Source organism: Niveispirillum fermenti (assembly GCF_048066175.1).
Lineage (GTDB): Bacteria > Pseudomonadota > Alphaproteobacteria > Azospirillales > Azospirillaceae > Niveispirillum > Niveispirillum fermenti.
Map to the genome: position 1 here is coordinate 1 of NZ_JBLTXA010000005.1, position 115,343 is coordinate 115,343.

Annotated in this window: 88 protein-coding genes (1 of these 88 running past the window's edge); 47 read left to right on the top strand and 41 right to left on the bottom strand. The window is 67.6% G+C overall.

The window, feature by feature from the left end; translation table 11 throughout:
* The coding region (locus ACM9LZ_RS06575; protein WP_416618555.1) for a hypothetical protein at positions 1–198 on the bottom strand (198 nt) is incomplete at its 3' end.
* On the opposite strand from ACM9LZ_RS06575, the gene ACM9LZ_RS06580 reads away from it, so the two are divergent.
* Positions 167–8,185, top strand: coding sequence for a beta strand repeat-containing protein (locus ACM9LZ_RS06580; RefSeq protein ID WP_416618556.1), 8,019 nt, complete (start codon positions 167–169; stop codon positions 8,183–8,185). The genes ACM9LZ_RS06575 and ACM9LZ_RS06580 overlap by 32 nt on opposite strands.
* A gap of 129 nt (positions 8,186–8,314) precedes the next feature.
* Here ACM9LZ_RS06580 and ccoP read toward each other — a convergent pair whose 3' ends face one another.
* The 4 genes from ccoP to ccoN are packed head-to-tail and all read right to left on the bottom strand — an operon-like array spanning position 8,315 to position 11,591.
* Complete coding sequence (gene ccoP / locus ACM9LZ_RS06585; RefSeq protein ID WP_416618557.1) at positions 8,315–9,184, bottom strand: cytochrome-c oxidase, cbb3-type subunit III; 870 nt, start codon at positions 9,182–9,184, stop codon at positions 8,315–8,317.
* A gap of 4 nt (positions 9,185–9,188) precedes the next feature.
* Positions 9,189–9,356, bottom strand: a complete 168-nt coding sequence (locus tag ACM9LZ_RS06590; RefSeq protein ID WP_416618558.1) for a cbb3-type cytochrome oxidase subunit 3 — start codon at positions 9,354–9,356, stop codon at positions 9,189–9,191.
* 10 nt (positions 9,357–9,366) lie between these two features.
* Positions 9,367–10,095 (bottom strand): cytochrome-c oxidase, cbb3-type subunit II, encoded by a 729-nt coding sequence (ccoO, locus tag ACM9LZ_RS06595; RefSeq protein WP_416618559.1) that lies wholly within the window; start codon positions 10,093–10,095, stop codon positions 9,367–9,369.
* A gap of 14 nt (positions 10,096–10,109) precedes the next feature.
* Positions 10,110–11,591 (bottom strand): cytochrome-c oxidase, cbb3-type subunit I, encoded by a 1,482-nt coding sequence (gene ccoN, locus ACM9LZ_RS06600; RefSeq protein WP_416618560.1) that lies wholly within the window; start codon positions 11,589–11,591, stop codon positions 10,110–10,112.
* Positions 11,592–11,843: 252 nt separating this feature from the next.
* Between ccoN and ACM9LZ_RS06605 the strand changes: the two genes are divergently transcribed.
* Complete coding sequence (locus ACM9LZ_RS06605; protein WP_416618561.1) at positions 11,844–12,341, top strand: arsenate reductase ArsC; 498 nt, start codon at positions 11,844–11,846, stop codon at positions 12,339–12,341.
* A gap of 131 nt (positions 12,342–12,472) precedes the next feature.
* Here ACM9LZ_RS06605 and ACM9LZ_RS06610 read toward each other — a convergent pair whose 3' ends face one another.
* The 4 genes from ACM9LZ_RS06610 to ACM9LZ_RS06625 all read right to left on the bottom strand — a co-directional run bounded on the left by ACM9LZ_RS06610 (position 12,473) and on the right by ACM9LZ_RS06625 (position 18,269).
* Entirely contained in the window at positions 12,473–14,632 is a 2,160-nt protein-coding gene (locus tag ACM9LZ_RS06610) for a site-2 protease family protein (RefSeq protein ID WP_416618562.1), read from the bottom strand.
* A 5-nt stretch (positions 14,633–14,637) separates the two neighbouring features.
* Positions 14,638–15,999, bottom strand: coding sequence for an efflux RND transporter periplasmic adaptor subunit (locus tag ACM9LZ_RS06615; RefSeq protein ID WP_416618563.1), 1,362 nt, complete (start codon positions 15,997–15,999; stop codon positions 14,638–14,640).
* Positions 15,996–16,799, bottom strand: coding sequence for an efflux RND transporter periplasmic adaptor subunit (locus tag ACM9LZ_RS06620; protein WP_416618564.1), 804 nt, complete (start codon positions 16,797–16,799; stop codon positions 15,996–15,998). The genes ACM9LZ_RS06615 and ACM9LZ_RS06620 overlap by 4 nt, the downstream gene beginning before the upstream one ends.
* 114 nt (positions 16,800–16,913) lie before the next feature.
* Positions 16,914–18,269, bottom strand: coding sequence for an META domain-containing protein (locus tag ACM9LZ_RS06625; protein ID WP_416618565.1), 1,356 nt, complete (start codon positions 18,267–18,269; stop codon positions 16,914–16,916).
* Between the two features lie 576 nt (positions 18,270–18,845).
* Here ACM9LZ_RS06625 and ACM9LZ_RS06630 point away from each other — a divergent pair.
* The 4 genes from ACM9LZ_RS06630 (at position 18,846) to ACM9LZ_RS06645 (ending at position 25,632) form a co-directional block, all read left to right on the top strand.
* Positions 18,846–21,701, top strand: coding sequence for a TonB-dependent receptor (locus ACM9LZ_RS06630; RefSeq protein ID WP_416618566.1), 2,856 nt, complete (start codon positions 18,846–18,848; stop codon positions 21,699–21,701).
* A gap of 156 nt (positions 21,702–21,857) precedes the next feature.
* Positions 21,858–22,901, top strand: coding sequence for an EAL domain-containing protein (locus ACM9LZ_RS06635; protein WP_416618567.1), 1,044 nt, complete (start codon positions 21,858–21,860; stop codon positions 22,899–22,901).
* Between the two features lie 49 nt (positions 22,902–22,950).
* Positions 22,951–24,450 carry a tryptophan halogenase family protein gene (locus ACM9LZ_RS06640; RefSeq protein ID WP_416618568.1) on the top strand — a complete coding sequence of 500 codons (1,500 nt, stop codon included), beginning with the start codon at positions 22,951–22,953 and terminating at the stop codon, positions 24,448–24,450.
* Positions 24,451–24,708: 258 nt separating this feature from the next.
* Entirely contained in the window at positions 24,709–25,632 is a 924-nt protein-coding gene (locus ACM9LZ_RS06645) for an alpha/beta hydrolase family protein (protein ID WP_416618569.1), read from the top strand.
* Positions 25,633–25,677: 45 nt separating this feature from the next.
* Here ACM9LZ_RS06645 and ACM9LZ_RS06650 read toward each other — a convergent pair whose 3' ends face one another.
* Positions 25,678–26,451 carry a 4'-phosphopantetheinyl transferase family protein gene (locus ACM9LZ_RS06650; RefSeq protein ID WP_416618570.1) on the bottom strand — a complete coding sequence of 258 codons (774 nt, stop codon included), beginning with the start codon at positions 26,449–26,451 and terminating at the stop codon, positions 25,678–25,680.
* Positions 26,452–26,827: 376 nt separating this feature from the next.
* Here ACM9LZ_RS06650 and ACM9LZ_RS06655 point away from each other — a divergent pair, with 376 nt between their 5' ends.
* The 3 genes from ACM9LZ_RS06655 (at position 26,828) to ACM9LZ_RS06665 (ending at position 31,007) form a co-directional block, all read left to right on the top strand.
* Positions 26,828–29,287 carry a M1 family metallopeptidase gene (locus ACM9LZ_RS06655; RefSeq protein WP_416618571.1) on the top strand — a complete coding sequence of 820 codons (2,460 nt, stop codon included), beginning with the start codon at positions 26,828–26,830 and terminating at the stop codon, positions 29,285–29,287.
* A complete protein-coding gene (locus ACM9LZ_RS06660) occupies positions 29,284–29,820 on the top strand; it encodes a DUF6702 family protein (RefSeq protein WP_416618572.1) in 537 nt (178 codons plus the stop codon). The genes ACM9LZ_RS06655 and ACM9LZ_RS06660 overlap by 4 nt, the downstream gene beginning before the upstream one ends.
* A 143-nt stretch (positions 29,821–29,963) precedes the next feature.
* Positions 29,964–31,007 (top strand): LacI family DNA-binding transcriptional regulator, encoded by a 1,044-nt coding sequence (locus ACM9LZ_RS06665; protein WP_416618573.1) that lies wholly within the window; start codon positions 29,964–29,966, stop codon positions 31,005–31,007.
* Between the two features lie 24 nt (positions 31,008–31,031).
* Here the strand turns inward: ACM9LZ_RS06665 and ACM9LZ_RS06670 are convergent, their stop codons facing one another.
* Together ACM9LZ_RS06670 and ACM9LZ_RS06675 are read right to left on the bottom strand one after the other, a co-directional pair.
* The gene (locus tag ACM9LZ_RS06670; protein ID WP_416618574.1) at positions 31,032–31,487 is read right to left on the bottom strand and encodes a Crp/Fnr family transcriptional regulator; all 456 of its coding nucleotides are present in this window, start codon (positions 31,485–31,487) and stop codon (positions 31,032–31,034) included.
* A 164-nt stretch (positions 31,488–31,651) separates the two neighbouring features.
* Complete coding sequence (locus ACM9LZ_RS06675; RefSeq protein WP_416618575.1) at positions 31,652–33,013, bottom strand: protoglobin domain-containing protein; 1,362 nt, start codon at positions 33,011–33,013, stop codon at positions 31,652–31,654.
* Between the two features lie 400 nt (positions 33,014–33,413).
* On the opposite strand from ACM9LZ_RS06675, the gene ACM9LZ_RS06680 reads away from it, so the two are divergent.
* Positions 33,414–34,364 (top strand): UDP-glucuronic acid decarboxylase family protein, encoded by a 951-nt coding sequence (locus ACM9LZ_RS06680; RefSeq protein WP_416618576.1) that lies wholly within the window; start codon positions 33,414–33,416, stop codon positions 34,362–34,364.
* Positions 34,365–35,234: 870 nt separating this feature from the next.
* The gene (locus ACM9LZ_RS06685) at positions 35,235–36,575 is read left to right on the top strand and encodes an MFS transporter (protein WP_416618577.1); all 1,341 of its coding nucleotides are present in this window, start codon (positions 35,235–35,237) and stop codon (positions 36,573–36,575) included.
* 54 nt (positions 36,576–36,629) lie between these two features.
* On the opposite strand, the gene ACM9LZ_RS06690 is transcribed toward ACM9LZ_RS06685, so the two are convergent.
* From ACM9LZ_RS06690 to ACM9LZ_RS06725, 8 genes are all read right to left on the bottom strand, one after another.
* On the bottom strand, positions 36,630–39,875 hold the full coding sequence (locus tag ACM9LZ_RS06690; protein WP_416618578.1) for an efflux RND transporter permease subunit: 3,246 nt from the start codon (positions 39,873–39,875) through the stop codon (positions 36,630–36,632).
* Positions 39,876–39,885: 10 nt separating this feature from the next.
* Entirely contained in the window at positions 39,886–41,136 is a 1,251-nt protein-coding gene (locus tag ACM9LZ_RS06695; RefSeq protein WP_416618579.1) for an efflux RND transporter periplasmic adaptor subunit, read from the bottom strand.
* 5 nt (positions 41,137–41,141) lie between these two features.
* Complete coding sequence (locus tag ACM9LZ_RS06700; protein ID WP_416618580.1) at positions 41,142–42,425, bottom strand: TolC family protein; 1,284 nt, start codon at positions 42,423–42,425, stop codon at positions 41,142–41,144.
* Between the two features lie 75 nt (positions 42,426–42,500).
* Positions 42,501–42,821, bottom strand: a complete 321-nt coding sequence (locus ACM9LZ_RS06705; RefSeq protein WP_416618581.1) for a hypothetical protein — start codon at positions 42,819–42,821, stop codon at positions 42,501–42,503.
* Between the two features lie 318 nt (positions 42,822–43,139).
* Positions 43,140–43,970: an anti-sigma factor family protein gene (locus ACM9LZ_RS06710; protein WP_416618582.1), complete on the bottom strand. Its 831-nt coding sequence runs from the start codon at positions 43,968–43,970 to the stop codon at positions 43,140–43,142.
* A 5-nt stretch (positions 43,971–43,975) separates the two neighbouring features.
* Positions 43,976–44,491: a sigma-70 family RNA polymerase sigma factor gene (locus ACM9LZ_RS06715; protein WP_416618583.1), complete on the bottom strand. Its 516-nt coding sequence runs from the start codon at positions 44,489–44,491 to the stop codon at positions 43,976–43,978.
* Between the two features lie 132 nt (positions 44,492–44,623).
* Entirely contained in the window at positions 44,624–45,781 is a 1,158-nt protein-coding gene (locus tag ACM9LZ_RS06720; RefSeq protein WP_416618584.1) for a thiolase family protein, read from the bottom strand.
* A complete protein-coding gene (locus tag ACM9LZ_RS06725) occupies positions 45,778–46,836 on the bottom strand; it encodes an NAD(P)H-dependent amine dehydrogenase family protein (protein ID WP_416618585.1) in 1,059 nt (352 codons plus the stop codon). The genes ACM9LZ_RS06720 and ACM9LZ_RS06725 overlap by 4 nt, the downstream gene beginning before the upstream one ends.
* A 116-nt stretch (positions 46,837–46,952) precedes the next feature.
* Here ACM9LZ_RS06725 and ACM9LZ_RS06730 point away from each other — a divergent pair, with 116 nt between their 5' ends.
* A complete protein-coding gene (locus ACM9LZ_RS06730; protein WP_416618586.1) occupies positions 46,953–48,671 on the top strand; it encodes a class I adenylate-forming enzyme family protein in 1,719 nt (572 codons plus the stop codon).
* 111 nt (positions 48,672–48,782) lie between these two features.
* On the opposite strand, the gene ACM9LZ_RS06735 is transcribed toward ACM9LZ_RS06730, so the two are convergent.
* The 5 genes from ACM9LZ_RS06735 to ACM9LZ_RS06755 all read right to left on the bottom strand — a co-directional run bounded on the left by ACM9LZ_RS06735 (position 48,783) and on the right by ACM9LZ_RS06755 (position 52,939).
* The gene (locus ACM9LZ_RS06735; RefSeq protein WP_416618587.1) at positions 48,783–49,907 is read right to left on the bottom strand and encodes an aldose epimerase family protein; all 1,125 of its coding nucleotides are present in this window, start codon (positions 49,905–49,907) and stop codon (positions 48,783–48,785) included.
* An 87-nt stretch (positions 49,908–49,994) separates the two neighbouring features.
* On the bottom strand, positions 49,995–50,474 hold the full coding sequence (moaC, locus tag ACM9LZ_RS06740) for a cyclic pyranopterin monophosphate synthase MoaC (protein WP_416618588.1): 480 nt from the start codon (positions 50,472–50,474) through the stop codon (positions 49,995–49,997).
* Positions 50,471–51,295 carry an indole-3-glycerol phosphate synthase TrpC gene (gene trpC, locus ACM9LZ_RS06745; RefSeq protein WP_416618589.1) on the bottom strand — a complete coding sequence of 275 codons (825 nt, stop codon included), beginning with the start codon at positions 51,293–51,295 and terminating at the stop codon, positions 50,471–50,473. Before trpC ends, moaC begins: the two co-directional genes overlap by 4 nt.
* Positions 51,292–52,329, bottom strand: coding sequence for an anthranilate phosphoribosyltransferase (gene trpD, locus ACM9LZ_RS06750; protein WP_416618590.1), 1,038 nt, complete (start codon positions 52,327–52,329; stop codon positions 51,292–51,294). The genes trpC and trpD overlap by 4 nt, the downstream gene beginning before the upstream one ends.
* Before the next feature lie 7 nt (positions 52,330–52,336).
* Positions 52,337–52,939 carry an anthranilate synthase component II gene (locus ACM9LZ_RS06755; RefSeq protein ID WP_416618591.1) on the bottom strand — a complete coding sequence of 201 codons (603 nt, stop codon included), beginning with the start codon at positions 52,937–52,939 and terminating at the stop codon, positions 52,337–52,339.
* A gap of 184 nt (positions 52,940–53,123) precedes the next feature.
* On the opposite strand from ACM9LZ_RS06755, the gene ACM9LZ_RS06760 reads away from it, so the two are divergent.
* The 4 genes from ACM9LZ_RS06760 (at position 53,124) to oxyR (ending at position 57,866) form a co-directional block, all read left to right on the top strand.
* Complete coding sequence (locus ACM9LZ_RS06760; RefSeq protein WP_416618592.1) at positions 53,124–54,344, top strand: divergent polysaccharide deacetylase family protein; 1,221 nt, start codon at positions 53,124–53,126, stop codon at positions 54,342–54,344.
* Positions 54,345–54,594: 250 nt separating this feature from the next.
* Positions 54,595–55,158 carry an alkyl hydroperoxide reductase subunit C gene (gene ahpC / locus ACM9LZ_RS06765; protein WP_416618593.1) on the top strand — a complete coding sequence of 188 codons (564 nt, stop codon included), beginning with the start codon at positions 54,595–54,597 and terminating at the stop codon, positions 55,156–55,158.
* Positions 55,159–55,297: 139 nt separating this feature from the next.
* Positions 55,298–56,881, top strand: a complete 1,584-nt coding sequence (ahpF, locus tag ACM9LZ_RS06770; RefSeq protein ID WP_416618594.1) for an alkyl hydroperoxide reductase subunit F — start codon at positions 55,298–55,300, stop codon at positions 56,879–56,881.
* Positions 56,882–56,954: 73 nt separating this feature from the next.
* Positions 56,955–57,866: a DNA-binding transcriptional regulator OxyR gene (oxyR, locus tag ACM9LZ_RS06775; RefSeq protein WP_416618595.1), complete on the top strand. Its 912-nt coding sequence runs from the start codon at positions 56,955–56,957 to the stop codon at positions 57,864–57,866.
* Positions 57,867–57,875: 9 nt separating this feature from the next.
* Here the strand turns inward: oxyR and ACM9LZ_RS06780 are convergent, their stop codons facing one another.
* The 6 genes from ACM9LZ_RS06780 to ACM9LZ_RS06805 form a co-directional block, all read right to left on the bottom strand.
* Positions 57,876–59,834 (bottom strand): alpha/beta hydrolase family protein, encoded by a 1,959-nt coding sequence (locus ACM9LZ_RS06780; protein ID WP_416618596.1) that lies wholly within the window; start codon positions 59,832–59,834, stop codon positions 57,876–57,878.
* A gap of 88 nt (positions 59,835–59,922) precedes the next feature.
* Positions 59,923–62,142: a primosomal protein N' gene (locus ACM9LZ_RS06785; RefSeq protein ID WP_416618597.1), complete on the bottom strand. Its 2,220-nt coding sequence runs from the start codon at positions 62,140–62,142 to the stop codon at positions 59,923–59,925.
* 224 nt (positions 62,143–62,366) lie between these two features.
* A complete protein-coding gene (locus ACM9LZ_RS06790; RefSeq protein ID WP_416618598.1) occupies positions 62,367–63,626 on the bottom strand; it encodes a Bcr/CflA family multidrug efflux MFS transporter in 1,260 nt (419 codons plus the stop codon).
* Between the two features lie 241 nt (positions 63,627–63,867).
* Positions 63,868–64,440, bottom strand: a complete 573-nt coding sequence (locus ACM9LZ_RS06795) for an SRPBCC family protein (RefSeq protein ID WP_416618599.1) — start codon at positions 64,438–64,440, stop codon at positions 63,868–63,870.
* Complete coding sequence (locus tag ACM9LZ_RS06800; protein WP_416618600.1) at positions 64,433–64,756, bottom strand: ArsR/SmtB family transcription factor; 324 nt, start codon at positions 64,754–64,756, stop codon at positions 64,433–64,435. Before ACM9LZ_RS06800 ends, ACM9LZ_RS06795 begins: the two co-directional genes overlap by 8 nt.
* A 160-nt stretch (positions 64,757–64,916) precedes the next feature.
* Positions 64,917–65,270: a DUF1428 domain-containing protein gene (locus ACM9LZ_RS06805; RefSeq protein ID WP_416618601.1), complete on the bottom strand. Its 354-nt coding sequence runs from the start codon at positions 65,268–65,270 to the stop codon at positions 64,917–64,919.
* 219 nt (positions 65,271–65,489) lie between these two features.
* Between ACM9LZ_RS06805 and ACM9LZ_RS06810 the strand changes: the two genes are divergently transcribed.
* The 3 genes from ACM9LZ_RS06810 (at position 65,490) to thiE (ending at position 67,833) form a co-directional block, all read left to right on the top strand.
* Positions 65,490–65,948: a hypothetical protein gene (locus ACM9LZ_RS06810; protein WP_416618602.1), complete on the top strand. Its 459-nt coding sequence runs from the start codon at positions 65,490–65,492 to the stop codon at positions 65,946–65,948.
* A gap of 122 nt (positions 65,949–66,070) precedes the next feature.
* Complete coding sequence (locus tag ACM9LZ_RS06815) at positions 66,071–67,000, top strand: class I fructose-bisphosphate aldolase (protein WP_416618603.1); 930 nt, start codon at positions 66,071–66,073, stop codon at positions 66,998–67,000.
* A gap of 206 nt (positions 67,001–67,206) precedes the next feature.
* Positions 67,207–67,833, top strand: a complete 627-nt coding sequence (thiE, locus tag ACM9LZ_RS06820) for a thiamine phosphate synthase (protein WP_416618604.1) — start codon at positions 67,207–67,209, stop codon at positions 67,831–67,833.
* A gap of 49 nt (positions 67,834–67,882) precedes the next feature.
* Here the strand turns inward: thiE and fghA are convergent, their stop codons facing one another.
* Positions 67,883–68,725, bottom strand: coding sequence for an S-formylglutathione hydrolase (gene fghA / locus ACM9LZ_RS06825; RefSeq protein ID WP_416618605.1), 843 nt, complete (start codon positions 68,723–68,725; stop codon positions 67,883–67,885).
* Positions 68,726–68,728: 3 nt separating this feature from the next.
* On the bottom strand, positions 68,729–69,838 hold the full coding sequence (locus ACM9LZ_RS06830; RefSeq protein ID WP_416618817.1) for an S-(hydroxymethyl)glutathione dehydrogenase/class III alcohol dehydrogenase: 1,110 nt from the start codon (positions 69,836–69,838) through the stop codon (positions 68,729–68,731).
* Between the two features lie 157 nt (positions 69,839–69,995).
* On the opposite strand from ACM9LZ_RS06830, the gene ACM9LZ_RS06835 reads away from it, so the two are divergent.
* From ACM9LZ_RS06835 to ACM9LZ_RS06855, 5 genes are all read left to right on the top strand, one after another.
* Complete coding sequence (locus tag ACM9LZ_RS06835; RefSeq protein WP_416618606.1) at positions 69,996–70,874, top strand: LysR family transcriptional regulator; 879 nt, start codon at positions 69,996–69,998, stop codon at positions 70,872–70,874.
* A 172-nt stretch (positions 70,875–71,046) separates the two neighbouring features.
* The gene (locus tag ACM9LZ_RS06840; protein ID WP_416618607.1) at positions 71,047–72,636 is read left to right on the top strand and encodes a PAS domain-containing sensor histidine kinase; all 1,590 of its coding nucleotides are present in this window, start codon (positions 71,047–71,049) and stop codon (positions 72,634–72,636) included.
* Positions 72,637–72,774: 138 nt separating this feature from the next.
* Positions 72,775–73,848, top strand: coding sequence for a saccharopine dehydrogenase family protein (locus ACM9LZ_RS06845; protein ID WP_416618608.1), 1,074 nt, complete (start codon positions 72,775–72,777; stop codon positions 73,846–73,848).
* 175 nt (positions 73,849–74,023) lie between these two features.
* Positions 74,024–75,526: an L-piperidine-6-carboxylate dehydrogenase gene (gene amaB, locus ACM9LZ_RS06850; RefSeq protein WP_416618609.1), complete on the top strand. Its 1,503-nt coding sequence runs from the start codon at positions 74,024–74,026 to the stop codon at positions 75,524–75,526.
* Between the two features lie 205 nt (positions 75,527–75,731).
* On the top strand, positions 75,732–76,175 hold the full coding sequence (locus tag ACM9LZ_RS06855; protein ID WP_416618610.1) for an Lrp/AsnC family transcriptional regulator: 444 nt from the start codon (positions 75,732–75,734) through the stop codon (positions 76,173–76,175).
* 20 nt (positions 76,176–76,195) lie between these two features.
* On the opposite strand, the gene ACM9LZ_RS06860 is transcribed toward ACM9LZ_RS06855, so the two are convergent.
* Complete coding sequence (locus tag ACM9LZ_RS06860; protein WP_416618818.1) at positions 76,196–76,615, bottom strand: organic hydroperoxide resistance protein; 420 nt, start codon at positions 76,613–76,615, stop codon at positions 76,196–76,198.
* Positions 76,616–76,957: 342 nt separating this feature from the next.
* The gene (locus ACM9LZ_RS06865) at positions 76,958–77,410 is read right to left on the bottom strand and encodes a DUF4112 domain-containing protein (protein ID WP_416618611.1); all 453 of its coding nucleotides are present in this window, start codon (positions 77,408–77,410) and stop codon (positions 76,958–76,960) included.
* Positions 77,411–77,633: 223 nt separating this feature from the next.
* On the opposite strand from ACM9LZ_RS06865, the gene arsC reads away from it, so the two are divergent.
* The 4 genes from arsC (at position 77,634) to ACM9LZ_RS06885 (ending at position 83,382) form a co-directional block, all read left to right on the top strand.
* Positions 77,634–77,999, top strand: a complete 366-nt coding sequence (gene arsC / locus ACM9LZ_RS06870) for an arsenate reductase (glutaredoxin) (RefSeq protein ID WP_416618612.1) — start codon at positions 77,634–77,636, stop codon at positions 77,997–77,999.
* A 102-nt stretch (positions 78,000–78,101) separates the two neighbouring features.
* The gene (locus ACM9LZ_RS06875) at positions 78,102–78,773 is read left to right on the top strand and encodes a DUF969 domain-containing protein (RefSeq protein ID WP_416618613.1); all 672 of its coding nucleotides are present in this window, start codon (positions 78,102–78,104) and stop codon (positions 78,771–78,773) included.
* Positions 78,770–79,726 carry a DUF979 domain-containing protein gene (locus ACM9LZ_RS06880; protein ID WP_416618614.1) on the top strand — a complete coding sequence of 319 codons (957 nt, stop codon included), beginning with the start codon at positions 78,770–78,772 and terminating at the stop codon, positions 79,724–79,726. The genes ACM9LZ_RS06875 and ACM9LZ_RS06880 overlap by 4 nt, the downstream gene beginning before the upstream one ends.
* A 161-nt stretch (positions 79,727–79,887) precedes the next feature.
* Positions 79,888–83,382, top strand: a complete 3,495-nt coding sequence (locus ACM9LZ_RS06885; protein ID WP_416618615.1) for a hybrid sensor histidine kinase/response regulator — start codon at positions 79,888–79,890, stop codon at positions 83,380–83,382.
* A 46-nt stretch (positions 83,383–83,428) separates the two neighbouring features.
* Here the strand turns inward: ACM9LZ_RS06885 and ACM9LZ_RS06890 are convergent, their stop codons facing one another.
* Together ACM9LZ_RS06890 and ACM9LZ_RS06895 are read right to left on the bottom strand one after the other, a co-directional pair.
* Positions 83,429–84,346 (bottom strand): LysR family transcriptional regulator, encoded by a 918-nt coding sequence (locus ACM9LZ_RS06890; RefSeq protein WP_416618616.1) that lies wholly within the window; start codon positions 84,344–84,346, stop codon positions 83,429–83,431.
* Positions 84,343–85,782, bottom strand: coding sequence for a coniferyl aldehyde dehydrogenase (locus ACM9LZ_RS06895; protein WP_416618617.1), 1,440 nt, complete (start codon positions 85,780–85,782; stop codon positions 84,343–84,345). The genes ACM9LZ_RS06890 and ACM9LZ_RS06895 overlap by 4 nt, the downstream gene beginning before the upstream one ends.
* A 216-nt stretch (positions 85,783–85,998) precedes the next feature.
* Here ACM9LZ_RS06895 and ACM9LZ_RS06900 point away from each other — a divergent pair, with 216 nt between their 5' ends.
* The 7 genes from ACM9LZ_RS06900 to ACM9LZ_RS06930 all read left to right on the top strand — a co-directional run bounded on the left by ACM9LZ_RS06900 (position 85,999) and on the right by ACM9LZ_RS06930 (position 92,920).
* Complete coding sequence (locus ACM9LZ_RS06900) at positions 85,999–86,412, top strand: hypothetical protein (RefSeq protein ID WP_416618618.1); 414 nt, start codon at positions 85,999–86,001, stop codon at positions 86,410–86,412.
* A 20-nt stretch (positions 86,413–86,432) separates the two neighbouring features.
* Positions 86,433–87,446: a sterol desaturase family protein gene (locus ACM9LZ_RS06905; RefSeq protein ID WP_416618619.1), complete on the top strand. Its 1,014-nt coding sequence runs from the start codon at positions 86,433–86,435 to the stop codon at positions 87,444–87,446.
* Entirely contained in the window at positions 87,427–88,020 is a 594-nt protein-coding gene (locus ACM9LZ_RS06910; RefSeq protein WP_416618620.1) for a hypothetical protein, read from the top strand. The genes ACM9LZ_RS06905 and ACM9LZ_RS06910 overlap by 20 nt, the downstream gene beginning before the upstream one ends.
* A 14-nt stretch (positions 88,021–88,034) precedes the next feature.
* Complete coding sequence (locus tag ACM9LZ_RS06915; RefSeq protein ID WP_416618621.1) at positions 88,035–88,421, top strand: hypothetical protein; 387 nt, start codon at positions 88,035–88,037, stop codon at positions 88,419–88,421.
* Between the two features lie 65 nt (positions 88,422–88,486).
* Complete coding sequence (locus ACM9LZ_RS06920) at positions 88,487–90,058, top strand: glycerol-3-phosphate dehydrogenase/oxidase (protein ID WP_416618622.1); 1,572 nt, start codon at positions 88,487–88,489, stop codon at positions 90,056–90,058.
* On the top strand, positions 90,055–91,455 hold the full coding sequence (locus tag ACM9LZ_RS06925; protein ID WP_416618623.1) for an FAD-binding oxidoreductase: 1,401 nt from the start codon (positions 90,055–90,057) through the stop codon (positions 91,453–91,455). The genes ACM9LZ_RS06920 and ACM9LZ_RS06925 overlap by 4 nt, the downstream gene beginning before the upstream one ends.
* Positions 91,448–92,920 carry an FGGY family carbohydrate kinase gene (locus ACM9LZ_RS06930; protein ID WP_416618624.1) on the top strand — a complete coding sequence of 491 codons (1,473 nt, stop codon included), beginning with the start codon at positions 91,448–91,450 and terminating at the stop codon, positions 92,918–92,920. Before ACM9LZ_RS06925 ends, ACM9LZ_RS06930 begins: the two co-directional genes overlap by 8 nt.
* A gap of 56 nt (positions 92,921–92,976) precedes the next feature.
* Here the strand turns inward: ACM9LZ_RS06930 and ACM9LZ_RS06935 are convergent, their stop codons facing one another.
* Positions 92,977–93,609, bottom strand: coding sequence for a TetR/AcrR family transcriptional regulator (locus ACM9LZ_RS06935; protein ID WP_416618625.1), 633 nt, complete (start codon positions 93,607–93,609; stop codon positions 92,977–92,979).
* A gap of 206 nt (positions 93,610–93,815) precedes the next feature.
* Between ACM9LZ_RS06935 and ACM9LZ_RS06940 the strand changes: the two genes are divergently transcribed.
* The 12 genes from ACM9LZ_RS06940 (at position 93,816) to ACM9LZ_RS06995 (ending at position 112,844) form a co-directional block, all read left to right on the top strand.
* The gene (locus ACM9LZ_RS06940; RefSeq protein ID WP_416618626.1) at positions 93,816–95,021 is read left to right on the top strand and encodes an aromatic ring-hydroxylating oxygenase subunit alpha; all 1,206 of its coding nucleotides are present in this window, start codon (positions 93,816–93,818) and stop codon (positions 95,019–95,021) included.
* A 90-nt stretch (positions 95,022–95,111) separates the two neighbouring features.
* Positions 95,112–96,728 (top strand): phytoene desaturase family protein, encoded by a 1,617-nt coding sequence (locus ACM9LZ_RS06945; RefSeq protein ID WP_416618627.1) that lies wholly within the window; start codon positions 95,112–95,114, stop codon positions 96,726–96,728.
* Positions 96,729–97,076: 348 nt separating this feature from the next.
* Complete coding sequence (locus ACM9LZ_RS06950) at positions 97,077–98,381, top strand: MFS transporter (RefSeq protein WP_416618628.1); 1,305 nt, start codon at positions 97,077–97,079, stop codon at positions 98,379–98,381.
* A complete protein-coding gene (locus tag ACM9LZ_RS06955; RefSeq protein ID WP_416618629.1) occupies positions 98,378–99,520 on the top strand; it encodes an aromatic ring-hydroxylating oxygenase subunit alpha in 1,143 nt (380 codons plus the stop codon). Before ACM9LZ_RS06950 ends, ACM9LZ_RS06955 begins: the two co-directional genes overlap by 4 nt.
* A 152-nt stretch (positions 99,521–99,672) precedes the next feature.
* Entirely contained in the window at positions 99,673–102,504 is a 2,832-nt protein-coding gene (locus tag ACM9LZ_RS06960) for a TonB-dependent receptor (RefSeq protein WP_416618630.1), read from the top strand.
* Positions 102,505–102,615: 111 nt separating this feature from the next.
* Positions 102,616–104,241 (top strand): ABC transporter substrate-binding protein, encoded by a 1,626-nt coding sequence (locus ACM9LZ_RS06965; RefSeq protein WP_416618631.1) that lies wholly within the window; start codon positions 102,616–102,618, stop codon positions 104,239–104,241.
* On the top strand, positions 104,238–106,268 hold the full coding sequence (locus ACM9LZ_RS06970) for a CocE/NonD family hydrolase (protein ID WP_416618632.1): 2,031 nt from the start codon (positions 104,238–104,240) through the stop codon (positions 106,266–106,268). The genes ACM9LZ_RS06965 and ACM9LZ_RS06970 overlap by 4 nt, the downstream gene beginning before the upstream one ends.
* 110 nt (positions 106,269–106,378) lie before the next feature.
* Entirely contained in the window at positions 106,379–108,475 is a 2,097-nt protein-coding gene (locus ACM9LZ_RS06975; RefSeq protein ID WP_416618633.1) for an oxidoreductase, read from the top strand.
* Between the two features lie 154 nt (positions 108,476–108,629).
* Positions 108,630–109,661, top strand: a complete 1,032-nt coding sequence (locus ACM9LZ_RS06980) for a 2-oxoadipate dioxygenase/decarboxylase family protein (RefSeq protein ID WP_416618634.1) — start codon at positions 108,630–108,632, stop codon at positions 109,659–109,661.
* Positions 109,648–111,105 carry an FAD-binding oxidoreductase gene (locus ACM9LZ_RS06985; RefSeq protein ID WP_416618635.1) on the top strand — a complete coding sequence of 486 codons (1,458 nt, stop codon included), beginning with the start codon at positions 109,648–109,650 and terminating at the stop codon, positions 111,103–111,105. The genes ACM9LZ_RS06980 and ACM9LZ_RS06985 overlap by 14 nt, the downstream gene beginning before the upstream one ends.
* Positions 111,106–111,152: 47 nt before the next feature.
* Positions 111,153–112,367: an aspartate aminotransferase family protein gene (locus ACM9LZ_RS06990; RefSeq protein ID WP_416618636.1), complete on the top strand. Its 1,215-nt coding sequence runs from the start codon at positions 111,153–111,155 to the stop codon at positions 112,365–112,367.
* 75 nt (positions 112,368–112,442) lie between these two features.
* Complete coding sequence (locus ACM9LZ_RS06995) at positions 112,443–112,844, top strand: group II truncated hemoglobin (RefSeq protein ID WP_416618637.1); 402 nt, start codon at positions 112,443–112,445, stop codon at positions 112,842–112,844.
* Between the two features lie 13 nt (positions 112,845–112,857).
* On the opposite strand, the gene ACM9LZ_RS07000 is transcribed toward ACM9LZ_RS06995, so the two are convergent.
* The 3 genes from ACM9LZ_RS07000 to ACM9LZ_RS07010 form a co-directional block, all read right to left on the bottom strand.
* On the bottom strand, positions 112,858–113,325 hold the full coding sequence (locus ACM9LZ_RS07000; protein WP_416618638.1) for a GNAT family N-acetyltransferase: 468 nt from the start codon (positions 113,323–113,325) through the stop codon (positions 112,858–112,860).
* Entirely contained in the window at positions 113,322–114,068 is a 747-nt protein-coding gene (locus ACM9LZ_RS07005; protein ID WP_416618639.1) for an NAD-dependent deacylase, read from the bottom strand. Before ACM9LZ_RS07005 ends, ACM9LZ_RS07000 begins: the two co-directional genes overlap by 4 nt.
* An 81-nt stretch (positions 114,069–114,149) precedes the next feature.
* Positions 114,150–115,343, bottom strand: the final stretch of a protein-coding gene (locus ACM9LZ_RS07010) for a glycosyl hydrolase 115 family protein (RefSeq protein WP_416618640.1). The gene runs 1,692 nt beyond the window's last position; 1,194 of the gene's 2,886 nt are visible here — the last part of the coding sequence; its start codon lies off the right edge, out of view; its stop codon occupies positions 114,150–114,152.

A 115,343-nucleotide genomic window follows, 5' to 3' on the forward strand; every position in this document is an offset into this window, starting at 1 on the left:
TTTCGAGACCGCCACCAGCCATTCCATCACGGTCCAGGCCAGTGACGGGGTCGACACCAGCACCCAGACCTTCACCATCAACGTCACAAACGCTGCCCCGGCTACCCCGACCGACAGCGACAGTACCGCCAACAGCGTCGTCGAGGGTGCCGCCAACGGCACCGCCGTGGGCATCACGGCCAGTGCTACGGACGTCAATGGCGGTACTGTCACCTATAGCCTGACCGACGATGCCGGCGGGCGCTTCGCCATCGATGCCACAACCGGCGTCGTCACCGTCGCCGACGGCAGCAAGCTCGACCACCGGGCGGCCGCCAGCCACACCATCACGGTCCAGGCCAGTGACGGCACCGATACCAGCACCCAAACCTTTACCATCAACGTCACAAACGCACCGCCAAGCACCCCCACCGACGGCGACAGCTCTATCAACAGCATTGTGGAAGGGGCAGCCAATGGCACGGCCGTGGGCATCACGGCCAGTGCTACGGACGTCAATGGCGGCAGCGTCACCTACAGCCTGATCGACGATGCCGGCGGGCGCTTCGCGATCGACGCCACGACAGGTATCGTCACCGTCGCCGACGGCAGCAAGCTGGACTATGAGACCGCGACCAGCCACACCATCACGGTGCAGGCCAGCGACGGGATCGATACCAGCAGCCAGACCTTCACCATCAACGTCACCAATGTCGGCCCGGGCACGCCGACCGACAGCAACAATGCTGCCAACAGCGTCGTGGAAGGGGCGGCCAACGGCACCGCCGTCGGCATCACGGCCAGCGCCACCGACATCAATGGCGGCAGCATCACCTACAGCCTGACCGACAATGCCGGCGGGCGCTTCGCCATCGATGCCACAACCGGCGTCGTCACCGTCGCCGACGGCACGCTGCTGGATTTCGAGACCGCCACCAGCCATTCCATCACGGTCCAGGCCAGTGACGGCACCGACACCAGCACCCAGACCTTCACCATCAACGTCACGAACGCCGCGCCCGCCACGCCGACCGACAGCAACAATGACGCCAACAGCGTCGTCGAGGGTGCCACCAACGGCACCGCCGTGGGCATCACGGCCAGCACCACCGACGTCAATGGCGGTACTGTCACCTACAGCCTGACCGACGATGCCGGCGGACGCTTCGCCATCGATGCCACGACGGGTGTCGTCACCGTCGCCGACGGCACGCTGCTGGATTTCGAGACTGCCACCAGCCATTCCATCACGGTCCAGGCCAGTGACGGCACCGCCACCAGCAGCCAGACCTTCACCATCAACGTCACAAACGCCGCGCCCGCCACGCCGACCGACAGCAACAATGCCGCCAACAGCGTCGTCGAGGGTGCCACCAACGGCACCGCCGTGGGCATCACGGCCAGTGCTACGGACGTCAATGGCGGCAGCATCACCTACAGCCTGACCGACAATGCCGGCGGGCGCTTCGCCATCGATGCCACAACCGGCGTCGTCACCGTCGCCGACGCCACCAAGCTGGATTACGAGACCGCCACCAGCCACACCATCACGGTCCAGGCCAGCGACGGCACCGCCACCAGCAGCCAGACCTTCACCATCAACGTCACAAACGCACCCCCCGCTACCCCGACCGACAGTGACAGCGCGGTGAACAGGATGGCGGAGGGTGCCAGTGGTGGCACGGCCGTGGGCATCACGGCCAGTGCCACCGACGTCAATGGCGGCACCGTCACCTACAGCCTGCTCGACGATGCCGGCGGCCTGGTCCAGATCGATGCCAATACCGGCGTCGTCACGGTCAGGGATGGCATCAACTGGTCGCAAGGCATTGCCGGCGACAAGACCATCACCGTCCAGGCCAGCGATGGCGGCGGCGGGGTCAGCCAGCAGAACTTCACCTTCACCATCGCCCCCCGGACCACCAGCCCCACCAGCCCGACCCTGGCCCCGGGCAGCAATGCCGGCGTGCCGGATGTCGCCCGGCCGGGCCTGCTGCGCCTGACGGGCACAACGGAGGCGGGCGCCACCGTGACCCTCCTCCTCAACGGCAATGCCAGCGGCCTGACCACGGTGGCCGGCGCCGATGGGGTATACAGCTTCAGCTTCGATGCCAGCGCGTTGACCGGCAACCTGACCTTCAGCGCCACCGCCACGGGCAGTTCCGGTGTCCCCAGCACGCCCAGCGAAACCCGCATCATCACCCTGGACGGGACGTCGCCGACCATCGGGGGCGTGACGCTGATCGATAATCCCACCGCCGAGGCCACCAGCCTGACCTGGCGGATCAGCTTCTCCGAAGCGGTCTATGGCGTCACCGCCGCGGCTTTCGGCCTGATCACGACAGGCACGGCCAGCGGCAGCATCGGCAGCGTCACCATCATCGACAGCCAGACCATCGAGGTCACGGCCACCGGCCTGACCGGCGGCGGGACCGTATCCCTGAATGTCGGTGCCGCCGGCATCACCGACGGGGCGGGCAATGCGGTCGCAGCGCCGACAGCGGGCGCGCCCTTCAGCATCGGCCGGACCGCGATCGTGGCCGGCGGCTTGTCGCGCGATCTTGCCTATGTGGAGGATTCCGGCGCGCTTTCCCTGGCTGGCACCTTCCTGACGGCGGCACCGGCCAATGCTGTGCTGACAGCGGTCCTGACCCTGGCCAACCCGGCATTGGGCCGCATCGAAGGCGGTGGCAGCTACGACCCGGCGACCGGCGTCTGGACGGCGACCGGCACCATGGCCCAGATCAACGCGGCACTCGCGGCGGCCAGTTTCGTGGCCGTGGCCGACAATGACCTGTCGACCAGCGTCAGCCTGCTGATCACCGACAATATTGCCGGCAACGCACCGGTCACCGGCACCATCAACCTGACGGTCACCCCGGTGAATGATGCGCCGGTGGTTGGTGCGCCGATCGGTGACCATGCCGTGGCGGAAGGCGCCACCTTCACCCTGACGGTGCCGGCCTCGGCCTTCACCGACGTCGATACTGGCGATGTGCTGACCCTGTCGGCGACGCTGGCGGACGGTTCCGCCCTGCCATCCTGGCTGCGGTTCGACGCCGCCACGGGCAGTTTCACCGGCACGCCCGGTTTCCTTGATGCGGGGATAGTGCAGGTCACCGTCACGGCGACGGACAGGGCCGGGGCCAGCGCGGGCCAGACCTTCGTCCTGACTGTGACCGACGTCAACCAGGCCCCGGTGGCCGTGGATGATACCGGCACGGTCAACGAGACCGGTATCCTGAACGGCGCCAGCGTGCTGGACAATGATACCGACATCGATCCGGGCGATACCCGGACCGTCGTCGGCGTGAACGGCACCGCCGTGGTCGGGCAGTTCATCACCCTGGCGTCGGGCGCGCGGGTGCAGGTCAATGCCGACGGCACCTATGTCTATGATCCCAATGGCGCCTTCATTGCCCTGCCGGCGGGGGCGACGGGCACCGACAGCTTTACCTACACCATGGTCGACAAGGGGGGGCTGTCCTCCACCGGCACCGTCACCATCACCATCCTGGGCGAGAACAACGACCCGATCCTGCAGGCACCCAAGCAGGTGATCATCGCCAAGAATTCCGGCGCCATCGGCCTGTCCATCGAAAGGCCGGTCGATCCGGACGGCAATGCCCTGTCGGTCACCATCAGCGAACTGCCCAGCAATGGCCGCCTGCTGCGGGCCGACGGCACGGTGGTCAGCCTGGGCGATGTGCTGTCCGCCGCCGAACTGGCCGGGCTGGCCTTCCGGGTGGACCAGGGCTTCACCGGTGTGGCCGGGCGCGTCGCCTACAGCGTGTCCGACGGACAGAGCGAAATCGTCAGCCAGGTGGACATCACCATCGCCGAAGAGCAGATGGTCAGCATCGCCACCAAGCCCGGCACGGCATCGGTCCAGGCCGAGCCGACGGGTGACGGGCTGATCGCCTACAGTTTCGTCATCACCCGCAGCGCCGGCCAGGCACCGGCAACCGATGGCACCGTCTCCATCAACTGGCGGATCGATGCGGGCGGCGGCATCGACCGGTTCGATTTCGCCGGCGACGTGCTGCCGTCGGGCAGCGTGACCTTCAACCCCGGCGAATTCTCCAAGGAGATCACCATCCTGGTGCGGGCCGACACGCTGGAGGAGGGTGACGAGACCTTCACGGTGTCGCTGCACGGGCTGACCGCATCCGGCCTGGTGCTGCCGCCGCGGATCAACAATCCGTCCACGGCATCGGGCACCATCCTGGACAGCACGCGCGACCGCGTGCCGCCGGAGGTGACCGGCATCACGGCACCGGCCGCCGGCACCTATTTCCCCGGCGATATCGTTGAGATCAGCCTGACCTTCAGCGAGGTGGTCACCGTCAATGGCAGCCCGGCGCTGGACCTGCTGGTCGGGGACGCGGCACGCCAGGCCGTCTATGCCGGCGGGTCGGGCAGCAATGTGCTGACCTTCCGCTATGTGGTGGGCGATGGCGACGCGGACCGCGACGGCATTTCCGTCATCGACCGGATCGCCAATGCCGGCACCATCACGGACGCGGCCGGCAACGCCGCCCTGCCCGGCTTCAACCTGAACGGCGTCGATTTCGGCGGCGTGCTGGTCAATTATGTCCGCGGCCGGTCGGTTGACGGTTATATCAGCGGCGCCCAGGTCTTCGCCGACGCCAACGGCAATGGCGTGCTGGACCCGGGCGAGGTGGCGTCCACCACCGATGCGACGGGCAATTACGAGATCGCCGGCGGCGACGGCCCCTATGTCATGGTCGGCGGCACCGACATTTCCACCGGCCAGACATTCAACGGGGTCTATCTGGCGCCGGAACGGGCGACCGTCATCAATCCGCTGACCAGCGCCATCGTCGGGCTTGCGGGCTATCAGGCCGGCAATGCCGCCAATCTGGCGGCGGCGGCCCAGCTCAAGGCGGCTCTCGGCATCGCGCCTGGCCTGGACCTGATGAATGTCGATCCGCTGGACGCGGCCACGGCCGAGGGTGCGTCCCCCGATGCGGTGGCCCAGGCGGTCAACGCCCAGTCCGCGGCGGCAAAGATCGCCAACCTGATCGCGCAGGGCACCGCCGTGATGGACGGTGCCGCGGCGACGGCCCTGCCCACCGGGCAGGCGGGGCTGGCCATCCTGGCCTCGCTGGCCGACCGGATACGCGAACTGCCGGAAGGGGCCACGCTGGACCTGACCAGCAGCGCCACGCTGGCGGCCATCCTGCGCGGGGCCGCCGCCCGGCTGGGCGGCATCGACGCCGACAGGGTCAACGCCCTGTCGGAGGTGGCCGGCAGTATCATCGCCGCCGGCAACGCCAAGGTGGAGGCGGCCTCGGCCACGCCAGACCCGCTGGCCGCCCTGACGGCGATGGCCCGCGTGCAGGTGATCGTCCAGACAGAGGGCATCGCCGCCCTGCGTGACGGCGTGGCCGCGGGCAACCTGGATGCCGCCCTGGCGGCACTGACCGGGGCCAATCTGGACAATGCGGTGGCCGGCGCCGTGGTGGGCGTCATCGTGCCCACGCGGGTGTCGATCACGGCACTGGATGCCGTAAAGCCTGAAGGTGACAGCGGCACCACCGCCTTCACCTTCCAGGTCACCCGCAGCGGTGCCAATCTGGCCGCCGCCACGGTGGATTACCGCGTCAGCGGCAATGCCGGCCTGGACGCGGCCGATTTCGGCGGCGTCCTGCCCTTCGGCACGGTCCATTTCGCAGCCGGCGAGACCGTCAAGATCATCACGATCGAGGTCACCGGCGACAATACGGTGGAAGCAGACGAGCATTTCACCGTGGAGTTGCTGAACCCGTCGCCCGGCATGGACATTCAGGGCGTGCGGGCCGGCGGCACCATCCTGAACGATGATCCGGCGACACCGCGCATGCTGGTGCCGCAGGATGCCGCGATCCTGTCGAGCGGCAGCAGCCGTGTCACGGGCATCACCGTGCAGGCCGCCCGCGGCGGGAATGTCACCGTCACCCTGGCCGCCATCGGCGGGGCCATCCTGCTGATCGGGCCGGCAAGCCAGAGCTTCGGCGACGGCACCGTCACGCTGACGGGCAGCCTGGCCGATGTGAATGCCACCCTGGCCGGGCTGTATTTCACGCCCGCCGCCGGCAGCACCGCCGGTTCGTTGAGCATCACTGCGGGCAATGCCGGCAGCGGACCCAGCGACACTCGCACCGTCGCGCTGCGCGTCGCGGCCCCACCGGAAAATGTGCTGCCCGTCAGCCCGACCGTGGTCGCCGGCATCACCGACGAGATCATCGGTATCGGCGTGATCGACACCGACAGCCCGACCCTGACCGTCACCTTGACCCCGACCGATGGTGTAGTCAGCCTGACCGCCTTTGGCGACGTGACCGTGACACATGGTGCCAACGGTGTGCTGGTGGTATCCGGGTCCACCGCCGCCGTTCAGCAATCGCTGGCCAGCGTGGAGTTCACCGGCCTCGCCGGCCGGCCGACCGCCACGCTGCGGATGGATACCGACGACCATGACCCCATCACGCCGAACGACAGCGACCTGATCACCATCCAGGTGCTGCAGCCGCCGGTCACCAATCTGCCGGATGCCGCCACCGTGCTGCGCGGCACCGCGACCCGGATCGACGGTATCGGGGTTGCCGACGCGGACAGCGACCAACTGTCCGTCACGCTGACACCGACCGGGGGTTCGGTGGCGGTGACGCTGGCCGGCGGGACGGTGCTGACCCAGGTCAGCGACGCGGTGATCCGCCTGACCGGCAGCGTGGCCGACCTGAACGCCACGCTGGCGACGCTGATGTTCACCGCCGGCGGGGACGCGGCCACGGCACAGCTTCGGGTGCAGACATCCGACATGGATCCCCGCACGGCCGACAGCGACCGGACACTCACCATCCAGACCATCGAGGATGTGCTGCGCCTGCCGGCGGGGGGGGCCACGCTCAGCGTCGATCGCTATGCGACGATCATCGGCAATGCCGGGACCGACGTGATCACCTTCGCCCGGCCGGGCGGCACGACCATGGCCGTGATGGATCTGGAAACGCTGATCGGCAGCAGCGCACATGATGTCGTCACCGGCATCGGTGCGCAGGGCATGACCATGACGGTGGCGATGCTGGAAAGCCTGACCGGCACGCCCGGCACCGACGTGATCCATCTGGGCGGCGTCGGCAACACCATCTGGCTGCAGGGTATCGAAACCCTGGTCGGCAGCCGCACCAGGGACCATGTCACGCTGGGCGATGGCGGCAACGACATCACCGTGTCCGCCCTGGAAACCCTGATCGGCGGGGCCGGACTGGACCGCGTCACCCTGGCGGGCGGTGCCACCATCTCCGTGGAGGGGATCGAAAGCCTGATCGGCGGGGCGGGCACCAACTTCGTCTTCACCGGGACGGCCGGCGGCACCCTGACGGCCCAGGGTATCGACGTGCTGGTCGGCGGCAGCGGGCATGACGCGCTGCGGCTGGGTGACGGCGGCAACAGCCTGCTGGTGCGCGGTGTGGAGGATATCCAGGGCGGCGCCGGCCTGGATATCGTCACCATCGGCAATTCCGGTGCGACCATGACGGTCGCCGGGGTCGAGACGCTGGTCGGCGGGGCCTCCAAGGATGTGATCGGCCTGGGCAACCAGGGCAATACCATCCAGGTCAGCAATATCGAGACCCTGACCGGCGGGGCGGGCGCGGATGTCGTCACCGTCACGGGCACCAAGGCCATCCGTTTCGAAGGCGGGGCCGGGGCCGACCATATCACCCTGGGCACCAGCAACGCCGCCGACCAGATCGTCTATCGCGACCTGGGCGATGGCGGGGCGGCAGGGGCGAATACCGGCTTCGATCACATCGCCAACTTCCAGACGGCGAGCGACACGCTGGCATTGATCGGCAACCTGCGTTCCATGCTGGACCGCAACGGCGACGGTCTGGTCCAGGGGGCGGAACGGGGGACCGGCCAGATCGACCTGGCCACCGATGAGGTGGTGCGGCTGACGACGGTGACGGACAATCTTGCCGACGCCAGCCTGGCCTCCATCCGTGCCGCCATCGGCACCCTGCAGAACCAGCAGGTGGGCGGCAGCGTGCTGGTGCTGGCCGGCGACAATGCCAACAATACCGGCATCTACATGGTGACCAAGACCAGCGAGAGCCAGGATGTCGCCGCCAGCGAGATCCGGCTGCTGGGCGTGGTTTCCAACGCCCGGCTGAGTACGGGCAACGTCACCTTCGCATAGTGGCATCGGTCGGACATTTTGACCGGTGCCACGGCGGCGACTGCCGGCACCTGGGGCCTTGCACAACAAAACACCCGCCCGGATGGCTCCGGGCGGGTGAGTCGGGTGGGGGCAAAGGGGTTCGGGGGGTTATTGCCCGCCACCGAGGGCGTGAACATAGGTCGCCAGCACCTTGACCGTGGCCGGGTCAAGCCGTTCGATCCAGGCCGGCATGCTGCCGCGTCTGGCATTTGTGATGCTTTCGATGACCGTGGGCCGGTCGCCGCCATAGAGCCAGATGCCGTCCGACAGGCGCGGTGCGCCCACCTCGTGCATGCCCTCACCCCGCTCGCCATGGCAGGCGGCGCAATTGTCGGCATAGATCGCGGCCCCGCGGCCGATGGCGGCAGCGTCGCCCCCGTTGCCCGACAGCGACAGGACGAAATCGGCCGTATCGGCGATCTGCTCCTTGGTGAGAATGCCGTCAGCGCCGAAACGCGGCATGTCGGCGAAGCGGCTGTTGTCGTTGGCGTTGCGGATGCCATAGGTGATGGTCTGCAGGATCTGGTCCGGCGTGCCGCCCCAGATCCAGTCATCGTCGGCCAGGGTGGGGAAGCCCACGGCCCCCGCCCCGCCGGCCCCATGGCAACCGGCGCAATTGTCCGCGAAGGCGACCCGCCCCGCCGCCTGGACATAGCCCATCAGCGCCGGGTCCCGGCGGATGCTCTCGATATCCAGTGCCAGTATCTGCTCGCGCGTGCCGGCCTGCGCCTCCTTCTGGGCGGCCAGGGTGTCCGCCACCTCCGCCCGCCGGGTCCAGCCCGAGGTGCCTTCGAAATGGCCGGTCAGGCTGGGCCAGGACGGGAAGACAAGCGTATAGGCGAGGCCCCAGACGATGGTGGCATAGAAGGTGTAGAGCCACCATTTGGGCAGCGGCGTGTTCAGTTCCTTGATGCCGTCCCACTCATGGCCCGTCGTTTCCGTGCCCGTGGTGGCGTCCTTCTCGATCTTGCTGGGCATGGTGTCACCTTTCATCGCCGGCCGGGCCGGCACCGTCATTCAGCGGGATCATGGCATCGGCCTCGAACCGGCGCTTCGCCCCGGGGCGGAAGGCCCAGATGACGATGCCCATGAACAGGACCAGGAACCAGACGACCCAGAGCTGTTTCAGCAGGGGAAGAAATTGTTCCATGACCGCCCCCTCACTGCTTCAGGTCGTCGGGATTGATCTGCGTGAAATCGACCAGCGTGCCCAGCATCTGGAGATAGGCGACCAGGGCGTCCATCTCCGTCACCTCGTTCGGCTTGCCGTCGAAATCGCCCAGATGCGCCTTGGGATAGCGGGCCAGGAAGGCGTCTGTATCCTCGTCCGGCAGGGCGCCGGCCTGGATGCGCAGGTCCTTCACGGCATTGGCGACCATTTCGTCCGTATAGGGCACGCCCACCGTGCGGTTGGCCTGCAGGTGACGGTCCATGTCATCGAACGTCAGCGGCCGGTTCAGGAACGGATAGGCCGGCATGATCGATTCCGGCACCAGCGCCCGCGGATCGTTCAGGTGGGCCACATGCCAGTCGTTGGAATATTTGCCGCCGACACGGGCCAGATCGGGGCCCGTGCGCTTGGAACCCCACTGGAACGGATGATCGTACATGCTTTCCGCGGCCAGGGAGTAATGACCGTAGCGCTCAACCTCGTCCTTGAAGGTGCGTATCTGCTGGCTGTGGCAGGTATAGCAGCCTTCGCGGATATAGATGTTGCGGCCGGCCAGTTCCAGCGGGCTGTAGGGGCGCACCCCGTCGACACGCTCGATGGTGGTTTCCACCGTGAACAGCGGCACGATCTGCACCAGACCACCGATCGACACGGTGATCAGGGTCAGCACCGCCATCAGGATGACGTTCTTTTCGATGATCGCGTGGGAGAATTTCATGGTGGCGCCCCTCCTTACTCGGCCGCCACGGCCGCGGGCCGGGCCACCGGCTCCAGGGCCGGGGCGCTGCGCACGGTGCGGATCAGGTTGTAGGCCATGATGATGGCGCCCGTCAGGAACAGCAGGCCGCCGATGCCGCGGATGATGTAGTAGGGGTGCATGGCCGCGACCGTTTCCACGAACGAATACTGGAGGAACCCGTATTCGTCATAGGCGCGCCACATCAGGCCCTGCATGATGCCGCTGACCCACATGGCCGTGATGTAGAAGACGATGCCGACCGTGGCCGTCCAGAAATGCCACTCCACCAGCCGCTGCGAATAGAGGCGCTGACGCTTCCACAGGACCGGCACCAGATAGTAGATCATGCCGAAGCAGATGAAGGCGACCCAGCCCAGGGCGCCGGAATGCACATGCCCGATGGTCCAGTCGGTATAGTGCGACAGGCCGTTGACCGCCTTCACCGACATGACGGGCCCCTCGAAGGTGCTCATCCCGTAGAAGCCGACGGCCGTGACGGAGAAGCGCAGCGACGGGTCGGTGCGCAGCTTGTCCCAGGCACCCGACAGGGTCATGATGCCGTTGATCATGCCGCCCCAGCTCGGCATCCACAGGATGACCGAGAAGACCATGCCCAGCGTCTGCGTCCAGTCGGGCAGTGCCGTATAGTGCAGGTGGTGCGGGCCGGCCCAGATATAGAGGAAGATCAGCGCCCAGAAATGGATGATCGACAGCCGGTAGCTGTAGATCGGGCGGTTGGCGGCCTTGGGGATGAAATAATACATCATGCCCAGGAAGCCGGCCGTCAGGAAGAAGCCCACGGCATTGTGCCCGTACCACCATTGGATCATGGCGTCCTGCACGCCCGACCAGGCGATATAGCTCTTCGTGCCCGTGAAGCTGACCGGAACGGTCAGGTTGTTCACGACATGCAGCATCGCAATGGTGATGATGAAGGCCAGATAGAACCAGTTGGCCACATAGATGTGCGGCTCGCGGCGGCGGATGACGGTGCCGACAAACACGATCAGGTAGATGACCCAGACCAGCGTCAGCCACAGGTCCACATACCATTCCGGCTCGGCATATTCCTTGCCCTGGGTGATGCCCATGAGATAGCCGGTGGCCGCCATCACGATGAAAAGCTGGTAGCCGAAAAAGATGAACCAGCTCCATTCGCGCCCGCCGAACAGGGGCACGCGGCAGGTGCGCTGCACGACATAGAGCGACGAGCCGATCAGCGCGTTGCCGCCGAACGCGAAGATGGCCGCCGACGTGTGCAGCGGCCGCAGCCGCCCGAACGTCGTCCATTCCAGCCCCAGGTTCAGGGACGGAAAGGCCAGCTGGAACGCGATATAGACACCCGCGGCGAACGCCGCGATGCCCCAGAACATGGCGGCAACGACGAAGGCGCGGATGACATCCTCGTCATACGCCTCGACGGGCGTGGCCGCGGCCGAACCCCCATGTGCCCCGTGGGCGATTGCTACACCCATGACAAACCCCCGGTGTCAGCGGAATATTCCTGGATGGGGCGGGCCTTTGCCCTGTCCCCGACGCTGCCTTCATGGGCCTGCCGGCGGGAGGATGCATTGATATGCGTCAAACCGGGGGCCAGCGGGCGCCGCCGCCCCGCCCCGGTAGCGAACCGTCACATGAACGACACGCAGCGGACGCAGGGATGTAACCGGCGGCGCGGATACTCCCCCGCACCCTCCCTTCTTCCCCGCCGCAAGGGTTATCCCACGATGACGCCTGATCATCCGTTCAAGGTGCTGTTCGTCTGCCGCCGCAATGCCTCACGCAGCCTCATGGCCGAAGGGCTGCTGCGCAAATGGGGGATGGGCCGGTTCGAAACCTTCTCCGCCGGGCCCGACCCGCGTGAGATGGCGGACCCGATCACCCTGGACCTGCTGGAAAAGGTCGGGATCGAGACCGACACCCTGCGCCCCAAGCACTGGGACCTGTTCACCGGTCCCGAGGCGCCGGCACTGGACTTCGTCTTCTTCGTCTGCGAGGAGGCGGCGGCCAGGCCGGCCCCGCTTTGGAACGGCAACCCGATGCAGGCCACCTGGCGCTTTCCCGACCCGCTGGCCCTGGAAGGGTCGGAAACGGAGCGCCGTGCCCTGCTGAACCTGGTGTTCGGCATGGTGGAACGCCGGGTGAAGATTTTCTGCGCGCTGCCCGACCATCGCCTGGCCCGCCTGACGGCGCTGGAAGCATCCGACATCGCCCTGGCGGGGTGAACCCCATCGGGCGGACGGGAAGCAGGTGCCGATCGCACCCGTGCCCGTCACGCCGCGGTATCATACCATCGTCAGAATGTTCGACCGATGGGCATGACGGCGTCCGCCGCCGTACCGAATTGCCAACGGTATCAGAAGCCGCTTTCCCGGCGCAGGACGGCAATGGCGCCGGTCAGCAACCGGCCGGCGATGCTTTGGCGCTGCGCGTCGATATGGACCTGACCGCGCAACACCATGGCGGGGACGCCGTTGCCGGTCACGGTCAGCAGCACACGATAGACGGCCTGTTCAGGAACGGGGCCGCGCTGGGGATCGGGCAGGGCCGCGATGCCGCCGCCCTGGAGGGATGCCAGTTCGGCCACGGGCGCCAGCCGGGTCGTCGCCGCCGTGGCAATGGTGTCCAGCCGGAGCGAAAGCCGCGCCCTGTCCCCGGCCTCGGCAATGAAATGCGCTTCGGCGCCCACCTCCAGCCGCTTCAGATCGCGCTCCCCGACATAGGCTTCCACGACGGCACCGCCCGGCATCACCAGCGTGCCCAGCCATTCGCCGGCCGCCACCCATTCCCCCGATGCCAGCGGATGCGACATGTCGGCCAGCACACCGTCGAACGGGGCGGTGATGGTCAGCCGTTCCTTTTCCAGCAGCAGGGCGGCGCGCTTTTCCAGCGCTGCGGCGTAATCCTCCCGCACCACCCGCAGGCTGGCGGCGGATGCCCGGTCCAGCACCAGGAAACTATTCTGCCAGCGCAGGCGCAGCAATTCCCGGTCGACATTGGCCAGCCGGTGGTCCAGCAGGGGATCGACCAGCCGGAACAGCGGCTCACCCGCCTGCACCGCCCCGCCCGCCGCCGGCAATTGCGCAAGCTGGGCGCCCGCGGGGGCATAGAACTGATTCTGCTGTGCGGCGCGCAACAGGGCCGGCGCCCGCACCGTGCCGCCCCAGGGCAACAGCAGCAGGCCCAGCCCAAGCGCCACGAGAAGCCCGGTGCGCAAGGTCGCGGCGTTCCAGCGCAACGTGGTGCGACGCTTGGACCATTCCTTCATTTCCTTCCAGACCGGCATCCCGATGAACCATGCAAGCTCGATGATGAAGAGAAAAATGCCCAGCAGCTTGAAGAAGAAGTGATAGACCAGCAGGGCGATGCCCAGGAACAGGAAGAAGCGGTAAATCCAGGTGCCATAGGCATAAAGCGTCAGCAACCGTTCCAGCCGCGGGGGCAGCACCTCCGGCTTCTCCTCCCCCAGCCCGAACAAGGCCTCCCGCAGGCGCCAGCGGCCCAGGGCAAAGGAACGATCCTGCAGGTTGGCCACGTCCAGCAGGTCGGACAGCAGGAAATAGCCGTCGAACCGCATGAACGGGTTGGTGTTGACAGCCAGCGTCAGCAGCCAGGTGGTGGTCGCCACCATGAACGCGGCGCTGCGCAGCATGCCGTCGGGCAAAAAGCTCCAGGCCAGCGTGGCATAGCAGGCCAGGGCCAGTTCGCTGGCCATGCCGGCGGCACCGATGGCCAGACGCTGTTGCCGGCCGCGCAGTTTCCAGGCCGCCGAGGTGTCCGTGTACAGCACGGGAAACATCACCAGCAGCGCTACCCCCATGCTGGACACGCGGCAACCATAGCGCTTGGCCGTGAAGGCATGACCCAGTTCGTGCAGCACCTTGGTGAAGGACAGGGTCAGCGCGGCGATGGCCGCCCCCTCCAGGGTGAAGAAATGCATGAAGGTGGATGTGAAACTGTCCCATTGCCGCCCGGCCAGGATCAGGCCGACCAGCCCGGCCAGCAGGGTCAGCCAGAAAAAGCCCCGTGTATAGACGAAGGCGACATGCGGCAGCGCCTTTTCCAGCCAGGGATCGGGCCGTACCAGCGGGATGCGCACGAACAGATAATTCTTCAGCAGCCACTTGGACCAGCCCATACGCTGGGCGCCGCGCTGTTCCACCAGCCGGCCGATCGCATCGGGCCCGCGCACCTGCAACAGGTTGGCGCCGGCCAGAAACTTGGCAAACTGTTCCACATCCTCGACATCCACATCCAGGGTGGTCGCCTCGGCCACGGCGGCCGCCACGGCATTGGCCTCGCCCAGGTCCCAGCGGGCCAGCATCTCCATCTCGGGCCAGCCGATCTGGAAGAAGCGGTTGCGGGCCGGGTCCTCCAGCGTCCAGCGCGGCGCGCCATACCGGTCCGGCGGGGCCTGATGCAGGTGCAGTTCCTCCCGCAGGGCAGGCAGCGGAACGGGACGGGGGCCCGCATCGGCGTCCTGCTGCTGGCCGGGCATGGCGAGCGCGATGGCCATGTCAGTCACCAGCCCAGCCAGAGCCGCAGGGCCGCCAGCGGCCGGCGCAGCAGATAAAGCGCCAGCACCGTGCGCCGCCCCTCCAGCTTGGCCGTGCCGCGCAACCCGACGCGCAGCCTTTGCTTGTCGTCTGCGCTATCGGCAATGAAACGGCCCGTCAGGCGATAGGCCATGGTCCCTTCCGGGGTGGGGGCCGCGCGGTATCCGGCACGCAGCAGCGTGGCCGACAGCGGCGCCGCAGGGTCGATATTGAGAAAGAAGGAGATGCGGGCCCCTGGCTCCAGGGTGATGGCGTCCCCGACGCCCAGATGGATCTCCAGTTCGACCGCCGCCGGATCGGCCACGGTCAGGATGCGCTCGCCCAGCGAAACGGGCCGCCCGGCCCAGTCGTCGGGATTGTCATAGATGGCGATGCCGGCCTTGGGCGCCGTCAGCCGGCCGCGACCGAGCGTCTCTTCCAGGAATGCGGCCTCCGCCACCGCCTGTTCCCGGCGTGATGCCAGGATGGCCAGGCTGGCCTTGGCCCTTTCGTCGAACACGGCCTGCTGCTGCGCCTGGCGCTGTTCGGCGTCGGCCACGGCCAGCGCCTGACGCGCCACCTCCAGCCGGCTTTCCAGTTCGCGCGCATCCATCTGCACGAGCGGCTGGCCCTCCGTCACGGGCTCGTTCGGCTGCACCAGGATGCCCTCGACCACCCCGGCGATGGGCGCACGCAGCACGGCCGGATGCAGGGGCACGATCTCTGCCGGGGCCAGCACGGACTGGCGCACGGGGAACAGCAGCAGCAGCAGGGCCGCACCCGCGATCATGGCCAGACGCTTCCTGTCCTTGATCCAGCGCCACCGCCGCGCCGTGCGGCGCGTCAGCGCGTGCCAGGCATGGCCATAGGCATCGCCCAGCAGGTCCAGCAACTGCCGGTCCGGCTCCATGAACGGCTCGTCGCGGGCCAGCAGCAACAGGCCGACAGGCTTCGCCTGCTCCCCACCAGCCGGCGGAAACAGGGGCAGCAGCAGCGCATGGGCCGGCAGGTGTTCAGCCCAGGCCGCCCCCTCCTCCGCGGGCAGGTCGTCGGCGTCCAGCAGCCGCGGACCGCGCTTGGCGTCAACCACCCATTGCGCCATAAGGCGCCCCAGCCAGCGGTTGAAGGGCGCATCCTCGTCCGGAATGGCCAGCCCCGACATGGCCTGGATACCGCCGGTATCGGCCCGCCACAGCACGGCCTGGCGATAGGGCACCAGGGCATGCGTCTCGTTCACCATCAGGAAGGCCAGCTCGGCCGCCGTCGCCGCAGCACGCACCCGGCGTTCCATCTGCACCAGCCCGGCCAGCGCCGTAAGCTGGCGGTCCCGGGGGTCCGTGGCTGTCATGGCGTTCCACCCGCACCGGGCGGGCGCAGGGCAACCGATCCGCTCATGCCGGGCCGCAGGGCCATCACATCGCCCTTGATGCGGCCATAGACGCGCACGGACTGGCTGACGGGATCGACCTGGCCCGACAGCCGCGTCACCTCCGCCTCATGGACGCCCCCCGTCTCGTCCACCTTCAAACGGAAGGCATGGCCGGGCTTCAGCCAGGCGATCCAGGCCGACGGCACGATCATTTCCACATCGAAGGCGCCGGCATCATAGATGGCGACCAGCGGCGCTCCTTCCGCCGCGAAGGCGTAGCGCTGGGCTTCCACCCCGGCCATGCGGCCATCATAGGGGGCCGCGATGACACAGCGGCGAACCATCACGTCGGCCAGGGCCAGTTCGGCCTTGGCTTCCGCCTCGGCACTTTCGGCGGTCGCGAGTTCCAGCATGCTGATGGAGTTGAGCTGGTCCAGCTTGCCCGACACCTCCCGCCGGCGGGCGGCAGCCTGGGCGGCGGCGGCGGCCTGGTCGCGCCGGGCGCGCTGGGCGGCGCAATCGAACACGATCAGCCGGTCGCCGCGGCGGAAGGCCTCGCCATCGCGGAACGGCAGTTCCAGGATCTTGCCGCCCATCTCCGCCGACAGGACAGCATGATGGCGCGGCCTGACCTGGGCCCTGATTTCCGCCGGTGTGGACAGCGATTCCAGGCCCGGCGCCGGTGGCGATGTCTGCGCCAAGACCGGGCCGGCGGCCATCGCAAGGGCACCGGTGAAAACGCGGATAAGGATGGAAAGGCCGGATGGACGGCGCTGCACTATGGCGTTCCCCTGTTCCTGCAACGATATGACGGCGCCTTTATAGCACCACAACGTTGAATGGCATCCATCTCCGATGCCGCATGGACACCGATTTATGAGGGTCCGCTGGCATCAGGGGGCGATGGCGCGCAGCACGATCTCGACATCGTCCGGGCCGGTCAGGGTCAGGGTCCCGTCCTCGTCCATACCATGGCGCTCGACAGCACCCAGCGCCGACAGGAAGGCCTGTTCGCGGTGCATGATGTCCGGCAGACAGGCCATCATGGTGCCGGCCATGGACCGGCCATTGATGGACAGTCCGTCTGCATCGGCGCGGTATCGCGACAGGAAGCGGTTGCAGCCGGACCGGCCCGCCACCGTGCCATCCGGCATGAAAGTGATGGTCAGGCTTTCCGGCTGTGCCAGGGCCTCGCCATTCAGGCTGGTCACCCGCCATTCCCCGCGCTGCAGCACGGCCACCGTGTCACCGCCGCAACCGTCATAGCGCTGTTCGCCTTTGACCACGGCCACCTTGTCGGGGAACGGCACGCCGCTGCGCCGGTCCAGGCACAGGCCGGGTGTCACTGTCACCTTCAGATCGACATCGCCCAGCCGCGCGGCATAACGGTAGCCGTCGGCCAGCAATTGCCGCTCGGGCAGGTGAATGCGGGCGATCTCCGTCGTTTCGGCACCGATGCGCACAAGCTGCAGACGATCCCCCGCGATGCGCAGGGTCCAGGCCGGGCCATAGCCGTGCGCCTCATAGCTGGAACCGTCCCCCTCATCCTCGCCGATCATCTGCAGGCAGCGCGGATAGACGGTGTCGCCCAGGGTCAGCCGCGCCTCCCGCCCCTTGTTCCAGAATTCCAGCGGCTGGCCCGCGGCATCGCCGGTATAGCGGGCGCCGGAAGCCGAGAGGGACTGGGTCAGGCGATGGGTGGCGCCGTCCAAATGCAGTTCCATGGCATCGCCCGCGAACCGCGCCGTCACCTCATGCTCCCCGCACTGGAAGCCGATGGCCGGGGCCGCTGCGGTATCCGCCTCCTCCATGGACACACGGGTCAGCATCAGCACGCCCAGATTGGCCAGCGTCTCGCCCGGATCGATGACATGCGCGCTCTGGATGGACCAGAGCGGACGGCCGCGCTCATCATGGATCACGGCGCGCACCGCATAGCGCCGTCCCGCCTTCAGACTGACGGCCGCCGCCGTCAGGCGGAAGCGCAGCGGCACCTGCTGCCCGGCCAGATCGATGCGCTGCCGGGCCAGGGTGGGGGCATCGGGATCGGCCTGGTCCGGTTCGGTCAGCGTCACCAGAAGGGTGGCACCCGGCGGCAGGGCGATCCGCTCGCGATAAGTCAATTCGCCGATGATGGTGATCAACGGGCGCGCGACCGAGGAAGTCGGGGTCTGGGCGACGGCCGGGTCGAAACAGGATGGAAGCAGGATCAGCCCCGCCATCAGCCACCAGCGAACCCGCCGAACCATACGCGCCCCATCTTCCGCCCGAGACGATCCGCACCTGCGCGGGTGCCGATCATGCATTTATCCGGGGCCGCCTGCCAATCACGAAATGCGGGACGGGGCCGGTGGCGGAGGGCTGGCGGGGCGTCTGACCGGCTGGCGGTTGCCGGGATTTGCGGCTTTGTATCTGAATACGTATGCGTCGCAACGCAGCAATATTCTGCATACGTATTTTCGCGCTCTCCGTTTTTCTGCAATGAAACTAAATTCGGTTGTGCAGCGGGGCCATGAGGAACAAGGGCTGGCCCTGGCGCTGCCGGCGATGGCGCCGGCGATCGGCCAAAGGGTGTGGATGGTGCCACGGGTACACCGCCCCGGTCGGGTCGCCTGCGTCCGCCCGTCTTGGTTGTTGTGTTTTCCGCGGGTTTGGATCAGGTCCGGTGCCGGAAGGGGCAGCGGGCCAATGGCGGGGCATGGGCTTCCAAGGGCCGGCGCGGAACCGGCCGGCAATGAAGCGATGCCCCGAACGGGGTCAACAAGAACAATGGCGTCGGTGACGCGCGTTGATGGGGAGTGAGAGGAATGTCCAAGGTTAATCCAATGCGTTTCGCGTTGCTGGCGACCGTTGCCGGCGCCGCCATGTTGCAGGCCGGCACCGCCGGTGCGGCCGATGCCGGGGACAGCATCGTCGCCCAGCGCACCGACGCCCGGCAGGTGGCCCAGGCCGCCCCCGCCGCAACCGGTTCGGCCGGTGGCGAGATGCTGGAGGAGATCATCGTCAGCGGCTTCCGCCAGTCCCTGCAGGCATCGCTGGAACAGAAGCGCAATGCCACGCAGGTCGTGGAAGTGATCACGGCGGAGGATATCGGCAAGCTGCCCGACAATTCCATCGCGGAAAGCATCGCCCGCCTGCCCGGCATCGCCGCCCAGCGCATCGATGGCCGCGCACAATCCATCAGCCTGCGCGGCCTGGGGCCGGACTTCACCACCACGCTGCTGAACGGGCGCGAGCAGGTGACCACGGGCAACAACCGTTCGGTGGAATTCGACCAGTACCCGGCCGAAATCTCCAGCGGCGTGGCCGTCTACAAGACCTCGCAATCCAATGTGATCGGCCAGGGCCTGGCCGGCACCGTCGACCTGAAGACCATCCGGCCGCTGGATTACAAGGAGCGCGTCGTCGCCCTGTCGGCCCGCACCGAATATGTCACCAACGGCAAGCTGAACGGTGACAGCGACGAGTATGGCTACCGTTTCTCCGGTACCTATGTCGACCGGTTCGCCAATGACACGCTGGGCGTGTCGCTGGGCGTGTCGCACCTGATGCAGCCGACCCAGATCAAGTCGACGCGCTTCTGGGGTGACGGCAACTATCCCATCCCCAATGGAGACCTGCCGGTCAGCGACACCAACCCCTACATCATCGGCGGGGCAGAGGTGCGCGCCAATTCCCAGACGCTGAAGCGCACGGGTCTGGTCGCGACGGTGCAGTACGAGCCGACGGACAATTTCGTCACCACGCTGGACTTCTATTATTCCAAGTTCGATGACATCCAGTATCAGCGCGGGATCGAGATGCCGCTGTTCTGGTCGGCGGCGCAAGTGGGGCCCAACCCGACCGTGCAGGATGGCCTGGTCACGGGCGGCACCTTCTCCGACGTCAAGGGCGTCGGCCGCAGCGACATCCGCGAAACCAAGGCCGACCTCTATTCCGCGGGCTGGAACGGGCAGTATAGCAAGGACGGGTGGACCGTGACCGGCGATGTGGGCTACAGCGCCGCCGATCGTAAATCCTCCCGCTTCGAGGCCTATTTCGGCACGGGCCGCGCCGGCACCGGCGCCACCGACACGCTGGGCTTCACCTCCACCCCCAATGATTTCGGCTGGCAGTTCACCCACGGCCTGAACTATGCCGACCCGAACCTGATGCTGCTGACCGATCCGGGCGGCTGGTCGGGCGGGGCGCTGAAGAAGCAGGGCGCGGACGGGGTCCTTTACGATCTGGACCAGAACGGCTACCTGAACACCCCGACCATCAAGGACGAGCTGTGGTCGGCCCGGCTGGACGTGACGCGCGAGATCGAATCCGAGGCGTTCAGCGCCGTTACGCTCGGCGTGAACTATACCGACCGCACGAAGGATTACACGCAGCCGGAATGGTACGTCGTCACGACGGCCAATTTCCAGAACCCGGCCAACCAGGGTTCCATCACCATCCCGTCCACCGCGCTGCTGCGGCCGACCAAGCTGGGCTTCAGCGGGCTTGGCGACACCATTGCCTTCGACCCGCGCAAGCTGCTGGCCGACGGCACCTATACGCTGATGAAGTGCGAGCGGGCCAACTGCATCAACGACCTCGCCTATTCGATCGACGAGAAGGTGTGGACCGGTTTCGCCAAGATCGATCTGGATGCACAGCTCGGCAACGTCACCCTGACCGGCAATATCGGGGCGCAGTATATCCGCACCGAACAATCCTCCACCGGTCCCAGCATCACCACGGAAAACAACGTCACAAGCTTCAAGATCTATACCGCCGGGGCGAAGTACAACAACTTCCTGCCCAGCGCGAACCTGATCTTCACCATGCCCGACCCGGACCACAAGGTACGACTGGCCGCGTCCCGTCAGATGGCACGCGCCCGGCCCGACCAACTGTCGGCCCTGTCGACCTACAGCTACAACCCGGCGCAGGCGCAGAACCCCGATATCGACTATTCGCCCTGGAGTGCCGGCGGCGACAATAACGGCAACCCGACACTGAAGCCCTGGGTCGCCGATGCCGTGGATGCCACCTATGAATATTACTTCGCCGACGCGGGTTATCTGGCCATCAACACCTATTACAAGTGGCTGAAGACTTATATCTACAAGGAGAAGACGGTGATGGACTTCACCGGCTTCCCCGTGGACGGACCGGAGCCGGTGCTTCGCCAGGGCTATTCGGAACGCCCCTCCAACGGCAATGGCGGCGACATCTATGGCGTTGAATTCGCCCTGGCATTGCCGTTCGATCTGGTCAGCGAGGCGCTGGACGGGTTCGGCATGACGGGTAATGTCGGCTACACCAAGACCACCATCACCCCCGACCCCAGCCAACCGTCCCAGCCCATTCCCGGCTTCTCCAAATATACCGCCCAGGGCACGCTCTATTACGACAAGGACGGTTTCCAGGCCCGCGTGTCGGCCAATTACCGGTCCAAGTTCCTGGCCGAGGTCACGGGCTTCGGACAAAGCCGGTCGCTGCGCATGGGCAAGGGCGAAACCATCATGGACGCCCAGGTCTCATACGAGTTCCAGGAAGGGTCGAGCCTGAAGGGCCTGACCATCATGCTCCAGGGCTACAACCTGACCAACGAACCGTTCATCGCCTATGGCCGGGGTGATACCCGTCTGGTGGAACGGTACGAGGATTACGGTTCGCGCTATCTGCTGGGCGCCTCCTACAAGTTCTGATCCCGCCTCCCTCTGCCCCCTGCCGGCCCGCCGGCGGGGGCTTTCTTTCACATGGCTGGGGGCCACTCCCCTGCCATGGCCGCTGTCAGGCCTATCCGGCGGGGCTTGATATTCACCTGATCAGAACGAGTTTCCTTCGGCCAACGGAGGAACCCCATGCATTGCCCCGAATGTGAGAAGATCAAGGCGCTCGTTCATCCCCTCAACCGTCTGTTGCTGGCCCCGCCCATGGCCCACACGCGGATGAAAATACTGGATGTCGCACGGCGCCGATGCCTGACAATCATGGAGATGGATGATCCTGCTTGTCTGGATATCCGCCTGGCGCGCAGCGATATGGCTGCTTTCCTGACGGATGCCAATGGCGTCCTGTCCCAGGAAGAGACGGAGCATTGCCGCGCCCTGCTGCTGGAGGACGATAAAGAACCCACCATCTCTGATTACATGTCGACACGGACATTACGCTGGTTGATCGCTGCGGTGAAGGGGCAGTGGCTGGTCACCATGCTGGAGCAGGACAGGCTGTTCTCCATGCTGCAACCCATCTGCCGGCCCGACGGCAGCCTCTTCGGTTACGAAGCCTTGCTGCGGGGACGGGAGGAGAATGGCGACATCGTCTCGGCGGGTTCCCTGTTCACCGTGGCGGCCGACACGCAACTCATGTTCACGCTGGATTTAGCGGCGCGACGGCAGGCCATCACGGCCTTTGCCAGACGGCGTGCGCGGGGGATGAAGCTGTTTGTGAATTTCAACCCCTCCAGCATCTATGATCCCGCCTATTGTCTGCGAACAACCCATACATTCGTGCGGGATATGGGCCTGAACCCTGCCGACATTGTGTTCGAGGTGACCGAAACAACGGAAGTGAAGGATCAGGCGCATCTGCGCGGCATCCTGGCCTTCTACCGGCAAGCGGGCTTCCGTGTCGCGCTGGACGATATCGGCGCCGGCTTCTCCGGACTGAACATGTTGCAGGAGTTGCGGCCCGACTACGTGAAGATCGACATGGCCCTGATCCGCGACATCGATCAGGATCATTACAAGCAGAGCATTGTTCGTCATCTGGTCGGCATTGCCAACGACACCGGCGCCCGCATCGTTGCCGAAGGGATCGAAACGGATACCGAGCGGGCCTGGGTGGCGGATGCCGGTGTGGACCTGATGCAGGGATACTTGCTGGGAAGGCCGGCGGCAGCCTGACGGGCTGGTCGTTGCGCATAGGAAGCCAAACCATCCGGGGCCAGACATCATGCGCAAACCCATTCGCACCATCGTGATCGTCGGCGGCGGCACGGCCGGCTGGATGTCGGCGGCGGCCCTGGCCCGGGTGGCCGGCAAGACCCACCGGCTGCATCTGGTGGAGTCCGAGGAGATCGGCACCGTCGGGGTGGGCGAAGCCACGATCCCGCCGCTGGTCACCTTCAACCGTGTGCTGGGCATCAATGAGGATGATTTCCTGCGCGAGACGCAGGGCACGATCAAGCTGGGGATCGAGTTCAAGGACTGGTGGCGCCGGGGGCATCGCTATATGCACGCCTTCGGCGCCATCGGCCGGCCCCTGGGACTGACCCCCTTCCACCAGTTCTGGCTGCGCGCCCGGGCACTGGGTCTGGACGGGGATTGGGAGCAGTATGTGCCCAATACGGTCGCGGCCCGCGCCCTGCGCTATGGCCGGCAGCAGCGGCCGCGCACCCCGCTGGAGCCGCTGACCCACGCCTTTCATTTCGATGCCGGGCTCTATGCCGCCCTTCTGCGCCGCCATGCCACGGCGCAGGGCGTGAAACGCACGGAGGGCCGGATTCGCCGAACCGTGCTGAACGCCTTCGACGGGCATGTGGAAGCGGTGGAGATGGAGGATGGCAGCCGCGTGGCGGGCGACCTGTTCATCGACTGTTCCGGCTTTCGTGGATTGCTGATCGAACAGGCGCTGGGCACGGGGTTCGAGGACTGGTCCCACTGGCTGCCCTGCGACCGGGCCTGGGCCGTGCCCTGTGCCAATGGCGGCGACTTCACGCCCTATACAAGGTCCACGGCGCAGGGTGCGGGCTGGCAATGGCGCATCCCCCTGCAGCATCGCACGGGCAACGGCCATGTCTATGCCAGCCGCTATATGGGCGATGACGAGGCGGCATCCATCCTGATGGGGAACCTGGATGGAGAGGGGCTGGCCGAGCCACGGCTGCTGCGCTTCACCGCCGGGCGGCGCCGGCAGATGTGGAACCGCAATGTCGTGGCCATCGGGCTTGCCGGCGGCTTCCTGGAACCGCTGGAAAGCACCTCCATCCATCTGGTGCAATCGGCCATCTCCCGGTTGCTGACCATGTTGCCGAACGAAGGGATCGATGCGGAGGAGGTGGCGGATTTCAATGAGAAATCCCGGCTGGAATATGAGCGCATCCGCGACTTCATCATCCTGCATTACAAGGCCACGGAACGCGACGACACCCCCTTCTGGCGCGATTGCCGCCATATGGCCGTACCGGACGAGCTTGCCCGCCGGATGCGGCATTTCCAGGCCCATGGCCGGGTCAGCCGGCTTTACGACGAGCTTTTCCTGGAGGTGAGCTGGGTACAGGTTTTCCTGGGCCAGGGGGTCCTGCCTCGAGGCTACAACCCCCTGGCCGACCAGTTGACCGAGAAGGAACTGGTCGCGTTCCTGGCGGAGGTAAGGGCCATGATCGGGCATGAGCTTTCGGCCCTGCCCACCCATGCGGATTTCATTGCCGGCATCGCGGGCGCGGTTTTCTAGACAGGCCCGTGTACGCTCCTGGTGGGCGCACGTCAAAGCCGCCGATTGGCGGCGCCCGGCGCGTGACACCACCGGAAACCCGGCGGGCTCCCATCCGCCGGGCCGGCCCGGCCGCTGCCCTTTGCGGCCGGGTCCTTGCTCCCTCAAGGGAAACTGCCCCGGCCGGCGGGCCCGCCGGCCGGGTCTTTGTACCGACCTGTTGTAATTAGCACGATCGTTCGTTATCTTCCGGGAAGCGAACAAGCGATCGGACATGCCATGACGGCCGGCAGCACCATTGCCAGTCTCCACACCCAGCCCGGCGGGCACGCCGCTTCCCCCGAACAGGCGGCCCCGGAACAGCCGGTCACCATTCCCTGTCCGGACGGGCGGGAACTGGCCGGCCGGCTTTTCACGCCGCCGCACGGGCCGCCGGCCATGGCATTGGTACTTCATGGCGCCACGGGCGTGCCGCGCGACTATTATGCCCGCTTCGCCGCCTGGCTGGCTGGCCGGCGGCAGGCGGCGATACTGATCTATGACTACCGTGATTGCGGCCATTCGGCCCGCGGGCCCGTGCGGCTGGCACAGGCCAGCATGGCGGACTGGGCCGTCATCGACCAGGGGGCGGCCCTGGACTTCCTGTTCGACCGCCATCCCGGTCTGCCGGTGGAGGTGATGGGCCATTCGCTGGGCGGCATGGGCCTGCCGTTCCACGCCAAGGCCGACCGGGTGCGCCGCCTGACGAGCGTGGCCACGGGGCCCGCGCACTGGCGGCGTCACCCGAGCCATTTCATCGGCAAGGCCATGGCCTTCTGGTTCGTGCTGGGGCCGCTGGCCACAGCACTTCTGGGCTACATGCCGGGACGCATCCTGGGACAGGGCGCCGACCTGCCGGCCAACGCCTTCTGGCAATGGCGGCGCTGGTGTACCTCACGCGGGTTCTATCGCCGGGACTGGGGACGCCACCTGCCACAGCCCGACCTGGGCCGGATGACGGGCACCGTCCGGCTGATCGCGATCGAGGATGATCCCATGATCCCGCCCGCGGTCGTGCGCGACCATGCTGCCTTCTTCCCGGCCGCGACCGTGGAACATGCCGTCATCCCCGTGGCCGCCGCGGGTGTTTCGGCCATCGGGCATCTGCGCATCTTTTCGGAACGCTGCAGCAGCGCCTGGCCATTGCTGGCCGGTTCCGACTGAACCCGGCCGCCCCCCATGAGGGGGGGGGGCCGGCCGGGGCCCCCGTCAAACCAGGATCGGCGCCCCATCGGCCAATGCCGCCAGGCCATCGGCTGTGACGCGCAGATGGCGCAGATTGCCCGGCGGGCCATTCAGGCTGGCTGCGGCCAGGACGTACCCATCGACATCCCACTGCGCCAGCCGCCAGTCGCCGGCCCGCTCCAGCCATTCCTCGTGTATCGCCATGACGGGGGACGTATCCGGTCCTGCCGCCGGGGTGACGGTGAAGCCCGTCAACTCCTGGGACAGGCCACGGCCCGTGGCCTTGATCACGGATTCCTTGAGGTTCCAGATGCGCATGAAGCGCGCGCGCTTGGCATCCTCCGCCTCCTCGCTGCCGATCTGTGCCACCTCGGCGGCGGAGAACCAGCGGTCGGCGATATCCAGTTCGATCGTGCGCCGCGGGTTGATCGGCTCGATATCCACGCCGACCTCTCCCTGCGCCGCCACGGCGACGGCCACCATGCCGCGCGTGTGCGACAGGTTGAACGACGCCCCGCCGCGCACCAGCGCCGGCTTGCCATAGGGCCCGGCATTGAAGGCCAGCGACCCCGCCGCGCGCCCCGTCCATGCCGACAGGAACAGCCGCGTCAGCCCGTGGGCCGCGATGTAGGCATTGCGGTCGGCATCGAAATGCAGGCGTGCGGCCTGCTCACGCTCCGCCTCATCCAGCGTATTGACCAGCGGCGCCAGTTCCCGGGGGCCCAACTCCTCCACGGCCAGAGTGACCACGATGACGTCATGTCGCCAGTCGCCACGCATGGCAAAACCGTCTCGCATCCGATCCCCCAAACTGTCAGAAGGGGCGGATCATAGGGCGGAAATAACGCTTTGGTAAGGAAAGAAGCCCCGACGAACGAAGGGGGCCGCCCCGCGAATCCTTCAGGTCGGGCAGGGCAGGCGCCAGACAAGGGCCCGGCTGCGATCAGCACCAGCATCCGACCGGCATCGGCACAAACCGATACAAAATGCGAAATCCCTACAATCATACGGCCCGATTCTTGCCGGGATCAGGATTCTGGCGCGCCGCATGACTAAAGGCTTTCGCCGCTTCCCGGCCCCAAGCATTATCGAGCCCTTGCGGCAACGGGCCCGGTCGGGCGGGGACCCCGGGTTGCATTGGTGGGGGCAAGGCATGGGTTTGTGGCGGGGAAAGATGGCACGCCTGGTGGCGGCCATTGCGTTGGTGCTGTTGCCGGTTCTGGCGCCGGCGACGGCTTTGGCCGATGCGGTCGATCAGACCAAGGGTGACTGGAAGGACAAGTTCCGGCAGCTCGACGTGGACCTGCCCACCGCCAACACCTATCGCACGGCGTCCGGCGCACCCGGCCATGAATATTGGCAGCAGCGGGCCGACTACAGCATCGATGTCCGGCTGGAGGTGGGGGCCAAGCGGCTGACGGCGCGCCAGACGGTGCGCTACCACAACAACTCGCCCGATACGCTGCGCTATCTGTGGCTCCAGCTCGACCAGAACATCTACAAGGAAGGCTCCATCGCCGAGCTGACGCGCACCAGCAGCCCCGGCCGGGACGGCGGCGACCAGATCAGCTACGATCAGCTTGCCCGCGCCCAGGCACTGAAGGACATCCGGTACGGGGTGGAGATCGCCGCCGTCACGGACGAGGGCGGACGGCCCCTGCCCTACAGGGTGGTCGACACGATGATGCGCATCGACCTGCCCCGCCCGCTGGCGCCGGGCGCCAGCTACGGCTTCAAGGTGGAATGGGCGCACAATATCATCAACGAGTCGGTGGTCGGCGGCCGCAGCGGCTATGAGCGGTTCGAGAACGGAACGGAGCTGTTCTTCATCGCCCAATGGTTCCCGCGCATGGCGGCCTACACCGACTATGCCGGCTGGCAGCACAAGGCCTTTCTGGGGCGCGGGGAATTTACGCTGGAGTTCGGCGACTACGACGTGTCGGTAACGGTGCCGGCCGACCATATCGTCAGTGCCTCGGGTGAATTGCAGAATGCTGGCGATGTGCTGACATCGGCCCAGCGCGACCGGCTGGCCCGCGCCGCCCGGTCCGATCAGCCGATCTTCATCGTGACGCCGGATGAGGCGCTGGCCAACGAGAAGGAAACCGACCGGGCGATGAAGACCTGGCGGTTCAAGGCCCGCAACGTGCGCGATTTCGCCTTTGCCAGTTCCAACAAGTTCATCTGGGACGCGATGGGGGTGAAGCAGGACAATCCCGACCAGCCGACGGTGCTGGCCATGTCCTTCTACCCGAACGAGGCGGAGCCGCTCTGGTCGAAATACTCGACCTGGGCCGTGGCGCATACGATCCAGGTCTACAACAAATATTCCTTCCCCTATCCCTATCCCACGGCCCAGTCCGTGAACACCTGGGAAAGCGGGGGCATGGAATATCCCATGATCACCTTCAACGGCTACCGCCCAAGTATCGACGCGAAGACGGGCCGGCGCACCTATTCGGCCAATGCCAAATATGGCCTGATCGGGGTGGTCATCCATGAGGTGGGCCACATCTATTTCCCCATGGTCGTCAATTCCGACGAGCGGCAATGGACCTGGATGGACGAGGGGTTGAACACCTTCCTCCAGAATGTGGCGCATCTGGAATGGGAGGAGAATTTCGGCGCCCACCGCCGCAACCCCAACCTGCCGGCCGGCATCACCAGCTACATGGTCAGCCAGGGACAGGTGCCGATCATGACGCAGTCGGACAGCGCCTTGCAATTCGGCCCCAACGCCTATGCCAAGCCGGCCACGGCCCTGACCATCCTGCGCGAGACGGTGATGGGCCGCGACCTGTTCGACCATGCCTTCCGCGAATATGCCCGGCGCTGGAAGTTCAAGCGCCCCACCCCGGCCGATTTCTTCCGCACCATGGAGGATGCATCCGGCGTGGATCTCGACTGGTTCTGGCGCGGCTGGTTCTACACGACCGACCATGTCGATATCGACCTGGCCTCGGTGCGCGAATACCGCATTTCCACGGGCAATCCCGATATCGAAAAGCCGCTGGACCGCGAGCGGGCCGGGCGGGAGGTGCGAGAGCCGCTGGGCCAGACCCGCAATCGCGAGCAGGGGCTGCGGACCCTGCTGGAGCGCCGGCCCGAACTGGCGGATTTCTACAACGAGAACGATCCGTTCACGCCCAGCAACAAGGACCGCAACCGTTTCAGCGACCTGCTGGAAGGGTTGGAGCCCTGGGAACGCGAAGCCCTTGCCCGCGCGGAGAAGGATGGCGACTGGGTCTATTTCATCGATTTCGTGAACAAGGGCGGTCTGGTCATGCCGCTGCCGCTCCAGATCACCTATGCCGACGGAACGGGGGAATTCCTGATGATCCCGGCTGAAATCTGGCGCTATGACAGCAAGGCGGTGACCCGGATGCTGATCCGGCCCAAGCAGGTGGTGGGCATCGAACTGGACCCGCGGCAGGAAATCGCCGATGCCGACCCGTCGAACAATGCCTATCCGCGCCGGATCGCGGCCTCACGCCTGGAACTGTACAAGGCCAAGCGTGACGAGCAGGACATGATGGCCGACATGCTGGTGGAACTGAAGGCCGGCAAGGACGCGCAGGGAACGGAGGGGGAGGAGCGGCAGGTGCCGCTGGCCCCCGCGGGCCAGCAGCCGTGACCGCCCACCTCCTGCCCCGCCGCCGCCTGCTTGCCATCGCCATGGCCGCCGCCGGTAGCACCATCGGGACCGCATCGCCCGGTCTGGCCCATCGCGCCAAATCGGTGCTAACCCTTGTGCGCTGGAATGCGGGCGCCGGCCTGCTGGAGGTGGACCACGCCCTGCACGCCCATGATGGCGAAATGGCGCTGAACCGGATCGTGAAGGTGGCCACACCCGACCTGTCACAGGTGAGGGACCAGGCGCGGCTGGCGCTCTATACGGAGGCGCGCTTCACGCTGACACCGCCGGACGCCGCGTCGCTGACCCTGCGCCTTATCGGGGCGGAACTGGCCGGTGACGATCTGCATGTCTATCAGGATGTGTCGCTGCCGGCGCCGCCGGCCCGCCTGCGGGTCCGCAACACCATCCTGCGCGATGTCTTCCGCACCCAGGTCAACCAGGTGAATTTCGATATGGGCGGCGGTGATCCGTCCCGGATCCGCACCCTTACCTTCATCGGCGCGGACACGGACAAGGACGTCATATTCTGACATTCCGGACCGTTTCCGGCGCGCACCCACCCTTCCCATGCCCGGCTTTTGCGATATCTCCCTGGTGGCGGTGATTGCCAGGGCCGGCACCGGGCCTGTAATGTGCAATCCTGGGCGGAAAAGAAAAGAAGCCAAGAAGAACAATGCGGAACAAGCGGCCGACATCCTTCGATATCGCCGAACTGGCAGGGGTTTCACAATCGACCGTCTCGCGCGCGCTGCGCCGCGATTCCATGGTCAGCGAGGACACGCGGCTGAAGGTGGAACAGGCCGCGCGCCAGTTGAACTACAAGGTCGACGTCAACGCCCGCAATCTGCGGTCCCAGCGCAGCAACACGCTGGCCCTGCTGCTCTATGAGGACCCCGGCACCTCGGAATCGCTGATCAACCCGTTCTTCCTGTCGATCCTGGGCTCCGTCACCCGCGCATCGGCACGGCGCGGCTATGACCTGCTGATCTCTTTCCAGCAATCCAGCACCGACTGGACGGCCGACTATGCCAGTTCCAAACGTGCCGACGGCATCATCTTCCTGGGCTATGGTGACTACACCTCCTATCTGGAGAAGATCGCCAGCCTGGACGAGGCGGGGATCGAATATATCACCTGGGGACCGGTACTGCCGGGCCAGCCCGGCCATTTCATCGGGTCGGACAATGTGCAGGGCATGTCCGACGCCGTTTCTCACCTGATCGCCACGGGCCATCGCCGCATCGCCTTCCTGGGCGACATATCGGAGAATTGTCCCGAATATCGGGACCGCTACCAGGGCTATGTGCAGGCGCTGGCGGCAGCGGGCCTGCCGGCGGACCCCGCGCTACGCCTGGACAGCCAGACGTCGGAGGAGGCGGGCCATGCGGCCGCCCTGCGTCTGCTGGATGCGGGCACGCCATTCGACGCCATCGTTGCCGCCTGCGATCTGGTCGCCATCGGCGCCATGCATGCGCTGCGCGACCGCGGTCTGGCCGTACCGGGCGATGTATCCGTCGTGGGGTTCGACGATATCCAGGCCGCCAGCTACACCAATCCGCCCCTGACCACGGTGCGGCAGGATACGGCGGCGGCGGGCGAATTGCTGGTGGAGAATCTGCTGCGCCTGATGGCCGGCCGGGCCCTCGACCAGACCATCATCCCCGCCCGTCTGGTGGTGCGGCAATCATCGCGGCCGCGCGGTCCCCTGGGGGCGTGACCGGGCTGGCCGGCCGGAGACGGGTCAGCCCTTCGACAATTCACTGTTCAGGGTGGCCACATCCTCGTTGGGTGCGATCTCGCGCGCCTTGATGGCGCTGACGGCCAGCATCTGGCCCATCAGATCTTCCAGGTGGCCGTTGGAGGCGCGCAGGTTGCGCGCCAGGATGCGGACGATGGAAGCGACGAACGGATCGGCCTCCGACAGGCGCTGTCGCACTTTCTCGCCGGAAATGACGATCAGGGTCGTGTCTTCCACCGCGTGGGCACAGGCCGACCGCGTGCCCTCGTCGATCAGGGCCATTTCCCCGAACAGGCAGTTGGGACCGACCTCGGCCAGCACGACGGGATGGTCGGGCTCGCCACGCCACAGGCGGATGCGGCCCGACTGCACCAGATACATGTGTTCACCCCGGTCTCCCGTGGCGAAAAGCTGGGTTCCGGCCTTGATGAACTTGCGGTTCAGGATACCTTCGGCCATCTCACGGGTCCTCATATGGGCATGGGCCTGTTATCGGTCCCGCACCGGGGGCAACGCAAGATTTTGTTGCACCGCTCCCTCATGACGGCGCCGCACCGGGCATGGGCACGGCCGGCCCGTGCCGGACAGCCGGTGAATGGTCAAAGCCCGAGGGGGGCAGAGCCCTACCGGGCCGCGCGGGTCAGGGCTGTGATGAAGCTGTCAAAGCCGGTGCGCAGGCCATCGGCCTTGCGGCTCAGCTCCTCCGACGCAGTGCCCAACTCACCGGCCACGCCCGCCACGGCCTCTGCCGCACCGGCCACACCGGCCACATTGTCCCCCACCTCCGCAGTGGCAACGGCGGCCAGTTGCACATTGCGCGCGATCTCCCGCGTCGCGGCCCCCTGCTGTTCCACGGCGGCGGCGATGGTGCTGGAAATCTGGTCCATCTCGCGGATGGTGCGGTCGATCGTGGCGATGGCGTCCACGGCCTTGGCCATGCGGGCCTGCATCTCCGACACCTGGCGCGCAATATCCTCCGTGGCGCGCGCGGTCTGGCTGGCAAGCTGCTTGACCTCGCCGGCCACGACGGCGAAGCCCTTGCCGGCCTCCCCTGCCCTTGCCGCCTCGATGGTGGCGTTCAGGGCCAGCAGGTTGGTCTGGCCCGCGATCTCGTTGATCAGGTCCACGACTTGGGTAATGCGGCCCGCCGCCTCGGCCAGGGCCACGATGGTCGTATCGGCATTGCCGGCCTCGGTCACGGCATCGCGCGCCACGGCGGTGGAGCGCGCCACCTGGCTGGCGATCTCGGCGATGGACGCCGACAGTTCCTCGGACGCCGACGCCACGATGCTGACATTGCCCGTTGCCTGTTCAGCCGCATGGCTGGCTGAATGGGCTCGCGTGGTCGTGTCATGTGCCGCCTGGCTGATACGCTGGGCATTGCCATCAAGCTGGCTGGCTGCGGATGCCACGCCATGCACCATGCCGCGCACATGCGCGTCGAGCTGGTTGGAGATATCGTCCAGATGCCGGGCATGTCGGGCGGCGTTCTCGTCCAGATAGACGGAGATCACCAGATCCATGTCCAGCATCACGGCCAGGTTGACAGCACGCATCGCCTCAGCCAGACGGGCCTCCGCTTCCTGCGGCCGCAGGCGGCTGGTAGAGCCGCGTATCAGCACGCCATAAAGCCGCGACATGGTCAGCGCATAGCCGCCCAGATACCAGCGCGGCTCCAGCCCCAGAACCGAATGCACACGGCCGATGGCACGCACGCTGTCGAAATAACTGTCGTCGAACCGGCCGGAGAACAGGTTCAGCCAATGTTCAAGCTGGCGCTGGCGCGCATGGCGCATGACGCTCTCATCCTTGAACAGGCGCATCATCTCCGGCCATTGCCGCAGATCGGCATAAAAGGCGTCGATGATCGCGGGAAGTGCCGTCTCGATCCGCGGCCTCAAAGCCGCCAGCACGGCCTGCGTGCCGGCATCGATCCCCAGAAATGCCAGCCGTCCCTTGCGATCAACCACCGTCTGCCCACCCATTCCCGTTCCTGTCCAACTGCCATGCCAAACTGATAGATGCCTGTTTCCCGCCCCAGCTGGGAACGCGCGTGACTATCGGACAACTTCCCGATACACGCAACAGATTGCAACCCGCACAATTGGACGGCACAAATTTGTCGTATACTTACGAAATGTTATCGATAACGATTTGTTATAACGCAACAAGGGCCGGCAACGCCGCCCATCCCCCCTCAGACCTGCGTCCAAGAAAAGGCCCTCCTTCCACCCAAACAGGTGATGGGCATCTGGCCGGTCGATCTCCGGGGCCCGAGGCGGGGCAGGGCTGCAAATGGAAGTCCCCATTTCATATCGCTGACGATATGATGGGCTTGCATCGTGCCCGCCTTCACCCCTTCCGCTGTCTGATATGAGGATCATCGTGAAACATTCACGCAAACGGGTTCTGGTTACGGGTGGGGGGGGCTTCCTGGGCTCGCATCTGTGCGAGCGGCTTCTGCAGGAGGGCAACAGCGTCATCTGCGTCGATAATTTCTACACAGGCACACGCGACAATATCTTCCCGCTGCAGGACAATCCCAATTTCGAAGTGATCCGCCACGACGTGACCTTCCCCCTCTATCTGGAGGTGGACGAGATTTATAATCTCGCCTGTCCCGCCTCCCCCATCCATTATCAGCGCGATCCGGTCGCCACGACCAAGGTCAGCGTCCATGGCGCCATCAACATGCTGGGTCTGGCCAAGCGGACGCGGGCCAGAATCCTGCAGGCCTCGACCAGCGAGGTCTATGGCAATCCCGATATCCACCCCCAGCCGGAAAGCTATTGGGGCAATGTCAATCCGATCGGGCCGCGCAGTTGTTATGACGAGGGGAAGCGCTGTGCCGAAACCCTGTTCTTCGATTATCACCGTCAGCATGGCCTGCGGATCAAGGTGGCCCGCATCTTCAATACCTATGGCCCGCGCATGCATCCCGACGATGGCCGCGTCGTGTCGAACTTCATCGTTCAGGCCCTGCGCCATGAGCCGATCACGCTTTTTGGCGACGGGCAGCAGACACGCTCCTTCTGCTATGTCGCCGACATGATCGACGGGCTGGTGCGGCTGATGAACAGCCCGGACGCGGTCACCGGCCCCATCAATATCGGCAATCCAGAGGAATTCACGATTCGCGAGCTGGCCGAACGGGTGATCGCGATGACCGGCTCCCGCTCATCCATCACCCACCACCCGCTGCCGACGGACGACCCGCGCCAGCGCCGCCCGGACATCACACAGGCCCGGACAGTGCTGAACTGGTCCCCGACCATTCCCCTTCAGACCGGCCTGGAACGGACCATCGCCTATTTCAGGCAACTCCTGGGATGCTGAGACGCCCGGCTCACCATCACCCATGCTGCCGGCGAACGACCCGCGCCAGCGCCGCAGGTGCGGCGTAGCCAGGCCAACGGATGTTGGCGCCGACACCTGATACGTAACTGCATTGATCAGAACCTATAGTGCTGATCAATGCATCCCTCATGCGCCGGGCGCCGCCATCCGGCGGCTTTGGCGCATGGGCGCGCGGGCGCTCAACGCGCCAACCAAAGGTGCGCCAACCAAGGTGCGCCAACCAAGGTGCGATGAGTTCAACTCACCGCACCTTGGTATGAGGCCCGGTGATCGGTTGCGATCACCGGGAACTGGTATCAAGCCCCAATACGCAACGGGAGACCCGTTGCGCACTGCCCCGTCTGTTTGCGGACAGCCTGGGGCTGACGGTCCCGCGCCCGTGTCCTAGATCATGGACGGGGCGGGCGGCAGGCGTTACGATCGGGGCTGGCGGTCGCCTGTCGTGGCCGCCAGTTCGCCGTCCGCACAGGCAACGTAAAGGCAAGAACGGACCCGCCGACCAGGCACTGACAGACCGACCCCGCCGCCCATGGTCCCCCCGGGCGTGGCGCATGGACAGTATCGGACTGCCCTTTTCCTGCGCCGCCCGCCGGGCTCCCGGCTTGGCCCCCCCTTTCTTGGGGCCCGCCATTTCTCGCGCGTCATCCGGCCCCTTCTTCCATTCGGGGGTCCTGCGCATCGCGGACCATGCCCTTGATCCCGTGACCGGCCCCTTCCGGCGGCCGGGACGCTCCATGCAGAAGAACCCGCAGGAGACACCATGCCCATGATGTTCCCCATGACCCGCACGCCCCGTGCGCCGGTCCTTTCCGCATTTTCCCGTCCGGCCACCTGGGTGGGGGAGTGACGATGCAGGGCACAGCGACGACGCCCCCCGATACGCCCCCTCATCCTGCCGACCAGCGCACGCTGAACCGTGCCATCGGCGCGTCGGCCATCGGCAACGCCACCGAATGGTTCGACTACGGCATCTATGCCTATGGCGTCACCTACATCTCCGCGGCACTGTTTCCCGGCGATGTGGACGAGGCCGTGCTGTTCGCACTGGCCACCTTTGCCATCTCCTTTCTGGTAAGGCCGCTGGGCGGCATGTTCTGGGGCCCGCTGGGTGACCGGCTGGGCCGCAAGTCGATCCTGGCGCTGACCATCCTGCTGATGTCGGGCGCCACGCTATGCGTCGGCCTGATCCCCACCTATGACAGTATCGGATTCTGGGCACCGACCCTGCTGATCCTGCTGCGCATGGTGCAGGGATTTTCCACGGGCGGCGAGTATGGCGGGGCGGCGACCTTCATGGCCGAATATTCCCCCGATGACCGCCGCGGCTTCTATGGCAGCTTCCTGGAGTTCGGCACCCTGGCCGGCTTTTCGCTGGGGGCGGGGCTGATGCTGGGCTTTTCGCTGATGCTGGGCGACCAGGCCATGCATGACTGGGGCTGGCGCATTCCCTTCCTGCTGGCGGGGCCGATGGGGCTGATCGGCCTTTACCTGCGGTCCCGCATCAAGGAAACGCCCGTATTCCAGGAGGCGGAGGCCAAGGCGGACGCGGAGGGCCGCGAGGCGCCGGGGCTGGGCGTGCTTTTGCGCCGATACTGGCGGCCCGTGCTGGTCGTGAGCGGGCTGGTGGTGGCGCTGAATGTCGTGAACTACACGCTGCTGAGCTATATGCCGACCTATCTCCAGCGCCGCATGGGGCTTTCCAGCGACGAGGCGCTGATCGTGCCCCTGATCGGCATGCTGTTCATGATGGTGCTGGTGCCCTTTGCGGGCTGGCTGTCCGACCGGGTCGGGCGGCGGCCGATGTGGAAATTCTCCCTGCTGGGGCTGTTCTTCCTGGTCATCCCCCTTTACATGCTGATGGGCACGGGCCTGACGGGAGCCATCGTGGCCTTCATCCTGCTGGGCCTGCTCTATGTCCCGCAATTGGCGACCATATCGGCCACCTTCCCCGCCATGTTCCCGACCCATGTGCGCTTCGCCGGCTTCGCCATCGCCTACAATGTCTCCACCTCCATCTTCGGCGGCACGGCACCGGCCATTGGCAGCGGCCTGATCACCATGACAGGCAACCCGCTGATGCCCGCCTTCTACATGATGGGGGCCTGCCTTGTCGGGTTGCTGGCACTGCGCCACATGCCCGAGACGGCCGGCCGGTCCCTGCGGGAGGATTGCTTCGCCCCCCGGTCATGATCCCAGTCACAGCGGGTGGGGTGGAGAGCCCGGCCCCACCCCACCCGGCCCGCGTCATCCAGCCTGGTCGACGGATCGTCCGGAAACCGTCGTGCCTTCCGATTGGGCGGCAACCGGCACAGGTGCCGCGAAGCGGCGGTATAGCGCCGGCAGCACCAGCAGGGTCAGCAGCGTGGCCGTGAACAGGCCGCCGATGACCACCGTGGCGATGGGCCGCTGCACCTCCGCCCCGACGCTGGTGGACAGGGCCATGGGCACGAAGCCCAGGCTGGCCACCAGCGCCGTCATCAAAACGGGCCGCAGGCGGGTGCGCGCGCCTTGCCGCACGGCCCGGTCCAGGTCCATGCCGCCCTGGCGCAACTGCCGGATATGGGACAGCATGACCAGGCCGTTCAGCACGGCGATGCCCGACAGCGCAATCATGCCCACCGCGGCGGAGATGGAAAACGGCATCCCCCGCAGGAACAGCGCCAGGATGCCGCCCGTCAGCGCCAGCGGCACGCCGCTGAACACCAGGGCGGCATCCCGCGCAGTGCCCAGCGCGCTGTAGAGCAGCAGGAAGATCAGCGCGAAGCAGGCCGGCACCACGACCATCAGCCGCTCGCGCGCCGCGATCAGGTTCTCGAACTGCCCGCCCCAGTCGATCCAGTAGCCGGCCGGCACCGCCACATTGGCGGCGATGGCCTGCTGCGCCTCCGCCACGAAGGACCCGATATCGCGGCCCCGGACATTGGCCTGCACCACGATGCGGCGCTTGCCGTTCTCGCGGCTGATCTGGTTGGGCCCTTCGGCGACGTCGAAACGCGCCACCTGCCCCAGCGGCACGGTCCGGGCATTGCCGGCGGCATCGGGCGGCAGGGGGATGGGCAGGGCCTTCAGCGCGTCGGGATCGTTGCGCAGGCCGCCGGGCAGCAGGGCCACGATGTCGAACCGGCGGTCGCCCTGATAGATCAGGCCGGCTTCCCGACCGCCGACCGCCATGGCGAGCACCTCCTGCACCTCGGCCACCGACAGGCCGAAACGGGCGGCACGGTCCCGGTCCACGGTGACGTTCAGGAAGGACGCACCCGACACCTGCTCCACCCGCACGTCGGCGGCACCGTCGATGCCGCGAACCTGGGACGCAATGGTGTTCGCCGTGTCCAGCAGCGTGTCGAAATCGTCGCCGAACACCTTGATGGCGACGTCGCCGCGCACCCCGGCCAGCAACTCGTTGAAGCGGAGCTGGATGGGCTGGCTGACCTCGTAGACCTGTCCCGGCAGTTCGGCCACGGCGGCTTCCAGCCGGCGGATCAGGTCCGCCTTGGAAAGGCTGCGATCGGGCCACTGGTCACGCGGCTTCAGCATCACGAACATGTGGGAGATGCCGGGGGGCATCACATCCGTCCCGATCTCCGCCGTGCCGGTCTTGGAGAAGGCGAAGGCCACCTCCGGAAAGGCGGTCACGGCCTTCTCGATCTCCATCTGCTGTGCCGTGGCCAGCGGCAGGCCCGTCGACGGGATGCGGAAGGAATTCAGCGCCACATCGCCTTCATCCAGTTGCGGGATGAATTCCTGGCCCAACTGGCCGAACAGCAGCAGGCTGCCGGCAAACAGGCCGGTGGCCAGCGCCGACATGCGCAGCGGCCGCCGCAGGGCCTTTTCCAGAAGCGGCTGGTAGATGCGGCCGGCCCGCGCGATGACGGCGTTCTCCTTCTCCTCCACCCGGCCCTTGACGAAGATGGCGATCATGGCCGGCACCAGCGTCAGCGACAGGACGAAGGCCGCCGCCAGCGCGATGATGACGGTCAGCGCCATCGGCTCGAACATCTTGCCTTCCACCCCCGTGAAGGTCAGCAGCGGCAGATAGACGGTGATGATGATGGCCTGGCCATAGACGGTGGGCTGGATCATCTCCCTGGCGGCCAGTGTCACCTCTCCCAGCCGTTCCTCCAGCGTCAGGACCCGCCCCAGCGCATGCTGGCGTTCCCCCAGGCGGCGCAGGCAGTTTTCCGCGATGATGACGGCACCGTCGACGATCAGGCCGAAATCCAGGGCCCCCAGGCTCATCAGGTTGGCGCTGACGCCGGCCTCCAGCATGCCGGTGGCCGTCAGCAGCATGGTCACGGGAATGACGGCCGCCGTGATCAGGGCGGCGCGGAAATTACCCAGCAGCCCGAACAGCACGGCGATGACCAGAAGCGCACCCTCGGTCAGGTTCTTCGCCACCGTCCTGATGGTGGCGTTCACCAGGTCGGTGCGGTCCAGCACCGTCTTGGCCAGGATGTCGGCCGGCAGGGAAGCGCGGATGATCTCCAGCCGGGCATCGACGGCGGCGGCCACCGTGCGGCTGTTCTGGCCGATCAGCATCAGGGCCGTGCCGACCACCACTTCCCGGCCGTTCTCGCTGGCGCTGCCGGTGCGTACCGCCTGGCCTGGCCGCACCTGTGCCACGTCGCCCAGGCGCACGGGCACGCCGCCGCGGGTGGCCACGACGACACCGGCGATCTGCTCCGGCCCCGACAGGCGACCGTCGGCCCGCACGATGAACAGTTCGCCGTTGCGCTCAAGCTGGCCGGCGCCCAGGCTCTGGTTGGCATTCTCCAGCGCCCGTGTCAGGTCGGCGAAGGAGATGCCGAAGGCGATCAGCTTTCCCGGGTCCGGCAGCACATGGTACTGACGCTCATGGCCGCCGATCGTGTCGATGCCGGCCACCCCGGCCACGCCCTTCATCTGCGGCGTGACGATCCAGTCCTGGACCGTGCGCAGATATGTGGCCCGCTCCACCTCGTCGGCCAGCCTTTCGCCCTCGGGGGTCAGATAGCTGCCGTCGGGCTGCCAGCCGGGCTGTCCCGCCCGCGCCGCGCCGGCGTCGAACGGGGCATATTCCACGGTCCACATATAGACCTCGCCCAGACCCGTGGAGATCGGACCCATGGTCGGGGTCAGGCCCGGGGGCAGTTGCTCCCTGGCCTCGGTCAGCCGTTCGCCCACCTGCTGGCGGGCGAAATAGATATCCACCGTCTCCTGGAAGATGGCGGTCACCTGCGACAGGCCGTTGACCGAGATGGACCGGGTGCTTTCCAGGCCGGCGATGCCGGCCAGCGCCGTTTCCACGGGGAAGGTCACCTGCTGCTCCACCTCGAACGGCGACAGGGCGGGGGCCAGCGTGGTGATCTGGATCTGGTTGTTCGTGATGTCGGGCACGGCGTCGATGGGCAGGCGCAGCAGCGATTGCAGCCCGAAGGCCGCCGCCACCGCCACCAGCAGCACCACCAGATACCGTCGCTGCACGGAAAGGGAGAGGATGCGTTCGATCATGCCGGCCCCCTCAATGCGCGTGCGAATGTTCGGCTTCGCTGCGCGATGCCTCGGCCTTAAGGACGAAGCTGTTGCCGCTGGCCACCACGTCGCCGGGGAACAGCCCGAAGGTGATTTCCGCCACCGCGCTGTTGCGGCGGCCGACCTCCACGGCGCGCATTTCGAACCCTTCGGCATTGCGCACGAAGACCACGTCCTCACCCTTGATGGCCTGGATGGCGTCGGCCGGCACCGTGACGTCGGCCGGCAGGCCGCCGGCCCGGATCACCCCGGCCGCGAAGTCGCCCGGCCGCCAGCCGCCATCGGCATTGTCCAGGCTGGCCACCACACGGGCGGCCCCCGTCTGCGGGTCCAGCGTGGGGCCGGCGAAGATCACCCGTCCCGTTCCCTTCTGGCCATCGGGACCCGTCAGGGCGACCGTCTGGCCGGCCCGCACCTGCGCCACGTCCCTGGCATAGACGGGCAGTTCGACCCAGACTTCCGACAGGTCGGCGATGGTGAATATCTCCTTCTCCGCCGCCAGCAGCTCGCCACGCACGCCCTCGCGCCAGGTGACGCTGCCGGCGATGGGGGACCGGATTTCCAGCCGGGCCAGGGTGCCGGGGTCCTGCCGCGGCAGGCCATCGATATCCGCCCGCGACAGGCCCAGGGCCGCCAGCCGCTGGCGCGCGGCGTCCAGGGTGATGCGGGCCGTGGCCGCATTGGTACGGGCATCCAGGTAATCCTGCTCGGCGGAGATTTTCTTCCGCCACAGTTCCTCCTCCCGCTTCAGGTTGGTCGCGGCCAGCGCGTCATGGCGCAGGGCCGACAGGAAGGCGGCCTTGGCGTCGGCCAGGTCGCGGCTTTCCAGCACGGCCAGCAGGTCGCCGGCCGCCACAGGCTCACCCAACTGCTTGTGCAGTTCGGCGACCACGCCCGGCGCGCGGGTCGTGACATGGGCCATGCGCTCGTCATCGGCCGCAACAGTGCCTGACACGCGCAGTTCGGCCGCCACCTCGCCGGGGGCTGCCGCAACCAGCCGGATGCCGGCCCGGGCGATCTGGGCTTCGGTCAGGTGGATCACCCCTTCCTCGCCCTCATGATCGTGCCCGTCGCCACCCGCATGATCGTGCCCGTCGCCGGCGGCATGGCCGGCCGCAACGCCATGGTCATGGTCATGGTCATGGTCATGGTCATGGTCGTGGCCGCTTTCGAAAACGGCATAGCCGATGCCGGCCACCACCAGGGCGGCCACCGAAATACCGATCAGTCTCGTCTTCATCGGGATCATTCCTCCCCGTCGGGGGCAGCGGCACCCAGCCGTTCAAGCTCGGCCCGCGCATCATGGAAGCCGCGCAGCGCCTCGATCAGGTCGCGCTCGACATCGAACAGGGTCCGCTGCGCGTCCAGCACGTCCAGATAGCCGAACTTGCCCTGGCGATACCCTTCATTGACATTGTCCAGCGCCTGACGCGCCGTCGGCACGATCTGGTCGCGCAGGGCATCGGCCTGTTCGCGCGCACTGTCGAACCGGGCGCGGGCCAGCGCCCGGTTGCGCTCCTGTTCCATCCGCGCGGTCGCCAGGTCGGCCTCGGCAGCCACCATTTCGGCCCGGGCCCGGGCAATGGCGCCGCGATTCTGGTCGAACAGCGGAATGGGCACGCTGACGCCGACCAGGAAGGCGTTGTCCCCGCTGTCGCGGAACCGGCGGAAGCCGGCCGATACGGTCAGGTCGGGCACGACGCGCCCCTTCTCCTGCGCCAGCTCGGCATGGCCCTGCCGCACCTGCGCCTCCAGCCGGCCGATCTCCGGGCTGCGGCCGGGATCGCCAGCCGGCACCGGCGGCGGGGCCGGGTGGCCGGTGCGCATGAACCAGCCATCCTCCAGCGCGGCATCGATGGCAGGCAGGTTCAGCAGGGTGGCCAGCGACTGCCGCGCAGCCGCCTCGTCACGGCCGGCGCGGGCCAGCGCGATTTCAGCCTGACGGCGGTCGATGCCGGCACGGCCGGCCTGGGGCGGGGCCTCTCGCCCGGCATCGACGCGGGCCTGGATGGACCGTTCCGTCTCCTGCGCCAGCCGGACACGCTCGGCGGCCAGCCGCCGCTCGGCCGTGGCGGCCACAGCGGCCGTGAAGGCCTGGCGCACGTCGCGGGCCAGGTCCTGCCGGGCCAGTGCCAGGTCCTGCCGGCTGGCATCGCGCGCGGCGGCCGCGGCATCTTTCCGTGCCCCGCGCTTGCCCCCAAGCTCGATGGTCTGCGACAGGCTGTAGGTGGTCTCCACACTGTCGAAGCCACGATAGGGGCCGGAGCCGCGGAAATTCTCCATCTCCACGGACAGTTCGGGATTGGGCAGCGCCGCGGCCTGCTGCGCGGCACCGGCCGCGGCATCCAGCCGGGCGGCAGCGGCTGCGGTACGGGGGGACCGGGCCAAGGCCAGGGCCACGGCTTCAGCCGGGTCCAGGCGGGCCGGCAGCCCGGAAAAGGGGGGATCGGTGGCGCGCGCACCCTGCGCGGCGGCCACCGGCACCCAGCCCATGCAAAGGGCCAGGGCGGTTGCGGTCAGCAAACGCATGTTCTCTCCGCGTGAAAGCACCAGGACGGGACGCGGCAGGGGCCGGTCGGCCCCGAACCACATCCGGTTCAGGCGTCAGGCACGCGGGGGTTTATAGGGCGGGCTTAGATCGGCGGTGGCCGGTGGTGGCGTTTCGACCAGCAGATAGCGGGCCGGCATCCAGACCACAGGCATGACCATGCGCTGCGCGGGCACGGGGCTGGCGGCATGCACATGGCCGCAGCCATGATGGCAGTCGAAGCAGAGCTTGCCCGCCACGCCGTCATGCGCGGCGGGGTCCCCCTCACCCGGCCCTTCCCCTTGCGCATGCACATGCCCCGCATCCACCACATGGCCATGGCCAGGGGGCGTGATGAACAGGGCCAGCAGGATGGCAAGAAGGGCGATCAGGCGCATGGGACGCGACCATAGGGGCAGCAGGCGGCGAAGACAAGCCCGCACGGAAAAGACCGGCGGCGGGCGGCACGAGGAGGAGCCTGCAACCTCCAGCCGCTATAGGGTCAAGGGAAAAACGACGCAGGCCGCCTTACCCCCATCGCGATAAAAGTCACGGTCACGGTCGCGGTAAAGGGGGGCATCCGCTTCCCCGTCTCCCGCCTTTCCGGTCTCCCCCGTCTCCCGCAAAGTGCCATCAGCCCAGCAGCAGCCAGATCAGCAGCAGGTTGAGCGCCACACCGATGGCCATCTCCCCGCGACCGATCCGGAAGCGGGGCTTCACGGGTCCACCAGAGCGGCCCCGACAGCCTGGGGGTCGGGGCTGGCGACAAGCTGGGCAACCCGTTCCAGGACCCGCGTGTCGGCGTTGCCCAACAGGGCATAGACATAGGGGCCGGATCGCCAATAGACCACCTCCCCCTCATCCGTGTGGCCCAGGGTCGGGGGCAGGGTCTGCGGCATGGCGGTGGCCGTATCCTCGGCCACGAACAGGACGACGGTGCCCTTCCTGTCATGCTGCCAGAAGACCTGGATGGCGTCGCCATTGTCCCAGGCCGTAAGCTGGGCGCCCAGCAGGCGCCATTTGGGCGTCGGCGGCCCCGGCACGGGCAGCGGCGGCCGCCCCGCATGCAGGGCCGCCAGCCGGGCCGGCACCGCCGTGTCGGCATAGGTCAGGCCGCGCGTGGCGATATCCTCCCGCATGGCGGTGCGATAGGCCTCCGCCGCCTCGTCGGCGAACAGTGGGACCCGATGCGCCGCCTCCGCCAGCGACAGATAGCCCGGCACAAGCCAGTTGATGCCATATCCGGCACCCAGCAGCACGACCACGGCCGCCACCCGCCGCAGCACATGGCCGGCCTGATCGACCAGCAGGCGGCGGCGCAGGCGGCCGGCAAGCTGTCGCGTGGCGGCGTCCGGCGGCGCGTCGAACCGGTCTTCCCCCAGGCCGACGCGCAGCAGGTCGGCGGTGCCCAGATCGGCCATGACCCGGGCCGCCTCCTCCGGATGGCGGGCCAGCCAGCGCTCGACATCGGCACGGCGGCCCACATCCAGGCCACCGTCGATGAAGGCATTCAGGTCATCCTCGGTGATGGGGTCGAAGGGCGGCATGCGGCCTACTCCACCAGCTTCAGCGCGGGGCGGCGGGTGGGAACGGCGGCCCCCTCCACCTGCTCGCGCAGGGCGGCACGGGCGCGGGCCAGCCGGGACATGACGGTGCCCATGGGGATGCCCAGCATCTCCGCGATCTCGCGATAACTCATCTCCTCCACCACGGCCAGCAGCAGGATTTCACGCATGCCGTCGGGCAGCGCCAGCAGCCGGTCGATCACCTGCTGCACCTCCACCTGCATGTCTGGCCGGGCCGGGCCGGCGCCCGGCGGCAGGGCCGCGGCGGCCCCGTCCAGTGCCGACAATTCCACCCGCTCCCGCCGCCAGCCGGAAACGAAGCTGTTATGGACGATGGACAGAAGCCAGGTGCGCATGTTGGACCCCGGCTTCCAGGTGCGGTGCGCGGCCAGCGCCCGCGCCAGGCTTTCCTGAACCAGGTCTTCCACCCGGTGGCGGTCGCGCGTCAGGACCAGCGCATAACGCCGCATGGCGGGGATATGAAGGGTGATGTCGGGCAGCACGGGGGACAGGGCTCTGGCGCTCGGTCTGTTGCGGGAAAGGCTACCAGCGATATACGCACCAGTCCCGCCTTTATTCCCTGCACCCCCGCATTATTTGCCGGAACGCACCGTCCCGGCGAAAAGGGCCGGCCGTCAGGCCAGGCGCTCCACCACCAGGGCCACGCCCACACCCTGCGCACCCGTCGCCACGACCAGTCCCAGCGTGCCGTCGGCCTCGTCCAGCGCGTCCAGCAGTGCAGACAGCAGGATGGCCCCCGTGGCACCCATCGGATGGCCCTTGGCCAGATGCCCGCCGCCGACATTCACGCGCGCCGGATCGATGGCCCGGTCCCGCAGGAAGGCGGCGATGGTGACCGCAAAGGCCTCCATGAATTCCACCCGGTCCATGTCGGCCAGCCCCAGCCCGGCCCGGGCCAGGGCCTGATCCATGGCCGTGAAGCCGGCCATCAGGCTGTCGCGCGGATCGCCGCCGGCTTCGGCATAGGCCAGGATGCGGGCCCGCGGCGGGCGTTCGCCGCCGGGGCCGCCCACCAGGGCCAGCCCCGCCCCATCCGCCATGGGCGGGGCATGGGCCACGGTGTGGCGATGGTCCAGGGCCGCACCGTCCAGGGCCGGGCGATAGGCATCGGCCAGCTTGGCGAAGGCCGGGCGCAGGGCCGCCAGCCCGTCGGCCCGCGTCTCGCGGGGCAGTTCCTCGCCCGTCAGCCGGCCGGCGGGAATGCGCGAGGCGTTCAGCGCCGGCCGGGCCTCCGCCGCCGCCGCGCGCTGCTGCGACATCAGGGCCATGGCGTCCAGTTCGGCCCGCGACACGCCCAGCCTGCCGGCCAGCAGATCGGCCGCCAGCGCCACGGGGATATAGCGGCGAACAGGCGGCAGGTCGGCAGCCGTATAATAATCCGCATTGTCGCCCATGAAGGGCACGCGGGACATCATCTCCACCCCGCCCGCCAGCACATGCCGGGCCTGGCCCGCCGTCACCAGCGCCGCGGCCTGGCCGATGGCCGACAGGCCCGAGGCGCAGAAATTGTTGATGGAATGGACCGGCACGCCATCGGCGCACAGGCCGGCCAGCTTGGCCACCATGGCCACATGCCCGCCCTGGGCACCCACCTGACCGACGCAGCCGATGATGACCTGATCGGCCAGCATGCCCGCGGGCCGGCCCCGGTCGGCCAGGGCCGTGCCCAGCCCGGCCAGCAGCCCGGCCGGCGTCAGGGCGGCCAGGCCGCCTTCGGCATGGGCACGGCCTCGCGGCGTGCGCACGGCATCATGGATATAGGCGCCCTTCATGCCCCGCCCCCGTTCAGCCGGGGCCGCCAGGGACCGGGGGGGCGATAGGCGAACAGGCCCGGCGGGGCGGCCAGCACGTCGGGGATGGCGTTGAAGGCGACGGCCACCGTGGCGTCGGCCAGGGCGCGGGTGGGGGGGGCCGCGGGATCGGCCTCGCCGATATCCAGGGTCATGCGGATCGTGGGCCGCCCGTCGATCGTGATGGTCCAGTGTCCGCTGCCCCGATCGGGATGCAGCGCCGGGTCAGCCGTCCACAGGATGGAAAGCAGCAGTTCGGCCCCGTTCTCCATCAGGGCCAGCCAGCGCCACTCGGTCGCCGCCACCGTGCCCGCCGGGATGGTGCCGGCCGGGATCACCACGTCGCGCGGGGCCAGCGTCAACTGATGGTCGGGCGTGACGGTGACCAGCCTGGTGCCAAGCGCGTGGGCCGCGAATTGCAGCACCTCCCCGAACAGCTTGGCATAGAGCGTGGCCAGCGGACCCTTGCGGATATCGTTCACCGCCGGGTCGCTGCCCAGCCCCATCAGGTCGAACACGAAGGGTGCCGCGGTCATGGCCGAGGCGTCGACCATCTCGCTGATGCCGATCCGGTCCACCCGCGCGCACAGGCCCGTGGCGGTCAGGGCCAGCCGTTCCACCACCATGCCGGGATTGACCCCCAGCCCGGCCAGCGTCACCCCGCCTTCCAGCGCCGCCTCATGCAGGCGCGCGGCGTAATCGCCGGACTGCGCCGCCGGCCAGTGGAAGCCGGCCAGCGAAATGACGTTCTTGCCCGACCGCAGCAGCCGGATCACATCGTCGGCCAACGCCTCATATGGCAGGGTGATGCGCGGCGTGTGCAACACCAGATCGGCCGGCGTGGCCAGAATCTCCTCGATGTCGGCGGTGGCCAGGATGCCGGTTTCCGGCCGCTTGGCCAGCGCCCCGGCATCCGTGCCGGCCTTCTTGGCGCCATATACATAGACACCGGCAAGTTCCAGGTCGGGATGGTCGATGATCCGGCGAAGCGACGTGCGCCCCATCGATCCCGTTGCCCATTGGATGACACGCACCATGCGGAAGCCCCATATTTGCGCCCGGAACGGCGCAGACAGTTGATCAGGACAGTAAGTATTGTTATGAAAGCCACATAATTCGGTGAATGACAAGATGCATCCAGCAGGGAGGACCCATGTTCACGACCGACGCGGCGCGCATCGCCGATTACGAGGCCCGCGGCTGGTGGGCGGGGACCACCGTCGACGCCATGTTCCAGCAGACGGCCGCGGCCGCCCCCGACGCCCTGGCCCTGATCGATCCGCCCAACCGGCCCCTGCTGGACGGACAGCCGCAGGAACGGCTGACCTGGGCGCAGGTGCGCGACCGCGTGGAACGAATGGCCGCGGCCCTGCTGGCGGCGGGGCTGGTCAAGGACGACGTGATTTGCGTCCAGCTTCCCAACACGACCGACGCCGTGATCCTGTTCCTGGCAGCCGCGCGGCTGGGCCTGATCATCAGCCCCGTGGTTATGCAATATCGTGAGCACGAGCTGTCGCACATCTTCGACCTGACCACGCCCAAGGCTTTCATTACAGTACCCACATTCCATAAGCACGACCATGCCGCCATGGCGGCAGGCCTTCTGGCCAGCCGGCCGGGCCTGCGCCTGCTGCTGCTGGCGACCAGTGCCGAGGGAACGGACCGGGAAGCGGACCTGCGCGCGGCCATGGCGGCCGCCGATCCGGCTCCGGTCGCGGCCCATGTCGCCGCCAACCCCACGGCCGGCGGCGAGGTGCTGACCATCTGCTGGACCTCGGGCACGGAAAGCCGGTCCAAGGGCGTGCCACGCGACCATAATCATTGGGTACTGAACGCCCGCATCGTGGCGGAAGCGGCCGGCATGCGGGACGGCGACGTGCTGCTGAACCCGTTCCCTCTGGTCAATATCGGGTCGATTGGCGGACAGGTGATGCCCTGGCTGCTGCTGCGCGGCCGTCTGGTCCTGCACCATCCGTTCGACCTGCCCTTGTTCCTGGCCCAGGCGGCGGCGGAACGGGTGACCTATACCATAGCGCCCCCGGCGGTGCTGACGGCCCTGCTGAAGCAGCCCGACCTGATGCGCGGCACGGACCTGTCGGCCCTGCGGGCCATCGGCTCCGGCTCGGCACCACTGTCGCCCTGGCTGATCGAGGGATGGAAGGAACAGCACGGGATCGAGATCTGCAACATCTTCGGGTCAAACGAGGGGGCGTCGCTGTTCTCCAGCCCCGGCGACGTGCCGGACCCCACGGAGCGCGCACGGTATTTCCCCCGGTTCGGGGCGGCGGGGCAGGATTTCGACAGCATTGTCCACCGCGTGATCCGCACGCGCCTGGCAGACCCGGACACGGGAGAGGAGATCACCGTTCCGGGCCGGCCGGGCGAACTGCGCATCACGGGGGCTGCGACCTTCAGCGGCTATTGGCGATCCCCGCACCTGACGGCGGCGGCGTTCGACGATCAGGGCTGGTACCGCACGGGCGACCTGTTCGAAATTGCGGGCACGGGGGCGCTGTCACGTTTCTACCGGTTCGTGGGCCGCTGCAAGGAGATCATCGTGCGCGGTGGGGTCAACATCTCCCCCGCCGAACTGGACGAGTTGCTGACCGGCCTGCCGCAGGCGCGTGAGGCGGCAACCGTCGGCATCCCCGACCCCGATCTGGGCGAGCGGGTGGCCGTGGCGCTGGTGCCGCGCGACGGGGCGGAACCGACCCTGGCCGATGTGCTGGACTGGCTGAAGCGCGCCGACGTCGCCGTTTTCAAACGGCCCGAGCGGCTGGTGCTGCTGCCCGTCCTGCCGCGCAACGCCATGAACAAGGTGCAGCGCGACCAGTTGCGCGCCCAGGTCCTGGCCGCCCTGGACGCGGCTTAATGCCAGCGGCCGAAAATCTTGACCGATGGTCAAGGTTTTCGGCACCTCAAACGCCGCACAAGCGGCACGGCGGCAGCCGCCGCCGTGCCAGATTGCGGGCTTGGAGGCGGATCATCCCCCGGCACCCGCCAGGGTGGAGAAGCGGTAGACCGACACATGGCGGTAGGTCTGGCCGGGGTCCAGCCGGGGGCTGGGAAAATCCGGCTGGTTGATGGCATCGGGGAAGCGCTGGGGTTCCAGGCACAGCCCGGCGGATTGGCGGTAGAGCCGTCCGCCCTTGCCGGCCAGATCGCCCGCCAGGGCATTGCCGGAATAGAATTGCAGCCCCGGTTCGGTGGTCGCCAGTTCCATCACGCGGCCCGTGGCCGGGTGTTCCAGGCGGGCGGCCGGTTCCGGGTTCGGCCCGCCACCAGCCCGCAGGGCGAAATTATGGTCATAGCCGCGGCCCAGCCGCAACTGCGCGTCGCCCGCGTCACGGATGCGGTCGCCGATCCTGTGCGGCGTGCGGAAATCGAACACAGTGCCCGCTACGGATGACAGCGCGCCAGTGGGGATCAGGGTAGCGTCCACGGGCGTGAACCGGTCGGCTGCCAGGGTCAGCACATGGTCCAGCACGTCACCGCCGGCCACCGCCCCGCCCAGATTGAAATAGGCATGGCTGGACAGATTGACGATGGTGGGCGCGTCGGTCTGCGCCGTCAGGGTCAGGGACAGCGCCCCCTGCCCGTCCAGCGCATAGACGGCGCGGATGGACAGGGCGCCCGGATATCCTTCCTCCCCGTCGGGGCTGTCATAGCGGAAAGTGGCGCTGCCGGGCGTCACCGCCTCCAGCGTCCATAGCCGCATGTCCAGCCCCTGGTTCCCGCCATGCAGGCTGTTCGGCCCGTCATTGCAGGGCACCTGGAAGGCACGGCCATCCAGCCGGAAGCGCCCGCCCGCGATACGGTTGGCACAGCGCCCGACAATGCCGCCCAGAAAGCTGCGCCGTTCCACATAGCCCGCCAGATCGTCATGCCCCAGCACGACATCACCCATCCGCCCCGCCCGGTCGGGCACCCACAGCCCCTGCAGGCCCGCCCCCAGGGTGATCAGCCGGGCCGTCATCCCGCGTGCATCGGCGATGGTCACCGCCTCCACCACCCGGCCGTCCGGCAGGGTGCCGAACAGGCTGCGGCCCGGCACCGGCGGGAAAGCGGAACCGCCGGCGGCGGAGGCGGCTGGAACCTGCATGTTCATCGGGGCCTCGTCGGAAGAACGGGAGGAATGGGGATGGTCAAAGGGCGGCGGGGTGACGGGCATGACGGGCACGAGCCCCTGATCCCGTCAGCCTCCGTGATAGGTGCCGCTCTTGCCGCCTTCCTTATAGGCCAGATGCACGCCGCCGATGATCATGCCCTTATCGACCGCCTTGCACATGTCATAGATGGTCAGCGCCGCGACCGACACGGCGGTCAGCGCCTCCATCTCCACGCCCGTGCGGCCCTTCAGCTTCACGGTGGCCTCGATCTCCACGCGCGATGCCGCCTCGTCGATGGTGAAATCGACGCCGACCCTGGACAGCATCAGCGGGTGGCACAGCGGGATCAGGTCGGGCGTCTTCTTGGCCGCCATGATGCCGGCCAGCCGCGCCACGCCCAGCACGTCGCCCTTTTCCATCCCGCCATCGCGGATCAGGGCCAGCGTCTCCGGCTTCATGGCGATATGGCCGCGCGCTGTGGCGATGCGCACCGTTTCGTCCTTGGCCGAGACATCGACCATGGCTGCATGGCCGGCCTCGTCGAAATGGGTCAGCGGGTTGGTCATGCCGCCTCGATCATGGGCGTGGACAGGAGTGCGCGGGTCGCGGCCGTCACGTCCGGCTTGGACATCAGGCTTTCACCGATCAGGAACCGCCGCGCCCCGGCACGGGCCAGGCGGGTCAGGTCGGCGGGGCTGTGGATGCCGCTTTCGGCCACCAGGTGCCGGCCGGCGGGCACCATGGCGGCCAGCCGCTCGGTGGTGGCCAGATCGATGGCCAGCGTCTTCAGGTTGCGGTTGTTCACGCCCAGCAGCCCGCCGGGCAGGTCCAGCGCGCGTTCCATCTCCGCCTCGTCATGCACTTCCACCAGCACATCCATGCCGAGTTCCACGGTCGCATCGTAAAGCTCGCGGGCCAAGGCATCATCCAGGCAGGCCATGATCAACAGGATACAATCGGCACCCAGCGCCCGGCTTTCCACGATCTGATAGGGATCGATCATGAAATCCTTGCGCAGGGCCGGCAGGTCCACGGCCGAGCGCGCGGCGCGCAGAAAGGCGTCGTCCCCCTGGAAATACGGCCTGTCGGTCAGCACCGACAGGCAGGTGGCGCCGGCATCGCGATAGGCAGTGGCCAGCGTCGGCGGGTCGAAATCGGCCCGGATCAGGCCCTTCGACGGGCTGGCCTTCTTGATCTCGGCGATCAGGGCCCATCGCCCCTGCGCCACCGTGGCATCCAGCGCGCGCGCGAAGCCGCGCGGGGCCGGTTGCGCCCGGGCCAGCCCGGTCACCATGGAAAGCGGACGCAAGGCCTTGGCGCGGGCCACGTGGTCGGCCTTGTCCGCGCAGATGCGGGCCAGCACGTCGGGTGTCGGATTGCTGTTCATAGGGTCATCGGCACGTTGGTGATGGAAGCCAGCCGGTCCAGCGCCAGGGAGGCCTGTCCGGATGCGATGCAGTCGGCGGCCCTGGCCACGCCGGCCTTCAGGTCGGGCACGGCATCGGCCACCACCAGGGCCGCGGCGGCGTTCAGCAGCACGATGTCCCGATAGGGGCCTTCCTGACCGGCCAGCACGGCGCGCAGGGCCGCCGCGTTATGCTCCGGATCGCCGCCGCGCAGGTCGCCCAGCGTCGCGCGCGGCAGGCCTGCATCCTCCGGCGTGATCTCGAACCGCCGCACCCGGCCATCCCGCAATTCGGCCACATGCGTGGCCCCGGTCGTGGTGATCTCGTCCAGCCCGTCGGCCCCGGACACCACCCAGGCACGGATGGAACCCAGATTGCACAGCACCTGGGCCAGCGGTTCCACCCATTTCGCGTCATAGACGCCCATCAATTGCCGCTTGGCACCCGCCGGATTGGACAAGGGCCCCATCAAGTTGAAGATGGTGCGCGTCCCCAGTTCCACCCGCGTCGGCCCGACATTGCGCATGGCCGTGTGATGGCGCGTGGCCAGCAGGAAGCCGATATGCGCATCGAACAGCGCACGGCGCACCAGCGCGAAATCGGCATCCAGGTTGACCCCCAGCGCCGACAGCACGTCGCCGGCCCCGGACCGGGAGGAGATGGCGCGGTTGCCATGCTTGGCCACGGGCACGCCGCAGCCCGCGATGACAAAGGCCACGGCCGTGGAGATGTTGTAGGTGTGCGCCCCGTCGCCGCCTGTGCCGCAGGTGTCGATGATGCCTTCCGGCGCCTCGATCGCCAGCGCCTTGGACCGCATGGCGCGCACGGCCCCCGTGATCTCGGGCACCGTTTCGCCGCGCACGCGCAGCGCCATCAGGAACCCGCCCATCTGGGCCGGCGTGGCATTGCCCGACATGATGATGGAGAAGGCATGTTCCGCCTCCGCCTCCGTCAGGGTGGCGCCGGTGGCGACCGTCGCCAGCAGCGCCTTGAAATCACCCATGTCCCCCGACATCACCGCCTCACGCCACTCGCAATTGCGGCCCGCGCTTCACGCCGGCCAGGTTGAGGAAATTGTCGAAGATCCTGTGCCCATGCTCCGACGCGATGCTTTCCGGATGGAACTGCACGCCATGGATGGGCAGGGTCTTGTGCGACAGGGCCATGATCATGCCGTCGGGTAGCCAGGCCGTGGCCTCCAGGCAGCCGGGCAGGCTTTCCCGCTCCACGATCAGCGAATGGTAGCGCGTGGCCTTGAACGGGCTGGGCAACCCCGCCATCAGGCCCTGCCCCTGGTGGAACATGTCAGACAGCTTGCCATGCATGGGCTCCGCGGCGCGCACCACCTTGCCGCCAAAGGCCTGGCCGATGGCCTGATGACCCAGGCACACACCCATCAGGGGAATATTGTGGGCCGCGGCGGCCCCGATCAGCGGCAGGCAGATGCCGGCCTTGTCCGGGTCGCACGGGCCGGGGGACAGGATGATGGCCTCCGGCTTCAGCGCCAGCGCCTCCTTCACCGACAGCGCGTCATTGCGCCAGACAGCCATCTCAGCGCCCAATTCGCCCAGATAATGCACCAGATTCCAGGTGAAACTGTCGTAATTGTCGATGAACAGCAGCATGGCTTCATTCCGTGACCGGCCCCCGGGGGCTTGGACCGCAAAGCCTACAGACAGCGGCCCGCGATTTCCAGCCTGTGCAGCCCTGCCAAGGCCGGCCATCGGCAATGCGGATGGGGCATTGCACCCAGCCCCGGATTTGTAGCACTAAACATTCCGTCCCGTTCCCAGACGAGTTGATGCCGCAATGCCCCCCAAGCCCCGGCCCCCCGGCAGCAACCGCCAGCGCCCGCGCGTGCAGGTGCGCCGGCGGCCATCGACCCGTGGCCGTGACGGCCTGCTCCGGGGACGACGTTCCCTGATGCTGTTCCTGTCACGTCTGGGCAGCGGCGGGCGCGTCGGTCTGGCCGTCCTGGCCTTCGTGCTGGTGGCCGGCGCCATGACGGCGCTTCTGGGTGGAGAACGCTACAATCCGGTGCCGGCCGGACCGCCCCTGACCCCGGTGGAGGAGGCGGCGGACGCCTCCGGCCTGGACGAACCGGAAGAGGCCGATGACGAGGACGCGGCGGAGCGGGCCGACCTTCCCGCCCGCCCCGGCCCCGCCCCGGCCGTGCCGGAAACACCGCCGCCCGCCCCGGCCGAACCGCCGCCGGCGGCACCGGCCCCGCCCCGGGAACAGGCACCGCCACAGGCCGCCGCCCCACCGGCGGCGACCCCGCCCCGTCCCCTGCCGCCGCTGGTGGAACCGCCGGCCGGCACACCCGCCTGGCAGCATCACGCCCTGCCGGCACCCGCACCCGATGGCCGGCCGCGCATCGTCGTGGTCATCGACGATATGGGGATCGACCGGCCGCGCACGGCCAAGGTTGTCACCCTGCCCGGCCCGCTGACGCTCGCCTGGCTGCCCTATGCCCGCGACCTGCCGTCCCAGACCGCCAAGGCTCGGGAGGCGGGGCACGAGTTGATCGTGCATATGCCGATGGAACCGTCCGGCAAGGAGGATCCAGGCCCCGGCGCGCTGCTGACCCGGCTGGACGAGCCGGCGTTGCGGCAGCGTCTGGACAACGGCCTGTCGGCCTTCCCCGGCTTCGTCGGGATCAACAACCATATGGGCAGCCGCTTCACGGCCGACCAGCAGGGCATGGCCGTGGTCATGGCCGAACTGGCGGCGCGCGGCCTGATGTTCCTGGACAGCCGCACCACTGCCGACAGCAAGGCCGCCCCCCTGTCGGCGCATTATCATGTGCCCATGGTGGCCCGCGACGTGTTCCTGGACCATGTCATGACGCCGCAGGGCGTGGCCGCATCCCTTGCCAAGGTGGAGGAGATCGCGCGGCGCCGCGGCCTGGCCATCGCCATCGGCCATCCCCACGACGTGACGACGCAGGCCTTGTCCCAATGGCTGCCCACCCTGGCCGACAAGGGTTTCCAACTCGTGCCGCTGACCGCCGCCGTGAAGGCGCCCTGACAGGCCGCATACCCTGCCTTGCGCTGCCGGAACGGCTTTCCGGTCAGGGAAAGCCGTTCCAAGGCGAACCCGGATGGATCGTTCGCCGGCCAACAGGGTGGGCCGGGCATCCGTGCGCCAGTTTGATAGTCTTCATCTATCAAATTTTGAGAATTTATCTATTTCATATATCAACAGCGGGACTATATGGTGTCACCGTAGATGCGGGCCACGGCCCGCGAGCCTTTCAATTTCACACCGGGAATCAGACATGTCTCTCGTGAACACCAAGGTCAAGCCCTTCAAGGCCCAGGCATTCAAGGACGGCAAGTTCATCGAGGTCACCGATGCCGACATCGTCGGCAAGTGGTCCATCTTCTTCTTCTATCCGGCGGACTTCACCTTTGTCTGCCCGACGGAGCTGGGCGACGTCGCCGACCATTACGAGGAGCTGCAGAAGCTGGGCGTGGAAGTGTACTCGGTGTCCACCGACACGCACTTCACCCACAAGGCCTGGCACGACGCCTCCGAGACGATCGCCAAGATCAAGTACACCATGATCGGCGATCCGACCCACGAGATCTCGACGAACTTCGAGGTTCTGCGTCCGGGCCAGGGCCTGGCCGACCGCGGCACCTTCATCGTTGATCCCGATGGCGTGATCCAGGCCGTTGAAGTCACCGCCGAGGGCATCGGCCGCGACGCCGCCGACCTGCTGCGCAAGGTCAAGGCCGCCCAGTATGTCGCCAGCCATCCGGGCGAGGTCTGCCCGGCCAAGTGGCAGGAAGGCGAGAAGACCCTCGCCCCCTCGCTGGACCTGGTCGGCAAGATCTAAGGTCAGGTACCCGGAGCCGCCCCGCCGGGGCGGCTCCCCCCCTTGCTTCCCCTTTTCCCTTTTAAAAATTCCATCAGGCCGCAACTGCCGACACCCGGCGGAACGCTATAGCTTTGCCTGATGTGACCGGAGAACCCGCATGCTTGATAATGCCATGAAGACCCAGCTCAAGGCCTATCTGGAGCGGGTCGTGCGTCCCATCGAGATCAAGGCCTTTGTCGATGACAGCCCGCGGTCCCGGCAGATGCTGGATCTGCTGGCGGATATCGCGTCCGCTTCCGACAAGGTCACCGTCGTGGAAATCCGCGGCGACAAGGATGCCCGCGTCCCCTCCTTCGCGCTGAATTCGCCCGGCCAGGATATCACCCTGGTGTTCGCAGGCCTGCCCATGGGGCATGAATTCACCTCGCTGGTGCTGGCGCTTCTGCAGGTCGGCGGCTATCCGCCCAAGGTGGAACAGGCGCTGATCGACCAGATCAAGGATCTGGATGGCGACTTCACCTTCGAGACCTATTTCTCCCAATCCTGCCAGAACTGCCCCGATGTGGTGCAGGCGCTGAACCTGATGGCCGTGCTGAACCCCCGCATCCGCCATGTCGCCATCGACGGCGCCGGCTTCCAGGCGGAGGTGGAGCAGCGTCAGGTCATGTCCGTCCCCACCATCTACATGAACGGCGCCGTCTTCGGCTCCGGCCGCATGGGGGTGGAGGAGATCGTCGCCAAGCTGGACGCCGGCGCCGCCGTGCGGGAGGCCAAGCGCCTGAACAATCTGGAGCCGTTCGACGTGCTGGTCGTGGGCGGTGGCCCGGCCGGTGCCGCGGCCGCCATCTATGCCGCCCGCAAGGGCGTGCGCACGGGCGTGGCGGCGGAACGGTTCGGCGGCCAGGTGCTGGACACGATGGAGATCGCCAATTTCATCTCCGTCCCCCATACGGAGGGGCCGAAGCTGGCCACGGCGCTGGAAACGCATGTCCGCGACTATGAAGTGGACATCATGAACCTGCAGACCGCCACGAAGCTGGTGCCCGGTGGCGACCTGATCGGCGTGGAACTGGCCAACGGCGCCACCTTGCGGTCACGGTCGGTGATCTTGTCCACCGGTGCGCGCTGGCGCCGCATGGGCGTGCCGGGCGAGGACCAGTACATGGCCAAGGGCGTGGCCTTCTGCCCCCATTGCGACGGCCCGCTGTTCAAGGGCAAGCGCGTGGCGGTGATCGGCGGCGGCAATTCCGGGGTGGAGGCGGCCATCGACCTGGCCGGCATCGTTTCCCACGTCACGCTGCTGGAATTCGACAGCAAGCTGCGCGCCGATGATGTGTTGCAGCGCAAGCTGCGGTCCCTGCCCAATGTCCGCATCATCCTGTCGGCCCGCACGACGGAGGTGACGGGCGACGGCACAAGGGTGAACGGCCTGAAATACGAGGACCGCACCAGCAGCGAAATCCACCATGTCGCGCTGGAAGGCATCTTCGTGCAGATCGGCCTGCTGCCCAACACCGAATGGCTGAAGGGCACGGTGGAGCTGTCGCCGCGGGGCGAGGTCCTGGTCAATGACCGGGGCGAGACCTCCATCCCCGGCGTGTTCGCGGCCGGCGACTGCACGACCGTGCCCTACAAGCAGATCGTGATCGCCATGGGCGAGGGGGCCAAATCCTCCCTCGCCGCCTTCGACCACCTGATCCGCACGTCCGCTCCCGCGGTTGCGCAGGACGCCGCGGCGTGATCAGGTAGGAAGCGGCGCCCCTTCCCTCCCCCCTCCGGGGCGCCGCTTCCCTTATCCCTTGACCGGGCAGCCCATGACCCTGCGTGAACTGCAATATCTGGTCGCCCTGGCCACCCACCGGAATTTCCGGCGGGCGGCAGAGGCGTGCCTGGTCAGCCAGCCGACCCTGTCCACCCAGATCAGCAAGCTGGAGGACGAGCTGGGCGTGCTGCTGCTGGAGCGGGACCGGCGCAAGGTGATGCTGACCGCCGCCGGCCACGACGCCGTGGAACGCGCCCAGCGCATCCTGCGTGAGGTGGACGAGATGAAGGAGGCCGCCCGGCATGCCGGCACGGTGGAGGCCGGCACGCTGCGGCTTGGCATCTTCCCCACCCTTGGGCCCTATCTCCTGCCCTATCTGGTGCCCCAGATCCGCGACCGTTATCCGCAGTTGAAGCTGTTGCTGTTCGAGGAGAAGAGCGACACGCTGCTGGCCCGGCTGGACAAGGGCGCGCTGGACGCGGCCTTCCTGGCCCTGCCCGTGCAGGATGACCGGCTGGTGAGCGCGTTCCTGTTCCGCGAGCCCTTTCTGATGGCCGTTCCCGCCGACCACCCGCTGGCGGCCCAGGGCAGCGTGACGCTGGAGGACCTGCGCGCCCACACCCTGATGCTGCTGGAGGAAGGCCATTGCCTGCGCAATCAGGCGCTGGAGGTCTGCCAATTGTCCGGGGCGCAGGAAACGACGGAGTTCCGCGCCACCAGCCTGGAGACATTGCGCCAGATGGTGATCGCCGGCATGGGGGCAACGCTGCTGCCGGCCCTGGCCGTCAACAGCACGGGCGCACAGGCGGAGAATATCCGCCTGCTGCGGTTCAAGGAGGATGAGCCCAGCCGGGAGATCGGGCTGGTCTGGCGCCGCACCTCCCCCATGGGCTTCTTCTTCCGCCAGATCGCCGATATCTGCCGGCAGGCCATGCAGGACGAGGAAAAGCTCCTGCCGGCCTGACGGCCGGCCTCACCGGCCGATATGTCTGGCCAGGAACCGTTCCCATTCCTTCAGCACCGTGACCATCTGATCGGTGAGCAGCGGGGAATGATCCATGCCCGCGATTTCGACATACTCCACAGGCTTGCCGGCACGGCTCAGCGCCCGCGCCATCTCCTTGCTGTGATCGACAGTGGCCTGGATGTCCAGGTCCCCGTGGATCAGCAGCACCGGCGCACCCACCTTCTCCACATTGTGGAAAGGGGAAATGGGGCGAAGCTCGTCGGGATCATCCCCGAAGAAGATCCCGCGATACAGGTTCCTGGCGCTGCTGGCTCCCACCTCCCGGTAAAGCCGGATCAGATTGGTGACGGGTGCGGTTGCAATGGCGCACTTGAACAGCGCCGGCGTCTTGATCGTGGCCATCAGGGCGGCATAGCCGCCATAGCTCCAGCCCACGATGCACATGCGGGCCGGATCGGCATAGCCCTGGGCCACGGCCCATTGTGCCGCGTCCGTGACATCATCCTGCATCAGGCCGCCCCATTGCCGCTCGCCGGCCTGCTGGAACGCAGCGCCATAGCCGGTCGAGCCCCTGAAATTAGGCTGTAGAACGGCATAGCCCCGGCTGGCCAGAAACTGCGACAGGATGTCGAAGCCGCCATCATCGCGCGCCATCGGCCCGCCATGCGGCATGACGATGAGGGGCAGGTTCCGCTCCGGCATGCCCACGGGCAATGTCAGATATCCCGGAATCTCCAGCCCGTCGCGCGCCTTGAAGGAAACGGGCCGCCGGGCGCTGACAAGATTCTGCGGGATGCCGGGATAGGTGTCGCCGAAGAAGGAATACTCGCCCGTCCGCCGGTCGAACAGACGATAGGTCGTGGGGGCGGCCAGGGAATGGCTTGCGGTCAGCAGGAGGCTGCCATCGGCCGCGGTGTCGATGATGATCTCCCGGCTGTCGGGAACGGCCTTGTCCAGCGCTTCCTGCATCTTCTGGACCGCCGGGTCCAGCCAGCGCCGCTGCGGCAGGTCATCAGTCCAGGTAACCGCCGTCACAGCACCACCCCGCACCATCGCCGCCCCCACGTCGTAACGGGGATCGTCGGCTATTTTCCCGCCGATGGTATCGGTGTCGATATCGTAGGTATAGACGGCCAGCCGGTCGCCCTCGTGCCGGGAGGCCACGAAAAGATCCTTGCCGCTGCGGCCGAACCCCAGCACCGTGAATGCGTCCTCGTCGGAGAGCAGCTTCTGCATGCGCATTTCCCGGAACGGCCCGCCCGGCGCCCGGCTGAGATACCGTAGTTCCAACCGTCGGTCGTCATAGGTCGCCGCGACGCGAATTCCGCCCGTCGGATCGGGAATATAGGAAACGACGTTGGGCAGCGGCCACTGCACCTGGCTGTGCCGCCCCGTCACGATATTCACCTTCACCACACCGGGCCACGGACCGGTGTCGGCTGGATACGCCATCAGCACATGTTCGGCATCGACGAAGTTGAGGATGGGCGTGTCCGACAGATAGAAGCTGTAACCCTTCGGCCGCCGGTCCAGCAGGACCTTCATGTCCTTCATGTCGCGGGAAACCGAGATGACGCGCGAAAATCGCAGCGGCAGGCTCCGTGACGTGCCGACCATGGCGGCGCGCACCTTTTCCGTTCCCAAGACCTCCAGCAACAGCCGTTCGTTGGAGGGCCAGTGGATGCCGGTGATCTCGGCATCATTGGGGGCAAGGATGGACGGGGATTGGTCATCACGCAGCGGCACCGGTCGCACCACCAGATGCTGCCGCCCCCCGATGGGGGTCAGATAGGCAACATGGCTGCCGTCCGGCGACAGGCTGACGTTCGACATCACGGGCCGGTGGGCGAAAACCTCCACCGGCAGGTCCGACGGCCGCATCTCCCGCGCCACCGCCGAACCGGCCAGCATCAACCCCGCCACGGCCCCGGCCAGCCAGCGCACTTGCCACCCGCCCCGCATCATCCGCCCCCCCGTGATCGTTTCCCAATCCGTTACAGCCGGCAGGGTAGAGGATATGGTAAATAAGTGTAAACCTGCGATATCACCACTCTTAAAGGAAACTGTAGGGATCGATATCAACCTGCACACGCACGGAGGCGGGCACATCCACCACCGACAGCCAGTCATGCAGGATGGGCTGCAGGGCGACACCCTTCGGTCCCTTCAGCAGCAGGCGGCGGCGGAAACGTCCGCGCAGCACGGCCAGCGGCGCCGGGGCCGGCCCCAGGATGGTCAGGTCCTCCCGCTCCCGCGGGGCGCGGCGGCCCAGGGCGGCGGCGGCGGCGTCCACGGCCTGCTCATCCTCTCCCGACACGATGATGGCGGCCAGCCGGCCGAAGGGGGGCATCTCCAGCTGCCGCCGCTGCTCGCTCTCGATCGCCAGGAAACTGTCGCGGTCATGGGCGGCCAGCGACTGCATGACGGGGTGCTCGGGCATATGGGTCTGCAGCAGCACCCGGCCCGGCCGCTCCTCCCGGCCCGCCCGGCCCGCCACCTGGTGCAGAAGCTGGAAGGTGCGCTCCGCCGCGCGCAGGTCGCCGCCCGACAGCCCCAGATCGGCATCCACCACGCCCACCAGGGTCAGCAGCGGAAAATGGTGGCCCTTGGCCATCACCTGCGTGCCGATCAGAAGATCGATGGCGCCGGCCTTCACCTGCTCGATCACCTCTCGCATGGCGCGGGGGCCGGCCAGCGTGTCGGATGTCATCAGGGCGACGCGCGCGTCGGGGAACAGGGTCGCCACCTCCTCCGCCACACGCTCCACCCCCGGACCGCAGGCCACGAAGCTGCCTTCCGCCTCGCATTGCGGGCAGGCGTCGGGGCTGCGGGCCTGATAGCCGCAATGATGGCATTGCAGGCGCCGCGACAGCCTGTGTTCCACCAGCCAGGCGGTGCAGTTGGGGCATTGCAGCCGGTGGCCGCAGCCGCGGCACAAGGTCAGCGGCGCATAGCCACGGCGGTTCAGGAACAGCATCCCCTGCTCGCCGGCCAGCATGGTCTGCGATAGCGCCTCGCGCAGGACGGGCGACAGCCATTGGCGCGCCGGGGGGGCCTGCTCCTTGCGGCGCAGGTCGATCAGGGTCACGTCGGGCATGCTGGCCCCGCCATGGCGCGACGGCAGGTCGATGCGGGCATAGCGCCCCGTCTCGGCATTGACCAGCGTCTCCAGCGACGGAGTGGCGCTGGCCAGGACGATGGGGATGCGCCCCAGATGCGCCCGCGCCACGGCCATGTCGCGGGCATGGTAGATGACGCCGTCCTCCTGCTTGAAGGCGGCCTCGTGCTCCTCGTCCACCACGATCAGGCCCAGATCGGGATAGGGCAGGAACAGGGCGGACCGGGCACCGACGATAACCCGTGCCTCGCCCCTGGCCACGGCGCGCCAGGTGTGGCGGCGCAGGGGCGGGGCCATGTCGGAATGCCATTCGGCCGGCCGCACGCCGAACCGGTCCGCGAACCGGTCCAGCCACTGCGCCGACAGGGCGATTTCCGGCAGCAGGACCAGGGCCTGCCGGCCGGCGCGCAGTGCTGCCGCCACCGCCTCGAAATAGACCTCCGTCTTGCCCGATCCCGTCACGCCGTCCAGCAGGGTCGCACTGTAGCCGCCGGCCGCCGCCTTGCCGGCCAGGTCATCGGCGGCCAGTCGCTGCGCGCCCGACAAGGGCTTGGGATTGGCATCGGGGTCGGGGCGGGGAAAGCGCGGCAGGGCCAGCATGGGCACGGTGGCCAGCACCCCGGCCTCTGCCAGTCCGCGCACCACGGCGGGACCGCACCCGGCCTCTGCTGCCAGATCGGCCGCCAGGCGCGGCGGTCCGTCGGACAGCAGGTCCAGGATGCGCCTGCGCGCCGGTGTCAGGCGCAGCCCGTCGGGCAGGTCGTCCCCGGCGCGCATATAGGCCGTCAGGGCGCGCGGATCCTCCAGCGCGGCCGACACCGACACGGCCATGCGCAGCACGGCACCGACGGGCGCCATCGTATAGGCCGCCACCCATTCGATGAAGCGCCGGCCGACATCGGGCATGGGCGGCAGGTCGATATGGCGCAGCACGGGCCGCAGGCGGCGTTCCTCCACGCCGCCCTGCGCATCCCCGTCTCCCCAGACGACACCGAACAGGCGGCGCGGGCCCAGCGGCACCTCCACATAGGACCCGGGCACCAGGGCCATGTCGCCCGGCACCTTGTAATCATAGGGTTCCGGCAGCGGCAGCGGCAATTGCACGCGCACGCGGGCCGGCGGCGCCGTGACCGCGCCCAGCAGGTCGCCCGTCATGTACCGTCATCCACGCGCCGGCACCTGCCCCCGATGCGCCAGGGGGCCCGGCGGGACGCCGCCGGCCGCAAACCGCGATCCATCACGCTTCATCTCTCGGCATGGGCGGGAACGACCGTGGAAATGGGCATGGAAAGGCGACACCGGAACCTTGGCACGGGCGGCCATCCTGGCATAATCGGCAGACCCTGCCAACGCCCTGCCTACCCGGCCATCGCCGCCATTCAAGGACGGGGAGGCAGCAGCCGCCGGTGCGCCACCAGACCGGCCAGCGCACTGCTGCACAGGATGGCTGACATGGGCAGGGGCGACCCGCCTTGTGTCAGCACGCCGACCAGCCCGCCGGCAAGGGCGCCCGCGCAAAGCTGCAGGGCGCCGGCAAGGGAGGACGCCGTGCCGGCCATATGGGGGAAGGCAGCCAGCGCCCCCGCCATGCCATTGGACCCGACCAGGCCCAGCGCGCCCAGATAGAAGAACAGCGGCACGGCGACGCCCCACAGGCCGCCGATCCCCAGACCGGCCGTGACGATCAGCACCGCCCCCGTGGCGGCCGTGGCCAGGATGCCCCAGCCGAGCATACGATCCACACCATGGCGCAGCACCAGCCGGCTGTTGATGATATTGGACACCATCAGCGCCACGACATTGACCCCGAACAGCAGGCCGAACTGTTCCGGGGAAACGCCGAAATGCTCGATATAGATGAAGGGCGTGCCGGAGATATAGGCGAACATGCCCGCCGACACGAAGCTGCCGGGCACCGCATAGCCCATGAAGCGGCGATCCAGCATCAGCAGCATGTAATTGGCCAGCACACCGCCACCCACCCGCGCGCCCGTCACGGGACGACGGGTTTCCCGCACGGTCAACAGGCTCAACCCGGCGATCATCCCGAAGACCGTCAGACACCAGAAGATGCCGCGCCAGCCGATATGGTCCAGCACCATGCCACCAGCCAGGGGCGCCAGCATGGGCGCCACCCCCATGACCAGCATCATCAGCGACATGACAGAGGCGCCGCGGTCGCGGTCAAAGGCATCGCGCACCATGGCGCGCGCGATGACAGGGGCCGCGCAGGCCCCGACCCCGTGCGCCACGCGCCAGGCCGTCAGGGCCCAGATATCACTGGCCAGCGCACATCCGACCCCCGCCAGCACGAACAGGGCCACACCCGCCGCAGCCGGCAGCTTGCGACCGAACCGGTCGCCCAGCGGCCCCCACAGCAACTGTCCCGCGCCATAGCCGATCAGAAAGGATGAGAGCGTCATCTGCACCTGCGCCTGTTCCACGCCCAGGTCAGCACCGATGGCCGGCAGGGCCGGCAGGTACATGTCGATGGCCATGGGTCCGAACATGGTCAGGCATCCCATGACCATGACGAACCAGACGAAGCTGGTGCCGGGCGGCAGGCCACCGGAACCCGGCGCGACATTGCCACCCGCCGTCTGTTCCAGCCGAACTTCCCCCATGTCACCCGTGCGCATCTTCACTGATCCCGGACCCGGCCGGCGGGCCGGTGCGGGCAGGATGCCCGGGCCGGCCGTCACGCGGCAGAAATGGCGGGCGCCCGTTTCATCCCCCGTTTTGTCATTGGCAACGGAACAGGGGCAACAGAACAGGCGCCGGACCCGGTCAGTACCGGGCAGTGCATTAATTAAAGCACCACCCGTGCTGCGACGCACCCGGACCTTGCCCATGGCAGCCGCCCGCCCGCCGCATGGCCGGTCAACCGGCCAGCCGCGTTTCATACTCCTGTTCCAGGGCGGTATGCAGTGTCCAGAAGCCGGGGGCCGCCGCCCCTTCCAGTTCCGCCGACAGGATGCCCAGATGCGTATGCCAGCCGGCCGACACGCTGATCATCACGGCACGGCTGTTCACCCGCCGGTGCGTCAGGATCAGCCGCACCTTCCCGTCACCTTCCGGCCCGTCACCTTCCGGCCCGTCACCTTCGGGTGCCAGTTCGATGGTCACCAGCGACGGATCGCCCCCCGCCTCGTCCCAGGTGAAGGAAAGAAGCCGTCCCGGCTCCCATGCCTGAATGCTGCCCGTGGTGGCGCAGCCATCGGCCGCCACATCCTTGTATTTGTCGGGCACGGCCATATCGCCCGGCCCCAGCCGGGTATTGTGGAATTCCAGCCGGAACGGAGCGCCCATACGCGCTTCCATGGCCCCGAAGGCCAGCCAGCGGCCCCGCAGGTCGCTGTCGGTCAGATAGCGCCAGACCCTGTCCAGGGGGCCGGGCAGCACCCGTTCGAACCGGACCGACCCGGCTTCCGTCACGATACCGAAATCACTCATCACCATCCTCCTCCCGCAGGGCCTGTTCCAGAGCATCCAGGCGACCGGCCCAGAAGCCGCGCACCCGTGCGATCCAGGCGTCCATTGCATCCAGCCCGGCAGGATCCAGGCTGTAGATGCGTCGCTGTCCATCCACCCGCACCCGCACCAACCCCGCCTCCCGCAGCGCCTTCAGGTGCTGGGAAACGGCAGGGGCGCTGATGCGCGCATCCTGCTGCAGGAAGGTTACGATCTCCCCGGCGCCGCGGGGACCATGCCCCAGCATCTCCAGGATCGAACGCCGCATAGGATCGGCAAGGGCGGTGAAGCTGTCCATGGGTCTATGTTTTCATATTCACTTAATTAAGTCAAACAAAAAATATAAACAAGCCGCCCCTGCAAGGCGACCATACAGGTCAGAACGAACGGCAGGGGGGCGGAACGGGTTCACGTTCCGCCCCCCTGCCCTCTGGGCCCCGACCACAACAGCGGAAAGATCAGTTCTGCAGCAGCAGATTGAACCCGCCCCAGATTAGGCGCTTGCCATCGAAGGGCATGTCGGCCATCTCAGCCTGCATGCGCGGATCGGCCATGACCTTGGCATTGACCGCATCGCGCACCTCGCGCGAGGGATAGGTGATCCAGGAGAAGACGACGACCTCGTCCTCCTTGGCCAGCACCGATCGGGGGAAGGATGTCACCTCGCCATAGGGGGTGTCGTCGCCGACGCATTCCACATAGGAAAGGGCGCCATGGTCCATCCATATCTGGCAGGCCCGCGCCGCCACTTCCTTGTAGGCGTCCATCTTGTCCTTGGGTACGGGCAGCACGAAACCGTCGACATAGGTCATCTTCATCTCCCTTGGTGATAGTGTGTCGGCACGCCCCAAGGACGATCCTGCCCCCTTCATCCCGACAGGAGCAGCGCGTTTTTCTTCAGGAAAATCGCCGGCCCATGACAATCGCCCGGAAAGCAGGATCGTGACCGCCGGAAAGGCTTGCCAGCATCCCGCCGGATTTCCATCATGCCCGCCATCCCATCACGCCCCCCTGTCCACGGGATTCCCTCCATGGCACCCGCCTCCGCCCCTGTCGACTGGTCCGTCACCCCCGCCGTGCGGGTGGACGGGCACGTGGCGGGGCGGCTGGTACTGGAACTGGCGGCGGGGCGGCCCGTGCGGCTGGTTTCCGCCCCCGGCATCGCCGGACTGGCGGGGGCCGGGTGGTGGGCCGGGCTGCTGCGGCTGTGGCGGACGGAGGCGACGGGGCCGTTCCTGGCGCTGCTGGACTGCACCGACCTGGAAGGCCAGGTGCTGTCAGCACTGCGCGCCGGGGTGACGGACATCGTGTGGCAGCCGCGGCCGGATGCGGCGGACGGGGTTGCCGCGCGGCTGCTCTCGCTGGCCACGGCCCACGGGGCCCGGCTGCATCCCCCGCCGGTGGGGGTGACAGAGCCGTGCTGGCGGCGCAACCGTGCTGCCCCCTTAAGGCAATACCTGTCTCAATGCCTTGATTTTGCTCAAATGTAACGCGACTACAAACACTACCGGACGGGGGTGCTGCGTTGCATTGCACCCCCTTCTGGGCTATCAAACCGGCATCCGACACGGCCCTTTCCACGGGGGCCCACAAACCTGGCAGGAAAACGAAAATGAAGCTTACCCGCCGCGTGAAGGAAATCCTTTCCTGGTATGAGAGCGACAATCCCGGCACCAAGGCCAATCTCGCCCGTATCCTGATGGAAGGCCGCCTGGGCGGCACTGGCAAGCTGGTGATCCTGCCCGTCGACCAGGGGTTCGAGCATGGGCCCGCCCGCAGCTTCGCCATGAACCCGGCGGCCTATGATCCGCACTACCATTACCAGCTTGCCATCGATGCCGGGCTGTCGGCCTATGCCGCCCCGCTGGGCCCGCTGGAAGCCGGTGCTTCGACTTTCGCCGGCTCCATCCCGCTGATCTTGAAGATGAACAGCGCCAACAGCCTGTCCACCTTCAAGGAAGGTGCCGATCAGGCCGTGACGGCCAGCGTCGATGACGCCCTGCGCATCGGCGCATCGGCCATTGGCTTCACCATCTATCCGGGCTCCGATGCGCAGTTCGGCCAGATGGAAGAAATCCGCGAACTGTCGCGTGAGGCCAAGTCCAAGGGCATCGCCACGGTGATCTGGTCCTATCCGCGCGGCGGTGCCATCTCCAAGAAGGGTGAACTGGCGCTGGATGTGGACGCCTACGCGGCCCACATGGCCGCCCTGCTGGGCGCCCACATCATCAAGGTCAAGCTGCCCACCGCCGACCTGGAGCAGGATGAAGCCCGCAAGATCTACGAGAAGCACGACATTCCGCGCGCCACCCAGGCGGAGCGCGTGAAGCACATCACCCAGGCCTGCTTCAACGGCCGCCGCCTGGTGGTCTTCTCCGGCGGTGCAGCCAAGGGCGAGGATGCCGTGTACGATGACGCCCGTGCCATCCGCGACGGCGGCGGCAACGGCTCCATCATCGGCCGCAATGCCTTCCAGCGCTCGCGCGAGGATGCGCTGGCCCTGCTGGACAGGCTGGTCCGCATCTACCAGAACAAGGAATAAGCGCTTTACGCTTGTTGCTTGAGACGCCGGCGCCCACATCCGTGGGCTGGCTTCACGCCTTCACGTGCGGGCGCGGCGCCGGTCGGCGCGGATAGCAGGGGTCAATGCCATTAACCCCTGCTATATACTGGGCTGCTATGGGGCCCGGCGCGGTTCAACACCGCGCCGGGCTTTTTTCATGACCGCCTCTTCCTCCGGAACCATCCATGTCCGACTGCCGCCTCTATCTGATCACCCCGCCGCGCATCGATCTGGCCACCTTCCCCGCCCAACTGGCATCGGCCCTTGATGCGGGGGACGTGGCCTGCGTGCAGTTGCGGCTGAAGATGGTGGGGGACGACGATATCCGTCGAGCCATCGATGCGCTGCGCCCCATCGCCCAGGACCGGGACGTGGCTTTCATCCTGAACGACCGCCCCGACCTAGCAGCGACCGGCGGCTGCGATGGCGTGCATGTCGGGCAGGAGGACACGCCCTATACCCAGGCGCGCAAGATCATGGGCCGCGACGCCATCGTCGGCGTCACGTGCCATGACAGCCGGCACCTGGCCATGGTGGCAGGGGAGGACGGGGCCGATTACGTGGCCTTCGGCGCCTTCTTCGACACGGCGACCAAGGAGCCCAAGGCCCGGGCCGAGCCGGAGATCCTGTCCTGGTGGCAGGAGATGATGGAGATCCCCTGCGTGGCCATCGGCGGCATCACCGTCGATAATTGCGCCGCGCTGGTGAAGGCGGGGGCCGACTTCCTGGCCGTCAGCGGCGGCGTCTGGAACCATGCGGATGGTCCGGTCGCCGCGGTAAAGGCCTTCAACCAGCGGATCGCCGGCAGGTAAGCGCCGGCCACCGGCCCTGACCGGCCGGCCGGCCGGCGCCCCGACAGGGTCACCCGGCCAGCCGCGCCGCGTGCCAGCGCAGATGGTCTTCCATGAAGCTGGAAATGAAATAATAGGAATGGTCGTACCCTTCCTGCAGGCGCAGGGTCAGGGGGATGCCCGCCCGCGCGCAGGCATCGGCCAGCAATTGCGGACGAAGCTGGCCATCCAGGAACCCGTCGGCCGTACCCTGGTCCACCAGCAGGTCGGGCAGGCGCGCGCCATCCTCGATCAGTGCGACGGCGTCGTGCCGGCGCCACAGGTCCTTGTCGTCGCCCAGATAGGCCGGCAGCGCCTTGTGGCCCCAGGGGACCTGCGTCGGGGCCACGATGGGTGCAAAGGCCGACACCGACCTGAACCGGCCGGCATGGCGCAGCGCCACCGTCAGCGCCCCATGCCCGCCCATCGAATGGCCCGTGATACCCTGACGCTCCATGTCGACGGGGAAATGCGCGGCCACCAGGGCCGGCAGTTCCACCGTCACATAGGTCCACATCCGGAAATGCGGTGCCCAGGGCGCCTCGGTCGCGTCCACATAGAAACCGGCCCCCTGCCCCAGGTCCCAGCCCGCATCGTCGGCCACCCCTTCACCGCGCGGGCTGGTGTCGGGGCAGATGATGACCAGGCCCAGTTCGGCGGCCCAGCGGCGGAACTCCCCCTTCTCCGTCACGTTGGCATGGGTGCAGGTCAGGCCCGACAGATACCAGACGACGGGGCATTTCGCGCCGTCGGCGGCCTGCGGCGGCGTGAAGACGCTGAATACCATGGGCGTGCCCGTCGCCGTGGAGGCATGGCGATAGACGCCCTGCACACCGCCATGGGACCGGGTGGTGGAGACGGTTTCCAGCGCCATGGATCAGAACACCACGACGGAACGGATGCTCTCGCCCGCATGCATCAGGTCGAACCCCTTGTTGATCTCCTCCAGGCTCAGCACATGGGTGATCATCGGGTCGATCTCGATCTTGCCCTGCATGTACCAGTCGACGATCTTCGGCACGTCGGTGCGGCCGCGGGCGCCGCCGAAGGCCGAGCCCTTCCAGACGCGACCCGTGACCAGCTGGAACGGGCGCGTGGAGATTTCCTTGCCGGCTTCCGCCACGCCGATGACCACCGACACGCCCCAGCCGCGGTGGCAGGCTTCCAGCGCCTGGCGCATGACCATGGTGTTGCCCGTGCAATCGAACGTATAGTCGGCCCCGCCATCGGTCAGGGCGACCAGATGCTGGACGATGTCACCTTCGACCTTCTTCGGGTTGACGAAGTGGGTCATGCCGAAGCGGCGGCCCCATTCCTCCTTCCGGTCGTTGATGTCGACACCGATGATCTTGTCGGCCCCCACCATGCGGGCCGCCTGGATCACGTTCAGGCCGATGCCGCCCAGCCCGAAGATCACGACGTTGGAGCCCGGCTCCACCTTCGCCGTGTTGGTCACCGCCCCGACGCCCGTGGTCACGCCGCAGCCGATATAGCAGGACGACTGGAAGGGTGCGTCCTCTCGGATCTTCGCCAGCGCGATCTCCGGCAGGACCGTGAAATTGGAGAAGGTGGAGCAGCCCATGTAATGATAGACCGGCGTGCCCTTGTAGCTGAACCGCGTGGTGCCGTCGGGCATCAGGCCCTTGCCCTGCGTGGCGCGGATGGCCGTACACAGGTTGGTCTTGCGCGACAGGCAGCTTTTGCACTGGCGGCATTCCGGGGTGTAGAGCGGGATGACATGGTCACCGGGCTTCACCGACGTGACACCGGCCCCGACCTCCCGCACGATCCCCGCCCCCTCATGCCCCAGGATGGAGGGGAAGATACCTTCGCTGTCGAAGCCATCCAGCGTATAGGCGTCGGTATGGCAGATGCCCGTGGCCATGATCTCCACCAGCACCTCGCCCGCCTTGGGGCCTTCCAGGTCCAGTTCGACGATTTCCAGGGGCTTCTTGGCTTCAAAGGCGACGGCGGCGCGGGTTTTCATGGGTATCGTGTCCCGATCGGCAAGGGTCAGCAGCAGGCACCCCGTCGCATGCGACATGGGACGGGACCGGCAGACTATAGCCGGAAAGTTCTGGCAACGATCATGCATTTCGGCAAATGATTATTGCACAGTTGGGATAATCAGGCCGGTCACGCGCATGGGTTCCTGGGACGGCATCGACAGTTTCATCGCCGTATGCGAGGCGGAGAGCTTCTCCGGCGCGGCGGCCCGGCTTGGGGTCTCCACCTCCCATGTCAGCCGAGAGGTCGCCCGGCTGGAGGACCGCCTGCAGGTGCGGCTGCTCTACCGCACGACGCGGCGGGTCAGTGTCACCGATGCCGGCCGCGCGTTCCTGGAACGCTGCCGGCGGCTGGTGGAGGAACGTGACGAGGCGTTCGCCGCCATCATTGAACGTGACGGGGCGGCACGCGGCCATCTGCGACTGACCTGCTCCATCGCCTATGGGGAGCGGTTCATCGTGCCGCTGGTCAACCGGTTCCTGCGCGATCATCCGCAGCTCTCGGTCGCCATCGACCTGACGAACCGGCTGGTGGACCTGGTGGGCGAAGGCTTCGATCTGGCCGTGCGCACGGGGGCGAGCCTGGATGACAGCCGGTTGATCGCCGTGCGGCTGGCCACCCGGCGGCGCTACCTCTGCGCCGCTCCCGCCTATCTCCGGCGCCATGGCGTACCGTGCAGCCTGGAAGATCTGGCACATCATGCCTGCCTGACGGGCACGGCGGACCTCTGGCATTTCAGCGAGGGGGAGCGTCTGATCGATTTCCGCCCCGCCGGCCCCTGGCGCTGCAACAGCGGATTCGCCGTGCTGGATGCGGCGCGGCAGGGGCTGGGCATCTGCCAGCTGCCGGATTTCTATGTCGAGGCCGATATGAAGGCCGGCACGCTGGTCAGCCTGCTGGACACCGCCCGCCCCCCCGCGGAAGGCATCTGGGCCGTCTATCCGCACCGCCGCCACCTGTCGCCCAAGGTGGCGCTGCTGGTGGAATATCTGAAACTGCATGTGGGGCGGATATGAGGGCGGATTGCCCGTCGCCCCTCCGGTCCGAAAGGGAGTTTCCATGCGGATACCCCTTTGCGGTGGAATATTAGAACTATCGGATGAATTGACCTGAATTGTCAGTGGCCTGAAATTCCGTCATCCTTCTCCATCCGGCCTGCTTCCTGGCCTCCGACTGGAAATCGATCTCTTGAATATTGCACCCTCTGGACAGTTCGCAGAGAATAGGGCTGGAGAACGCCATCTCCAGCTTTTGATCGAGTGTGTCACCGACTATGCCATTTACATGCTGGACCCGACCGGGATCGTCAGCAGTTGGAATGCCGGGGCCCAGCGTTTCAAGGGATATCAGGCGGCAGAGATCATCGGCCAGCATTTCTCCCGGTTCTTCACGCCGGAGGACCGGGAAGCCGGCATGCCGCAGCATGTCCTGGCCACCGCCCTGCGCGACGGGCGGTTCGAGGCGGAAGGCTGGCGCGTGCGCAAGGATGGCCGGCGTTTCTGGGCCAGCGTCGTTGTGGACCCCATCCGTGACGATGATGGCAGTCTGGTCGGCTTTGCCAAGATCACGCGCGATATCACGGAAAAACGGGAAACCCAACTGGCACTGGAAGAAGCGCGCGACGCCCTGTTCCAGGCGCAGAAGCTGGAAACCATCGGCAAGCTGACGGGCAGTGTGGCCCATGATTTCAACAATCTGCTCCAGGCCATCGGCAGCAGCCTGGAAATGATCGGCCAGCGTGCAGGCTCGCACCAGACGGATATCCACCGCCATCTGGGCGTCGCCCGATCGGCGCTGGAAACGGCCGGGGCCGTGACGCAGCGCCTGCTGGCCTTCGCCCGGCGTCAGCCCCTGCGGCCGGAACCGACCGACATGGCGCGGCTGGTATATGGGATGGCCGAACTGGTCCGCCGTTCCGTGGGGGAGATGGTGCGCGTTGAACTGTCCCTGGCCGATACCGGATGGATCTGTCAGGTCGACCCGCACCAGTTGGAAAGCGGCATCCTCAACCTGGCGCTGAATGCGCGCGATGCCATGCCGGGCGGCGGCACGCTGACCATCGCCACGGCCAATGTCACCCTGCCCCGCCGCATGCTGCCCGGACAGACCATCGAGGCCGGGGATTACCTGATGCTGTCCGTGTCCGACACCGGCATCGGCATGTCGGCAGACGTGCTGTCCCGCGCCGTGGAGCCCTTCTTCACGACCAAGCCCATGGGTCAGGGGACAGGCCTGGGCCTGAGCCAGCTTTACGGCTTCATCCACCAGTCGGGCGGCTTTCTGGAAATGGAAAGCCGCGAGGGGGAGGGCACGACCATCAAGCTTTATCTGCCGCGCCTGGCAGGGGGAATGCACCATGCCGCTCCGGGCGACGAAGTGGTGACACAGGCCCCGCCGCCCCCGCCACCGGTTCCGCAGGAACGGCCCAGCATCCTGCTGGTGGAAGATGAGGTGCTGATCCGCCTCGTCCTGGCCGAGGCGCTGACGGAACAGGGCTATCACGTGCATCAGGCCGGCAATGGCGAGGAGGCGCTGCCCATCATCTCTTCCGGCACGCCCATCGATGCCATGATCACCGATGTGGGCCTGCCCGGCATGAATGGCAGGCTGCTGGCGCAACTGGCCCATGCCCGCCGGCCGCGGATCAAGATCCTGTTCCTGACCGGCTATATCGACCGGGCCGACAGCGAGGCGTTACCCCCCGGCAGCGCCCTGCTGTGCAAGCCGGTGTCCATGGTCACCCTGCTGGCCCGGCTGCGTGCCGTCCTGTCCGGCTGAACGCCGCTGGCGGTTTGTTCGAATATCCGTCGGATCGCCGTCAAATTGCCTGCATATCGACAGATCGCCGCCTTCCGACCGGCCGCCGCCCCCGTCACCATTCCCTTCAAATCCATCCAAGGGAACGAACGGGGACACATGATGAAGAACATCCTGTTGCTGGGCGCCGGCAAGATCGGCATCGCCATCACCCTGCTGCTGCGGCGCACGGGCGAGTACAAGGTGACCGTGGCCGACCATAGCGCCGCCGCCCTGAAGCGCTTCTCGGATATCGGCGTCGATACGCTGGAACTGGATATCAATGACGGCCCGGCCCTGCGCCGCGCCATGGAAGGCCAGTATGCGGTGCTGAACGCCCTGCCCTTCCACACCACGGCGACGGTCGCCTATGGCGCCTATGATGCCAGCATCCATTATTTCGACCTGACCGAGGATGTGGCCAGCACCCGCGTGGTGAAGGAAGTGGCCGCCAAGGCCAATTCCGCCTTCGTGCCGCAATGCGGCCTGGCCCCCGGCTTCGTTTCCATCGCCGCCCACGGTCTGGCAGCGGGATTTGACAGCCTGCGCGACGTGCAACTGCGCGTCGGCGCCCTGCCCCGCTATCCGACCAACGCGCTGAAATACAACCTCACCTGGTCGACCGACGGGCTGATCAACGAGTATCTGAACCCGTGCGAGGCGGTGCAGGATGGCAAGAATGTCGAGTTGCCGCCGCTGGAGGACCTGGAGGAATTCGCGCTGGAAGGCATCACCTACGAGGCGTTCAACACCTCGGGCGGCCTGGGTTCCCTGACCGAGACGCTGGCCGGCCGGGTGGAGAACCTGACCTACAAGTCCGTGCGCTATCCCGGCCATTGCGCCATCATCAAGCTGCTGGTCGAAGACCTGCGGCTGGCGCGCCGCCGCGACCTACTGAAGGAGGTGCTGGAGGAAGCGCTGCCCATCACCATGCAGGACGTGGTGCTGGTCTTCTGTACCGTGTCGGGCAAGCGCCATGGCCGCCTGGAACAGGAAAGCATCGTCCGCCACATCCATGGCGAGGAGGTGGAAGGCCAGTTCCTGTCGGCCATCCAGATGAGCACGGCCGCCGGCATCTGCGCCATGCTGGACCTGCACGCCGCCGGCCACCTGCCGGCCAAGGGCTTCGTCCGCCAGGAACAGATGCCGCTGGACCTGTTCCTTTCCAACCGCTTCGGGAAGGTCTATGCGTGAGGTTCGGGGGCTGTTTCCTGCCTCTTTACCGTCCTTCCCGCGCAGGCGGGGATCCAGCGTGAGGATGACGGTAGAGAAAGCTGGAACGAAGTGCCCCGGCGTCTCACAAAGGCGGGAATACCCTTCCCGCACAACAAGAACCACCCAGCCGATCCAGATACCGGAGTCCTGCCCCATGTCCGATACCGCCGCCCTCCTTTCCCGCCTGGGCATCGCGCATCTCGTCGCGGACGGCGACATCGTTTCCCGCTCCCCCATCGACGGGTCCCGCCTGGGTGCGGTGAAGGCCCATTCGCCTGCACAGGTGGATGCCGCCCTGGCCCGGTCGGCCGATGCCTTCAAGGCATGGCGCACCGTGCCGGCACCGCGCCGGGGTGAACTGGTCCGCCTGCTGGGGGAGGTGCTGCGCGAGCATAAGGCCGACCTGGGGGCCCTGGTCACGCTGGAAGCCGGCAAGATCGTCCAGGAAGGCCTGGGCGAGGTGCAGGAAATGATCGACATCTGCGACTTCGCCGTCGGCCTGTCGCGCCAGTTGCATGGCCTGACCATCGCATCGGAACGCCCGCGGCACCGCATGGTGGAGACATGGCAGCCGCTGGGGCCGGTGGCCATCATCACGGCCTTCAACTTCCCCGTCGCCGTCTGGGCCTGGAACGCAGCACTGGCGCTGGTCTGCGGCGACCCCGTCATCTGGAAGCCGTCGGAAAAGACACCGCTGACGGCGCTTGCCACCCATGCCCTGTTGGAAAAGGCCCTGGCCCGGTTCGGCGACGCGCCGGAAGGCCTGGCTCAGCTTCTGTTCGGGCTGCGCGACGTGGGGGAACGCATCGCCGCCGACGGCCGTGTGCCGCTGGTCAGCGCCACGGGCTCCACCCGCATGGGCCGGGAACTGGCACCGGTCGTCGCCGGGCGGTTCGGCCGGTCCATCCTGGAACTGGGCGGCAACAATGCCATGATCGTGACGCCGTCGGCCGACCTGAAGCTGGCCGTGCGCGCCATTCTGTTCGCTGCCGTCGGCACGGCGGGCCAGCGCTGCACCACCCTGCGCCGCCTGATCGTCCATGCCGACTGCTATGACAAGGTGGTGTCGGCGGTGAAGAATGCGTTCGCCGCCATCCGGCCGGCCGACCCGCGCGAAGCCGGCACCCTGATGGGGCCGCTGATCGACAAGGCGGCGTTCGACGCCGTTTCGCGCGCGCTGGATACGGCGCAGAATCAGGGCGGCACCGTCCATGGCGGCGGCCGGGCCCTGGCCGACCGTTTCCCCGATGCCTGGTATGCCTATCCTGCCCTGGTGGAGATGCCGGCCCAGACGGAGATCGTCCGCCACGAAACCTTCGGCCCCATCCTCTATGTCCTGCGCTATGAGAGCTTCGAGGACGCGGTGGCGATGCAGAACGACGTGCCGCAGGGCCTGTCCTCCAGCATCATCACCCGCGACCTGCTGGAAGCGGAGCGCTTCCTGGCGCCCAACGGCAGCGATTGCGGCATCGCCAATGTCAATATGGGGCCCAGCGGGGCGGAAATCGGCGGCGCCTTCGGTGGCGAGAAGGAAACGGGCGGCGGGCGCGAGAGCGGATCGGATAGCTGGAAGCAGTATATGCGCCGCCAGACCTCCGCCATCAATTACGGCACCTCCCTGCCGCTGGCCCAGGGGATCGAGTTCCCCGAACTGTGATGCATGTGGGGATCAGGGCGGGGGCGTCGCGCCCGTCCTGATCCCCCGTCTTCACAGATTCTGTTTCACTGCCGTTTCCAGCCTTACCACACTCATCCCGGCGAAGGCCGGTATGACGGTTGGTGAGAACAGGAAACGCTGGTGATACGACCCGCGCGATTTGATAACGAGACCTGATAAGACACCCCCAGCCAGGACCCCGCCCATGGATGCCGCCGACGCCCAGCAGGATGCCATCGATACGGCGCTGCTTTCCCTGCTGAAGGCAAATGCGCGCGAACCGGCGGCCTCGCTGGCCCGCAAGCTGGGGCTGGCAAGGTCGTCGGTCCAGGCGCGCATCGCCCGGCTGGAACGGCTGGGCATCATCCAGGGCTATACCCTGCGTCAGGACCCCGGCAGCAGCCGGACGATCCGGGCCTATGTGCTGCTGTCCACCAACCCCAAGATGCTGGCCCGCATCGTGTCAGAGGTGAAGCGCATCGCAGAGGTGGAAAGCCTGTCGGCCATCAGCGGCACCTATGACATGATGGCCGTGGTCGCGGCGCAGTCGGTGCAGGAGATCGACCGGGTGCTGGACCAGCTCGGCCAGCTTGCGGGCGTGGAACGCACCATGTCCTCCCTGGTGCTGTCCGACAAGTTCCGCCGCTGACAGGTGCCGGTCCCCCCCTATCACACGATCACCGTGTCGACCGTGATATTGCCCTTCGTGGCGTGGCTGTAGGGGCAGACCTTGTGGGCACGGGCCGTCAGGTCCTCCGCCGCGGCCCGATCCAGGCCCGGCAGGCTGACATTCAGCGTGACGGTCAGACCGAACCCCTCGCCATCATCCCGCGGACCGATGCCGACATTGCTGGTCACGGAGACGGTGGCCGGCACGGCGATCTTGTCGCGGCCACCCACGAATTTCAGCGCGCCGATGAAACAGGCGGCATAGCCGGCGGCGAAAAGCTGCTCGGGATTGGTGGCGCCACCGGCCCCGCCCAGCGCCTTGGGCGCCGCCAGCGCCACATCCAGCAGCCCGTCATCGGAGACGGCCCGGCCGTCGCGCCCACCGGTGGCCGTGGCCGTCGCGGTATAGAGAACCTTCATGATCATCACTCCTCTTCGCAAGGGGGCGCCCCGGGCCCGGCGGGCCATTGGAGGGTGCCGTTGTCGTGAGGAGAACATCGCACACGATCTAATCGTTCGCAACATATTATATCGCGCACGATTTGATCGCTTGATATGCATTATCGGCGTTTGACAGGATCAGGGGCTGGGGTGGACGGCCGCGGGGAAAGCAGGCCGGGTTGAAGGCGGCCTGTGAGACACCCTTCCCGGCGGCCGTCCGATGGTCATGCCGATGGGGGCACGACCATCGGGCCTTCCGGCCGGCCTTCCGTCAGTGGAAGGGCCTGACGCCGGCCCTTGCGGGATGGGGGGTCGCCTGGATCACAGCCGTTCAGCCGTTCCGTCGACCACGCCGCCGGGTCCCCTCTGCGGACGCCGGAACGGGTGGCCGGCATCCAGGTGGCCGGACAGCAGCTTCACATTGCGGTCATTGGCCCGGAAGAACATGTCGCCCAGCCAGCCGACGACGGGTACGGCGCTGATGGCGGCATCGATCAGCACATTGCCGGCCATGCGGGCACACAGGCCCCGCGTGGCCCCCAGCCGCGCAGCCTCCAGGATCAGCCAGGTCGAAAGACCCGTGGTGGTGACCAGGCCCACGCCGGGGATCAGGTTCAGGGGCGCATCCAGCCCCACGCGCCAGCCTAGCACGGGCAGGCGCACTACACTGTCAAGCAGCCGTGCCGTGCGCTCCAGCCGGCGGCGCAGGCGCCAATGCTGGTCCCTGTAGGCCTGCCAGGCGGGATCGGTCCATACCGATAAATCTTCGCCCATGACGGCCCCTTCATGACCAGCCCGGATGCCGACGCGCCGGCATAGCGGGCCAAAAGACGCAATGTCGGGGCATCTGGGATGCCCACCCCTTCCGGTCAAGGGCCGGCGGACCGGCATCCGCCCCTTTTTCAGGCATTCCCCCGCAGCACTTCTGTTGCGCCGCCGGCTCTGGCATTCATGCGAGGGTATAAGGAAACACATCCTCCGGCAGCAGGAAGCCCCCATGACCAAGGTCACGATCTATCACAATCCGGCCTGCGGCACGTCGCGCACCACGCTGGCCATGATCCGCAACAGCGGGGTGGAGCCGACGATCATCGAATATCTGAAGACGCCGCCCGACCGCGCTACCCTGGTCCGGCTGATCGCCGCGGCCGGTCTGACCATGCGCGAGGCGATCCGCCAGAAACAATCCATATATGGCGAACTGGGGCTGGATGATCCGGCGGTTTCCGATGAGGCGCTGATCGACGCCATGCTGGCCCATCCCGTCCTGATCAACCGCCCCATCGTGGAAACACCGCTGGGCGTGCGCCTGTGCCGGCCGGCCGACAGGCTGGTGGAAATCCTGCCCGCCGCCGGGGCCTGACCGGCAAACCGGCGTCCCTTGCCCCCTCCCCCTGAACCCGCTGGCATTTCAGACCGGCCGCAGGCACCCTTGCGCGCTTGTCCAACAAGGTGGGGGGGCGCCATGTGGGTGCTGCTGGGCGTCGGCGTCGTGGTTCTGGGGTTCATCCTGCGGCTCAACCCCCTGCTGGTGATTGCGGCGGCGGCCATCGTCACGGGGCTGACGGCGGGCATGGACCCGGTCAGCCTCATATCGGCCCTGGGCCGGGCTTTCAATGACAACCGCTATGTCAGCCTGGTCTGGATCGTGCTGCCCGTGATCGGGCTGCTGGAACGGGAAGGCCTGCAGGAACTGGCGCGCGGCCTGATCACACGGGTGAAGGGTGCCACGCCGGGCCGGCTGCTGCTGGGCTATTTCATGGCCCGGCAGGCGCTGGCGGCCGTGGGCCTGACCTCCGTCGGCGGGCATCCGCAAACGGTCCGCCCCCTGCTGGCCCCCATGGCGGAGGCGGCGACGGAGGCACGGCGCGGCCCGCTGGACGCCGACACCCGCCATCTGATCCGCGCCCACAGCGCGGCGGCTGACAATATCGCACTGTTCTTCGGCGAGGATATCTTCCTGGCCATCGCTTCCATCCTGCTGATCAAGGGCTTTCTCGAACAGAACGGCGTGATGGTCGAACCTTTGCAGCTTTCGCTCTGGGCCATCCCGACGGCCATCGCGGCGCTGGGTGTGCATGCCGTGCGGCTGCGCATGCTGGACCGGCGCCTGGGTGTGGCAGGGATCCGCGCATGATCGGGCTGCATGAAATTTACATCGTGGGCGGACTGTTCTTCGCCGCCTGCGCCCTGCTTGGCCTGCGCGACCGGGACAACCCCCGTCGCTGGCTGAACGGCCTGTTCTGGGGCGGGCTGGCCCTGTCCTTCCTGGCCGGTGATGCGCTGGGCGATTTCGGCAACGGGCTGCTGGTCCTGGCCATGGTGGCCGTCGGCGCCGCCGGCCTGGGACGCGGCGGCGTGGCGACGACGGGACCGGCAGAACGCCGGGAACGCGCCCAGCGGCGCGGGGCGAAGCTGCTGCTTCCGGCGCTGGTCATCCCGGCCACGGTGCTGGCCGGCACCCTGGTCTTCAAGCATCTGACCATCGGCGGCGTGGCCCTGGTGGAAAGCCGCCACGCTACGCTCGTGTCCCTGACGCTGGAGGTGCTGCTGGCGCTGGGCCTGTGCCTGGCCTGGCTGCGCCCGGCCCCCGCCGTGCCGCTGCAGGAAGGCCGGCGGCTGCTGGACGCCGTGGGCTGGGCCGCCATCCTGCCGCAGATGCTGGCCTCGCTCGGGGCCGTCTTCGCGCTGGGCGGGGTGGGTCAGGCCGTGGGCACGCTGGTCGGCGAATGGCTGCCGCTGACCACGCCGCTGGCCGCCACGCTGGCCTATTGCCTGGGCATGGCGCTGTTCACCATCGTCATGGGCAATGCGTTCGCGGCCTTTCCCGTCATGACGGCCGCCATCGGCCTGCCGCTAATCGTCGGCCGGTTCGGCGGTGACCCGGCCGTGATGGGGGCCATCGGCATGCTGTGCGGCTTCTGCGGGACCCTGATGACCCCCATGGCCGCCAATTTCAACATCGTGCCGGCCGTGCTGCTGGAACTGCCCGACCGCAACGGCGTGATCAAGGTCCAGATCCCCACCGCCCTGCCCATGCTGCTCATCAACACCACCCTGATGTATATCCTGGCCTTCCGCGCCTGGTAGGCCGGTGGGCGGCGCCCCCGACCACCGGCTACATGACGCGCCACCCGCCAGCGCGTAGACTATCCCGTCCCGGCCATGGGCGCACGACCCGTGGGCGTGCAGAGGGTCATGCTCCATGGCCCTTGATTGAGGTTCAAGGGTTCAGGTTCAGGGGTTCAGGCATGTCGAGCTGGCCGGTTCTGGGATTGGCGTTGAGCTATCTGGCGACCCTGTTCGCCATCGCCTGGTGGGGCGACCGTTATGCCGCGCGCCAGCCGGAGGTCCAGGAACGCCGCGCGCCACTGCTCTATGCCATGTCGCTGGCCGTCTATTGCACGTCCTGGACCTTCTATGGCGCCATCGGGCGGGCGGCGGCCAGCGGCTGGGATTTCCTGCCCATCTATGTCGGCCCGATCCTGATCTTCTCCCTGGGCAGTCCCATCCTGGTGAAGATGGTGCGCGTCGCCAAGGCGGAGAATGTCGTCTCCATCTCCGACTTCATCTCCGCCCGCTATGGCAAGAGCCGGGCGCTGGCGGCCCTGATCACCGTCATGGCCGTGACCGTCGTGCTGCCCTATTTCGCCTTGCAGCTCAAGGCCATCACGATCAGCCTGGAGGCGCTGGCCGGCGATCCCTTCGCCAACCGCATGATGGCGATCCCGGGGGAGACGACCTTTCTCATCACCTGCGCCATGGCACTTTTCGCCATCCTGTTCGGCGTGCGCAACATCCATGCGAACGAGCATCATCGCGGCCTGATGATGGCCATCTCCTCAGAAAGCATCGTGAAGCTGGCGGCGGCCTTCATGGTCGGCGGCGTCATCGTCTATGCCGTGGCCGACGGTCCGGCCGGCGTTTTCCGGCGCGCCATGGAGCAGCCCGACCTGGCCGGGCTGCTGACCCCGAACCTGGGGTTCGGCTGGTGGGCCATGACGCTGCTGGCGGCGCTGGCCATCCTGTGCCTGCCGCGGCAATTTCATGTGACGGTGGTGGAGAACACCCATGTCGGCGACATCCGCACGGCAAGCTGGCTGTTCCCGCTCTATCTGGTGGCCATCAACATCTTCGTGCTGCCCGTGGCGCTGGCCGGGCTGATGATGTTTCCCGATGGCAGCGTGAATGCCGACACGTTCCTGGTGACGGTGCCGCTCAGCCTTGGGCATGACTGGATGGCCGTGCTGGCCTTCATCGGTGGCCTGTCGGCGGCGACCAGCATGATCATCGTCGGCGCCGTGGCCCTGTCCACCATGGTCTGCAACGACCTGATCGTTCCCATGCTGATGGGCTGGCCCGCGGCCATGCGCCGCTGGCACGACGATCCCAAGCCGATGCTGCTGACCGTGCGGCGGCTGGCCGTCGTGGCCCTGCTGGGCATGGCCTATCTCTATTATCTGATGATCGGCACCACCTTTCCGCTGGCCACGATCGGCACCGTGTCGTTTGCCGGCGTGGCACAGTTCGCGCCTGCCCTGCTGATGGGCCTGTTCTTCCGGCGGGTCACGAAGGCGGGGGCCATCACCGGGCTGGTCACGGGTTTCGGCGCCTGGATGTACACGGTGCTGATTCCGTCCTTCGCCGTGGCCGGGCTGATCCCCGGTGACATGATGGACCGGGGGCTGTTCGGGCTGGGCTGGCTGGCGCCGGCGGGCCTGGGCGGCATCCACGATGTCGACACGCTGGCCCATGGCGCCGTGATCAGCCTGGGGCTGAACCTGTTCATGATCGCGCTCGTCTCCGGCATCACGGGACAGTCGGAACTGGAAAAGCAGCAGGCCCGGCGTTTCGTGTCCATGCGCCACGACGCGCGCGACGGCCCGTCCCCGTCGCGCGGTGCGGCGCTGGCCGACCTGCACGGGCTGGCCGCCCGCTATGTCGGCGCGGCCCGCGCCGACGCGGTCTTCCGCGACCTGGTCCAGGCGCGCGCGCCGGATGTGGAACGTTTCGAGGAAGGGCTGCTGGAACGTATCGATGACGAGGCGATCCGCGCCACAGAGTGGCTGCTGGCCGGTGCCATCGGCTCGGCATCGGCCCGCGTCGTGGTGGCCAGCCTGCTGTCGGACCGCCACCTGTCGCGTTCCGACGCCCGGCTGATCATTGACGAGGCGTCGCGCGCCATCCTGGACCAGCATGTGCTGCTGCGTTCCACGCTGGAGAATGTGGGCAAGGGCATCTGCGCCGTGGACAAGGATTTCCGCCTGCGCCTGTGGAACCGCCGCTTCCTGGAGATGCTGGACGTGACCGAGGCCATGATCAAGGTCGGCACCCCCATGGGCGAGCTTGTGGCCTATCTCCAGGGCCGGGGGGAGTTCGGCGAGGAGGGGGAGGTCGAAACCCTGTTCGCCCGCCGGCTGGACCCCCGGCGGCGCGAGATGCCCGACAGTTTCCACCGCACGCGGCCGGACGGATCGGTGCTGGAAATCACATCCAACCCCCTGCCCGACGGCGGGTTCGTCGCCGTCTATACCGACGTGACGGAGCGCCACCGCGCAGCCGAGGCTTTGCGCGCCGCCAATGAAGGGCTGGAACGCGGCATCGCGGAACGGACGGTCGATCTGGCCGCCGCCAAGTCGGAGGCCGATCGCGCCAACCAGGCCAAGACGCGCCTGCTGGCCGCTGTCAGCCATGATCTGCTGCAACCCCTGCATGCCGCGCGGCTGTTCATCTCCGCCGCCCTGGACCGGGGGCCGGACGCGCTGGTCAACCAGGCCGACGCGGCCCTGCGGTCGGTGGAACATTTGCTGGGCGACCTGCTGGACATCACCAAGCTGGATACGGGCGTGGTGAAGCCCAACCGCACGCCCGTATCCATCGACGACGTGTTGCGCCCGCTGACCGACGAACTGGCCGTGGTGGCCAAGCGCCACGGGCTGGACCTGCGCTGGGTGCCCTGCCGGGCCAATGTGGACACCGACGCCGTGCTGTTGCGGCGCATCGTGCAGAACCTGCTGGCAAACGCCCTGCGCTACACGCCGCGGGGGCGTATCCTGGTCGGCTGCCGGCGTCTGCCCGGCGCGGTGCGGGTGGAGGTCTGGGACACCGGCCCCGGCATCCCGGAGGAGAAGCAGCGCGAGATCTTCCAGGAATTCCGGCAGTTGGGCAACGGGCCGGGGGACCGCGACAAGGGGCTGGGCCTGGGGCTTTCCATCGTGGAACGGTTCGCGGCCATCCTGGAGCATCGTGTCGGCCTGCGCTCCACCGTGGGCAGGGGAAGCTGCTTTTCGGTGGAGGTGCCGCTGGCCACCCGCGCCGCGCTGCCGCAGCGCCAGACAGCCGGCGCCAGCGTCGCGGGCCTGGAAGGCACGCTGGTCTTGTGCGTGGAGAACGAGCCCGCCATCGCCCAGGCAACCATCGCCCTTCTGTCCGGCTGGTCTTGCGAGGTGGTATGGGGCCAGACGGGGGCGGCCGCCCTGTCGGCGCTGGGCGACCGGGTGCCCGACATCGTGCTGACCGATTTCCACCTGGACCATGGGTTGAGCGGCCTGGAATCGCTGACGCTGATCCGTACCCGTTTCCCGTCGCTGCCTGCCGCCGTGATCACGGCCGACCGCAGCGACGGGGTGAAAGACAGTGTGGCCGCCGCCAACTGCCGCATCATCTACAAGCCCGTGCGCCCCGGCGCCCTGCGCGCGCTGCTGTCGCACATGCTGGCCGAAAAGCGCCGGGAACGGGCGGCATAGGCGGCCTGCGCGCCCGGACCTGCATTCCCGGCGGCGGCCCGCAAGCCTATGCCGTCCCGGCCGCCAGTCCTTGCGCGGTATCCCGCAGCACCTTCACGAAGGCCGTGACGGCGGCACTCTGGCTGCGGTTGCGCAGCAGGTGGATGCCGTCATTCGTCTGCTCCCCGCTGCCCATGGGATAGGCGGTCAGGTCGCCGTCGCGGCAGGCGCCCAGCGCCAGCGAACGCGGCACCACCGTGATGGCCGGCCCCTGGCGCACCACCTCCAGGCAGGCCAGCGTGCTGTCCAGTTCATAGTCGGGAAAGCTGCGCTGGGCGATGCGGGCCCGGATGGCCGGGGCGAAGCGGTGTTCGCTGCCCGGTGCCGGACGCGGCAGGGCCCAGGGGCGCTCCACGATGGCGGCCTTGCGGTCCCGCCCGCCGGGCAGCGGGTGGGCCGTGGCCGCGATGATCATCAGCGGCTCGCGCGGCAGGGCCGTCACCACCACCTCGTCAGCATAGGCGGACCCGTCGAACTTGCTGATGTCGCAGACCACCAGGTCCAGCGACCGGTCCACCAGCCCCTGCAGAAGCACGTCGGACGTACCCGACGTGACCGTGACCCGCACGCCCGCATGCGCCGCCCCGAACCGGCCGATGGCACGGGTCAGCAGGGGCTGCAGCGGATAGGGTCCGACACCCACCCGCACCGTGCCCGATCCCGGCCGGCCCAGCTGGTGCGCGGCGGCGTCCAGGTTGCCGGCGGCGGCCAGCACGTCCTGAACGGGCCGGATCAGCCGGTCGCCGGCATCGGTGGGCCGCACATAGTGGGTCGTGCGGTCGAACAGCACGGCCCCCAGCTCCTCTTCCAGCTTCTGGAGACTGCGCGACAGGGCCGACTGGGTGATGGCCAGCTCGTCGGCCGCGCGCGCGAAGCTTTGCAGGCGGTACAGTGCCTCGAAATGCTGCAGGCGGCGCAGGTTCATGATCCACCCCCGATGAACAGCCGCGTGACCAGCCGCACAAGCCGGCCATAGGGGGCCGCCACCATGTGCGAGGCGTTGAAGCGCCCCATGCGCAGCACGGCCCGCGCATGCGACAATTGGCGGAATCCCTCGCGCCCGTGATAGGCTCCCATGCCGCTCTCGCCCACGCCGCCGAAGGGCAGGTCCTCCTGCCCCACATGCAGCATGGTGGCGTTCACCGTCACCCCGCCCGACCGCGTGCGGTCCAGCACCTCAGCCACCTGCCTCTCGTCCCGGCCATAGCAATAGAGCGCCAGCGGCTTGGGCCGTTCATTGACGAAGCGCACGGCGTCCTCCACCCGGTCATAGGGGACCAGCGGCAGGATGGGGCCGAATATCTCCTCCCCCATCACGGCACTGTCGGCCGGCGGGTCGATCAGCAGCGTGGGCGGGAACAGCCGGCGGCCCGCGTCACCGGGATCGGCATGGCGCCGTACCCCGGCCCCGGCCGCAACGGCCCCTTCCACCAGCGAGACCAGCCGCGCGTAATGGCGGCCCGTGATGATGCTGGTATAGTCGGGATTACCCGTGATGGCGGGATACATGCGCTCCGCACAGCGCAACATGGCCGCGGCGAAACCCGCCATCTGCGCGCGCGGGACCAGCACGTAATCGGGCGCCACGCAGGTCTGGCCGGCATTGAAGAACTTGCCCATGGCGATGGTGCGCGCCGCGCGGTCGGGGTCCTGGCCCGGCAGCAGCAGCACGGGCGACTTGCCGCCCAGTTCCAGGGTGACGGGCGTCAGGTTGGGGGCCGCCGCCTGCATCACGGCCCGCCCGACACCCGTCGACCCCGTGAAGATCAGATGGTCGAAGGCCAGCCGGGAAAAGGCCTGCGCCACCCCGGCACCCCCACGCACCACGGCCACCTGGTCGGGCGCGAACAGCCCGGCCAGCAGCCGTTCCAGCAGTTCCGCCGTGCGCGGGGCCAGTTCGGATGGCTTGATCATCACCCGGTTGCCGGCTGCCAGCGCATCCACCAGCGGCCCCAGCGTCAGGAACAGCGGATAGTTCCAGGGCGACAGGATGCCCACCACGCCCAGCGGCTGATATTCCACCCGCGCCGACGCCGGGCGGAAGGCCAGCCCCGGCCGCCGCCGCTCGGGCCGCATCCAGGATTTCAGATGGCGGCGCACATGCCGGATGCCGTTCATCAGCGGCAGAAGCTCGCCCAGTTCGGTTTCCTGGCGCGCGCGGTTGCCGAAATCGGCGCTGACGGCGGCGATCATCGCCTCCCGATGGGTGCGAACCAGACCGGCCAGGGCATCCAGGGATTGCCGGCGGGCCGCCAGGTCGGGGGGATTGGCCGCCAGCACGGCACGGCGCTGGGCGGCCAGCAGCCCTTCCAGGTCGGGTGGCGCGGTCTCTTCCACGGGTTCCCCGGTACGCATGTTCATGATCCCCCCGTACCCGTTTGCGCTGATCACGCCCGATCACCACGCAATGCCCACCGCGCATCATGACAATCGCGCATCGATTACCGGCGCGGCCACCATACAGGGACGGCCATGGCTGCGGACCTACGCATCAGGAATGAATTGATGAGATTTTGGCAAGAAGCGGTTCGCAGTCCGCCGCCTTATGATCCCTCCGGTCTGAAAGGGCGAAACCCCATGACACTTCTTTATCTGATTGCAGGCAGTGCTGCCTCCATCCTTTTCATCACGGCATTGCATCATTGGCTGGGGCGAAGCGACAGCCCGCGCCTGCCCGACACTGCGACAGCCATGCGGCAGTTCGCCGACCTGATGCCGGATGAGAAGGCGACGGGCGCCACCTTGTCGGCTGATGGCGGATCGGCCCTGCTGGATCTGGATATGCGGGACCGGCTGGGGTTGCTGCTGCCCATGGGGCAGTTCTGGGTGGCGCGCCGCCTCCATCCGGCCGATATCGCGGGCTGGGCCATCCGCGACAGTGTCCTGACCCTGCGGCTTGCCGATTTCACGACGCCCGCCTTCCGGCTGGCCTTTGCCGACGCCGCGACGGCCGCGCAATGGCGCCAGCGCCTGGACAGTTTCAAACCCTGACCTCACCCGCGGGGGATTTGATGCCCGACAATCTGAGCTTTCCCGACGTCGCCACCCTGGCCAGCCCGCTCTATCTGCTGCTGCTGGTGCTGGAACTGGTGCTGATGCGCCTGCATCTGGTGCGGGCGCATTACGAAACGCGCGACAGCGCGGCCAGCCTGACCATGGGGTTGGGCTATGTCATCACGGGGCTTCTGTCCGGCCTGGCGATCGGGGGTGCCATCTCCGCCGCCATGTTCTGGGCCTATGGCCACCGGCTGTTCGATCTGGGCACCTCCGTCTGGGTCGTCGCCGCCTGCTTCCTGATCGACGACATGCGCTATTACTGGGCGCACCGCTTCATGCACCGCATCCGCTGGCTCTGGGCCTCGCATGTGGTCCATCATTCCAGCCAGCATTTCAACTTCGCCACCGCCCTGCGCCAGCCCTGGACCAGTGCGGTGACGGGGATGTTCGTGCTGAAGCTGCCGCTGGCCTTCCTGGGTTTCCACCCGGCCATCCTGATCTTCGTATCGTCGCTCAACCTGCTGTACCAGTTCTGGGTGCATACCGAATCCATCGGCCGCATGCCGCGCTGGTTCGAGGCGGTGATGAACACGCCCTCGCACCATCGCGTGCATCACGGGTCCAATCCCCGCTATCTGGATGCCAACTATGCCGGCACGCTGATCGTCTGGGACAAGCTGTTTGGCACCTTCGTGCCTGAACTGGACCGCGAGCCCGTGAAGTACGGGCTGGTGCATGACCTGGGCACCTTCAACCCGCTGCGCATCGCCGTGCATGAATATGTCGGCATCTTCAAGGACCAGGCCCGGCGGGGGCTGCGCCTGCGGGACCGTTTCATGTACCTGTTCGGCCCGCCGGGCTGGAGCCATGATGGCAGCCGCGACGATACCGACCGGATCAAGGCCGCCTATCTGCGCCGCCATCCCGATCAGGCGGGCACGCCCGGCCTGCCCGCCCCGGCCACCGCCCCGCCAGCGCCTGCGCGCCTGCTGGGGGAGGAGGTGGCCGATGCTGCTGGCAGCCAGTGATGCGCTGCTGGCCCTGGCCTGCCTGTGGGCGGCCTGGACCCTGACAGGTCGGGCGGGGCCCGCGCCGGGGCCCGTGCGGCTGCTGGCGCTGGCCATAGCCGCCCTGGCCGTGCCGTCGGCCGCCGGGGCCGCGCGGTTCGGCGGGGTTCAGGCCCCCTGGCTGGTCAGCCTGCATCAGGGGGCGTCGGACCTTTACGCCCTGCTGGGTTTCGCCACCGTGGCCGCAGCACTGTTCATGCTGCCCAACCCACGGCGCTGGCCACTGGTGACCGGGGTCGCCATCCTGATGGTCGCCGCCCTGGCGCTGGCCGGACAGAAGGCCCTGGTCGGGCCGCTGGCCAGCCTGTTCATCCTGGCCGCCACGGTACGGCTGATGGCGGGGCGGCCGGGACAGGCCCGGCTGTGGCTGGGCCTGTCGATGGCGGGCATGGTGGGTGCGGCCCTGACGCGCGTACCGGGCCTGCTGGCACCGGATGCCCGCATCATCGGGCTACATCTGGGCCTGATGCTTTGGGTGGCGGCGCTGGCCGCCGGGATCGCCCGCCTGCCTCCGCGACCACCCGCCCAACCGTGACGGAGAGCGCACCCATGACCCGTGCCGCCCGCTCGCTGCGCCTGTTCGCGCTCTATCTGGGCGTCAGCGGTCTGGTGCTGCTGCTGCTGCCCAACCTGCTGCTCACCACGCTGGGACTGGCACCGACGCAGGAACCCTGGATCCGCGTGCTGGGGATCATCGTCTTCAATCTGGGGCTCTACTATCATGCCGGGGCCGATGGTGCCGCCTTCCAGCGGATCAGCATCGTCACCCGCCTGATCGTCCTGGCCGGTTTCGCGGGCCTGGTGCTGGCCGGGCTGGCCCCGGCTCTGCTGATCCTGTTCGGTCTGGTGGATGCCGCCGGCGCCCTCTGGACGGCCCTTGCGATCCGCCGGGACGAACAGGCTGCACCAGTTCTTTCCCAGAACGCATCACCATAGAAGCGGCAATTCCCATACGGTCTGACGACGCCAAGATTTCGTATGTCAGGGAAGGGAACGGGAAGATGGGGGCGAGCCTGAACGCCGGTGACCGCGCCGCCTGCTTCGCCCGGCTGGAAGGCGAGGTTTTCGATCTTGCCATCATCGGGGCGGGCATCACGGGGGCCGGCATCGCCCGCGACGCGGCCCTGCGCGGCCTGTCGGTCGCCCTGGTCGAGGCACAGGATTACGCCGCCGGCACCAGCAGCCGGTCGTCCAAGATGATCCATGGCGGCCTGCGCTATCTGGCCCAGGGCGATGTGGCGCTGGTACGCGAAAGCGCGTCGGAACGCCAGGTGCTGCGCCGTATCGCGCCGCATCTGGCCCGGCTGACGCCCTTCGTCATCCCCACCACCTCGCTGGCCATGCAGGCCAAGCTGCGGGCGGCGCTGTGGAGTTTCGAGAAGCTGGGCGCCGTGCCCGCCGCGGAGGGGCATGAGGTCTGGAACCTGACCGAACTGGCCCGGCGGGAGCCGCTGCTGCGCCGTGACCGGCTGAACGGGGCCGTGGCCTATCCGGAATTTCTGACCGACGACGCCCGCCTGACGCTGGCCAATGTCCGTTCCGCCGCGGCGGCCGGGGCCGTGGTGCTGAACCATGCCCGCGTCGAACGGCTGGTGGAGGAAGGCGGCCGGGCCACAGGCCTGCTGGTGCGCTCCACCCTGGCGGGCGAGGACAACAGGGGCGCGCATCTGCGGGCGCGCACCATCGTGAACGCCGCCGGTCCCTGGGTGGATGGGATCCGGGCGCTGGCGGCGGGAGATGGCAGCCCCCGGCTCGCCATCTCCAAAGGCATCCATCTGGTTCTGCCCCGCGCGCGCCTGCCCGTGGAGTCCACACTGATCCTGCGGGCGCCGGACAAGCGCAACATCTTCGCCGTGCCGCGCGGGGACTTCACCTATCTGGGCACCACGGACCAGTTCCATCCCGGCGTGGATTACTGGCCGGAGATCGGGCGCAGCGATATCGACTATCTGCTGCGCGCGACGGAAACGGCGCTGGACGTGCCGCGGCTGCGCGATGCCGACATCGTATCGCTGTGGGCCGGCATCCGCCCCCTGATCGGGGAGGCTGGCAAGAAGGCGACCGAGGTGTCGCGCAAGGACGAGATGTGGACGGGCCCCAGCGGTGTCATCGCCATCGCCGGCGGCAAGCTGTCAGCCTACCGCGCCATGGCGGCCCGCATCGTCGATGCCGTGGCCGGGCGACTGGACCGGCGCGTGCCCGCCTGCGCCACGGCCGACCAGCCCCTGCCCGGCGGGGACCGCGCCATCGGCGGCGATGACCGGCTGGACCGGCTTTATGGCACCGAAGCCGCCGCCATCCGCGCCGGCGGCGGTGGCGTGGCGTCGGAGGCGGCCCACGCCGTGCGCCATGAAGGGGCGGCGACGCTGGAGGATTACTGGGTCCGGCGCAGCGCGCGTGCCTGGTTCGACCGGGGGGCCGGGCGCGAGGCGCTGGCCCCGGCGGCCGATACCATGGGTGCCCTGCTGGGCTGGAACGCGGACCGCCGCCGGGCCGAAATTGACCATTGCCTGCAATTGGACAGGAACAGCCGCCGGGCACTGGACCCGGCGCAGGGGGGATCTGAAGGATGAACATCATGACGGCCCTGGCCGAACGGATCGGCCGCGAAAAGGTTCTGGGCGACGCCGACAGCGTGCGCGCCCGCCGCTACGATCAATGGTGTGTGAAGCATCTGCGCGACTGGCGCGGGCAGGCGATACCGGCCCCCGGCATCGTGGTCCGCCCGGCCGACGTATCGGACGTGCGCCAGGTGGTGCTGTTCGCCAATGAACACCGCCTCCCCCTCATCCCCTTCGGCCTGGGGTCCGGCGTCTGCGGCGGGATCGAACCGGCGGGCGACAGCATCCTGCTGGATATGGGTGCCATGGCCGGCGTCCGCTTCATCGACGAGACGAACCTGCTGGCCGGCTTCGATGCCGGCATGAACGGCATGGCGGCGGAAGAGGCGGTGGCCGCCCGGGGGCTGACCATCGGCCATTGGCCGCAATCCATCGCCATCAGCAGCGTCGGTGGCTGGGTGTCCACCCGCGCATCGGGCCAGTTCTCCACCGCCTATGGCAATATCGAGGACATGATCCATTCCATCGAGGCCGTGCTGCCCAATGGCGACATCGTCACGCTGGGCAAGGCGCCGCGCGCCGCGGCCGGACCGGACCTGCGCCATCTGCTGATGGGGGCGGAAGGCACCCTGGGCGTGATCACGGGCGTCACCCTGTCGCTTCGCCGCGCGGCACCGGCCCGGCAATGCGCCATATTCTATGCTGCGGACATGGACGCCGGCTTCGAGGCGCAGCGCCGCATCATCCAGGCCGACTGGAAGCCCCCCGTGATGCGCCAGTATGACGGGCGGGAGGTGCGCCGCCTGTTCAAGGATTTCCAGCGGGACGGCAAGGCCATGCTGCTGCTGGTGCATGAAGGCCCGGCGGAGCGGGTGGCCGCGGAAGTGCCGGCCGTCGCCGCCATCGCCCGTGATGCGGGGCTGGAGGCCGGCGATCCCGCCGCGGCCGAGCAATGGCTGCAGCGCCGCAACCATGTCCCCACCTGGCGCGACATGTTCGAACGCGGCTATGTAGCCGATACGGCCGAAATCTCCGGCACCTGGACGCAGATCGGCGCCATCTACCGCGACGTGATCGCCGACCTGAACAAGGTCGACGGGGTCATCAACGCCTCTGCCCACAGTTCCCATGTCTACCGGTCCGGGATTAATCTCTATTTCTCCTTTGCCGCCACGTTCGAGGATACAGCGCGCATGGAACCGGCCTATTTCGAATGCTGGCGGCGCATCATGGAGGCGACGGCCCGCCATGGCGGCGGCGTGGCCCATCACCATGGCGCCGGCCGGCTGCGCAAGCCCTATCTGGCCCATGACCTGGGCACGGCCGGCATCGACCTGCTGCGCCGCGTCAAGGTGGCCATCGATCCCAACGGCATCATGAACCAGGGGAACCTCATCCCCGATGCCTGAACTGCTGCTGGCCCTTGATTGCGGCACGACCGGTGCCCGCGCCCTGCTGGTCGACCCGGCAGGAGCGGTGCTGGCCACCGTCAAGCAGCCCATCGCATCGCACTTCCCGGCACCGGGGCGGGTCGAACAGGATGGGGAACAGGTCTGGTCCATCTGCCTGTCCGTCATCGGCCGGGCCCTGGAGCAGGCGGGGCGTTCCATGCGCGACGTGGCCGCCATCGGCGTGACGACACAGCGTTCCAGCACCCTGGTGTGGGACCGGGCCAGCGGCCGGCCGCTGGCCCCGGTGCTGGTCTGGAGCGACCTGCGCGGCATGGCGCGCTACAAGCAGCTGCGCGCGGCCGGCTTTACGCTCTGGCCGCAGGTGCCGGCGGCCAAGCTGGAGGCGGCGTTGGAGATGGTGCCCGAAGCGCAGGCCCGCATGGCGCGCGGGGACCTGTGCTGGGGCACGCTGGACAGCTACCTGATCCACCGCCTGTCGGGCGGGGGGGCCCATGTCACCGATGTCGGGTCGGCCTGGCTGTCGGGCTATATCGACTATCCCGACCGCGCCGCCTGGAACCGCGCGCTCATCGCCCATCAGGGGCTCGATGGCGGGATGTTCCCCGCCATCGCCGACAGTTGGGGGCCGCTGGGCACGGGCGATGCCGGGGTCCTGGGCGCGCCGGTGCCCATCACCGCCGTCCTTGCCGACCAGCAGGCCGGCATGCTGGCCCATGGCGGGCTGGCGGCGGGAACCTGGAAGGCGACCTACGGCACCTCGGGCGTCGTCATGGCCTCCGCGGGCGCGCGGGCCGTCAGCCCGCATCGCACCGTGCCCATCCAGGCCCTGGCCCGCGTGGGGGGCGAGGTGTCCTGGTGCGTGGAAGGCATGGTCATCACCTGTGGCGCCTTCATCACCTGGCTGTGCGGGGAAATGGGGATGTTCGCCGATGCCGCCGCCCTGTCGGATGCCGCGGCATCTGTTCCCGACACGCGCGGCATCGTGGTCCGCCCGTCGCTGCAGGGGCTGGGGGCCCCGCACGGACGCTTCCATGAACGCGCCCTGATCGCGGGCCTGGATGCCGGGGGCGGACGGGCGCATGTGGCGCGCGCCGCGCTGCAGGGCATCGCCTTCCGGTTCAAGGAGGTGGCGGACACCATCGCCGCCACGCCGGGCCTGACGGTGCCCGACCATTTCCCCGTCGATGGCGGGGTGGCCGCCAGCGACGCGCTGATGCGGATGCAGGCCGACGCGCTGGGCCGCCCCGTGCGCCGGCACAAGGTGCGGGAGGCGACGGCCTATGGTGCCGCCATCGCCGCCGGGCTGGGTGCGGGCGTGCTGACCCCCACCGACCTGCCCCGCTTCGCCCGGTACGAGGCGGAATTCACCCCTGCCATGGGCCGGGATCAGGCCGACGCCGCCTATCGTGCCTGGGCGCGGGTGGCCCTGGGTGGCGATGGCGTTACCGCGCCCCCCGTGTGAAGACGCGACCCAGACATCCTGTTCAAGGCGCTATTGCGATATCATTGATCAAGGCGCTATTGCGCCAGCCGCGCGAAGGCGCCCGCGGCGAAGGCATCCACCCAGCCCTCGCACATGGCCACCCCCTCCTCCACACTGAAATTGGCGGGGTTGAGGCACCAGGTCAGCCACAGCCCGTCCAGCATGGCGTTCAACGCCGTGGCCGCCGCCTGCACATTCATGGGCGGCAGGCCGCGTTCACGGGCCAGCGCGCCCAGATGGCGCTCCAGCACATGGCGATACTGGCTGTAGGTGCGCTGCTGCACGGCGCGCATGTCGTCGGAATGGCGGACCAGGCTCCAGAACACGATCCACACGCCCAGCATGTCCGGGTCCATCACACCCGGCCCGAAGCTTTCCTGGATGAAGCGGCTCAGGCTTTCCCGCGGACCGGCCCCGCTTTCCGACGCCTCCAGCAGGCTGGCCGCGATCCCGCCGGACAGTTTCTCATAGGCATGGCTGATCAACTGGTCCACGCTGGGATAATAATGGTTGATCAGGCCAATGGAGACATCGGCCGCCGCCGCGATCTTGCGCACCGACACACCGGCATGGCCATGTTCGGCCAGACAGCGCAGCGTGGCCTCCACCAGATGCTCCCGGCGCAGTTCCGGCTGGATGCGGGAGAATTTGCGGGTCGGCGGCGGCATCCCTGAACTCCTTGTTGAACGACCGACCCATTTATAGCGCGCCCGCCCGGCTTGTCGCGCGCAAAGACGCCGCGGGCCGACATCCACACCTGGCCCGGCCATCGCCACGCTTGGCCATTGACAGGCCGCAACCATTCTTGTACGAATGTTCAACAAGAGCGATGAACGATCGCTCCCCTTCCCCCTCATAGCCTGGAGGCGGCCCCATGGCTGACGCGATCCGGACCCGCAGCGACAACCAGACGACCCAGGGCGCCGATGCCGATGATGCGTTCAGCCTGCCCGGCTGGATTTATCGCGACGCCGATTTCCTGGAGGTGGAGCGGGAGGTGATCTTCCGCCGGGCCTGGCAGGTGGTCTGCCACCTGAACGACATTCCCGCCGTGGGCGACTACCACACCTTCAACTTCCTGGGTGAAAGCGTGGTGGTGCTGCGGGGGGGCGACGGGACCGTGCGCGCCTTCCACAATGTCTGCCGCCATCGCGCGGCGCGCCTGCTGGATGGCGACAGCGGCAATTGCGGCCGCCGCATCACCTGCCCCTACCATGCCTGGAGCTACAATACCGAAGGCCGCCTGATCGGCGTGCCCCACCGGTCGGAATTCCCCGATTTCCAACTGGCGGATTATCCGATGATGCCGGTGGCGTTCGAAATCTACCACGGCTTCATCTTCATCCGGCTGGAGGATGATGGCGGCCCCGGCGTGGCCGAGATGATGGCCCCGTATGAGCATGAGATCGCACCCTACCGGCTGGAGGAACTGGTGCCGCTGGGCCGCGTCACGATGCGGCCGCGGGCGGTGAACTGGAAGAATGTCGGCGACAATTATTCCGACAGCCTGCATATCACGGTCGCCCATCCGGGCCTGACCCGCCTGTTCGGCTTCGGCTATGGCCTGGAATCGCAGGAATGGGTGGACAAGATGTGGGGCCATCTGATCGATCCGCCGTCCCGCAACCTGTCGGAACGCTTCTACCAGAAATACCTGCCGCAGGTCCTGCACCTGCCGGCGGAACGCCAGCGACTCTGGACCTATTTCAAGCTCTGGCCGAACCAGGCATTCGACATCTATCCCGACCAGATCGATTTCATGCAGTGGATCCCCACCTCCCCCACGGAATCGGTGATCCGGGAAATCGCCTATGTCCATCCGGACGAACGGCGGGAGATGAAGGCCGTGCGCTATGCCAACTGGCGCATCAACCGACAGGTCAACATCGAGGACAAGGCCCTGATCGAGCGGGTGCAGCAGGGCATGGGGGGCCGCGCCTATGCCACGGGGCCGCTGGGCCGGAACGAGGTTTCCCTGCGATCCTTCGCCCGCCGCATCCGCTCGCTGATCCCGGAAAGCCGGCTGATGCAGGCGCCGGCCCCCGGCTGGAAGGGCCGGCGGGCCGTCCCGATGAAGTGAGGATGTACAGGCATATCCTGTACCGGACCGAAGCACCTCATTACCAGACAATCAGAAGCCCGGCGCAGCCGGCGAACAGGAGCAGGGTTCATGCGCGATGTCGTGATCATCGGGGGTGGCCATAACGGCCTGGTCTGCGCAACATATCTGGCCAAGGCCGGCCTGAAGGTCACCGTGCTGGAACAGCGTTCTGTCGTCGGCGGGGCCGCCGTGACGGAGGAATTCGTTCCCGGCTTCCGCAATTCCGTGGCCGCCTATACCGTGTCGCTGCTGAACCCCAAGGTCATCCGCGACCTGGACCTGCATGCCCACGGCCTGAAGGTGGTGGAGCGGGAAATCGCCAATTTCCTGCCGCTGGATGATGGCCGCTACCTCAAGGCCGGCGGTAATGGCCTGACCGGGCGCGAGGTGGCGAAATTCTCCCGGCGCGACGCCGACCGGCTGCATGATTACGAGGAGAAGACCGGCGCCATCGCGGATGTGCTGCGCGACATCGTTCTGCAGACCCCGCCCAATGTCGTGCGCGGCGGCCTGTTCGCCGCCATTCCGGAACTGATCAAGGGTGCGAAGCTGGGCCAGCGCATGCGCCAGCTTGACCTGGAATTGCAGCGCGAGCTGCTGGACCTGTTCGCCATGTCGGCCGGCCATTATCTGGACCGCTGGTTCGAAAGCGATCCTATCAAGGCCCTGTTCGGCTTCGACAGCATCGTCGGCAATTTCGCCAGCCCCTATACGCCGGGCTCCGCCTATGTGCTGCTGCACCATGTGTTCGGGGAGGTGAACGGCAAGAAGGGCGCCTGGGGCCATGCCATCGGCGGCATGGGCGCCATCACGCAGGCCATGGCGCGGTCGGCCATGGCGGCAGGCGTGGAGATCGTCACCGACAGCCCCGTGACGGAGGTGATCATCGAGAAGGGCCGTGCGGTGGGGGCGGTGACCGCCAAGGGCACGGCCGTGCGCGGCCGACTGGTGGTCTCCAACCTCAACCCCAAGCTGCTGTTCGGCCGGCTGGTGGCCGCCAACGAGCAACCGGCCGAATTCCATCACCGGATCACCAACTGGCGCTGCGGCTCGGGCACCTTCCGCATGAATGTCGCCCTGTCGGAACTGCCCAGCTTCACGTCCCTGCCCGGCAAGGTGCGGGCGGAACACCACACCGCCGGCATCATCATCGCCCCCAGCCTGGATTACATGGACAAGGCCCATATGGATGCCAAGCGCGATGGCTGGTCGCGGAACCCCATCGTGGAGGTGCTGATCCCGTCGACCATGGATGACACGCTGGCCCCGCCGGGACAGCATGTCGCCAGCCTGTTCTGCCAGCATGTCTGCCCGGAACTGCCCGACGGCAAGTCCTGGGACGACCACCGGGAGGAGGTGGCGGACCTGATGATCGAAACGGTCAACCGCCACGCCCCCAATTTCAAGGCCTCCATCATCGGCCGCCAGATCAACAGCCCGCTGGACCTGGAACGCACCTTCGGCCTGCTGGGCGGCGACATCTTCCATGGTGCGCTGGACCTGAACCAGATCTTCTCCGCGCGGCCCATGCTGGGCCATGCCGATTACCGCACCCCCATCAAGGGTCTTTACCTCTGCGGCGCCGGCACGCATCCCGGCGGCGGCGTCACCGGGGCGCCGGGCCACAATGCCGCGCGCGAGATCCTTGCCGACCTGCACGCCCGGCGTATCCCCCATTCCGCCTAGGACCCCACTCCCGCGTGAGGATGGACGCGGTTTCCTGCCGCCCCCGGGCCCCGAAAGGACCCGGGGGCGGGATTTTCCGCGACGGACGGCAGGTGCTGCACATCTGATACTATTTTGCAGTGCTCAGAACCTGTTGGTTCTGAGCACTGCCCTCAATCGCCGGCGCCAACATTCATTGGCTTGGCGACGCCGCACGAGCCGTTGGCATGTGGGCGCCGGCGCTTGAGGTGCCGAAAACCTTGACCATCGGTCAAGATTTTCGGCCGCTGGCATGATACGCGCCACTCGGCGCGGATACCGGGGTCAAGATTTCCCGATCCGGGTATGAAAGGGCCGGAAGGAGCGTCAATGGCCATCCCCCAGCCGATCCGCGATCTGTCGCCGCCCTTGCTGGCCAGCGCGCTCTATGCCGTGGGCTCGGGCCTGTTCCACACGCTGCTGCCGTTGCGGCTGGCGGCGGAGGGGCATTCGGCGGCGGCGGTCGGGTTGGCCGTCACGGGCTATTCCGGCGGGTTCCTGCTGGGCTGTCTGCTGTCGGAACGGCTGATCGTGCTGGTCGGCCATGTGCGGGCCTGTGCCGCCTTCTGCGCGGCGGCGGCCGCCGCCGTGCTGGGCTTCGACTGGCCCCTGCCGCTGGTGCTGATCATCGCCCTGCAGGTGGTCGGCGGGTGCAGCGCGGCGGCCCTGGCCACCGTCACCGAAAGCTGGCTGAACGAACGGGTGCTTCCGGCCTGGCGGGGACGGCTGCTGACCATCTATGTCATCCTGCTGTCGCTGTGCTGGGGGCTGGGCCAGGTGATCGCCATTGGCGTGGCGCCCACGGGCAGCCGGCTGCTGATCCTGGCCGCGCTGTTCCATGCCCTGTCGCTGGTGCCCATCGTGGCGCTGAAGGTCGAAAGCCCGCCCGTGCCGGCGCCCATCAGGCTGCAATGGCTGCGGGCCTTCCGCGTGTCGCCGGTGGGCGTCATGTGCTGCCTCTATACCGGCCTGGTGGCCGGAACCTTCGCCGGGATCGGCCCGCTCTACGGCGCCACGGTGGGATTCGGGCAGCAGGATATCGTTATCCTGATGGCCGTGATGCAGATCGGCGGGCTGGTCCTGCAATGGCCCGTGGGGGCGCTGTCGGACCGGTTCGACCGGCGCTTCCTGATGCTGGGCATGGCGATGGCCATGGCGGTGGTCGCCATCGGCTTTCTGGGCGTGGGTCCGGCCACGCCCTTCTGGATCGCCTGCATCCTGTTCGCCGCCCTGGGCGGCCTGTCGGATGCCTTCTATCCCGTGGGCGTGGCCCATACCAATGACCGGGCACAGGCCGGGGAATATGTGGCCCTGTCGTCCAACCTGCTGCTGATCTGGGCCGGCGGGCGCACGGCCGGTCCCCTGGTCGGCACGGCAACGCTGGATGCGGGCGGCGGCGACGGGTTCTTCCTCTATGTCCTGGGGCTTTCCCTGCTGCTGGGCCTTTATGTCGCCTGGCGCCTGGCCCGCCGCCGCCGCGGCCTGCTGCGCGAGGAAACCGTGATCTATCCGCAAACCTCCCCCACCGTGTTCCAATGGTCGCCGCACCGGCCGCTGGACCCCGGCCCCCCGGAACAAGCAGCCGGGCATACACCCGATGACGCCAACAACCAGCCGAAAGGGCCCGCCCCATGAGCCTGCCCCCGCCCGCCCCCTCCCCGGCCGCAACCGACGCCGCGACGCTGGAAAAAAGCCTGCCGTCCCGCTACTACCATGACCCTTCCGTCTGGGCGCTGGAACGGGAGCGCATCTTCGCGCGCGAATGGGTCTGTGCGGCACGGGCGGAACAATTGCCGGGACCCGGCAGCCGCCTGCTGGTCGATATCGCAGGAGAGAGCATCCTGCTGACCCGTGCGGCCGACGGGCAGGTCCGCGGCTTCTACAATGTCTGCCGCCACCGCGGGGCGCAGCTATGCCAGACGGCGGCCGGGACGGCGGGAACGGCCGGGGCACCGGCCAGCCTGATCCGCTGTCCCTACCATTCCTGGGCCTATGGGCTGGATGGCCGCCTGATCGGCGCACCGCATATGAAGGAGGGGACGGATTTCCGCAAGGCCGACTTCTCCCTCCATCCCGTGGGCGTGGCGGTCTGGGGCGGCTTCGTCTTCGTCCACCTGACCCCGGCAGAGGCCATGCCCATTGCCGCACAGTTCGGGGAAATGCCGGAAAGGGTGAAGCGCTATCCCTTGTCGGACCTGCGCATCGGCCGCACCATCACCTATGACGTGGCCGCCAACTGGAAGATCCTGGCCGAGAATTATAACGAATGCTACCACTGCGCCGGGGTGCATCCGGAACTGTGCGAGGTGGTGCCCGCCTTCCGGGAGCGCGGCGGATCGGAACTGGACTGGTCACGCGGTATCCCCCATCGGGAGGGGGCCTATACCTTCACGCCCAGCGGCACCACCAACCGTCCGCCCTTCCCCGGCCTGGATGCCGACGAGCAGGTCCGGCACAAGGGCGAACTGGTCTATCCCAACCTGTTCATCAGCCTGGCCTGCGAGCATGTGGCCGCCTTCCTGCTGTTTCCCCGCGGGCCGGACCGGACGCAGGTGGTGGTGCATTTTCTGTTCGCCGCCGAGGAGATCGCCAGCCCGGACTTCACGCCGGAGGACACGGTCGATTTCTGGGACCTGGTGAACCGCCAGGACTGGGCCATCTGCGAAAGCGTGCAACGGGGCACGGGCTCGCGCATCCATACCCATGGCTATTACGCGCCCATGGAGGATTGGAACCTGGATATCCGCCGCTATGTCCTGGACCGGATCGGCTGAGCGGCAAAAGTGTGCCGCAGCGCCAAAACGTCTATTGAACGAACGATCAACTGCTGATACCGTTCTGGACGTTCAACGATAGCAGACAAAAGAATCGCTACGTCGGGCGGCTTCACGGGTAAATTCCCTCCAATCACATGGGAGTCTGGGCCATGCGATGTCATCGCCGTGGACGGGGCGGGCTTGCGCGCACCCTGACGGGTACCGCCGGTATCCTGGCAATCCTCATGGGCGCCGCCGCGACGCCCGGGCAGGCACAAGCCGCCGATCCGGCCGCCGATCTGGAAATCGAGGAAATCATCGTCACGGGCTCACGCCTGCGCATGGGACCGGCCGAAAGCCCCAACCCCATTTCGGTCGTGACGGACGAGGCCATCGCGCGCACCGGCGCCACCACGATGGAACAGTTCCTGGCCAAGCTGCCGGCGGCCGACTTCACGGGCGGCGTGTCGGCCGGCACCGTCTATGGCGGGGGCGGCGCCTCTTCCATCGGGTTACGCAACCTGGGGGCCCAGCGCACCCTGGTGCTGGTCAACGGCCAGCGCTTCATCGGCACGGATTTTCCGTTCGCCTCCAGCACCACGGTCGATCTCAACAACATTCCCGTTTCGATGATCGACCGGGTGGAGGTGCTGCGCGACGGCGCCTCGTCGGTCTATGGCGCCGACGCCATCGGTGGTGTCATCAACGTCATCCTGAAGAACCGGTTCCAGGGCACGAAGGTCGACCTGTCGATCGGCACGACCACGCATGGCGACGGCATGACCTATGGCGGGTCGGTGACCAGCGGCTTCGACCTTGGCAGCCGGGGCTCCCTGGTCCTGAACGTCGCCGCAGACCGGCGGGACGCGATCAAGGCCAGGGATCGCGGCTGGGCCACCAACCAGTATGAGGACGTGCCCTATACCGGGCTCTACAACGTCTCCTATGTTCCGTTCGGCACCATCGCCCGGACCAGCGGCGGCACGCTCTACTATTACAGCGCGTCGGCCCCGCCGCATGATGCCTATGACACGGCCTTCTTCCTGGCCAACAGGGACAGGCTGCCGGACGGACTGATCTTCAATGACGATGCCTGGTGCAATCCCTGCCAGGATTTCTCCCAATTGCCCAATCTGACGGGCAAGCTGGAAAGGCGGCAGGTGAACGCCGTCGGCTCCTACGCGCTGACGGAGGATGTGACGCTGAAATTCCGGGGCCTTTACACCCGGCGCGACAGCGAGGAGGTCTATTCCCCGGCCATCCTGGGCTATTACAGCGCCACGCCGAAATTCCCCTATGGCATCTATGTGCCCGCGACATTGCCGGATGGCAGTCCCCATCCCTACAATCCCTATGGCGAGGATGTCAGCTTCGACAGCCGCCTGCCGCTGGAATACCGGCGCGGCTACCGGGACAAGATCGACACCTATCAGGCCTCCCTGGGGCTGGAGGGCACGGCCTGGACGGATTTCGACTGGGAACTGGGCGCCAGCTACGGCCTGTCGAAATCGGCCTATTCCACGCCGCGCATGATCGATTTCCGCCGCGCAGCGCAGGTGGCCGGGATGGAGGCCTGCACCGCCGCCGACAGTGCGGCCGGCTGTTCGGTCGGCAATTTCCTGGGCTACAACCAGTTGACGGCGCAGCAGATCGATTATTTCACCTATACCGAGGATAATCGAAGCGAAATCAGCCATCATTACGTGCATGGCAATATCTCCGGCCCCGTGGCCATGCTGCCGGCCGGCGCGCTGCGCATGGGCACGGGCTTCGAGTTCCGCACCGAAAAGGGCAAGGTGACGCCGGATGCCGTGGTGCAGGCCGGCGACGGCGAGCGCTACACCACGGCCAGTTCCGGCAGTTACGACGTGTCGTCAGCCTATGTGGAGGCGCTGGTGCCGCTGCTGAGGGACCAGCCGCTGGCCGAGGCGCTGACCCTGGCAGCGTCCGGCCGCTTCGACCATTATTCGGCCTTCGGCGATGCCTGGACCTGGAAACTGGGGCTGGATCACCGGGTCAATGACAGTTTCCGCCTGCGCGGCGCCCGTTCCACGGGCTTCCTCGCCCCGCAGATCAAGCAGCTCTATGGCGGCGTCTTCCTGGATACCAAGTACCAGTCGGACCCGTGCGCGCAGGGCGGCACCTATGCCGACCAGGGCGTCTGTGCCCGGCAACTGGCCGAACTGGGGGTCGGTGGATCGGGCGATGTCGAACAGTTCGGATCGATGGCCGTGCTGCGCGGCGGCAACCCGGACCTGCAGCCGGAAAAGTCCGGCGAATGGTCGGCCGGCATGGTCGTGACACCGGCCGCCCTGCCGGGTCTGGCCATCACGGCCGATTATTACCGCGTGAAGATCCGGGGCCTGATCTCCGAACAGGATCTGGGCAGCATCCTGGAGGCCTGCTATGGCCAGGACGACCCGGCCGCCTGCGCCAAGATCAACCGCGTTCCCGGCACAGGCCAGATTCTGAATGTCGAAAGCGTGCTGATCAATGCCGGCCGGCGCCTGACCAGCGGCATCGATGTCGGCCTCGATTACGTGTTCGACCTGGACGCGGTGGGCCGCATCGCCCTGTCGGGGGAAGCCAAGTACACGATCGAGGATAAGCGGACCAGCGTGACGGGCGGCACCGTGGATTATGTCGGTCTTTTCCTGGGGGACGAGGCGTCGCCGCGCTGGAAGGGCAAGCTGGGCGCCATCCTGACGCGCGAGGACTGGAGCGTCGGCTGGTCCACGCGCTATTACGGCCGCGTGGAATGCGCGCCCAACAATTGCTATGTGGCGCCCGACTATTTCGGGGATTACGCGCCGTCGGTCTTCTATCATGACCTGTCGGCAACCTATTCCTGGCAGGGTCTGGACCTGTCGGCCGGGGTGGAGAACATCTTCGACAAGGACCCGCCCTATGTCGTGGGCGGTGCCCAGATCAATACACTGACCTCGGCCGGCTATGACCTGATCGGACGCTTCTTCTATCTGAAGGCCTCCTACACGTTCTAACCTTCCTGGACAGGATGGGGTGGCCGTCGTCACACCGGTGATGTGCCGGACTGATGTCGTGCCACCCTTCCTGTCCCCCGTCCGGTGAAGCTGGAAAGGACCGCGCCGCCCATGATCGTCCCCGCCGCCTCCGCCCCTGTCCTTTCCCGGCGGGGCCTGCTGTCGGGCCTGGCCGGGCTGGGGATAGCGGGGACGTGGCTACCGGGATCGTCGGTCCTGGCGCAGGGCGACGACTGGCTGCATCTGCGGGTGCGCAGCGATATCGGCACGCTGGACCCCGCCCTGCACCGGGGCAACATGGAGGAGGAGATCATCCGCTGCCTCCATGTTACCCTGAACCGGCTGACCGATTTCCGCCAGCCGCTGGAATCCTCGCCCGCCGCGGCACAGAGGCTGGAATGGCTGGATCCGTTGCGGCTGCTCTTCACGCTGCGCCGCGGACTGGTCTGGACCGGCGACTATGGTCCGGTCACGGCTTCCGACGTGAAATTCTCCATGGAACGCATTGCCGATCCGGCGACCGCCTCGCCCTGGTTCTCCTATTTCGACATGCTGGAGCAGGTGGAGGTGGTGGATGACCGCACCGGCATCCTGCATCTGAAGGAGCCGCGGCCGGCCTTCCTGCTCACCTCACTGCCCTGGTATGGCGGGCATATCGTCTGTGAAAAGGCCGTGCGGGCCTTGCCGCCGGGCACGCACGCACCCCTGCCCCCGGCCACCTGCGGCCCCTACATGATCGATCATTGGCGGCCGGGGCAGGAAATGCGGCTGGCCGCCAACCCGGCCTGGACGGGACCGCGCCCCGCCTTCTCCCGCATCCGCCTGTCGGTCATCCTGGATGATGACGTGGCGATCCTGGCCTATCAGGCGCGGTCGCTGGCCTTGACCAACATCTCCGTCAACACGCTGGCCCTGCTGCAAAAGCGCAACCTGCCGGCCACGACGCTGATCGCGGAGCCGGGAAACAACCTGATGTGGCTGACGCTGAACATGGACAATCCGGCCCTGGCCGACATCCGCATCCGCCGGGCCATCCAGCATGCCATCAATGTCGACGACATCATCCAGGCCGTCTATGCCGGCATCGCGCAGCCGGCGACAGGCATCATCCCGGACGGGATGACCGGCCATCGCGATGCCAATCTGGTGGCAGGCAACGACCCCGACGCCGCCCGCCGGCTGCTGGATGCGGCGGGGGTGGAGACGCTGGATCTGACGCTGTCCATCGTCAACAATACGACCAACATGACCATCGCCCAGATCATCCAGGCGCATCTGCGCGATGTGGGCATCCATGTCCGCATCCTGCCCTATGACGAGGGCACCTACTGGACGCTGGGCGATCAGTCGCTGGGGGCGCAATGGCGCGATCAGCAGCTTGTCCTGATGAATTTCGCGGGCGGGGTCGACCCGTCGGACAATACGCTGTGGTTCCTGTCGGCCCAGGTCGGCGCCCTCAACTGGTCGCGCTTCGCCGATCCAGAATATGACGGCCTGCACCAGGCAGCGCTGGTGGAGACCGATCCGTCCCGGCGCGACGCCATGTACCGCCGGATGCAGGACCTGATGGAACTGTCCGGCGGCTTCTGCTTCCTGACCCATGGCATCATCACCATCGTGCATGAGGACAGGCTTTCGCCCTGCATCCTGGCCGACGGGCTGCTGGACCTGCCCCGCATGGCAAGGGCCGGGCAAGCAGCCGTCCCCGCCACCCCGCCCGAGAGCACCGCGCCATGACACGCACCGTCACCGACCTGCCGCACCGGGTGGAAACCCGCGACCCCGTCTTCATCACCCTGCCCGACGGTACACGGCTGGCCGCCACGCTTTGGCTGCCCGTGGACGCGGACATCCGGCCCGTGCCGGCCGTGGTTGAACTGCTGCCCTATCGCCGGCGCGATGGCACCATCTTCCGCGACCTGCGCAATCAGCCCTATGTCGCCGGCCATGGCTATGCCTGCCTGCGCGTGGATATCCGCGGGTCCGGCGACAGCGACGGCGTGCTGGAAGATGAGTATCTGCCGCTGGAACAGGAAGATGCCTGCCACGTCATCGAATGGGCCGCCGCCCAGCCCTGGTGTACCGGCGATGTGGGCATGTGGGGCCTGTCCTGGGGCGGTTTCAACGGGTTGCAGGCGGCGGCGCGGCGGCCGAAGGGCCTGAGGGCCGTGATCAGCATGTATGCGTCCGACGACCGCTATGCCGACGACGTGCATTTCATGGGCGGGTCGCTGCTGACCGAAGACCCGATGTGGTCCGCCTTCATCCTGGCCCTGAACGCCATGCCGCCCGACCCCGCCATCGTCGGCGATGCCTGGCGGGAGATGTGGCAGCGGCGGCTGGACGCCAACCGCTGCTGGTCGGAAACCTGGCTGGCCCACCAGCGCCGGGATGCCTATTGGAAACAAGGATCGGTGTGCGAGGATTATGGCGCCATCGACATCCCCATCTATGCCGTGGCGGGCTGGGACGACAGCTATTCCAACGCCATGTTCCGGCTGCTGGCAGGGCTGAAGGGACCGCGCAAGGGGCTGGTCGGCCCCTGGAGCCATGCCCATCCCAATGCCGGCTCCCCTGGTCCCCTGATCGGGTTCCTGCAGGAGACGATCCGCTGGTGGGACCACTGGCTGAAGGGGATCGACAACGGCATCATGGACGAGCCCATGCTGCGCGCCTGGATCAACGACGCCAAGCCGCCGCGCGCCTTCTATACCGAGCATCCAGGCCAGTGGGTGGCCGAACCCTGCTGGCCCCCGCGGGAGGATCGCGACCATGTCCTGCACCTGAATGCCGGCTGGCTGCATGAACAGCCGCATCCCGGCCCCTGGATGCGCCTGCGCTCCCCCGCCAATGCCGGGCGGGATTGCGGACGCTGGGGCGGCTATGGCGGCGACGCACCCGACATGGCCATCGACCAGCGGCGGGAGGACGGGGCCGGCCTGTCTTTCGATACCGCCCCGCTGGAACGGGAAATGGTGCTGCTGGGTGCCCCCGTGGTGGAACTGGTCGCGCAAAGCGACGCGCCGCACGGTACCGTGACGGCCCGGCTCTGCGCCGTGGCGCCGGACGGCACCTCCGCCCTGCTGACCTGGGGGACACTCAATCTGGCCTTCCGCGACGGGTTCGACGCGCCGCGGCCCCTGGCACCCGGCCGGCATTTCACAGTCAGGCTGGCGCTGAACGAGATCGGCACCCGCGTGCCGGCCGGCCATCGCCTGCGCCTGTCGCTGGCCAATCAGCATTGGCCCATCCTGTGGCCGCAGCCCGGCCGGCCGGCTCTGGACATGCCGGCCGGTGTCAGCCGCCTGCGCCTGCCCGTGCGCCAGCGGCGGGCCGACGATGCGCGGCTGGTCCCCTTCGGCCCGGCAGAGGCCACGCCCGGCGTCCCCTGCACCGAGGAACGCCCCACCCGCCACACCCGCCGCATCACGGAGGATGTGGCCACGGGGGAGCAGACCATCGACATGATGACGGATTTCGGCCGCTACCGCCTGTCGGAAACCGGGCTGATCAGTGACAATGTGGCGCGCGACATCTTCACGATCCGCGCTGACGACCCGCAAAGCGCCCGCCTGGCCAGCAGCTATACCATCGCCTGCGACCTGGGCACCGCCGCCCGCGGTGAAATCCTGATCGAGGCGCGGATCGACATGTGGGCCGATGCCCGGCACTTCCACCTGGATTGGCAGGTGGAAGTGCAGGAAGGCGGAGAACGCCTGCACATCCAGGCCGACCGGCTGGCCATCCCGCGTGACGGAATGTGAAGACAGGCGGCATGCAGGCCGCCCCGGGACCTGTCACATCTTCTTATTGAACGAACGTACAATACAAGCTACCATTGCCCGATCCCGTTCCCCCGAAAGGTCTTTCCCAGATGGCGCGCGACCCCCGCTTTGACATCCTGTTCGACCCCGTCCGCATCGGGCCGGTGACGGCGCCGAACCGGTTTTATCAGGTGCCCCACGCCAGCGGCATGACCAACGCCCTGCCCCGCGTGCGCGCCGGGTTCCGGGAAACCAAGGCCGAGGGCGGCTGGGGCGTGGTCTGCACGGGCGCCTGCTCCATCCATCCCAGCAGCGATGACAGCCCCCTGCCCTTTGCCACCCTCTGGGACAAGGACGACATCAAGGCGCATGCCCTGATGACCGAGGCCGTCCACCGGCACGGGTCGCTGGCCGGGGTGGAACTGTTCCATGGCGGGGCCGTGGTGATGAACCGCACCACCCGGACCCCGCCTCTGTCGCCCTCCGGCACGCCCTGGATGGCCACGCATATCGGCTTCATGTCCAACCTGCGCCCCAGGATCATGGACAAGCAGGACATCCGGGATTTGCTGCAATGGCAGGCGGAAGGCGCCCGCAAGGCACGGTCGGCCGGGTTCGACATCGTCTATGTCTATGCCGGCATGGGTTACCTGCCTTATGAGTTCCTGCTGTCGGACTATAATCAGCGCACCGACGAATATGGCGGGTCGGTGGAAAACCGTGTCCGCCTGATCCGTCAGATGATCGAGGTGACGAAGGAAGCGGTGGGCGACACCTGCGGCGTGGCCCTGCGGGTCAGCCTGGAGGAATTGCGCAAGCGCCCCGGCCGGCACATGGCTTCGGAGGCGCATGAGGTCATCGCCCTGCTGAAGGACGATCCCGACCTGTTCGACGTGAAGCTGGACACCACGCCGACCGATTGTTCCGCCTCGCGCTTCTCACCCGAAGGCAGCCACGAGCCGATCATCAGCTTCGTGAAGACACTGACCGACAAGCCCGTGGTCGGCGTCGGCCGCTTCACCTCGCCCGACACGATGGTGTCGCAGGTGAAGCGCGGCGTGCTGGACCTGATCGGCGGGGCGCGCCCGTCAATCGCCGACCCGTTCCTGCCCAACAAGATCAAGGAAGGGCGGGAGGACGAGATCAGGGAATGCATCGGCTGCAACATCTGCATTTCAAGCTGGCATGATGGCGTGCCGGTCCGCTGCACCCAGAACGCCACGGCGGGGGAGGAATGGCGGCGCGGCTGGCACCCGGAGAAGTTCGCCCCCGCCCGCCGGCAGGAAAAGGTGCTGGTTGTGGGCGCCGGCCCCGCCGGCCTGGAATGTGCGCGCGTGCTGAGCCGGCGCGGCGTGCAGGTGACCCTGGCCGACAAGGCCGATGAATTCGGCGGCCGTCTGCGCTTCGAAACCAGGCTGCCGGGCCTGTCGGCCTGGGGCCGCGTGCTGGATTACCGCATGCAGGCCCTGCGGTCCGACGCCAATGTGGAGATGTATCCCGGCAGCGCCCTGTCGGCCGACGACATCCTGGAATTCGGCTGTGATCGCGTGGTGACCGCAACGGGCAGCCGCTGGGGCACGGAGCTTTACGCCGACAGCGAATTGCCAACCGCACCGTTCAACGCGCCCGGCGTCTACACACCCGATGATCTGGCGGCCGGCGCCGTGCCGGAGGGACCCATCACCGTCTTCGATTTCGACAGCTATTACATGGGCGGGCTGATCGCCGAATGGCTGGCGCGGCAATATGGCGACGTCACCTATGTCACGCCGGCCGGCCAGGCATCCGCCTGGACCATCATGACCAACGAGTTGCCCCGCGTGCATCAGGCCCTGACCCGCGCCGGCGTGCCCGTTCGCACCTTGTCGCGGGTGGCCGGGTTCGGCGGCGGCGCGCTGACGCTGACCGGCCTGTTCGTGGACCAGCCGGAACGCATCGCCTGCCGGTCCCTGGTGATCACGGGCCTGCGCCGTCCCGACGACACGCTTTATCAGCAGTTGATGGCGCGGCCGGCGGATCTTGCGGCGGCGGGCATCCGGTCCGTGGACCGGATCGGTGATGCCATGGCCGCCGGGGCCATCGTGCATGCCGTCTTCTCCGGCCATGAATATGCCCGCGAATTCGACCTGACCCCGGCGGAGCGCAACTGGCGCCGCGACCGGCCGGTGGTGACCGAACCGTTCGGGCCGGGCATTTACGAGGGGTGACCCTGCCGGGCGGCACCGCCCCATGCGCCGGCCGCATCGGCCATTCGCCGGGATTAAACCGGCCGATCGACGCAATGCCGGCTTCCGCCCGGCAGGAGCGCGGCCGATGCTGGCCCCCGACATTGCTGCCACCTTTGATAGGGGTGAAACGAGGATGAGCCATCTGTCGACCCTGACGGCGGGCGTGCTGGGCGCCGATGCGGCGGCCCGCCTGCTGGACCTGCTGGAAATCCGCGCCGACCTGCGCGATGCCGACGGGCCGGAGGTGCCGCGCGCCGTGCTGGCCAAGGCGCTGACCCTGGTGCTGTTCCATCGCCTGCTGGGCGAGGTGCCCGAGGCCGCCCGCTATGTCGCCGAACAGGCGGGACAGGCCAAGCTGGTGTTCGACCATGGGGCGCTGCGCACGGTGGCCATGGACCTGGGCGACCTGCCCGGCGGCACGGCGGCCTTCGGGCGCATCCTGGAACCGCTGGGCTATGCCGTGGCCGGCATCTATCCGCTGGAACGGCTGCGCATGACGGGGCGGGCCTATGCGCACCGCGATTTCCCGGAGGATATCGCCCAGTATTTCGTGTCGGAGATCTATCCCGACCGCTTCTCTCCGCCCGTGCAGCAGGCGGCGCGCGCCATTTTCGGCCTGTCGGCCGATCCGCTGGACGGCGACGCCAAAGCGCTGCTGGACAGGCTGTCACGCCGTGGCAGCCTGTCCCCGGCCGAGGCGGCGGCCCTGCTGCCCGTGCTGTCACGTGCCTTCGACCGCCATCACGGCGTGCCCCGGCTGACCGATTACGAGACGGTGCTGACTGAGTCTGCCGAACTGGCCTGGATCGCGACCGAAGGCAACCGCTTCAACCATGCCACCGACCGGGTCCCCGACGTGATCGGCCATGCCGAAACGTTGAAGCAGCGCGGCTTTCCCATGAAGGAAGCCGTGGAGATTTCCACCCAGGGCACGGTACGCCAGACGGCCATCCGGGCGGCCCAGGTGGAAAGGCCCTTCCTGGACGAAGACGGATCGGTCATCCTGCGCACGGTGCCGGGCAGCTTCTACGAGTTCATTTCTCGCGATGCGGTGGCCCCGGCCAATGATGCAGCGCCCCGGGGGCTGGACCTGCGGTTCGACAGTTCCAACGCCCAGGGCATCTTCAAGATGACCGCCGCCGGGAACAAGAATGGCCGCCCCTGACGCCCATCCGCCGACCGCCGCCCCAGCCCCGGACGACAGTCTGGCTCCAAGCCTGACAGATGGCTTGGCCGCCATCGTGGGCGCGCGCCATGTGCTGGCCGATCCGGCCGACATGGCGCCCTATGTCAGCGCCGCGCGCTATGGCGGCGGGCGGGCGCGGCTGGTCGTGGCCCCGGCGGACGCAGCCCAGTTGTCGGCCGTGCTGCGGCTGTGCCAGGCGCGGGGGGTGCCCACCGTGCCGCAGGGGGCCAATACCGGCCTTGTCGGCGCCTCCACCCCCGATGGCAGCGGCGCACAGGTTGTGCTGTCGCTGCGCCGGCTGACCGGCACGTTCGACCTGGACCTGGACAACCGGGCCGTGACGGTGGGGGCCGGCTGGGACCTGGACAGCCTGAACCAGCGGCTGGAGCCGCATGGCCTTTGGTTTCCCGTCGATATTTCGGCCAGCCCCAGCGTGGGCGGCATGATCGCCACCAATGCCGGCGGGTCGCGCGTGCTGCGCTATGGCGACATGCGCCGCAACGTGCTGTCGCTGGAAGCCGTGCTGGCCGACGGGCGCATCGTGGGCGACCGGCGGGGCCTGCGCAAGAACAGCACGGGCCTGGACCTGAAACAGCTTTTCATCGGCACCGGCGGCAGCTTCGGCATCGTCGCCACGGCCGTGCTGGACCTGCAGCCCCTGCCCCGGCAAATGGCCACGGCGCTGGTCGTGCCGGCCGATACCGGGGCCATCAATGGCCTTCTGGCACTGTTGGAACGGCGGGCGGGTGAATATCTGTCGGCGTTCGAAAGCATGTCGGGGCCGGCGCTGGCGGCGGCCCTGCATCACCGTCCACAATTGCGCAACCCGTTCGGTGGTGGTCCCGTGCCGGCGGAAACCATCCTGGTGGAACTGATGTCCGCCACGGAACCCGGCACCGGCCTGGACCTGGATGCACTGTTGCTGTCGATCCTGGAACAGGGATATGGCGATGGCGTCATCGCCGATGCCATTCCCGGCCCGCCGGCCGATCTCTGGGCCCTGCGCCATGCCATTTCCGAAGGGTTGCGGGGGCTGGGGCGTGTCATCGGCCTGGATATTTCGGTGGCCCGCGGCCGCATGTCGGCCTTCCGGGCGGCCGCATCCGACTGGGTCCACCAGCATCATCCCGACCTTCTGGTCTGCGGCTTCGGCCATCGCGGCGATGGCGGCGACCATTTCAACCTGGTCATCCCCAGGGCCGTCGATGCCGACTGGCCGGCCGACCGGGTGGAAGCGGTGCGCCATGGGCTTTACAGGCTGCTGGTGGACGGGTTCGACGGCAGCTACAGCGCCGAACACGGGATCGGGCCTGTGAACCTGTCCTTCCACCGCACCTTCGCGGACCCGGTGCAGCAATCGCTGGCGCGGCTGCTGCAAGATCATCTCGACCCGGCCGGCCTGCTGGGCCGCGTGCGCTGGTAGCGTTCCGGGCACCTTCTCCTTTCCCCTTCAGCAGAAGGCAGAACAGCATGGCCGACAGCGCCCTGATGAACACCTATGCCCGCCTGGATGTCGCCTTCGACCGGGGTGAAGGGGCGTGGCTGATGGCCAGTGACGGCCGCCGTTTCCTGGATTTCGCGGCCGGTATCGGCGTCAATGGCCTGGGCCACGCGCATCCCGCCCTGGTGGCGGCCCTGACGGCGCAGGCCGGCCGGCTCTGGCATTGCAGCAATAATTATCGCATCCCGGGGCAGGAGGCCGTGGCCCGCACCCTGACGGACCATTCCTTCGCGCAGACCGTCTTCTTCTGCAATTCGGGCGCGGAAGCATTGGAAGCGGCGCTGAAACTCGCCCGCTATACCCAGAAGAAGCGGGGCCAGCCGGAACGCTGGCGGACCATCACCTTCGAGGGGGCCTTCCATGGACGGACGCTGGCCACCGTGACGGCGGGTGGCCAGCCCAAATATGTCAACGGCTTCGAACCGCTGGTCGACGGGTTCGACCGCGCCCGGTTCAATGACCTGGCCAGCGTGGAAGCCGCGATCGGCCCCCAGACGGCGGCCATCCTGCTGGAACCCGTCATGGGCGAAGGCGGCATCCGCGTGGCGGAAGCGGGTTTCCTGCGCGGACTGCGGACATTGTGCGACCGGCACGGGCTGTTGCTGCTGCTGGACGAGGTGCAGACCGGTATCGGCCGCACGGGCCGGCTGTTCGCCCATGAATGGGCCTTCGATGCGCCGGGCCTGCGGCCGGACATCGTGGCGGTGGCCAAGGGGCTGGGCGGCGGCTTCCCTGTCGGGGCCTGTCTGGCGGCAGGGGACGCCGCCCATGCCTTCGCACCGGGCGCCCATGGCACCACCTTCGGCGGCAACCCGCTGGCCATGGCCGTTGCCGGTGCCGTGCTGGAACAGGTGCTGGCCCCGGGCTTCCTGGAACAGGTACGGCAGACCGGCGCCCTGCTGGAACGCCGGCTTTCGAACCTGCAGGCGGCCTTTCCCACGCTGATGACGGGCGTGCGCGGTATCGGGCTGATGCGCGGTCTGCACCTGACCATCCCGCCGGCCGACCTTGTGCGGGCGGCGTTCGCGGAGGGGCTGCTGCTGGTCGGGGCCGGCGACAATGTGGTGCGCCTGCTGCCGCCCCTGATCATCGGTCAGACGGAGGTGGAAGCCGCCATGGACAAGCTGTTCACCGCCCTGTCCACCCTGATGCGCGTCACATCGCCCCTGCCGGCGCGGGTATGAAGCAGTGGCGGCGGCCGGCCAGCGCTGCTATTGGGTTCGACCCGATGGACGCAGACCGGCAAGGGACGGGTGGCAATGGGTGACGGTACGGGCGGAACGGTCAGCCTGCATGACCATATTGGCGGACCGGCGGTGATCGGGAAACTGGTCGATGCCTTCTATGACCAGATGGACAGCCTGCCGGAGGCCCGCGACCTGCGGGCCATCCATGCCCCCGACCTGACCGAGGTGCGCCGCGTGCTCACGCTCTACCTGATCCAGTGGATGGGCGGTCCCGCCGATTATTCGGCCGAGCGCGGGCACCCGCGGCTGCGGGCCCGCCATCTCGGCTTCCAGATCGGGGAGGCCGAGCGCGACGCCTGGCTGTTGTGCATGAAGCGCGCGCTGGACGAAACGGTGCCCGACGCCGCCACGCGGCATGCGGTGTTGCAGGCGCTGGCCCCGCTGGCCGACTGGATGCGCAACAAGCCCGGCTGACCGGGCCGGCGGTTCAATCCAGCCGCTTCTCCAGGAACAGGCTGGCGCCGTTGCAGGGATATTCGGCGAAGGAGGCGCAAGGGGTGAAACCCAGCCGGCGGTAAAGCGCCACCGCCTCCACCTGCCTTTCCCCTGTTTCCAGCTTCAGCAGCAACAGGCCCGACGCCCTGGCCGTCTGCGCCAGCGCCGACAGAATGGCCGACGCCACCCCCTGCCCCCGGCAGGCGGGATCGACATACATGCGCTTGATCTCCGCATAGCCGCCCGGCACATCCAGTCGCAGGGCGCCGCACCCCATGGCCACCCCGTCCCGCACGGCCAGCAGGAAGCGGATGTCCGGCGCCCGCAGCCGCTCCGGGTCCAGCAGATGATTGTCCTCCGCCCCGTAAAGGCCGCCCAGATAATGATCCAGCGCCGCGATGAGCGCGCGCGCCGCCGGCATGGTCGGGTCGGCCGGGGCAATGGTCACGGCGCCTGTCATCGTGCGGCCTCCAGCAGCCCATCGACGAAGGCGGGAACAGTGAGGGTGGCCGGCCCGTAAAGCCCCGCATCGAACAATCCGCCCGTCGGTTCCAGATTGATCTCCACCGTCAGCGCACCGGCCATCCGGGCCTCGGTGGCAAAGCCGGCAGCGGGGTAGACCTGGCCTGACGTGCCGATGGACAGGAACAGGCCGCAATCGGACAGCGCATCGCCGATCGCCGCCAGATGCAGCGGCATTTCCCCGAACCAGACGATATGGGGACGCAGGGTGCCACGCGCCCCGCAATCGGGGCAGATGGCATCGGCCGCCAGATCATTCTCGTACCGCTCCATCCGGCCACAGGCGCCGCAGCGGATCTTCAGCAGTTCCCCATGCATGTGCAACAGCCGGTCCGACCCCGCCCGGTCATGCAGGTCATCGACATTCTGCGTCACCAGAAGGAACGGCCCGGTCCAGGCCTGTTCCAGCCGCACCAGCGCCCGGTGGGCTTCATTGGGTTGCACGGCCGGGTCCAGCACGGCGCGGCGGCGGGCATTGTAGAAGCCCTGGACGCGGGCCGGGTCGCGGGCGAAGGCCTGCGGCGTGGCCACCTCATCCAGCCGCACCTGCCGCCAGATGCCGTCGGCATCACGAAACGTGTGCAGGCCGGATTCGCGGCTGATGCCGGCACCGGTCAGGATGACGATGCCGGCATCGGGCCGCAGGGCGGCAAGCTGGCGTCTCAGGGAAGCGTCGATCATGGCGGTCCGGCAGCAGGCGGCAGGGGACCGCAGCCTTGCACAGGGCCGGGGGGCCGGACAAGACCTGGCCTGGTCCCGGCGTCATGGTGCGCGCCGGCTGGCGGCCGGGCCCAGATAGCTTTCCCCGACGGCACCGGTGCGCAGTTCCAGCCGCTGGAAGGCCAGCCCCGTATCGACATGCCACAGTTTCACGACATGCCGGCCGGGCCGGTCGATGCGGTGGCGGGTGGTGCCGATGCGGATATTGTCCGCCACGCTCCGGTCCCAGGCGGCCTCGCTGTCATCGGTATGCAGGTTCACCACCTGCGGCGGTTCATCATCGATGGACACCGCATAACGCAGCCCGCCCTGTGCCTTGAAATCCAGCGTGGGGGACAGCAGCACGCGCAGTTCCACCTCTCCCGCCTGCCACAGATGCACGTCATATTCCAGCCGCGCGCCCTGCCCCGTTGCCGGGGATGGGGGGGCGGTAACGGGATGGCTGATGATGGCAGAGCGCGTGCGGCCCAGATGCGGCACCTCCCGCCAGGTGATGCCGCCGGCCGGCACGGCGCCTGTATGATCCGCCGCCTCCATCGCCACCACCCCATCGGCCTGCACGAAGGTGCCCGCAGCCGGATTTCCCGGATTGTCGATTTCAACCGTGACCGGAATAGGGATTTCATTATCTCCGGTCACGGATATCTTCACGGAATGCCGGCCGACAGGCACGGCGGACCAGTCCACACGGGGGCTGATGCGGCGGCTGTCGCCGGCCAGCCGGCCGGCCGGCATGTCCACGTCCAGCCAGGGCGCATCGCTGTCGATACGGTATCGGACCGGGGCGCTGCCCCTTGCATAAATCTCCAGCCAGCCCGGCAGGGGGGCGAACCGGTCCAGCCGCAGGGACGCCCCCGGCCCCGTCCAGCCGCGCGCATCGCCGGCCACCATCACGCCAAGTCCGGCCCGTGCCGGGGCCGGGCGGCGCCGGACCTCGGGCATCACATCTTCATCGGGCTGCTGCCAGGAGGTGTAACCGATATGAGTCTGGGACATCATGTGGACCCATTTGCCCGACGCTGTCTCCTTCTCGTACAGGTCGCGGATGGCACGGTCGCGGGCGAACAGCGCCTCGGCCTCGGCCGCCAGCCGGTCGGTCTCGGCCCGGCCCTGATCGGCGGCCAGCCGGTTGCGGGCCACCGTGATGTAAAGCCGGGTCAGGTTGGCACTGGCCAGGACGGGATGCAGCACAAGCTGGACATAGGCATCGCGCCAGGCAGGCGCCAGGGCGTTGCC

Excerpts from the sequence above, each read along its gene's own strand:
- ACM9LZ_RS06610 (WP_416618562.1), bottom strand. The coding sequence starts at position 14,632 with ATGGCCATCGCGCTCGCCATGCCCGGCCAGCAGCAGGACGCCGATGCG.
- ACM9LZ_RS06980 (WP_416618634.1), top strand. The coding sequence starts at position 108,630 with ATGAGCCATCTGTCGACCCTGACGGCGGGCGTGCTGGGCGCCGATGCG.
- ACM9LZ_RS06905 (WP_416618619.1), top strand. The coding sequence starts at position 86,433 with ATGCCCGACAATCTGAGCTTTCCCGACGTCGCCACCCTGGCCAGCCCG.
- ACM9LZ_RS06960 (WP_416618630.1), top strand. The coding sequence starts at position 99,673 with ATGCGATGTCATCGCCGTGGACGGGGCGGGCTTGCGCGCACCCTGACG.
- ACM9LZ_RS06725 (WP_416618585.1), bottom strand. The coding sequence starts at position 46,836 with ATGGTGCGTGTCATCCAATGGGCAACGGGATCGATGGGGCGCACGTCG.
- ccoO (WP_416618559.1), bottom strand. The coding sequence starts at position 10,095 with ATGAAATTCTCCCACGCGATCATCGAAAAGAACGTCATCCTGATGGCG.
- ACM9LZ_RS06845 (WP_416618608.1), top strand. The coding sequence starts at position 72,775 with ATGATGAAGAACATCCTGTTGCTGGGCGCCGGCAAGATCGGCATCGCC.
- ACM9LZ_RS06810 (WP_416618602.1), top strand. The coding sequence starts at position 65,490 with ATGGCACCCGCCTCCGCCCCTGTCGACTGGTCCGTCACCCCCGCCGTG.
- ACM9LZ_RS06855 (WP_416618610.1), top strand. The coding sequence starts at position 75,732 with ATGGATGCCGCCGACGCCCAGCAGGATGCCATCGATACGGCGCTGCTT.
- ACM9LZ_RS06700 (WP_416618580.1), bottom strand. The coding sequence starts at position 42,425 with ATGCGTTTGCTGACCGCAACCGCCCTGGCCCTTTGCATGGGCTGGGTG.
- ACM9LZ_RS06880 (WP_416618614.1), top strand. The coding sequence starts at position 78,770 with ATGATCGGGCTGCATGAAATTTACATCGTGGGCGGACTGTTCTTCGCC.
- ccoP (WP_416618557.1), bottom strand. The coding sequence starts at position 9,184 with ATGCCCAGCAAGATCGAGAAGGACGCCACCACGGGCACGGAAACGACG.
- ACM9LZ_RS06920 (WP_416618622.1), top strand. The coding sequence starts at position 88,487 with ATGGGGGCGAGCCTGAACGCCGGTGACCGCGCCGCCTGCTTCGCCCGG.
- ACM9LZ_RS06635 (WP_416618567.1), top strand. The coding sequence starts at position 21,858 with ATGCATTGCCCCGAATGTGAGAAGATCAAGGCGCTCGTTCATCCCCTC.
- ACM9LZ_RS06935 (WP_416618625.1), bottom strand. The coding sequence starts at position 93,609 with ATGCCGCCGCCGACCCGCAAATTCTCCCGCATCCAGCCGGAACTGCGC.
- ACM9LZ_RS06805 (WP_416618601.1), bottom strand. The coding sequence starts at position 65,270 with ATGACCTATGTCGACGGTTTCGTGCTGCCCGTACCCAAGGACAAGATG.
- ACM9LZ_RS06720 (WP_416618584.1), bottom strand. The coding sequence starts at position 45,781 with ATGAAGGGCGCCTATATCCATGATGCCGTGCGCACGCCGCGAGGCCGT.
- ACM9LZ_RS06665 (WP_416618573.1), top strand. The coding sequence starts at position 29,964 with ATGCGGAACAAGCGGCCGACATCCTTCGATATCGCCGAACTGGCAGGG.
- ACM9LZ_RS06710 (WP_416618582.1), bottom strand. The coding sequence starts at position 43,970 with ATGCCGCCCTTCGACCCCATCACCGAGGATGACCTGAATGCCTTCATC.
- ACM9LZ_RS06630 (WP_416618566.1), top strand. The coding sequence starts at position 18,846 with ATGCGTTTCGCGTTGCTGGCGACCGTTGCCGGCGCCGCCATGTTGCAG.
- ACM9LZ_RS06900 (WP_416618618.1), top strand. The coding sequence starts at position 85,999 with ATGACACTTCTTTATCTGATTGCAGGCAGTGCTGCCTCCATCCTTTTC.
- ACM9LZ_RS06955 (WP_416618629.1), top strand. The coding sequence starts at position 98,378 with ATGAGCCTGCCCCCGCCCGCCCCCTCCCCGGCCGCAACCGACGCCGCG.
- ACM9LZ_RS07000 (WP_416618638.1), bottom strand. The coding sequence starts at position 113,325 with ATGACAGGCGCCGTGACCATTGCCCCGGCCGACCCGACCATGCCGGCG.
- ACM9LZ_RS06835 (WP_416618606.1), top strand. The coding sequence starts at position 69,996 with ATGGGTTCCTGGGACGGCATCGACAGTTTCATCGCCGTATGCGAGGCG.
- ACM9LZ_RS06640 (WP_416618568.1), top strand. The coding sequence starts at position 22,951 with ATGCGCAAACCCATTCGCACCATCGTGATCGTCGGCGGCGGCACGGCC.
- ACM9LZ_RS06730 (WP_416618586.1), top strand. The coding sequence starts at position 46,953 with ATGTTCACGACCGACGCGGCGCGCATCGCCGATTACGAGGCCCGCGGC.
- ACM9LZ_RS06885 (WP_416618615.1), top strand. The coding sequence starts at position 79,888 with ATGTCGAGCTGGCCGGTTCTGGGATTGGCGTTGAGCTATCTGGCGACC.
- arsC (WP_416618612.1), top strand. The coding sequence starts at position 77,634 with ATGACCAAGGTCACGATCTATCACAATCCGGCCTGCGGCACGTCGCGC.
- ccoN (WP_416618560.1), bottom strand. The coding sequence starts at position 11,591 with ATGGGTGTAGCAATCGCCCACGGGGCACATGGGGGTTCGGCCGCGGCC.
- ACM9LZ_RS07005 (WP_416618639.1), bottom strand. The coding sequence starts at position 114,068 with ATGATCGACGCTTCCCTGAGACGCCAGCTTGCCGCCCTGCGGCCCGAT.
- ACM9LZ_RS06910 (WP_416618620.1), top strand. The coding sequence starts at position 87,427 with ATGCTGCTGGCAGCCAGTGATGCGCTGCTGGCCCTGGCCTGCCTGTGG.
- ACM9LZ_RS06590 (WP_416618558.1), bottom strand. The coding sequence starts at position 9,356 with ATGGAACAATTTCTTCCCCTGCTGAAACAGCTCTGGGTCGTCTGGTTC.
- ACM9LZ_RS06995 (WP_416618637.1), top strand. The coding sequence starts at position 112,443 with ATGGGTGACGGTACGGGCGGAACGGTCAGCCTGCATGACCATATTGGC.
- ACM9LZ_RS06800 (WP_416618600.1), bottom strand. The coding sequence starts at position 64,756 with ATGGACAGCTTCACCGCCCTTGCCGATCCTATGCGGCGTTCGATCCTG.
- ACM9LZ_RS06930 (WP_416618624.1), top strand. The coding sequence starts at position 91,448 with ATGCCTGAACTGCTGCTGGCCCTTGATTGCGGCACGACCGGTGCCCGC.
- ACM9LZ_RS06785 (WP_416618597.1), bottom strand. The coding sequence starts at position 62,142 with ATGACGGGCGACCTGCTGGGCGCGGTCACGGCGCCGCCGGCCCGCGTG.
- ACM9LZ_RS06675 (WP_416618575.1), bottom strand. The coding sequence starts at position 33,013 with ATGGGTGGGCAGACGGTGGTTGATCGCAAGGGACGGCTGGCATTTCTG.
- ACM9LZ_RS06685 (WP_416618577.1), top strand. The coding sequence starts at position 35,235 with ATGCAGGGCACAGCGACGACGCCCCCCGATACGCCCCCTCATCCTGCC.
- ACM9LZ_RS06970 (WP_416618632.1), top strand. The coding sequence starts at position 104,238 with ATGACACGCACCGTCACCGACCTGCCGCACCGGGTGGAAACCCGCGAC.
- ACM9LZ_RS06645 (WP_416618569.1), top strand. The coding sequence starts at position 24,709 with ATGACGGCCGGCAGCACCATTGCCAGTCTCCACACCCAGCCCGGCGGG.
- ACM9LZ_RS06650 (WP_416618570.1), bottom strand. The coding sequence starts at position 26,451 with ATGCGAGACGGTTTTGCCATGCGTGGCGACTGGCGACATGACGTCATC.
- ACM9LZ_RS06625 (WP_416618565.1), bottom strand. The coding sequence starts at position 18,269 with ATGGTTCGGCGGGTTCGCTGGTGGCTGATGGCGGGGCTGATCCTGCTT.
- ACM9LZ_RS06735 (WP_416618587.1), bottom strand. The coding sequence starts at position 49,907 with ATGAACATGCAGGTTCCAGCCGCCTCCGCCGCCGGCGGTTCCGCTTTC.
- ACM9LZ_RS06975 (WP_416618633.1), top strand. The coding sequence starts at position 106,379 with ATGGCGCGCGACCCCCGCTTTGACATCCTGTTCGACCCCGTCCGCATC.
- ACM9LZ_RS06985 (WP_416618635.1), top strand. The coding sequence starts at position 109,648 with ATGGCCGCCCCTGACGCCCATCCGCCGACCGCCGCCCCAGCCCCGGAC.
- ACM9LZ_RS06950 (WP_416618628.1), top strand. The coding sequence starts at position 97,077 with ATGGCCATCCCCCAGCCGATCCGCGATCTGTCGCCGCCCTTGCTGGCC.
- ACM9LZ_RS06755 (WP_416618591.1), bottom strand. The coding sequence starts at position 52,939 with ATGCTGCTGTTCATCGACAATTACGACAGTTTCACCTGGAATCTGGTG.
- ACM9LZ_RS06830 (WP_416618817.1), bottom strand. The coding sequence starts at position 69,838 with ATGAAAACCCGCGCCGCCGTCGCCTTTGAAGCCAAGAAGCCCCTGGAA.
- thiE (WP_416618604.1), top strand. The coding sequence starts at position 67,207 with ATGTCCGACTGCCGCCTCTATCTGATCACCCCGCCGCGCATCGATCTG.
- ACM9LZ_RS06915 (WP_416618621.1), top strand. The coding sequence starts at position 88,035 with ATGACCCGTGCCGCCCGCTCGCTGCGCCTGTTCGCGCTCTATCTGGGC.
- ACM9LZ_RS06925 (WP_416618623.1), top strand. The coding sequence starts at position 90,055 with ATGAACATCATGACGGCCCTGGCCGAACGGATCGGCCGCGAAAAGGTT.
- ACM9LZ_RS06605 (WP_416618561.1), top strand. The coding sequence starts at position 11,844 with ATGACGCCTGATCATCCGTTCAAGGTGCTGTTCGTCTGCCGCCGCAAT.
- ACM9LZ_RS06890 (WP_416618616.1), bottom strand. The coding sequence starts at position 84,346 with ATGAACCTGCGCCGCCTGCAGCATTTCGAGGCACTGTACCGCCTGCAA.
- ACM9LZ_RS06875 (WP_416618613.1), top strand. The coding sequence starts at position 78,102 with ATGTGGGTGCTGCTGGGCGTCGGCGTCGTGGTTCTGGGGTTCATCCTG.
- ACM9LZ_RS06790 (WP_416618598.1), bottom strand. The coding sequence starts at position 63,626 with ATGCGCACGGGTGACATGGGGGAAGTTCGGCTGGAACAGACGGCGGGT.
- ACM9LZ_RS06690 (WP_416618578.1), bottom strand. The coding sequence starts at position 39,875 with ATGATCGAACGCATCCTCTCCCTTTCCGTGCAGCGACGGTATCTGGTG.
- ACM9LZ_RS06945 (WP_416618627.1), top strand. The coding sequence starts at position 95,112 with ATGCGCGATGTCGTGATCATCGGGGGTGGCCATAACGGCCTGGTCTGC.
- ACM9LZ_RS06780 (WP_416618596.1), bottom strand. The coding sequence starts at position 59,834 with ATGATGCGGGGCGGGTGGCAAGTGCGCTGGCTGGCCGGGGCCGTGGCG.
- ACM9LZ_RS06990 (WP_416618636.1), top strand. The coding sequence starts at position 111,153 with ATGGCCGACAGCGCCCTGATGAACACCTATGCCCGCCTGGATGTCGCC.
- trpC (WP_416618589.1), bottom strand. The coding sequence starts at position 51,295 with ATGAACAGCAATCCGACACCCGACGTGCTGGCCCGCATCTGCGCGGAC.
- ACM9LZ_RS06865 (WP_416618611.1), bottom strand. The coding sequence starts at position 77,410 with ATGGGCGAAGATTTATCGGTATGGACCGATCCCGCCTGGCAGGCCTAC.
- oxyR (WP_416618595.1), top strand. The coding sequence starts at position 56,955 with ATGACCCTGCGTGAACTGCAATATCTGGTCGCCCTGGCCACCCACCGG.
- ACM9LZ_RS06860 (WP_416618818.1), bottom strand. The coding sequence starts at position 76,615 with ATGAAGGTTCTCTATACCGCGACGGCCACGGCCACCGGTGGGCGCGAC.
- ACM9LZ_RS06940 (WP_416618626.1), top strand. The coding sequence starts at position 93,816 with ATGGCTGACGCGATCCGGACCCGCAGCGACAACCAGACGACCCAGGGC.
- ACM9LZ_RS06815 (WP_416618603.1), top strand. The coding sequence starts at position 66,071 with ATGAAGCTTACCCGCCGCGTGAAGGAAATCCTTTCCTGGTATGAGAGC.
- ahpF (WP_416618594.1), top strand. The coding sequence starts at position 55,298 with ATGCTTGATAATGCCATGAAGACCCAGCTCAAGGCCTATCTGGAGCGG.
- ACM9LZ_RS06795 (WP_416618599.1), bottom strand. The coding sequence starts at position 64,440 with ATGAGTGATTTCGGTATCGTGACGGAAGCCGGGTCGGTCCGGTTCGAA.
- ACM9LZ_RS06615 (WP_416618563.1), bottom strand. The coding sequence starts at position 15,999 with ATGACAGCCACGGACCCCCGGGACCGCCAGCTTACGGCGCTGGCCGGG.
- amaB (WP_416618609.1), top strand. The coding sequence starts at position 74,024 with ATGTCCGATACCGCCGCCCTCCTTTCCCGCCTGGGCATCGCGCATCTC.
- ACM9LZ_RS06965 (WP_416618631.1), top strand. The coding sequence starts at position 102,616 with ATGATCGTCCCCGCCGCCTCCGCCCCTGTCCTTTCCCGGCGGGGCCTG.
- moaC (WP_416618588.1), bottom strand. The coding sequence starts at position 50,474 with ATGACCAACCCGCTGACCCATTTCGACGAGGCCGGCCATGCAGCCATG.
- ACM9LZ_RS06695 (WP_416618579.1), bottom strand. The coding sequence starts at position 41,136 with ATGAAGACGAGACTGATCGGTATTTCGGTGGCCGCCCTGGTGGTGGCC.
- ACM9LZ_RS06760 (WP_416618592.1), top strand. The coding sequence starts at position 53,124 with ATGCCCCCCAAGCCCCGGCCCCCCGGCAGCAACCGCCAGCGCCCGCGC.
- ahpC (WP_416618593.1), top strand. The coding sequence starts at position 54,595 with ATGTCTCTCGTGAACACCAAGGTCAAGCCCTTCAAGGCCCAGGCATTC.
- ACM9LZ_RS06655 (WP_416618571.1), top strand. The coding sequence starts at position 26,828 with ATGGCACGCCTGGTGGCGGCCATTGCGTTGGTGCTGTTGCCGGTTCTG.
- ACM9LZ_RS06705 (WP_416618581.1), bottom strand. The coding sequence starts at position 42,821 with ATGCGCCTGATCGCCCTTCTTGCCATCCTGCTGGCCCTGTTCATCACG.
- ACM9LZ_RS06670 (WP_416618574.1), bottom strand. The coding sequence starts at position 31,487 with ATGGCCGAAGGTATCCTGAACCGCAAGTTCATCAAGGCCGGAACCCAG.
- fghA (WP_416618605.1), bottom strand. The coding sequence starts at position 68,725 with ATGGCGCTGGAAACCGTCTCCACCACCCGGTCCCATGGCGGTGTGCAG.
- ACM9LZ_RS06895 (WP_416618617.1), bottom strand. The coding sequence starts at position 85,782 with ATGAACATGCGTACCGGGGAACCCGTGGAAGAGACCGCGCCACCCGAC.
- trpD (WP_416618590.1), bottom strand. The coding sequence starts at position 52,329 with ATGTCGGGGGACATGGGTGATTTCAAGGCGCTGCTGGCGACGGTCGCC.